At 63.6% G+C, this 113,124-nt stretch carries 108 protein-coding genes and 1 pseudogene (1 of these 109 only partly in view); 53 read left to right on the top strand and 56 right to left on the bottom strand.

The genetic code is table 11. The features are described 5' to 3' along the window. Positions 1 to 470 carry the 3' portion of a transglutaminase-like cysteine peptidase gene (locus JQ628_RS29235; RefSeq protein ID WP_212228461.1) on the top strand. The gene continues 148 nt to the left of window position 1, outside the view, so 470 of the gene's 618 nt are visible here — the last part of the coding sequence; the start codon falls outside the window, past its left edge; its stop codon occupies positions 468 to 470. Positions 471 to 611: 141 nt separating this feature from the next. Here the strand turns inward: JQ628_RS29235 and JQ628_RS29230 are convergent, their stop codons facing one another. Continuing rightward, a complete protein-coding gene (locus JQ628_RS29230; protein WP_212228459.1) occupies positions 612 to 2,855 on the bottom strand; it encodes a GmrSD restriction endonuclease domain-containing protein in 2,244 nt (747 codons plus the stop codon). A 117-nt stretch (positions 2,856 to 2,972) separates the two neighbouring features. On the opposite strand from JQ628_RS29230, the gene JQ628_RS29225 reads away from it, so the two are divergent. Continuing rightward, the gene (locus JQ628_RS29225; RefSeq protein ID WP_212228457.1) at positions 2,973 to 3,860 is read left to right on the top strand and encodes an alpha/beta hydrolase; all 888 of its coding nucleotides are present in this window, start codon (positions 2,973 to 2,975) and stop codon (positions 3,858 to 3,860) included. Positions 3,861 to 4,032: 172 nt separating this feature from the next. Continuing rightward, positions 4,033 to 4,545, top strand: a complete 513-nt coding sequence (locus JQ628_RS29220; RefSeq protein ID WP_212228455.1) for a hypothetical protein — start codon at positions 4,033 to 4,035, stop codon at positions 4,543 to 4,545. A 53-nt stretch (positions 4,546 to 4,598) separates the two neighbouring features. Here the strand turns inward: JQ628_RS29220 and JQ628_RS29215 are convergent, their stop codons facing one another. Next, positions 4,599 to 6,260, bottom strand: a complete 1,662-nt coding sequence (locus JQ628_RS29215; protein ID WP_212228453.1) for a phospholipase D-like domain-containing protein — start codon at positions 6,258 to 6,260, stop codon at positions 4,599 to 4,601. Between the two features lie 394 nt (positions 6,261 to 6,654). Here JQ628_RS29215 and JQ628_RS29210 point away from each other — a divergent pair, with 394 nt between their 5' ends. After that, positions 6,655 to 6,969 carry a caspase family protein gene (locus tag JQ628_RS29210; RefSeq protein ID WP_212228451.1) on the top strand — a complete coding sequence of 105 codons (315 nt, stop codon included), beginning with the start codon at positions 6,655 to 6,657 and terminating at the stop codon, positions 6,967 to 6,969. Positions 6,970 to 7,129: 160 nt separating this feature from the next. Further along, the gene (locus tag JQ628_RS29205; RefSeq protein ID WP_212228505.1) at positions 7,130 to 7,942 is read left to right on the top strand and encodes a dienelactone hydrolase family protein; all 813 of its coding nucleotides are present in this window, start codon (positions 7,130 to 7,132) and stop codon (positions 7,940 to 7,942) included. A gap of 42 nt (positions 7,943 to 7,984) precedes the next feature. Here JQ628_RS29205 and JQ628_RS29200 read toward each other — a convergent pair whose 3' ends face one another. From JQ628_RS29200 to JQ628_RS29190, 3 genes are all read right to left on the bottom strand, one after another. Then, positions 7,985 to 8,155, bottom strand: a complete 171-nt coding sequence (locus JQ628_RS29200) for a hypothetical protein (protein WP_212228449.1) — start codon at positions 8,153 to 8,155, stop codon at positions 7,985 to 7,987. Between the two features lie 163 nt (positions 8,156 to 8,318). Next, positions 8,319 to 8,903 (bottom strand): hypothetical protein, encoded by a 585-nt coding sequence (locus JQ628_RS29195; protein WP_212228447.1) that lies wholly within the window; start codon positions 8,901 to 8,903, stop codon positions 8,319 to 8,321. 124 nt (positions 8,904 to 9,027) lie between these two features. Further along, complete coding sequence (locus JQ628_RS29190) at positions 9,028 to 9,489, bottom strand: hypothetical protein (RefSeq protein ID WP_212228445.1); 462 nt, start codon at positions 9,487 to 9,489, stop codon at positions 9,028 to 9,030. A gap of 113 nt (positions 9,490 to 9,602) precedes the next feature. Between JQ628_RS29190 and JQ628_RS29185 the strand changes: the two genes are divergently transcribed. Beyond that, a complete protein-coding gene (locus tag JQ628_RS29185; RefSeq protein WP_212228443.1) occupies positions 9,603 to 9,854 on the top strand; it encodes a hypothetical protein in 252 nt (83 codons plus the stop codon). Then, positions 9,851 to 10,018: a hypothetical protein gene (locus JQ628_RS29180; RefSeq protein ID WP_212228441.1), complete on the top strand. Its 168-nt coding sequence runs from the start codon at positions 9,851 to 9,853 to the stop codon at positions 10,016 to 10,018. The genes JQ628_RS29185 and JQ628_RS29180 overlap by 4 nt, the downstream gene beginning before the upstream one ends. 5 nt (positions 10,019 to 10,023) lie before the next feature. On the opposite strand, the gene JQ628_RS29175 is transcribed toward JQ628_RS29180, so the two are convergent. Both JQ628_RS29175 and JQ628_RS29170 read right to left on the bottom strand, forming a co-directional pair. Then, on the bottom strand, positions 10,024 to 10,554 hold the full coding sequence (locus JQ628_RS29175; protein ID WP_212228439.1) for a gamma carbonic anhydrase family protein: 531 nt from the start codon (positions 10,552 to 10,554) through the stop codon (positions 10,024 to 10,026). Positions 10,555 to 10,596: 42 nt separating this feature from the next. Next, positions 10,597 to 10,926, bottom strand: coding sequence for a DUF6949 family protein (locus tag JQ628_RS29170; protein WP_212228437.1), 330 nt, complete (start codon positions 10,924 to 10,926; stop codon positions 10,597 to 10,599). A gap of 204 nt (positions 10,927 to 11,130) precedes the next feature. Here JQ628_RS29170 and JQ628_RS29165 point away from each other — a divergent pair, with 204 nt between their 5' ends. Then, positions 11,131 to 11,844: a hypothetical protein gene (locus JQ628_RS29165; RefSeq protein WP_212228435.1), complete on the top strand. Its 714-nt coding sequence runs from the start codon at positions 11,131 to 11,133 to the stop codon at positions 11,842 to 11,844. 150 nt (positions 11,845 to 11,994) lie between these two features. Here JQ628_RS29165 and JQ628_RS29160 read toward each other — a convergent pair whose 3' ends face one another. After that, positions 11,995 to 12,207 (bottom strand): DUF3126 family protein, encoded by a 213-nt coding sequence (locus JQ628_RS29160; RefSeq protein ID WP_212228433.1) that lies wholly within the window; start codon positions 12,205 to 12,207, stop codon positions 11,995 to 11,997. Between the two features lie 107 nt (positions 12,208 to 12,314). Then, the gene (cysE, locus tag JQ628_RS29155) at positions 12,315 to 13,142 is read right to left on the bottom strand and encodes a serine O-acetyltransferase (RefSeq protein WP_212228432.1); all 828 of its coding nucleotides are present in this window, start codon (positions 13,140 to 13,142) and stop codon (positions 12,315 to 12,317) included. Positions 13,143 to 13,363: 221 nt separating this feature from the next. Here cysE and JQ628_RS29150 point away from each other — a divergent pair, with 221 nt between their 5' ends. After that, positions 13,364 to 14,818, top strand: coding sequence for a hypothetical protein (locus tag JQ628_RS29150; protein ID WP_212228503.1), 1,455 nt, complete (start codon positions 13,364 to 13,366; stop codon positions 14,816 to 14,818). Here the strand turns inward: JQ628_RS29150 and JQ628_RS29145 are convergent. The 3 genes from JQ628_RS29145 to JQ628_RS29135 form a co-directional block, all read right to left on the bottom strand. Then, a complete protein-coding gene (locus JQ628_RS29145; RefSeq protein ID WP_212228430.1) occupies positions 14,720 to 15,472 on the bottom strand; it encodes an alpha/beta fold hydrolase in 753 nt (250 codons plus the stop codon). The two genes, JQ628_RS29150 and JQ628_RS29145, sit on opposite strands and share 99 nt — an antisense overlap. Positions 15,473 to 15,566: 94 nt before the next feature. Then, entirely contained in the window at positions 15,567 to 15,866 is a 300-nt protein-coding gene (locus JQ628_RS29140; RefSeq protein WP_212228428.1) for a hypothetical protein, read from the bottom strand. After that, positions 15,863 to 16,990, bottom strand: a complete 1,128-nt coding sequence (locus JQ628_RS29135) for a hypothetical protein (RefSeq protein WP_212228425.1) — start codon at positions 16,988 to 16,990, stop codon at positions 15,863 to 15,865. Before JQ628_RS29135 ends, JQ628_RS29140 begins: the two co-directional genes overlap by 4 nt. A gap of 235 nt (positions 16,991 to 17,225) precedes the next feature. Between JQ628_RS29135 and JQ628_RS29130 the strand changes: the two genes are divergently transcribed. Together JQ628_RS29130 and JQ628_RS29125 are read left to right on the top strand one after the other, a co-directional pair. Continuing rightward, positions 17,226 to 17,471 (top strand): zinc-finger domain-containing protein, encoded by a 246-nt coding sequence (locus JQ628_RS29130; protein WP_212228423.1) that lies wholly within the window; start codon positions 17,226 to 17,228, stop codon positions 17,469 to 17,471. Positions 17,472 to 17,478: 7 nt separating this feature from the next. Then, positions 17,479 to 18,681, top strand: a complete 1,203-nt coding sequence (locus JQ628_RS29125) for an FAD-dependent monooxygenase (protein ID WP_212228421.1) — start codon at positions 17,479 to 17,481, stop codon at positions 18,679 to 18,681. A 38-nt stretch (positions 18,682 to 18,719) separates the two neighbouring features. Here JQ628_RS29125 and JQ628_RS29120 read toward each other — a convergent pair whose 3' ends face one another. Then, on the bottom strand, positions 18,720 to 19,157 hold the full coding sequence (locus tag JQ628_RS29120; protein ID WP_212228419.1) for a twin-arginine translocation pathway signal: 438 nt from the start codon (positions 19,155 to 19,157) through the stop codon (positions 18,720 to 18,722). Positions 19,158 to 19,767: 610 nt separating this feature from the next. Between JQ628_RS29120 and JQ628_RS29115 the strand changes: the two genes are divergently transcribed. Beyond that, positions 19,768 to 20,316, top strand: coding sequence for a TMEM175 family protein (locus JQ628_RS29115; protein WP_212228417.1), 549 nt, complete (start codon positions 19,768 to 19,770; stop codon positions 20,314 to 20,316). Positions 20,317 to 20,442: 126 nt separating this feature from the next. Here JQ628_RS29115 and JQ628_RS29110 read toward each other — a convergent pair whose 3' ends face one another. After that, positions 20,443 to 20,964 (bottom strand): DUF1993 domain-containing protein, encoded by a 522-nt coding sequence (locus JQ628_RS29110; protein ID WP_212228415.1) that lies wholly within the window; start codon positions 20,962 to 20,964, stop codon positions 20,443 to 20,445. A gap of 212 nt (positions 20,965 to 21,176) precedes the next feature. Between JQ628_RS29110 and JQ628_RS29105 the strand changes: the two genes are divergently transcribed. Together JQ628_RS29105 and JQ628_RS29100 are read left to right on the top strand one after the other, a co-directional pair. After that, positions 21,177 to 22,037, top strand: coding sequence for an alpha/beta fold hydrolase (locus JQ628_RS29105; RefSeq protein WP_212228413.1), 861 nt, complete (start codon positions 21,177 to 21,179; stop codon positions 22,035 to 22,037). A gap of 33 nt (positions 22,038 to 22,070) precedes the next feature. Continuing rightward, positions 22,071 to 22,919 (top strand): aspartate dehydrogenase, encoded by an 849-nt coding sequence (locus tag JQ628_RS29100; RefSeq protein WP_212228411.1) that lies wholly within the window; start codon positions 22,071 to 22,073, stop codon positions 22,917 to 22,919. Positions 22,920 to 23,207: 288 nt separating this feature from the next. On the opposite strand, the gene JQ628_RS29095 is transcribed toward JQ628_RS29100, so the two are convergent. Continuing rightward, positions 23,208 to 24,809: an ABC transporter substrate-binding protein gene (locus JQ628_RS29095; RefSeq protein ID WP_212228409.1), complete on the bottom strand. Its 1,602-nt coding sequence runs from the start codon at positions 24,807 to 24,809 to the stop codon at positions 23,208 to 23,210. A 254-nt stretch (positions 24,810 to 25,063) separates the two neighbouring features. Here JQ628_RS29095 and JQ628_RS29090 point away from each other — a divergent pair, with 254 nt between their 5' ends. The 9 genes from JQ628_RS29090 (at position 25,064) to JQ628_RS29050 (ending at position 35,961) form a co-directional block, all read left to right on the top strand. Beyond that, positions 25,064 to 26,194, top strand: a complete 1,131-nt coding sequence (locus tag JQ628_RS29090) for a M20/M25/M40 family metallo-hydrolase (protein WP_212228407.1) — start codon at positions 25,064 to 25,066, stop codon at positions 26,192 to 26,194. 2 nt (positions 26,195 to 26,196) lie between these two features. Then, positions 26,197 to 26,892, top strand: coding sequence for a DNA-3-methyladenine glycosylase I (locus JQ628_RS29085; protein WP_212228405.1), 696 nt, complete (start codon positions 26,197 to 26,199; stop codon positions 26,890 to 26,892). Positions 26,893 to 27,031: 139 nt separating this feature from the next. Beyond that, positions 27,032 to 27,973, top strand: a complete 942-nt coding sequence (locus JQ628_RS29080; RefSeq protein ID WP_212228403.1) for an ABC transporter permease — start codon at positions 27,032 to 27,034, stop codon at positions 27,971 to 27,973. A gap of 12 nt (positions 27,974 to 27,985) precedes the next feature. Continuing rightward, entirely contained in the window at positions 27,986 to 28,873 is an 888-nt protein-coding gene (locus JQ628_RS29075; RefSeq protein WP_212228401.1) for an ABC transporter permease, read from the top strand. A 115-nt stretch (positions 28,874 to 28,988) separates the two neighbouring features. Beyond that, positions 28,989 to 30,629, top strand: coding sequence for an ABC transporter ATP-binding protein (locus JQ628_RS29070; protein ID WP_212228400.1), 1,641 nt, complete (start codon positions 28,989 to 28,991; stop codon positions 30,627 to 30,629). A 189-nt stretch (positions 30,630 to 30,818) separates the two neighbouring features. Beyond that, positions 30,819 to 32,342 (top strand): M81 family metallopeptidase, encoded by a 1,524-nt coding sequence (locus JQ628_RS29065; protein WP_212228392.1) that lies wholly within the window; start codon positions 30,819 to 30,821, stop codon positions 32,340 to 32,342. Between the two features lie 6 nt (positions 32,343 to 32,348). After that, on the top strand, positions 32,349 to 33,521 hold the full coding sequence (locus tag JQ628_RS29060) for a M20 aminoacylase family protein (protein ID WP_212228390.1): 1,173 nt from the start codon (positions 32,349 to 32,351) through the stop codon (positions 33,519 to 33,521). After that, positions 33,514 to 34,935 (top strand): amidase, encoded by a 1,422-nt coding sequence (locus JQ628_RS29055; protein ID WP_212228388.1) that lies wholly within the window; start codon positions 33,514 to 33,516, stop codon positions 34,933 to 34,935. The genes JQ628_RS29060 and JQ628_RS29055 overlap by 8 nt, the downstream gene beginning before the upstream one ends. 135 nt (positions 34,936 to 35,070) lie before the next feature. After that, positions 35,071 to 35,961 carry a crotonase/enoyl-CoA hydratase family protein gene (locus JQ628_RS29050; RefSeq protein WP_212228386.1) on the top strand — a complete coding sequence of 297 codons (891 nt, stop codon included), beginning with the start codon at positions 35,071 to 35,073 and terminating at the stop codon, positions 35,959 to 35,961. 875 nt (positions 35,962 to 36,836) lie between these two features. On the opposite strand, the gene JQ628_RS29045 is transcribed toward JQ628_RS29050, so the two are convergent. The 3 genes from JQ628_RS29045 to JQ628_RS29035 form a co-directional block, all read right to left on the bottom strand. Further along, positions 36,837 to 37,814 (bottom strand): NADPH:quinone oxidoreductase family protein, encoded by a 978-nt coding sequence (locus tag JQ628_RS29045; RefSeq protein ID WP_212228384.1) that lies wholly within the window; start codon positions 37,812 to 37,814, stop codon positions 36,837 to 36,839. Then, positions 37,814 to 38,425 carry a 2-hydroxychromene-2-carboxylate isomerase gene (locus JQ628_RS29040; RefSeq protein ID WP_212228382.1) on the bottom strand — a complete coding sequence of 204 codons (612 nt, stop codon included), beginning with the start codon at positions 38,423 to 38,425 and terminating at the stop codon, positions 37,814 to 37,816. The genes JQ628_RS29045 and JQ628_RS29040 overlap by 1 nt, the downstream gene beginning before the upstream one ends. A 143-nt stretch (positions 38,426 to 38,568) precedes the next feature. After that, positions 38,569 to 39,273 carry a glutathione binding-like protein gene (locus JQ628_RS29035; protein ID WP_212228380.1) on the bottom strand — a complete coding sequence of 235 codons (705 nt, stop codon included), beginning with the start codon at positions 39,271 to 39,273 and terminating at the stop codon, positions 38,569 to 38,571. Between the two features lie 129 nt (positions 39,274 to 39,402). On the opposite strand from JQ628_RS29035, the gene JQ628_RS29030 reads away from it, so the two are divergent. Then, positions 39,403 to 40,425 carry a methionine synthase gene (locus JQ628_RS29030; protein WP_212228378.1) on the top strand — a complete coding sequence of 341 codons (1,023 nt, stop codon included), beginning with the start codon at positions 39,403 to 39,405 and terminating at the stop codon, positions 40,423 to 40,425. A 3-nt stretch (positions 40,426 to 40,428) separates the two neighbouring features. Here JQ628_RS29030 and JQ628_RS29025 read toward each other — a convergent pair whose 3' ends face one another. The 3 genes from JQ628_RS29025 to JQ628_RS29015 all read right to left on the bottom strand — a co-directional run bounded on the left by JQ628_RS29025 (position 40,429) and on the right by JQ628_RS29015 (position 42,427). Next, the gene (locus JQ628_RS29025; protein ID WP_212228376.1) at positions 40,429 to 41,046 is read right to left on the bottom strand and encodes a hypothetical protein; all 618 of its coding nucleotides are present in this window, start codon (positions 41,044 to 41,046) and stop codon (positions 40,429 to 40,431) included. A 105-nt stretch (positions 41,047 to 41,151) separates the two neighbouring features. Then, entirely contained in the window at positions 41,152 to 41,664 is a 513-nt protein-coding gene (gpt, locus tag JQ628_RS29020) for a xanthine phosphoribosyltransferase (protein ID WP_212228501.1), read from the bottom strand. Between the two features lie 25 nt (positions 41,665 to 41,689). Further along, positions 41,690 to 42,427, bottom strand: a complete 738-nt coding sequence (locus JQ628_RS29015) for a competence/damage-inducible protein A (RefSeq protein ID WP_212228374.1) — start codon at positions 42,425 to 42,427, stop codon at positions 41,690 to 41,692. 224 nt (positions 42,428 to 42,651) lie between these two features. On the opposite strand from JQ628_RS29015, the gene JQ628_RS29010 reads away from it, so the two are divergent. The 3 genes from JQ628_RS29010 to JQ628_RS29000 all read left to right on the top strand — a co-directional run bounded on the left by JQ628_RS29010 (position 42,652) and on the right by JQ628_RS29000 (position 45,967). Continuing rightward, complete coding sequence (locus tag JQ628_RS29010) at positions 42,652 to 44,070, top strand: circularly permuted type 2 ATP-grasp protein (RefSeq protein ID WP_212228372.1); 1,419 nt, start codon at positions 42,652 to 42,654, stop codon at positions 44,068 to 44,070. 3 nt (positions 44,071 to 44,073) lie between these two features. Next, a complete protein-coding gene (locus JQ628_RS29005; RefSeq protein ID WP_212228370.1) occupies positions 44,074 to 45,018 on the top strand; it encodes an alpha-E domain-containing protein in 945 nt (314 codons plus the stop codon). Positions 45,019 to 45,124: 106 nt separating this feature from the next. Then, on the top strand, positions 45,125 to 45,967 hold the full coding sequence (locus JQ628_RS29000; protein ID WP_212228368.1) for a transglutaminase family protein: 843 nt from the start codon (positions 45,125 to 45,127) through the stop codon (positions 45,965 to 45,967). Positions 45,968 to 46,081: 114 nt separating this feature from the next. Here JQ628_RS29000 and JQ628_RS28995 read toward each other — a convergent pair whose 3' ends face one another. Next, positions 46,082 to 47,686: an ABC transporter substrate-binding protein gene (locus JQ628_RS28995; RefSeq protein WP_212228366.1), complete on the bottom strand. Its 1,605-nt coding sequence runs from the start codon at positions 47,684 to 47,686 to the stop codon at positions 46,082 to 46,084. A gap of 457 nt (positions 47,687 to 48,143) precedes the next feature. Between JQ628_RS28995 and JQ628_RS28990 the strand changes: the two genes are divergently transcribed. From JQ628_RS28990 to JQ628_RS28975, 4 genes are read left to right on the top strand one after another with little or no spacing between them, the layout of a single operon-like run. Beyond that, positions 48,144 to 50,546 carry a TonB-dependent siderophore receptor gene (locus tag JQ628_RS28990; RefSeq protein WP_212228364.1) on the top strand — a complete coding sequence of 801 codons (2,403 nt, stop codon included), beginning with the start codon at positions 48,144 to 48,146 and terminating at the stop codon, positions 50,544 to 50,546. A 9-nt stretch (positions 50,547 to 50,555) separates the two neighbouring features. Next, positions 50,556 to 51,719, top strand: coding sequence for a PepSY-associated TM helix domain-containing protein (locus tag JQ628_RS28985; protein ID WP_212228362.1), 1,164 nt, complete (start codon positions 50,556 to 50,558; stop codon positions 51,717 to 51,719). Further along, entirely contained in the window at positions 51,716 to 51,904 is a 189-nt protein-coding gene (locus JQ628_RS28980; protein WP_249128558.1) for a hypothetical protein, read from the top strand. The genes JQ628_RS28985 and JQ628_RS28980 overlap by 4 nt, the downstream gene beginning before the upstream one ends. A gap of 55 nt (positions 51,905 to 51,959) precedes the next feature. After that, entirely contained in the window at positions 51,960 to 52,385 is a 426-nt protein-coding gene (locus tag JQ628_RS28975; RefSeq protein ID WP_212228359.1) for a carboxymuconolactone decarboxylase family protein, read from the top strand. A gap of 25 nt (positions 52,386 to 52,410) precedes the next feature. Here JQ628_RS28975 and JQ628_RS28970 read toward each other — a convergent pair whose 3' ends face one another. Then, entirely contained in the window at positions 52,411 to 52,818 is a 408-nt protein-coding gene (locus JQ628_RS28970; protein ID WP_212228357.1) for a tetratricopeptide repeat protein, read from the bottom strand. A 170-nt stretch (positions 52,819 to 52,988) separates the two neighbouring features. Between JQ628_RS28970 and JQ628_RS28965 the strand changes: the two genes are divergently transcribed. Next, the gene (locus JQ628_RS28965) at positions 52,989 to 53,747 is read left to right on the top strand and encodes a peptidase (RefSeq protein WP_212228355.1); all 759 of its coding nucleotides are present in this window, start codon (positions 52,989 to 52,991) and stop codon (positions 53,745 to 53,747) included. 12 nt (positions 53,748 to 53,759) lie between these two features. Further along, a complete protein-coding gene (locus JQ628_RS28960; protein ID WP_212228347.1) occupies positions 53,760 to 54,524 on the top strand; it encodes an SDR family oxidoreductase in 765 nt (254 codons plus the stop codon). A 202-nt stretch (positions 54,525 to 54,726) separates the two neighbouring features. On the opposite strand, the gene JQ628_RS28955 is transcribed toward JQ628_RS28960, so the two are convergent. From JQ628_RS28955 to JQ628_RS28945, 3 genes are all read right to left on the bottom strand, one after another. Beyond that, positions 54,727 to 55,044 (bottom strand): BrnA antitoxin family protein, encoded by a 318-nt coding sequence (locus JQ628_RS28955; RefSeq protein WP_212228345.1) that lies wholly within the window; start codon positions 55,042 to 55,044, stop codon positions 54,727 to 54,729. Then, positions 55,025 to 55,312 (bottom strand): BrnT family toxin, encoded by a 288-nt coding sequence (locus tag JQ628_RS28950; protein WP_212228343.1) that lies wholly within the window; start codon positions 55,310 to 55,312, stop codon positions 55,025 to 55,027. The genes JQ628_RS28955 and JQ628_RS28950 overlap by 20 nt, the downstream gene beginning before the upstream one ends. A gap of 75 nt (positions 55,313 to 55,387) precedes the next feature. Further along, the gene (locus JQ628_RS28945; RefSeq protein WP_212228341.1) at positions 55,388 to 56,611 is read right to left on the bottom strand and encodes an MFS transporter; all 1,224 of its coding nucleotides are present in this window, start codon (positions 56,609 to 56,611) and stop codon (positions 55,388 to 55,390) included. 199 nt (positions 56,612 to 56,810) lie between these two features. Here JQ628_RS28945 and JQ628_RS28940 point away from each other — a divergent pair, with 199 nt between their 5' ends. Then, positions 56,811 to 58,061: a NupC/NupG family nucleoside CNT transporter gene (locus tag JQ628_RS28940; protein WP_212228338.1), complete on the top strand. Its 1,251-nt coding sequence runs from the start codon at positions 56,811 to 56,813 to the stop codon at positions 58,059 to 58,061. Here JQ628_RS28940 and JQ628_RS28935 read toward each other — a convergent pair. The 3 genes from JQ628_RS28935 to JQ628_RS28925 form a co-directional block, all read right to left on the bottom strand. Further along, positions 58,054 to 59,961: an acyltransferase family protein gene (locus JQ628_RS28935; protein WP_212228335.1), complete on the bottom strand. Its 1,908-nt coding sequence runs from the start codon at positions 59,959 to 59,961 to the stop codon at positions 58,054 to 58,056. The two genes, JQ628_RS28940 and JQ628_RS28935, sit on opposite strands and share 8 nt — an antisense overlap. Positions 59,962 to 60,128: 167 nt before the next feature. Next, a complete protein-coding gene (locus JQ628_RS28930; protein WP_212228332.1) occupies positions 60,129 to 60,665 on the bottom strand; it encodes a cupin domain-containing protein in 537 nt (178 codons plus the stop codon). A 195-nt stretch (positions 60,666 to 60,860) separates the two neighbouring features. Continuing rightward, the gene (locus JQ628_RS28925; RefSeq protein WP_212228330.1) at positions 60,861 to 61,148 is read right to left on the bottom strand and encodes an usg protein; all 288 of its coding nucleotides are present in this window, start codon (positions 61,146 to 61,148) and stop codon (positions 60,861 to 60,863) included. A 481-nt stretch (positions 61,149 to 61,629) separates the two neighbouring features. On the opposite strand from JQ628_RS28925, the gene groES reads away from it, so the two are divergent. Then, positions 61,630 to 61,944, top strand: a complete 315-nt coding sequence (groES, locus tag JQ628_RS28920; protein WP_212228328.1) for a co-chaperone GroES — start codon at positions 61,630 to 61,632, stop codon at positions 61,942 to 61,944. A gap of 89 nt (positions 61,945 to 62,033) precedes the next feature. Next, the gene (groL, locus tag JQ628_RS28915) at positions 62,034 to 63,674 is read left to right on the top strand and encodes a chaperonin GroEL (protein WP_212228326.1); all 1,641 of its coding nucleotides are present in this window, start codon (positions 62,034 to 62,036) and stop codon (positions 63,672 to 63,674) included. A gap of 216 nt (positions 63,675 to 63,890) precedes the next feature. Here groL and JQ628_RS34645 read toward each other — a convergent pair. After that, positions 63,891 to 64,200: pseudogene (locus JQ628_RS34645) on the bottom strand (GIY-YIG nuclease family protein). A gap of 157 nt (positions 64,201 to 64,357) precedes the next feature. Here JQ628_RS34645 and JQ628_RS28910 point away from each other — a divergent pair. Then, positions 64,358 to 65,569 carry an MFS transporter gene (locus JQ628_RS28910; protein WP_349628135.1) on the top strand — a complete coding sequence of 404 codons (1,212 nt, stop codon included), beginning with the start codon at positions 64,358 to 64,360 and terminating at the stop codon, positions 65,567 to 65,569. 24 nt (positions 65,570 to 65,593) lie between these two features. Here JQ628_RS28910 and lepB read toward each other — a convergent pair whose 3' ends face one another. The 4 genes from lepB to JQ628_RS28890 form a co-directional block, all read right to left on the bottom strand. Further along, on the bottom strand, positions 65,594 to 66,346 hold the full coding sequence (gene lepB, locus JQ628_RS28905) for a signal peptidase I (protein WP_212228322.1): 753 nt from the start codon (positions 66,344 to 66,346) through the stop codon (positions 65,594 to 65,596). Between the two features lie 874 nt (positions 66,347 to 67,220). Beyond that, a complete protein-coding gene (locus tag JQ628_RS28900; RefSeq protein WP_212228320.1) occupies positions 67,221 to 68,318 on the bottom strand; it encodes a DUF2778 domain-containing protein in 1,098 nt (365 codons plus the stop codon). Positions 68,319 to 68,776: 458 nt separating this feature from the next. Continuing rightward, positions 68,777 to 70,282, bottom strand: coding sequence for a glycosyltransferase family 39 protein (locus tag JQ628_RS28895; RefSeq protein WP_212228318.1), 1,506 nt, complete (start codon positions 70,280 to 70,282; stop codon positions 68,777 to 68,779). Positions 70,283 to 70,289: 7 nt separating this feature from the next. After that, positions 70,290 to 71,423 (bottom strand): glycosyltransferase, encoded by a 1,134-nt coding sequence (locus JQ628_RS28890; RefSeq protein WP_212228316.1) that lies wholly within the window; start codon positions 71,421 to 71,423, stop codon positions 70,290 to 70,292. Between the two features lie 489 nt (positions 71,424 to 71,912). On the opposite strand from JQ628_RS28890, the gene JQ628_RS34990 reads away from it, so the two are divergent. Then, entirely contained in the window at positions 71,913 to 72,251 is a 339-nt protein-coding gene (locus tag JQ628_RS34990) for a phasin family protein (RefSeq protein ID WP_433996173.1), read from the top strand. Between the two features lie 212 nt (positions 72,252 to 72,463). Here JQ628_RS34990 and JQ628_RS28880 read toward each other — a convergent pair whose 3' ends face one another. After that, positions 72,464 to 72,658 carry a hypothetical protein gene (locus tag JQ628_RS28880; RefSeq protein ID WP_212228314.1) on the bottom strand — a complete coding sequence of 65 codons (195 nt, stop codon included), beginning with the start codon at positions 72,656 to 72,658 and terminating at the stop codon, positions 72,464 to 72,466. A gap of 158 nt (positions 72,659 to 72,816) precedes the next feature. Between JQ628_RS28880 and JQ628_RS28875 the strand changes: the two genes are divergently transcribed. Further along, complete coding sequence (locus tag JQ628_RS28875) at positions 72,817 to 73,641, top strand: DUF72 domain-containing protein (protein ID WP_212228312.1); 825 nt, start codon at positions 72,817 to 72,819, stop codon at positions 73,639 to 73,641. 5 nt (positions 73,642 to 73,646) lie between these two features. On the opposite strand, the gene JQ628_RS28870 is transcribed toward JQ628_RS28875, so the two are convergent. Continuing rightward, complete coding sequence (locus tag JQ628_RS28870) at positions 73,647 to 74,597, bottom strand: Bug family tripartite tricarboxylate transporter substrate binding protein (RefSeq protein WP_212228310.1); 951 nt, start codon at positions 74,595 to 74,597, stop codon at positions 73,647 to 73,649. 181 nt (positions 74,598 to 74,778) lie between these two features. On the opposite strand from JQ628_RS28870, the gene JQ628_RS28865 reads away from it, so the two are divergent. Continuing rightward, positions 74,779 to 75,240, top strand: a complete 462-nt coding sequence (locus tag JQ628_RS28865; RefSeq protein WP_212228309.1) for a DUF488 domain-containing protein — start codon at positions 74,779 to 74,781, stop codon at positions 75,238 to 75,240. A 2-nt stretch (positions 75,241 to 75,242) separates the two neighbouring features. Here the strand turns inward: JQ628_RS28865 and JQ628_RS28860 are convergent, their stop codons facing one another. The 16 genes from JQ628_RS28860 to JQ628_RS28785 form a co-directional block, all read right to left on the bottom strand. Then, positions 75,243 to 76,157 (bottom strand): PhzF family phenazine biosynthesis protein, encoded by a 915-nt coding sequence (locus tag JQ628_RS28860; RefSeq protein WP_212228307.1) that lies wholly within the window; start codon positions 76,155 to 76,157, stop codon positions 75,243 to 75,245. 11 nt (positions 76,158 to 76,168) lie between these two features. Further along, positions 76,169 to 77,479 carry an adenylate/guanylate cyclase domain-containing protein gene (locus tag JQ628_RS28855; RefSeq protein WP_212228298.1) on the bottom strand — a complete coding sequence of 437 codons (1,311 nt, stop codon included), beginning with the start codon at positions 77,477 to 77,479 and terminating at the stop codon, positions 76,169 to 76,171. A gap of 46 nt (positions 77,480 to 77,525) precedes the next feature. After that, positions 77,526 to 78,692 (bottom strand): ABC transporter permease, encoded by a 1,167-nt coding sequence (locus JQ628_RS28850; protein WP_212228296.1) that lies wholly within the window; start codon positions 78,690 to 78,692, stop codon positions 77,526 to 77,528. After that, the gene (locus JQ628_RS28845) at positions 78,689 to 79,633 is read right to left on the bottom strand and encodes an ABC transporter ATP-binding protein (RefSeq protein WP_212228294.1); all 945 of its coding nucleotides are present in this window, start codon (positions 79,631 to 79,633) and stop codon (positions 78,689 to 78,691) included. The genes JQ628_RS28850 and JQ628_RS28845 overlap by 4 nt, the downstream gene beginning before the upstream one ends. After that, positions 79,630 to 80,418: an HlyD family secretion protein gene (locus JQ628_RS28840; protein WP_212228292.1), complete on the bottom strand. Its 789-nt coding sequence runs from the start codon at positions 80,416 to 80,418 to the stop codon at positions 79,630 to 79,632. Before JQ628_RS28840 ends, JQ628_RS28845 begins: the two co-directional genes overlap by 4 nt. Then, positions 80,415 to 81,137: a TetR/AcrR family transcriptional regulator gene (locus JQ628_RS28835; RefSeq protein ID WP_249128553.1), complete on the bottom strand. Its 723-nt coding sequence runs from the start codon at positions 81,135 to 81,137 to the stop codon at positions 80,415 to 80,417. The genes JQ628_RS28840 and JQ628_RS28835 overlap by 4 nt, the downstream gene beginning before the upstream one ends. 134 nt (positions 81,138 to 81,271) lie before the next feature. Beyond that, entirely contained in the window at positions 81,272 to 81,682 is a 411-nt protein-coding gene (locus JQ628_RS28830; RefSeq protein ID WP_212228290.1) for a DUF2000 family protein, read from the bottom strand. A gap of 33 nt (positions 81,683 to 81,715) precedes the next feature. Then, a complete protein-coding gene (locus tag JQ628_RS28825) occupies positions 81,716 to 82,108 on the bottom strand; it encodes a DUF4189 domain-containing protein (protein ID WP_212228288.1) in 393 nt (130 codons plus the stop codon). Between the two features lie 86 nt (positions 82,109 to 82,194). Continuing rightward, on the bottom strand, positions 82,195 to 83,799 hold the full coding sequence (locus JQ628_RS28820; RefSeq protein ID WP_212228286.1) for an NTP transferase domain-containing protein: 1,605 nt from the start codon (positions 83,797 to 83,799) through the stop codon (positions 82,195 to 82,197). Further along, positions 83,796 to 84,497, bottom strand: a complete 702-nt coding sequence (locus tag JQ628_RS28815; protein ID WP_212228285.1) for an XdhC family protein — start codon at positions 84,495 to 84,497, stop codon at positions 83,796 to 83,798. Before JQ628_RS28815 ends, JQ628_RS28820 begins: the two co-directional genes overlap by 4 nt. Before the next feature lie 2 nt (positions 84,498 to 84,499). Beyond that, positions 84,500 to 84,823, bottom strand: coding sequence for an XdhC family protein (locus JQ628_RS28810; protein ID WP_100417369.1), 324 nt, complete (start codon positions 84,821 to 84,823; stop codon positions 84,500 to 84,502). A 12-nt stretch (positions 84,824 to 84,835) separates the two neighbouring features. Further along, positions 84,836 to 86,035, bottom strand: coding sequence for a vWA domain-containing protein (locus tag JQ628_RS28805; RefSeq protein ID WP_212228278.1), 1,200 nt, complete (start codon positions 86,033 to 86,035; stop codon positions 84,836 to 84,838). Positions 86,036 to 86,135: 100 nt separating this feature from the next. After that, positions 86,136 to 87,041, bottom strand: coding sequence for an AAA family ATPase (locus JQ628_RS28800; protein ID WP_212228276.1), 906 nt, complete (start codon positions 87,039 to 87,041; stop codon positions 86,136 to 86,138). Positions 87,042 to 87,078: 37 nt separating this feature from the next. Beyond that, positions 87,079 to 87,885, bottom strand: coding sequence for an FAD binding domain-containing protein (locus tag JQ628_RS28795; RefSeq protein WP_212228274.1), 807 nt, complete (start codon positions 87,883 to 87,885; stop codon positions 87,079 to 87,081). A gap of 31 nt (positions 87,886 to 87,916) precedes the next feature. After that, entirely contained in the window at positions 87,917 to 88,402 is a 486-nt protein-coding gene (locus JQ628_RS28790) for a (2Fe-2S)-binding protein (RefSeq protein WP_212228272.1), read from the bottom strand. A 172-nt stretch (positions 88,403 to 88,574) separates the two neighbouring features. Beyond that, positions 88,575 to 89,021: a CoxG family protein gene (locus JQ628_RS28785; RefSeq protein WP_212228270.1), complete on the bottom strand. Its 447-nt coding sequence runs from the start codon at positions 89,019 to 89,021 to the stop codon at positions 88,575 to 88,577. Between the two features lie 179 nt (positions 89,022 to 89,200). On the opposite strand from JQ628_RS28785, the gene JQ628_RS28780 reads away from it, so the two are divergent. From JQ628_RS28780 to JQ628_RS28770, 3 genes are all read left to right on the top strand, one after another. After that, positions 89,201 to 90,556: a 3-carboxy-cis,cis-muconate cycloisomerase gene (locus JQ628_RS28780; protein WP_212228268.1), complete on the top strand. Its 1,356-nt coding sequence runs from the start codon at positions 89,201 to 89,203 to the stop codon at positions 90,554 to 90,556. Between the two features lie 18 nt (positions 90,557 to 90,574). Then, on the top strand, positions 90,575 to 91,357 hold the full coding sequence (gene pcaD / locus JQ628_RS28775) for a 3-oxoadipate enol-lactonase (protein WP_212228266.1): 783 nt from the start codon (positions 90,575 to 90,577) through the stop codon (positions 91,355 to 91,357). Positions 91,358 to 91,463: 106 nt separating this feature from the next. Next, entirely contained in the window at positions 91,464 to 91,856 is a 393-nt protein-coding gene (locus tag JQ628_RS28770) for a carboxymuconolactone decarboxylase family protein (protein WP_212228259.1), read from the top strand. On the opposite strand, the gene JQ628_RS28765 is transcribed toward JQ628_RS28770, so the two are convergent. Further along, positions 91,818 to 92,330, bottom strand: a complete 513-nt coding sequence (locus tag JQ628_RS28765) for a hypothetical protein (RefSeq protein ID WP_212228257.1) — start codon at positions 92,328 to 92,330, stop codon at positions 91,818 to 91,820. The genes JQ628_RS28770 and JQ628_RS28765 overlap by 39 nt on opposite strands. A gap of 279 nt (positions 92,331 to 92,609) precedes the next feature. Further along, positions 92,610 to 92,759 carry a hypothetical protein gene (locus JQ628_RS28760; protein ID WP_212228255.1) on the bottom strand — a complete coding sequence of 50 codons (150 nt, stop codon included), beginning with the start codon at positions 92,757 to 92,759 and terminating at the stop codon, positions 92,610 to 92,612. 275 nt (positions 92,760 to 93,034) lie between these two features. On the opposite strand from JQ628_RS28760, the gene JQ628_RS28755 reads away from it, so the two are divergent. From JQ628_RS28755 to JQ628_RS28725, 7 genes are all read left to right on the top strand, one after another. Then, the gene (locus JQ628_RS28755; protein WP_212228253.1) at positions 93,035 to 93,952 is read left to right on the top strand and encodes an ABC transporter permease subunit; all 918 of its coding nucleotides are present in this window, start codon (positions 93,035 to 93,037) and stop codon (positions 93,950 to 93,952) included. Between the two features lie 10 nt (positions 93,953 to 93,962). Beyond that, positions 93,963 to 95,288, top strand: coding sequence for a high-affinity branched-chain amino acid ABC transporter permease LivM (livM, locus tag JQ628_RS28750; protein WP_212228251.1), 1,326 nt, complete (start codon positions 93,963 to 93,965; stop codon positions 95,286 to 95,288). Then, on the top strand, positions 95,285 to 96,118 hold the full coding sequence (locus JQ628_RS28745; RefSeq protein ID WP_212228249.1) for an ABC transporter ATP-binding protein: 834 nt from the start codon (positions 95,285 to 95,287) through the stop codon (positions 96,116 to 96,118). The genes livM and JQ628_RS28745 overlap by 4 nt, the downstream gene beginning before the upstream one ends. After that, positions 96,115 to 96,861: an ABC transporter ATP-binding protein gene (locus tag JQ628_RS28740; RefSeq protein ID WP_212228247.1), complete on the top strand. Its 747-nt coding sequence runs from the start codon at positions 96,115 to 96,117 to the stop codon at positions 96,859 to 96,861. Before JQ628_RS28745 ends, JQ628_RS28740 begins: the two co-directional genes overlap by 4 nt. Before the next feature lie 289 nt (positions 96,862 to 97,150). Beyond that, the gene (locus JQ628_RS28735) at positions 97,151 to 98,269 is read left to right on the top strand and encodes a branched-chain amino acid ABC transporter substrate-binding protein (RefSeq protein ID WP_212228238.1); all 1,119 of its coding nucleotides are present in this window, start codon (positions 97,151 to 97,153) and stop codon (positions 98,267 to 98,269) included. A 435-nt stretch (positions 98,270 to 98,704) separates the two neighbouring features. Next, positions 98,705 to 104,875, top strand: a complete 6,171-nt coding sequence (locus JQ628_RS28730) for a HAMP domain-containing protein (RefSeq protein WP_433996172.1) — start codon at positions 98,705 to 98,707, stop codon at positions 104,873 to 104,875. Positions 104,876 to 104,891: 16 nt separating this feature from the next. After that, positions 104,892 to 106,400 carry an HWE histidine kinase domain-containing protein gene (locus JQ628_RS28725; protein ID WP_212228492.1) on the top strand — a complete coding sequence of 503 codons (1,509 nt, stop codon included), beginning with the start codon at positions 104,892 to 104,894 and terminating at the stop codon, positions 106,398 to 106,400. 18 nt (positions 106,401 to 106,418) lie between these two features. On the opposite strand, the gene JQ628_RS28720 is transcribed toward JQ628_RS28725, so the two are convergent. After that, on the bottom strand, positions 106,419 to 106,805 hold the full coding sequence (locus tag JQ628_RS28720; RefSeq protein ID WP_212228234.1) for a response regulator: 387 nt from the start codon (positions 106,803 to 106,805) through the stop codon (positions 106,419 to 106,421). A 292-nt stretch (positions 106,806 to 107,097) separates the two neighbouring features. Here JQ628_RS28720 and JQ628_RS28715 point away from each other — a divergent pair, with 292 nt between their 5' ends. Together JQ628_RS28715 and JQ628_RS28710 are read left to right on the top strand one after the other, a co-directional pair. Then, positions 107,098 to 109,878 (top strand): PAS domain S-box protein, encoded by a 2,781-nt coding sequence (locus JQ628_RS28715; RefSeq protein WP_212228484.1) that lies wholly within the window; start codon positions 107,098 to 107,100, stop codon positions 109,876 to 109,878. A 60-nt stretch (positions 109,879 to 109,938) separates the two neighbouring features. Further along, positions 109,939 to 110,952 carry a P1 family peptidase gene (locus tag JQ628_RS28710; RefSeq protein WP_212228232.1) on the top strand — a complete coding sequence of 338 codons (1,014 nt, stop codon included), beginning with the start codon at positions 109,939 to 109,941 and terminating at the stop codon, positions 110,950 to 110,952. Positions 110,953 to 110,955: 3 nt separating this feature from the next. Here the strand turns inward: JQ628_RS28710 and JQ628_RS28705 are convergent, their stop codons facing one another. Further along, on the bottom strand, positions 110,956 to 111,615 hold the full coding sequence (locus tag JQ628_RS28705; RefSeq protein WP_212228225.1) for an EF-hand domain-containing protein: 660 nt from the start codon (positions 111,613 to 111,615) through the stop codon (positions 110,956 to 110,958). A gap of 245 nt (positions 111,616 to 111,860) precedes the next feature. Between JQ628_RS28705 and rpe the strand changes: the two genes are divergently transcribed. Further along, positions 111,861 to 112,562 (top strand): ribulose-phosphate 3-epimerase, encoded by a 702-nt coding sequence (gene rpe, locus JQ628_RS28700; protein ID WP_212228223.1) that lies wholly within the window; start codon positions 111,861 to 111,863, stop codon positions 112,560 to 112,562. Positions 112,563 to 113,124: the final 562 nt, after the last annotated feature.

Below are 113,124 nucleotides of genomic sequence, written 5' to 3'. Positions count from 1 at the left end.
ATCCGGGCGAATGCCGCGGTGGCGCGACGCAACCCCGCGACATCGTGATGTCGCAGACGGCATGGCGCGACCTGGTGCGCGTCAACAAATGGGTCAACGAGACGATCAAGCCCATCACCGACATGGATCATTGGGGCGTGATCGAGAAGTGGTCGCTGCCATCAGACGGTTACGGCGACTGCGAGGATTATGTGCTGTTGAAGCGCAAGATGCTGATCGACGCCGGATGGCCGCGCGAGGCCCTCTTGATCACCGTCGTGCGCGACAAGAAGGGCGAAGGCCACGCGGTGCTGACGGTGAAGTCCGACAAGGGCGAGTTCGTGCTCGACAACCAGAACGAAAACGTCCTGGCCTGGACCGAGACCGGCTACCGCTTCGTCAAGCGGCAATCGCAGAGCGATCCCAATGTCTGGGTCTCGCTCGGCGACAGCCGCCCGGCGGTTGCCACCGCCAGCGCCCACGACCGCTAAGAGCTAAGGAATTATCGAGACACGCGACCCGGTCACATCCCCACCCCTCCCCGTCCCAGACCGGTTCGCGCGCGCCCAGGCTTCCCCCAAAGCCTGGGCGCAACCTTTTTGGGGAACAAGCTAGCAGACACTCGACGATGCTCACGAAAATCGTCGCTTGACGTAGTCCGTCACAGAGCCGCCGGAGAGTTCCGTGGTTGCGTTGCCGCCACGAACATAGAACCGCTGTAACGTACCATCTTTGACGAAAGCGGCCTTCGGCCCCGTTTCACAGCGAACAGCCAGAACTCGCCCACCTTCCTGATCTTCAAAATGCGGATGGACGTAAGGCATAAAGACGTCACCGATTCGATCCCGAACAAGATTAACGAGGTGTAGCCCCAATTTGTCTTCATTAGGAAAATCATCGGCGTCCAGACCAACGACTTTGCCATCGTCGGCAACACCTATTAGCAGAGTACCGCCCTTAGCATTCAGAAACCCCGCAATGGTTTTTAGCGCTGAAAGTTCGATCTTGTCGTCGGCTTTTCCAGTGTGGAGATTCATCCGCAGTGTCGACTTAAACTCCACCGCCTCCCCCTCGCCTGCGGCAATCAAGTTTGCGATAGAAATTGGAACTGCGACAGGAGGAGGCGATCCATTGGTGAGTAAGTCCCAAGCTTGGCGAATAACGCCCGCCATCCTGACTCGTCGCTCTACGAGAAACTCGGGATACGACAATTCCCACCACAAATGCGGAAGAGCGTGCCAAGAGTACATCCGTTCGCGCTCCGTGCCACTCAAGGCATGATCTAGTGGTGGCACATATTCAGACGGCGGCTTCTTTCCGATCTTAGTATTTGAAGGCCATTCAACAGCCGCAAAGTTGGCAATTTGGTTTATTTGTTTCAGGTCATTAACACCTATCTCTTCCAAATACGCGCGAGGAAACAAGTGATGCTGTTCTAGCGCTGCCTTCGTTCCCTTGATTGAGGGGTCAACCAGACCAGCGATTTTGAATGGACTGAACAAGACATTTGCGTCGAGTTTGATCAGAGCAGCCTGATAAGCAAACAATGACGGGCTACTCGAAGCAGACGTAGCCAGCTGGCCAGGGAGCGTTATGGTCCAATAATCGTTGGTCAACGTCGTAGCACTAAGCTCGCGAAGCTGTTGAAGGAAGGCGGCGCCATCCGTAAGGTCTCGAACCAATGCAAGATCCGATTCGAACCGCGTTTCGGGCGAGCTGGTATAACGGCCGGTAAGCGCGGCCATGAAAAAGAACTCGGCGATCGCCTGACGCATGACAGTGCGATCAATGTTGTAGTCTCGGAGACCTATCAAATAAAGTACGTAGCTAAAGACGATCGCTGCCTCAGAGCTAATCATCTTCTCGCTGCGGTATCCGGCAAGCTTCAAAGCATCAAGAAAATGATGCCAATTTGCAAGGTTCAGCGCGACCTTCTGCCCCTCACGCATAAGCATGAACTGGCGATCCCGCTGATCCGGCGCATCAAGTCCGGTCTTGGCGTCTCGCCCACGCAGAGCGCCATAGACGTTCTTGAGGCGCGCCCGCTTAAGGGACAAACCGACGGTGGCACGTAACATCTGGTCAGGCGAAGGTTTGATAAAATGATTGAAGGGGGAAGCTTGTCCATCGGTCGGCTTTGTTGAAGCATTTGCAAAGGCCTCAAGCTCAGCACGTCCTTCATCCCAAAACACCGACATGAGTGTCATGATAAAGTCGGCTTGATTAAGGGCCTTCCCCTTACCATTGATACGAACGAACACTTCCGCGATTGTCTCTTCGTCCACGGAAGACGCCATTGTTAGCGCTACAAAATTATAGTGTACCAAATTCCGAAGATGATCGATCGCGCTCTCGATCTTTTCTGCATCTTCCTCGGACAGCTCGCGCGTTTCACCGAGCTGCTGAAGAAATTCCCGTCGGAAGGCACCTGGTCTAAAGTCAGGCTGCCATAAGACCGAGATGTCCGGAATAAACGCCTTATCCTTCCTGATAGCCGCATCGGCGACGTCAAATCGATCCGAGAGAGGATTGAATGCGATCTGTATCCGCTCCTTCTTGAAGTTTGCTCGAAGAACTTCCGCTCCCTTCACCACGGCGTAGAGTGAGGTGAGCCTTTGCTGACCATCCACCACAGCCAACTTCGGTGCGGTCTGGTGGCCCTTCGTCGCGATGCGCTTGAGTTCGACATCTGCTCCGGTTTCCCAGAACAGCAAGAAGCCGGCTGGATACCCTCGATAGAGAGAGTCGAACAAATCGCGGACGTTGACGTTTGGCCAAACGAACGGCCTTTGCAATTCTGGCAATCCGATTTTGCCGAGGTCGATATCCTCAATCAGCGCGTTCAAAGGATAGTTGCTCGTAGTAAAAAGTGCCAAGACTCGCCCCTATAATTGTTCGCTATAAGCTTCTCGCGAATTATCATCACACGCCAACACCAGACGTCGAACGCAAGAGTCGATGCGACAATTAATCGACTCAACCGGAGCGAGCAAGTGCCACAATCAGAAATCGACGCCATCCGCACGCTACTCACCGTAAAGCCGCGCCCGGTCGGCTGGGCCGAACGACGCGCGCGGCTCGATGAGGTCGGATCGACCTGGTCGCCGGCGGACGACATCAAGTGCAAGGCGGTCGATTGCGACGGCGTGCGCGGGGAATGGTCGATCGCGCCCGGGAGCGACACGAAAAAAGTGCTGCTGTACTTCCATGGCGGCGGCTATTGCTCGGGCTCGATCGTCAGCCACCGCCGTCTCGTGACGGAAGCCGGACGCGCGGCGAAGATGCGGACGCTGGCGATCGACTATCGCCTTGCGCCGGAGCATCCCTTCCCGGCCCAGCATGAGGACGCGCTCACGGCGTGGCGGTTTCTGCGCAAGCAAGGCCTTGACGCCCGCAACATCGCGGTCGGCGGCGACAGCGCGGGCGGCAATCTCGCGCTTTCCCTGATCAGCCGGCTGCGCGCGGCGGGCGAAGCGCGGCCGGCTTGCGCCTGGCTGGTTTCGCCATGGACCGATCTCACCATGTCCGGCGCGACGCTCGCCTCGCGCGACCTCGTCGATCCCTTGATCCACAAGGCCTACCTCGAAGAACTTGCCGATGCGTATGCGCCGGAGCCGACAGACCTCACGGACCCGCTGATCTCGCCGCTGTTCGCCAACTTCAGCCGCTTTCCACCCATGCTGATCCAGGTCGGCTCGGCCGAGACGCTGCTGTCGGATGCGACACGGCTGGCGGAAGCGGCGGGCGCCGCCGATGTCGAGGTGCGCCTCGAAGTCTGGCCGCACATGATCCACGCCTGGCCGCTGTGGAATGCCGCGCTGGCCGACGGCCGGCGAGCGCTCGCAGCCGCGGGCGATTTCATCCGCGCGCGGATTCCTTGAGGTCACGCGGCCCGACGGGCCGCCGCGTTAACCATTCGCGGCCCCAAAATCCTGATTCTTCTGCGTTTTTTGTCCTGAATTCCTACCGATCCCGGCAAATCACGGGTTTGAGAGCGCTTAAGGTTATGTTAAGCAGATGGAACCTTGCAAATCAGGTCCGGTCCGGAGTCCCATGAGCGAACTCGCCCCCCGGTATTATCCCAGCGACAGTCCCGTTTCTCCTGTTTCCCGCTTTGGCGGACAACCTTTTTTCATCGGCGCCGCGGCGCTGATGGCAATCATTGTCGGCATCGGCGCGATCGCCGCCTGGCGCGCCTATACCGGCGCAGCACCGGAGACCGACCGCGTAGTGGCGTCCCGCCAGATGCAGGTGCGCGCCGCGCAGGCGTCCGAACAACTCGTGGAAAAGACCAAGGGGCTGGAAGCCACCCAGCAGGAATCGATCGACCAGTTGCAGATGGTGCAGGACCAGTTGGCGACCGTGCGGCGCCTGCTCGCCGCGCAACAGGCCGACACCAAGAAACTCTCGGAGCAGGTCGGCAGCCTGACCGAATCGATCGACGGCCTGCGGCAATCCTTTGCCAGCTCGCGAACATCGGATTCCGAGCCGGCGGTACGCAAATCATACCGCAAAAAGGTGTACCGGAGCGCCTACCGCAAGAAGGGCAAGAGGTCGTCAGGTTGAACCGCCGCTCCCGCGACGTCCTCGCGGACGCGCGGGAATCGGACAATGGTACTTTATTTGCCAATCCAGAAATTGATTTCTCTTAGCGCCGCACTGCCCGGCTTGAGATAACCATTCTGCCACTCGTCGTCGTCCTGAAGTCCTTGCCACCTGTCTTTGGCGCGCTGTTTCTGCAAGCGAAAGCGCCAGCGATACTGGTTGTAGATTGCCATGATGTTGGTGGCGTAGGCGCCCGCAAGCCCCGACGCGCCGCGGATGATCAGAAAATTCTCATCGTTCGTGCCGCTCGCTTTCGGGCCGAGGTTATGTGAGCCCGTCATCAGCACGCTGTCGCCGAACGGATCGATCAGCACCACCTTGCTGTGCACCATGGCGCGCGCCTTCGGCAGCTTCTTCATTTCGCGGACGAAGAATTCCGTCGCCTTGTCGATCGCCGCCGGCAGCGTGACGTCGTAATCGGCGTTGACGACATTGGTCTGATCGAACAGCCTGACCGGGTTCTTGGTCGTGCTCGGGTCCTGGTTGATCGCGCCGCGGATGTAGAGACGCTTGCCCTTTGCCGTCCTGCGCGCCTGCGCAATGATCTGGTTGAGCAGCGTATCGTTGGGGCCGGGGTTGAACATCAGGAAAAGCAGCGCCTGCTTCGCGCTGCCTATCAGTTTCCTGGCCTCCGCGAGATCGACCTGCTTGATCGTCGGCGTGAACCAGAGCCGCGTCCTGGTGCCTGCAACCACGATGCTGCGTGGCTTGCTGTTGGCCTTTTTCAGATCGGGGGGCGATTCGTTGCCGGAATCCTTGAGCAGCTCCCACTGCGCGCGGTATTCCTTCGCCAGCCTGAAATCATCGATCAGCAAGGAGTTGTTGGCCTGGGTACATAGACCGGTCTTGGTCCAGTTCTGGCTGCCGGTCCAGACCCAACGCGGCCGCTTGCCGTCGAGGATGACGAGAAACTTGTTATGGCCGAGGGCGCGCGGCGAGATCATGCGGTTGTGAAGATCGACCTTGGCCTTCTTCAGTACCCCTCGCGCGTGCTTGTTCTGGTCCTCGCCCTTTTTCTTCACGCTGCCGTTGGCCAGCACGACGTGGGCGCGCTTGCCCAATTTGGCCAGCGCCGCCTCGAGCTGTCGGTCTTCCAGCTCGTACAGCGCAGCGTATATCTCGCGCTTTTTCTTTGCGGCCTCGCCCAGGATTTCGAACAGGCGCTCGCCCAGCGGTCCGGTGAGATAGTTGCGGAAGGGGTCATCGGGCGTGTTGATGACCTTTTCCAGGGACTTGCTCTTCAGATCGTGGTCGGTAATGCCGAGCCGGCGCGACACCCATTGCGCGGCGACGATGCCGCGATTGAAATAGACCTCGATCTTCCGCTCGGCCTCGTGCGTCAACTGGATCTGCGCGGTCCATTTGCTGGCAGACGTCAATTCGGCCCGCAGATTGTCCTTGTCGGGCCCGACCATTGGAACGACACGATATTGCAGCCGGTCACCCGGCTTGGCCATGTAATCGGTCCATTGATACTTCTGAATCGGCCAGTTGGTGGAAGCCCTGCGTTCGCCGACGTCATGCTTGTCCCCCTTGAACCCAACCCAGGTGCTGACCACCTCCTCAACGCCGTTGCGGCGCCGATAGAGCGCAAAGCCGCGGCAGTCCTTGATGACACCCTCGGGCTTCCAGGCCACGAACGCGTCGTCCCCGTTATGGCAAACGTTGATTTCCATGCTCGCCTCTCCAAGATTATTTGTCCCGGAGTTGGCCGTCCGCCATCTCCGGCAGAAAAAATATCTGAAACAATTCTAGGTTATCCCGGCTGCAGCGACTTCGCAACGGCGGCCGGCGTGGTGCTGCCGGCGGGACTGCCGCCCCCCGGCTCAGCCGGTCGCTTCGGGCCGCCCGGTCCAACATTTCGTTCCGAGTGTGAACTGGTTCACATTCAGCCGTGCGATTCCGAGGCATCGTGCAGTACACCGGATGGCGTAAGCCAATTTCAATATCCGGGGCTGGCAAGGTCGTTGGCGGTATACTACGTCAACGGCCTTGTTCTTTCCCGGATACCAACGTGACCTGGCGCACAGAGCGCTGCCCCATCAGACTGTTACCGATTGCCGCCAGACTGTGTCGAAAAACCTGGCGCGCTCGATGGGCGGCTCGCGCTCGGCCAGCGTCGGCCAAGGCCTTGCCCAGCTCAATGCCGGCATCGGCACGCTCATTACCTTCGCCACCAGCCCCGATACGATCGCGCTCGATGGCTCCGGCCGCAACAGCCCGTTCACGCAGGCGATGTTGAAATATATCCGCACGCCCGGGCTCGAGGTCCGCTCGATGCTGACGCGCGTACGCGCCGACGTCATCAGGGCGACCAACGAGCAGCAGGTGCCGTGGGACCACTCCTCGCTGACGGGGGATTTCTACTTCAAGCCCAGTTCCTGAGCGATCGAAAACAACCTCGCAGGCAGGTGATTTGCCTTTGCCTCCGGCTGCTTGCTGAATGCGCCTCCCTTGCAAGGAGGAAATCATGGCTGCCGAACTTCAAACAGCGTCCGACGTGATCGGACTCACCAAGGTGCCGCCGCTCTCACGCCGCGGCTTCATGACTGCGTCCGCCGCGGTGACCGCCGGCTACACGCTGGCCGCAGGTCCCGTGCGCGCGGAGGTCATCAAGACCCCGACAGACGGGCTCACCACGGGCGAAGCAAAGATCAAGGTGGCGGACGGCGAGATGCCAGGCTATTTCGCGCGGCCGGCCAATGCCGCCAATCCACCTGTCGTGTTGGTGGCGATGGAGATTTTCGGCCTGCACGAATACATCAAGGATGTGACGCGGCGGCTGGCAAAGCTCGGCGCGCTCGCAGTGGCGCCGGACTACTATTTCCGCAAAGGCGGCGACCTCACCAAGATCACCGATATGAAAGAGTTGCTGCCGATCGTGAATGCAAAGCCGGACGCCGAACTGCTCAGCGACCTCGATGCGACGGTCGCCTGGGCAAAATCGCAAGGCGGCGATACCAACCGGCTCGGCATCATCGGCTTCTGCCGCGGAGGACGCACGGTCTGGGAATATGCCGCGCACAGCGGCGCCCTGAAGGCGGGCGTTGCGTTCTACGGCCCGCTGGTCGATCCCAGCAATCCGGCGTGGCCGAAGAGCCCGACCCAACTCGCGCCTGACATGAAAGCGCCGGTGCTCGGACTCTATGGCGGCGCCGACACCGGCATTCCGGTGGCGCAGGTCGAGGCGATGAAGGCGGCGCTGGCGAAGGACAAGAAAACTGCCGAGTTCAAGATCTATCCCGACGCGCCGCACGGCTTTCATGCCGACTACCGCGCGAGCTATCGCAAGGACGCGGCGGAGGATGCCTGGAGCCAGATGCAAAACTGGTTCAGGAAATACGGCGTGCTCGGCTGACGCATGCCCTCTGGCGACAACGACTGCGGCGGCGGTGCCGCCTCAGTTGAAGCGATCGCCGTCGCGCTGCGGCTTTGACATCTGCTCGATTTCCCAGAACAACCAGACAAAGGCTGCTCCGAGACCAACGACAACGCACAGGAAAACGAACGTCAGCGCGGGCGCCGTAAGCGTCAGCGCAGGCGCGGTGAGCGCCAACGCGGGTGTGAGCATGGTCAGTATCCCTTACCTAGTCTCGGACAGTGCAAGCGGCGTACCGGCAGCCATCCTAGCAAAGGAAGGAAACATCATACGAAAGTAGTAAGTGCGGCATTACAGCGCCGTGCGCTGCCGCAATCGCGTCGATCGGGCCGCATCCGGCCCGATCGAACGCGCATCAATAACCGCAGACCTGCACCGGCCGCAGCGCCCAGCCGTAAGGCGTTAGCACGCGTTTGCGAAGGACGACGCAGCCGCTGTTGCCGTAATAGTAGTCGTCGTCATAGCCGCTGCCGTAGGGATAGCTGGTAGCGTAATAGTCGTCGCCATAACCATAATAACCGTCGTCATAGTACCCGCCATAGCCGTAGGCGCCGTAAGCGAGCCCTGCGCCGATCGCCGCGGCGACAAAGGGATATCCGCGATGCCGGAATCCCGGCCGCCAATGACCGCCATAGAAGCGATTGCCTGCAAACGTGCCGCCGCGGAATCCGACCGGGCCGCCCGCGCGGAAGCCGACACCACCAGCGCGAAAACCCGGTCCAATCGCAGCCGCGCGAAAACCTGCGCCGCCCATGCCGATCCCACCACCGCGGAAGCCACCCATGCCGATTCCGCCGCCGCGGAATCCGCCGCCGCCGAAGCCGCCACCTCCACGGAAACCGCCACCGCCGCCAAAGCCGCCGCGCGCCGAGGCGACATCCGGCACCAGCATGGCCAGCGAGGCGATCGCGAACAGCGCGACCAATGTCTTGCGTAACATCCAACCCTCCTGGGTACTCACTCGCTGAAAGCCCCAACGGCTTTCCCCGCGATCCCGAAGGCAGTCTAGAATGGTTTCTGCCGTGCGGCGCCAGCTTTTGCTCACATCTGCGCGAGTGCTGGCATCAGCAGCCCTTGCAAATGCTCTTGATCTTGCGATCGAGCGACTTCGTCTCTTGATCGATCGCGGCGTCTTCCCTGGTCCGCGCTGTCCCCGTCGTAACGCCGGCGCCCGGCCCGCTCGAGTTCGCCGTGCCGAGGCTGTTGGTGCCGGGCGGCGGGGGCGAGTTGAGTTTTGATGCGTTGCCGACGCCGCTGGGGTCGTTGCCGGAATTGTTCAATCCGCCGACGCTCGCGGGACCTGACGGCACACCACTGACGCCGGCCGTGCCTGCGCCCGCAGAGCCTGCATTGGGCGAGCCCACCGCGCTGCCGCTCCCGGCGGAAGGACCGCTCGCCGCCCCGCCCGCGCTGGCACCGCCGCCGCTCGCGCCCCCTCCGCTACCGCCGCCTTGCGCATAGGCGCCGAGCGGGGAGATCAAAATCGCTATTGCCGTCATCGCGGCCATGACAGATGTTTTGGCCATGCAAATCTCCTTTGGGAAACAACGGTTGCGCAACAGGCGGGTTCCTGGCGGAACGATTCAACTGTGCCGCCATTGGATCAACGCCGCTGCGTTCCAGGCGGCGGGATGACGCGTTGCGCAAGCTGATCGAATTCGACGACGACACGTTTGAGAAGCTGAAGCAGCTTGGCCGCGATCGGATGGGAACACTTCAGGAGCTGGCGGACGAAGCCTTTGCCGATCTCCTGAAGAAGCATGGCATTCCGGTCGACCTCAAGGACGCGCTTCGCAGGAGCGCGGCCACCGGCGCGAACCACGAGCGCGATGCGAAAGCGACCGGCGCCAAGAAGACGAGCAAGAAGACTAGAAGGAAATCGAAATCATGAACCCCGATCCCGATCCGTTTGAGATGGGCCAGCGTGCCGCCCGTGAAAACATTCCCGCGGAAGCCAATCCCTTTCAGGACGGCAGCGAGCAGCATTCACTGTGGGCCGCCGGCCATGAAAAAGTGGCGAGCGCGATCGAAGCCAGCGAGAGCGAAGGGACTTAAAAGGCTCAGCCGATCTTCTTCAGCCCGTTTTTGAATCGCGGGCCGTTGCGCTGATAGGATTTGGCGGCGCGGCCCATGGCGGTGGCCTGCTCCGGCGTCAGCGTGCGGATGACCCGCGCGGGCGCGCCGATGATCAGCGAATATTCGGGAAATTCCTTGCCCTCGGTGATGATCGAGCCGGCGCCGACCACGCTGAAGCGGCCGATCTTCGCGCCGTTCATCACGATCGAACCCATGCCCACCAGAGCGTCGTCCTCGAGCGTGCAGCCATGCAGGATGACGTTGTGGCCGACCGTGCAGTTCTTGCCGATAACAAGCGGAAAGCCGGGGTCGGTATGGCAGGTGGAATTGTCCTGCACGTTTGAGCCCTCGCCGATTTCGATCCACTCATTGTCGCCGCGCAGCACGGCGCCGAACCAGACGCTGGCGGCATTGAGCAGGCGCACCTTGCCGATCACGGCGGCGGTGTCGGCGATGAAAAAGTTTCCGTCGCTCGGAAGGTCGGGCCCCTGCCCGTCAAGTTCGTAGATGGCCATTCTGGTCTCCTGTTGCAGGAGACATTGGCATAATCAAACCGCCTAGGCCAAGAGGCCGGCGGCGCGCAGCGTCATCAGGAAAAACGTGCCGGACATCAGGCTCCAGAAGCCGGCAATGATGGTCGCGATCATCACGAACTCGAAGCGGCGGCGCTCGATCCTGGCGCCGCGCAGCGTGTTGCGCATGATGATGAAGGGCGCGGCAAACACCAGCAGCGGCACTGCTGCAAGCGCCTTTGGAACGACCGCCTCCTGCAACAATCCGAAGCCGGCGGGGCGCTGCGCGAGCGCCTGATAACCGCTGGCGAGCGCGCCGGCGAACGCAAAGCCGATGCAAAGGGAGAACAGGGAATTCAACGCATCGGGCGACATCGAAAATTTCCGCTACGCAACTGGAGGCGCGCCTGATGTCGCAAAATCCGGAGGCAACCGCCACATCATCCTTAAGGAAAGGTTAACGCAGGCGGCGTGGCAGCATGGCTTTTCGCCCTCGCCTTGCGGGTGGAACATGCGGGAAACCGCCGCCGCGTGGCATATTCGTCAGATGATTCGGAACCTCGCCGCGACGCCTTTCGCATGACACTGCTTTCAACGGCCCAGCACCTCGCCCGCTCGTCGCGACAAGACCCGCGCGGCCATATCGTGCCGATCATCATCGGCGCCACGCTGGCCGCCGGCGCCATCGCGCTCGTCGCCTATCTCTTGTGGCCGACCTGGGGGACCGTCAACGCCGGAGGTCCGGAGCGGCTGCCGGTCAGCGTCGGCGGCACGGTGTTCAACGTGCCGGCGGCAGCGATCCGGCGAAAGATCCAGCGCCATTCCGGTCCGCAGGAGCGCGTCGATCTCGGCTTCATCTTCCCGTCCCTGATGCCGCCGGAAGCGCCCAGGCATGTCAGCGCCGACACCGTCGAGGAACAGCCGCAGCCGATCGACCGCATCTTCCTCTCGATATCGGCGCATCGTGACTCGCTTGCGCCCGACATGCGCGTGCGCACGATCTATCCGCGCTATCTCGAGCAGGCCTCGGCGCAGGTCGAGGACGGATTGACGATGCGCGCGTTCAAGGACGGCTCGCCCTATGCCAGCGAGGATATGTTCTTCGGCACCAACCCCGCGCTCATCGCCCGCTGCACGCGCGATGCGGCGACGCCCGGCATGTGCCTTTCCGAACGCCGCATCGAAGGCGCCGATCTCATTTTTCGCTTTCCGCGAAGCTGGCTGTCGCAATGGCGCGATGTCGCCGCGGCGATGGAGCGGCTGACGGCGCAGGTGTACGGAAGGAAGGGGTAGCTTCGCTCTCGCGTCGTCCCTGCGAACGCAGGGACCCATAACCACCGATGTCTGTGGTTAGCAAAGGCAACGCTTCAGCGTCCCATCGATGGGCCGAGGGGTATGGGTCCCGGCTCGCGCTTCGCTTGGCCGGGACGACGGTGGAGCTTTTTACTCCACCAGATCCTCTTCCAGAATCGCCATCTGGAACTGGAACGAGCGATCGTCATCCTCGTCGTCGACGAACAGCACGCCGATGAACTCCTCGCCGATATAGACTTCGGCGGAATCCTCTTTCTTCGGCCGCGGCACGACACGAATCTTCGGATTGCCGAACACGCGCTTGAGATAGGCGTCGAGCTTTCTGACTTCCTGAACGTCCACGGCGGTCTCCAATCGGGTTCTCTAAATTTCCGGGAGGTTTTAGGACGGTACGCGGCGAACCGCCAGAGGCTTTTCACCTCCGGCAAGCAGCAGAAATTGTGTAAAATCTACAGACCGATCGCGTTGAGCATCTGGTCCATGGTGCGCGACGGCTCCGCACAGCCGGCCTCGCCCACGATCTTGGCGGGCACGCCGGCCACCGTCACGTTATGAGGCACCGGCTTCACCACGACCGAGCCTGCGGCAATGCGCGCGCAATGGCCGACCTCGATATTGCCGAGAATCTTGGCGCCGGCCCCGATCATCACGCCATGCCGGATCTTGGGATGGCGGTCCTCATTCTCCTTGCCGGTGCCGCCGAGCGTCACGCCGTGCAGGATCGAGACGTCGTCGTCGATCACGGCCGTCTCGCCGCAGACGAATCCGGTGGCGTGATCGAGGAAGATGCCGCGACCGATCACGGCAGCGGGGTTGATATCGGTCTGGAACACCGCCGAGGAGCGGCTTTGCAGATAATAGGCAAAATCCTTGCGGCCCTTCTTGTAGAGCCAGTGCGCGAGACGATGAGTCTGGAGCGCATGAAAGCCCTTGAAGTAGAGCAAGGGATCGATGAAGCGCGAAGTGGCGGGATCGCGGTCGTAGACGGCGACGAGGTCGGCGCGGAACGCATTGCCGAGATCGGGATCATCGGCCAGCGCGTCGTCATAGGCCTGCCGGATCAAGTCGCCCGACAGCGCCGCATGGTCGAGACGCTCGGCCAGACGATGCACGACCGAATCTTCCAGCCGGTCATGATGCAGCACCGTGGCATAGATGAAGGTGGCCAGCTCCGGCTCGCGGCGGACAATCTCTTCCGCCTCGCCGCGCACACGATCCCAGATCGGATCGAGCGCCGCCAGTTTCCCGCCTTGCGGATTGATCTGATGCATGGCCATGAGCTGCTCTCGTTTGTTGGCTGGCTATTATAACACGGCGGGCGGACGGATGTCCCGGGGCGGCTCGGTAAAGTAAACCCCGGCCAAAGGCCAGCCCGGAAGGCCATCATTTCAAATTGGTCGGGATTTTGAGGAAATCAAGCCGGCCGGGGCGCGACTATTGACGGATTTTGACCCCGTCGCACTTCTGTGCAAGCTAGCCAAAAACTGGGGGACTCCACATCCATACGCAGCTTTTACGGGCGCGCGGCACCGATGCCGCGCTGGTCTGGGCGGCTGCGGTCGCCATTCCCTTGTCCCTGCTCGCCCCCGCGATCTGGAATGGATTTCCGCTGCTTCAGTGGGATACCGGCGGCTATCTGGCGCGCTGGTATGAGGGCTATCTGGTGCCGAGCCGCTCCACGGTGTTCGGCATCTACCTGCATTACGGCGAGGGTTCCGCGTTCTGGCTCAATCTCGGCATCCAGGCGCTGGCGACATTGTGGATCCTGCAATTGACGCTGCGGGTGCACGGCATGCTCAGGCCTTTGCGGCTGGTCGCGATCGGCGTTGCGCTGATCCTCGCCACGGCGCTGCCCTGGCTCGCCAGCATGCTGCTGACCGACATCTTTACCGGCCTCTCGGTGCTCGCGCTTTTCATCCTGGTGGTGCACGGCGCAAAAGTCTCTCGAATCGAGAAATGCGTGCTGTTCGGCTTCATCGCCTTTTCCGCGGCGACTCACAGCGCGACGCTGGCGGTGCTGCTCGGGCTCTGTTGCCTCGGCTGGATGGTGTGGCCCGTCCTGCGCAAGCGCATTGCCGTTTCCGGCCTCGTCCAGGGGAGTCTTTCGCTGGTCGCAGGCGCTGCCATGCTGGTGTCGGCCAACTTTGCGCTATCAGGGGAAGTGGCGTGGACGCCGGGCGGCTATGGCGTCGCCTTCGGCCGCATGCTCCAGGACGGCATCGTCAAGCAATATCTGAACGAGCATTGCCCGCAGCAGAAACTGAAGCTCTGCCCCTATCGCAACGAGCTGCCCGCCACTGCCGACGACTTCCTGTGGGGCAACAGCATGTTCAACACGCTCGGCCGCTTCAAGGGACTGGGCGAGGAGATGGAATTGATCGTGCGCAATTCACTCGCCAAATATGCGGCGTGGCAGGCCGATGCGGCCTTGAGGGCGACCGCGCAGCAATTGCTCCATGTCGCGACCGGCGAAGGCATCGGCGGCTGGACCCCGCACACGCAAGGCATCATCGAGCGCTATGTCCCCAAGCAGTTCAAGCCGATGCGGGCGGCGCATCAGCAGCGCTGGGAGCTCGACTTCACCGCGATCAACCGCCTGCATGTGCCGGTGGCGCTGGCGTCGACGCTGCTGGCGGCGCTCCTGTTCGGATACGGCCTGTGGCGCCGAAAGCTCGACGACGTCGCCCTGCTCGCCGCGACCGTCACCTTTGCCGTGCTCGGCAATGCCTTTGTCTGCGCGGTGATCTCCGGGCCGCATGACCGCTATGGCGCGCGACTGGCGTGGGTCACGACCTTTGCCGTATTGATCGCGGCCGCCCGATATCTTGCCGGCGAGGAAGAGACCGATGCGGATTCAGCCGAGTTGGGAGAGGAAGCCGGCGACGCCGGCCTTGTAGACCTTGTCGCCGACCGCCCGCATATGATCCCGGTTCGGGATATCGAGCACCGTTGAACCCGGGATGATCTCGCCGAGCGCGGACGCGGAGCCCGCGATCTCGTCCTTGCTGCCCACTGCAATCAATGTCGGAACAGTGATACGGGCCGCCTCCTCGCGCGTCATCAGCCGCCGCGAGCCGCGCAGGCAGGCGGCCAGCGCGCGGCGGTCGGAACGGGTCTGGTCCGCGAAGGCGCGAAACGTGCGACCAACGGGATCGGTGACGTCGTCCAGCGAGGGCGCTTCCAGCGCGGCGGCGACATTCTCGCCGGGGCCACCGCCGGCGATCAGGCCGATGCCGATGCCGCCAAGGATAATCGAGCGCAGCCGCTGCGGTTGTTCCAGCGCAAGCACCGCCGTCATGCGCGAACCGAGCGAATAGCCCATGACATCGGCGCGATCGATGTTGAGGTGATCCATCAGTGCGATCACGTCGGAGGCCATGATGGCAATTTCATACTGCGCGGAATCGTAGAGCTTTGCGGACTCGCCATGGCCGCGATTGTCGAGCGCGATCACGCGGCGCCCGTCCTTCTTCAGGTCGGACACCCAGGTCGGATAGACCCAGTTGACGTTCTTGCTGGAAGCAAAGCCGTGCACCAAAAGGATCGGATCGCCCTCGCCTTCGTCGAGAAAAGCAATTTCGACATCGCCGTGGTGAAAACTCGGCATCAAAAGTTCCGTGTTTTTGGGATTGGCAAAGGGACGAGACCTGCGGCCAGCCTAGCCGCGTAAGCCAACAATTGCCAGCGAGGCGGTGTTCGAACTACTTGCTGTTGCGTAGGTCAGATTCGTGCCGAATGCCCAGTTCATCGATTCGGCAACACCACCTAATCGCCTCGGCCCACCCACGCGCACTGTTGCGCTCGACAACTCCTGAGGCAATTAGAGTGTCTGGCTCTCCACTGTCATCCAAATCGTCGTTAGAATAAATTTCAATTGCGAGGCCATCCTGAAGCAGTATTTTCTCGCCTGTCGAACAAGTTTTTTCATCGCTCATCGACAGAGCGACCAGATCGCGCTCAATCAGCTCGTTAAAATCGACGCAGAATTTCGGCCGCGTCATGCGACTGCCAGTGAAGCCTGTTGCAAGGCAGCCGCCTGCAACCGCGCCCGCCGCGCCTTCTTGCGGCGCAGCCAGGCGTAGGTCAGCCGCTCCGTCATCGACTTGATCGACGAGAGGAAGCCGAACAGTGTCAGCAGCGCGCCGAAAATCCAGATCGTGAGGTTGAACGCGCCGGTGGCGAGCAGCAGCGCGCCGCGGCCGAGCAGCTTCAGGATCGCCCTCGTCTGCCCGCCCTTGGATTCGGCGAGCCGCGCGGCGCGGGCGATTTCTTTCGGGTTTTCCGCAATCCTCAGCGCATCCTTGGCCGCTCTTATGCCGGCCTTCTCGCCGACACGGCCGACGTCCTTGGCAAGGCGCACCAGCGCGCCGGCCTTTTCGGCGCGGAACGCCGCGCGCATGGCGCTGATCGTCTCGGCCGGCCGCAGCACCGAACCGGAGGCGACCGCCTTCTGGAGAACGGGCGCATCCACCACTTCGCGCGCCGAGCGGCCGGCCCATGTCACGAGGCCCTCGCTCAGCCGCCCGACCTTGCGGGTATCCTTGACCAGCGACAGGCCGGCGCGCAGCGGTGCCGCGCCGCCGACCGAAACGTAGGTCGCGGCCGTCACGGCGAGACCGGCGGTCGCGAGCCCCAGCACGAGGTGATCGGTATCCTCGCCGGTTGCGAGATGTTTTCCTTCGCGCACGACGTCCCGGATATCGCCCCACACGAAGAGATCGCCGGTCACCGTGCCGGAGAGGCTGGCAACATCGTCGGTATGGCCCGTCACAAAACCGGTGGCAAAACGCTTGGCGAATCCGGATGTCGAATTCTCTTCCGCCGCGGCGTCGTTCACGCGGCTCAACAATTCATCTGAAAGCGCGATGTTCTTTTCTCGCGCCAGTTCCACAAAGCTGCTCGCGAGGTCCGCATCGCCGGCCGCGAGCGCCGCTTCGATATTTTCGGCGATTGCGGCGGGCTTATTCCGCAGGGTAAAATTGAGCTGGACGTCCGACAGCGCGGCCGGATCGTCCTGCGCGGCGAGCACCGCAACGGCATCGCGCGCGTGCGGCCACAGCGCAGCGCCCACGGCAACGCTCGTTGCCACGCCCGCCAAGGCCAGTCCCAGCCGCACCCGTTTCATCCGAAAGCTCGTATTTCCGCTAAACTAGAGATGGTGTGCCATTTTCATGACACAACAGCCCCGACGAAAGAAGGGCTTCTCCACGACGACAAGATTGTGTCGAATTTGCATGAGCAAATGGACGGACGGGGCCACTAGGAATCAAGCACACCGGTAAGTATGGTGCGCGGCATTTCGAGCCTGCCGCGGCGTGCTGATTGCGTCCGTCTCCCATTGCCACTCAAGGTGAATTCACATGTCCGATCAGGTCGTTCCGCACTTCCACAACGACGCCGGCGTACCCGTCATCGAAATCGGCTCGCAGGAGTTCATGTGCGTCGGCGCCAACCCGCCGTTCGACCACCCGCATGTGTTCCTCGACCTCGGCAACGACAACGAGATCATCTGCCCGTATTGCTCGACGCTGTACCGGTTTGCGGCCGACCTCAAGGCCGGCGAAGCCCGCCCTCCCGAATGCGTGCTGAAGGACAAGGTCGCCTGATTCTTCGGTGGCATTGTCGCGCACCATCGTTGTCGCTGGTGCCGGCATCGGAGGAATGACGGCGGCGCTGGCGCTCGCCCAAAAGGGCTTTCGCATCGTCCTGCTGGAAAAGGCCGAAAAGCTGGAGGAAGCCGGCGCGGGCCTGCAACTCTCCCCCAATGCCAGCCGTATCCTAGTCGAGCTCGGGCTGGAACCGCGGCTCACGGGGCGCGCGGTGATGCCGGAATCCATCAACATCATGAGCGCGCGCGCGGGCGGGGAGATTTCGCGCCTGCCGCTCGGCCAGGCCGCCACCTTTGCCGCCGGTGCGCCCTATTGGGTGGTGCACCGCGCCGATTTGCAGGCGGCGCTCCAGGCGCATGTCAACGACAACCCCGACATCGAGCTGCGCCTCGGCTGCCAGTTCGATGACGTCACCAAGCACGCGCGCGGACTGACCGTGGTGCAGCGGCAGGGGCTGTCGCGCCAGCAGGACGTCGCGACCGCCCTGATCGGCGCCGACGGGATCTGGTCGTCGGTGCGGAACCATCTGTTTCCGGAGGTGCAGCCGCAGTTCTCCGGCTTGATCGCCTGGCGTGGCACGCTCGCCGCCACCGCTTTGCCGCGCGAATACACCTCGCCGCGCGTACAGCTCTGGATGGGACCGAACGCGCATCTGGTCGCCTACCCGATCTCGGGCGGCCGCCAGATCAACGTGGTGGCGATCGTGGCCGGCACCTGGAACCGGCCGGGCTGGAGCGCGCCGGGCGAAGCCAACGAGATCAAGAGCACGTTTGCCTCCTCGCGCTGGCCGGCGACCGGGCGCATGCTGATCAACGCGGTCGACGAGTGGCGGCGCTGGGCGCTGTTCACCGTGCCCGACGACGGCGAATGGCACCAGGGCTCGATCGCGCTACTCGGCGACGCTGCGCATGCGATGCTGCCCTTTGCCGCGCAGGGCGCCGGCATGGCGATCGAGGATGCCGCGGTGCTGGCGAAATGCCTGAGCGAAGGCAAGACCGACAATGCCGATGGCGTTGCCGCCGCGCTGAAGCGCTATGCGCGGATGCGGCGCGGTCGCATCGCCAGGGTGCAGCGCACCGCGCGGCGCCAGGGCCGCATCTATCACATGTCGGGCCTCGCCGCCGCGGCGCGCGATCTCGTCATCCGGGCGCTCGGGCCGAAACAGATGCTGGCGCGGCAGGACTGGATTTTTGACTGGCGGGTGTAGCGGATCGCGTGAAGCGACCACCCTGAAACCTTCGGCGATCAATAGACGGAACGGCCCGCCCGCGAGGGCGGCGCGACCTGCGGCCTCGCTACCGGTGGCGTCACCACGGTGGCTTCACCCGGCACCGTCTCGCGGCACTTGTTGCGCTGCCAGGCCTGTTCGGCCAGCCGCTGCTGGCCGCGGACGGCGATGTAATCGTTGCGATACGCCATCTCCGCCACGAGCGCACCGCCGGCGCCGGTCTCGGCTTTCGCCATCAGCCCTTGCAATTCGGCCGCCCTCGTCGCGAGCGCCTTGCGTTCGGGCTCGAGGTGCTTGCATTCATAGAGATCGTATTTGGCAGGATCGGCAAACGCGAGACTCGCGCTGCTGTCGCTGATGCTGGAGCAGCCGGACAACGCCGCGCCCAGCACGAGCAGCATGGCCGCCGCGAGCATACGCGAATGGGGCTGGCGATAGGCAGGACGAACGGGCATCGGCGCTTCGTAAACAGACAATGTTGAGATTGCCTAAAGCAGCCACCCGTGTCCGGATTGAGGCTTTGCCTTGGCCGCGCGTTCAGGGGCAGAGATTATCCTCATTTCACTTCTGCCGAAAACACGGTAAGTGTCTGATCTGACTACTGATGCGGGCATGGCGGAATCGGTAGACGCAAGGGACTTAAACCATTGAGTGCCCTTGGGGAAACCCAGGGTGCAGAACTGCTCAAATTCGGGGAAACCTTCGCTGGCAATCCCGAGCCAAGCGCCTCGGCCATCCGGCTGAGGCGAAGGTGTAGAGACTAGACGGGCAGCACCTAACGGCGCGAACGCGCCCAGGGTGAAGGTATAGTCCAGACCACAAACGCGCCGGGCGCGCACGCGCAACGGTGAGGCGGCGAAAGCCGTAGCTGGTACGAAAATCCCTCGGCGAGTAATCGCTGTGCCGGTTCGAGTCCGGCTGCCCGCACCACGCTTCGCCCTGACGGGCTACGCGTGGCGCAGCCACGCCGGGCCGACAGGGCGAAGGGTGTCCGGCGTAGCTCGAACGCAGTGAGAGCGAAGACGGACTGGGGATCACATCGTGCAAGACACCGGCCGCTTCGAAATGCGCCGCCTGGAGATGCTCAGCAACACCATCTTCGGTGTGGCGATGACGCTGCTGGCCTATGACCTGCCGAAGGCGGGGCGCTTCGCCAAGGCGCCGGGCTGGATGGATCTCGTCGGCGCGTATGCACAGCCGCTGATCGCGCTGGCGATCAGCTTCGTCGTCGCGGGCATGTTCTGGTTCAGCCATCATCGGCGGCTGGCGCTGGCGCCGGAAGGCAGCCGCGGCGAGGTCTTTCTCAACGTGATCTTTCTGCTGTCGATCATCATCCTGCCGGTGACGAACGGCCTCTACGGCGTCTTCCGGCTCGATGGCGTGGTCGCGGTGATCTACGGAATCCACCTGACGACGATCGCCACGCTGAACGCGTTGCTGTGGTTCATCGCCCTCGGGCGAGGTGGCGATCGCCCGCTGCTGATGGTTGCAACCTATCCGGTGGGCGTCTTCGTGCTGGGGACGATCGTCGCCTGCTTCGCCCCGTTCGTCGCGCAATTCATCTGGTGCCTGGCATTCGGCGCGCCGCTGGTCGGCTGGCTGGCACGCCGCTAGAGCAGGATGACTTTTCTTCGAATCGTCATCCCGCTCTATCGTTTTATTTGAGCATGATCTCCGCGCAAACGCTTCGCGTTTGTCGCAGGGAAAACCGGTGCCCACTTTTCCGGACCATGCTAGCCCTCACCTCTTGATCCGCAGCCGCCCCATATAATCCCGCTTTCCCACCGGCACGCCGCGCGAGCGCAGGATGTCGTAGGCGGTGGTAGCGTGGAAGTGGAAGTTCGGCAGCGAAAAGGACAGCACGAAAGACTCGGCAGTGAACGGAATTTTCGTCTCGCCGAACTGGAAGGCGACGTCCTTGCCTTCGAGCGCGTTCACCTCGTCCGGTTTCAGCGCTTCCAGCCTGGCCCTCGTGTCGGCCACCAGCCTTTGCAGGCCGGCATAGTCGAACGGCTCGCTTCGGCCGGGTGGATTGAAGATGCCGGTCTTCAGGGCCTCCATCGCACCGGCCGAATGATGCGCCACCGAGCGAATCTGGAAGCTGAACGGCGCCATATCCTCGAACAGCCGGTGCTCGACCACCTCGCCCGGCTGGACGTTGCATTCGCTGCAATGGGAAAGTCCCTTTTCCATGAAGCCGGCGACGGCTCCGAGCGTCTGCAAGTAAGTCGGCACGCTCATTTCGTACAGCGAAATAGCCATGGCTGTTACCTCCTCGTGTTGCCCGCCTGGCGCGGGTCGTTGGTGATGCGGTTTGCCCGATGGTATCGGAACACGGCACGAGATCAAACCGGCTTCGGCGCTTTGCGAGGCTTGCCCAACACCGTCACTTCCATGATGCTGCCGTCCGGCTGTCGCGAGTCGACACCCGCCCCGCCTTTGATTTTTCAGAATCCTTTTCTCAGATCCCGTTCATGGTCGAGCTCACGCAATTTTCGATTTCTTCCACCCTCGCCTTCGATGCCCTCACCGCCGGAGAAGACGGCGCGCCGCTGGTGCTGCTGTTGCACGGTTTTGCCGAGTCCATGCATTGCTGGCACGCGCAACTGGAGGCGCTGGGCGATGGCGGCTACCGCGCGGTGGCCCCGAGCCAGCGCGGCTATTCGCCAGGCGCCCGGCCCGATGCGCGCGAAGCCTCGCATTACCACATCGATTGCCTGATGGATGATGCGATGGCGATCGTCGCCGCCTGCGGCCGCGCCGATGCACGCTTCCATCTTGCCGGACACGACTGGGGCGGCAGCATCGCCTGGGCGCTGGCGGACCGCTATCCTGAACGGGTCGCTTCGCTGACCATTCTCTCGCGGCCGCATCCGAACGCGTTCAACCGCGCGCTCCAGATGCTGGACGGCGATCAGGCGCAGCGCTCGCGCCATCACCGGGCGTTCCTCGAGCCGGGTGCCGCCGCTGCCGTGCTGGCGGACGATTGCAAATGGCTGCGCGAGCGCTGGGCTGCAAACGGCGTCCCCCCGGCCGCGACGGAAAAGCATCTTTCCGTATTGGGCAACAAGGGCGCGATGGAAGCCGCGCTTGCCTGGTATCGCGCCCGCGGCGCGATCCGCGGGCCGCTCGGCCCAACCCGCGTGCCGACGCTCTATATCTGGGGCGATGCCGACGACACCGTCGGCCGCTTTGCCGCCGAAGGCACCGTCGATTTCATCGCCGCGCCCTATCGCTTCGAGGTGCTGCCCGGGGTCGGGCATTTTGCCGCCGACCAAAGCCCGCAGCGCGTCAGCGAATTGATGCTGGAACACATTGCGGCGCATCCGGTCTAGCCCAGGCGGCGTCACGAGGCGTAAGCTGCCGCCATGAACATCCTTACCCAGAGCGAGCGCAGCGCCTCTCACCGCCCGAAGGCGGATCTGCGGGTTGCAATCGCGGGGCTCGGCGCGATCGGGTTCAAGGTCGCCGAAGCGCTGGACCGGGACATTCCAGGCTGCGTGCTGGCGGCTGTCTCCGCCAATGACCGCACCAAGGCCGCCGGGCGGCTTTCGCATCTCGGCCGACAGGTGCCGATTGTGCCGCTCGCCGAGCTCGAGCCGCTTGCCGATATCGTCGTCGAATGCGCGCCGGCAAAACTGTTGCCCGAGATCGCGGAACCGTTCCTGCGCGCTGGAAAATCCGTCATCGTGCTGAGCGTCGGCGCCATCCTATCCAATGAACATCTGATTGCGCTGGCTCGGCGAAGCGGCGGCCAGATCATCGTGCCGAGCGGCGCCCTGCTCGGCCTCGATGCGGTGACGGCCGCCGCGGAAGGCAAAATCCATTCGGTGCGCATGGTGACGCGCAAGCCGGTGCGCGGCCTTGCCGGCGCGCCCTATCTGGTCGAGCACAACATCGATATCGCCGATATCAAGGCGCCCTTGCGCATCTTCAGCGGCACGCCGCGCGAGGCGGCGATCGGCTTCCCCGCCAACCTCAATGTGGCCGTCGCGCTTTCGCTCGCCGGCATCGGCGCGGATGAGACGACGCTGGAGATCTGGGCCGATCCCGCGCTCGAACGCAACGTCCACCGGGTGGACGTGGTCGCTGACGCCGCGAGCTTCTCGATGACGATCGAGAATGTTCCCTCCGAAAATCCCAAGACCGGCCGCATCACGGCGCTGTCGGTGATCTCAGCCTTACGAAAATTGAGCGCCCCGTTACGGGTTGGCTGATCTGCGGTTCCCGCCGCTGCGCAGGAACCTGTCCGTCCCCAAATTGTTGTCATGCAGCAATTTGGAGCAACGACCTATGGCCAGCGAACAGACTTCACAGCAGGATCATGCCACCCAGCGCAAAGAGCCCAAGGATTCGCGAGTTCGACGCGAACCATCGGCCAACAGCGGTCCGCCGCTTCTCAATGACGGACCGGAACTGGTACGCGACAGCCATTGCTGATCCACAAAACGCAAGATGGCCGGGACAAATCCCGGCCATTCGCATGAAAGGAACTTCGCGCTCTCCTACTCGCTCTTGTCGATATTCCAGAAGATCGGTGTAGCCGGGCCGTCGAGCACGCCCGACAGCGACTTCCGCCAGGCGCTCGGCGCGAGATATTGCCCGAGCGGCACGTAGATCACCTGCTCGAACGCCTGCTTCTGGATTTCGCCGGCGATCTTCTTCTGCTCGTCAGGAGAGGTCGAACGTGCATAGGAGTCCTTCAACTGCTCGATCTTGGCATCCTCCGCCCAGCCGAACCAGCCGCCCTTGGTGCCCTTGCCGCCGATCGAGGCGTTGGCGATCGGGTTCATCACGTCGGCGCCGACCCAGTTGGTGAAGAACATGTTCCAGCCGCCCTCCTTGGTCGGCTTCTGGCTGGCGCGGCGGGTCACCACGGTCTGCCAGTCGGTGGCCTGTAGGTCGACCTTGAAGCCGGCGTCGCGCAGTTGCTGCGCGACGACAATGGGTTGCGCTTTCAGCGTTACGACATCGCCCGGCGCCATGATCACGATCGGGGTGCCGTCGTAGCCGGACTCGGCGAGTGCTTTCTTCGCGTCGGCAAGGCCCGTGCCCTTGAGCAGGGTGTCCGAGCCCTCCTCCGTCGCCAGCGGCGTGCCGCAGACGAAGTAGGCACCGCAGATCTTGTAATATTCGGGATTGCCGACCAGTGCATCGAGCACCGGCTTCTGGTTGATCGCGAGAAACGCGGCGCGGCGAACTTTTACGTTGTCGAACGGCGGCAGCAGGAAATTCATCCGGCCCAGCGTCTGGAAGCCGAGCTTGTTCAGCGTCTCGATCTGGATTTCCTTGTTGGCCTTGAGCACCGGCAACAGGTCGAACGAGGGGTTTTCCATAAAATCGATGTCGCCGGACTGTAGCGCGTTCACCGCGGTCTGCGCGTCGGGCATGGTCACCCACTCGACGCGGTCGACCTTCACCACCTTGCCGCCGGCGGTCCAGCTCGGCGGCTCCTTGCGCGGCACATAGTCGGTGTTTTTCTCATAGACCGCCTTCACGCCCGGCTGGAATTCGGCCTGCACGAATTTGAACGGGCCGGAGCCGATCTGCTCCTTGATCTGCTGGCCGGCAGGCGTCTCCGCCAGCCGCTTGGGCATCATGAACGGCGTGTAGGACGACGGCTTGCCGATCGACTCCAGCACCAGGCCGTAGGGCTCCTTCAATTTCAGGGCAAAGCTCTTGGCGTCGATCGGCTCGAGGCTGGCGACGAAATCCATCAGCTTCTGGCCCATCGCATCGTTGCGGCCCCAGCGCTTCAGCGAAGCCACGCAGTCTTCCGCCGTAACCGGCGCGCCGTCATGCCACTTCAAGCCGTCCCGCAAGGTGAAGGTGTACGTCAGCTTGTCGTCGCTGACTTTCCAATCCGCCATCTGCGGCTGGACCTTGAAGTTCGAGTCCGTCGCCAGCAGCGTGTCATAGACCATGTAGCCATGGTCGCGGGTGATGTAGGCGGTGGTGAAGCCGGGATCGATGACGCGCAGGTCCGAATGCATCACCGCCGTGAGGGTCTTCTTGCCGGCAGCCAGCGCGGGCGAGCCGAGTGCCAGCGCAAGCGCCGACAAGGCCGCCGCCATCATGGGACGTTTCCAACGCGTGATGTCTGTCATTCGCTCTCTCCTGACGTGAAACTGGTCAAAGCCCGCTGACGGATTATGCATGTGGTTCGTTATTTAGGCGAACTAACACGCTGTAAATCTTGGCTAATCGAGACTTGCACCAAGCGCGTTTGGCGTCAATCGGCTTTCGCCCTGGCGTCTTCCTCCGGAGGTTTCGCTTTACAAATCCGCTGCGGCAAACATTCTCCCGGTGCGCGAAGGGCGAACGTCGCGTCCGAAAATCAGGAAGAACAAGAGAAATCAAAATGAACCCAGCCAATCTTCCCTTTGATTCCGAAGCCATGTTGCAGGGTCTGCGCACCTGGGTGGAGTGCGAAAGCCCGACTTGGGACTCTGCCGCCGTGGAGCGCATGCTCGACATGGCCGCGCGCGATATGGCGATCATGGGTGCGACGATCGAGCGCATCGCCGGCCGCCAGGGTTTTGCCGGCTGCGTGCGGGCGCGCTTCCCGCACCCCAAGCAGGGCGAGCCGGGGATACTGATCGCCGGCCATATGGATACCGTGCATCCCGTCGGCACCATCGAGAAGCTGACCTTCCGGCGCGAGGGCAACAAATGCTTCGGCCCCGGCATCTTCGACATGAAGGGCGGCAGCTATTTGTCGCTGGAGGCGATCCGCCAACTGGCGCGCGCGTCCTTCACGACGCCATTGCCGATCACCGTGCTGTTCACGCCGGACGAGGAAGTCGGCACCCCTTCCGTGCGCGACCTCATCGAGGCGGAAGCGGCGCGCAACAAGTACGTACTGGTGCCGGAGCCGGGCCGGCCCAACAACGGCGTCGTCACCGGGCGCTATGCGATCGCACGCTTCAATCTGGAAGCGATCGGCAAGCCGAGCCATGCCGGCGCCACGCTTTCCTCCGGCCGCTCCGCCATCCGCGAGATGGCGCGGCGCATCATCGAGATCGACGGCATGACCACGGAAGACTGCACCTTCTCGGTCGGCATCGTGCATGGCGGCCAGTGGGTGAACTGCGTCGCCACCACCTGCACCGGCGAGGCGCTGAGCATGGCCAAGCGCCAGGCCGATCTCGACCGCGGCGTGGAAAGAATGCTGGCGCTGTCGGGCACGTCGAACGACGTCACCTTCAAGGTGACGCGCGGCGTCACCCGCCCGGTGTGGGAGCCGGATGCCGGCACCATGGCGCTGTATGAAAAGGCCAAGGGTCTTGCCGCGCAGATGGGTCTCGAGCTGCCGCATGGCAGCGCCGGCGGCGGCTCCGACGGCAACTTCACCGGTGCGATGGGCGTGCCGACGCTCGACGGCCTTGGCGTGCGCGGTGCCGATGCCCACACCCTCAACGAGCATATCGAGGTCGACAGCCTCGCCGAGCGCGGCCGGCTGATGGCCGGGCTGCTCGCGACGCTGGAATAGCGATGGCGAGCGCGACCTCGTTCAAGATCATTCGCGCCCGCGCCGAGAAGCGCAAGGGCGGGCCGAAAGCGCTCGTGAAATTGCTGCCCGGCAAGCCGGACATCAAGGCGCTCGCCAAACTCGGCGATGACCGCATTCTCGCCGAAATGACACAGCGGGTGTTTTGCGCCGGCTTTGCCTGGAGCGTGATCGAGAACAAATGGCCGGATTTCGAAAAGGCCTTTCTCGGCTTCAAGCCGGCGAAGCTGTTGTTCCAGCCGGATGAATTCTGGGACGGCCTGATGGATGACAAGCGCATCGTGCGCAATGGCGCCAAGATCATGTCGGTGCGCGAGAACGCACAATTCGTGCAGGAGACTGCAAAGGAACACGGCAGCTTCGGCAAGTTCCTCGCCAGTTGGCCTGCCTCCGATGAAGTCGGCTTGCTCGATCTGCTCGCAAAGCGCGGCAGCCGGCTCGGCGGCAACACCGGGCAGATGCTCTTGCGCTTCGTCGGATGGGACGGCTTCGTCACCTCAAAGGACGTGGTAGCGTGCCTGCGCGAGGCCGGCCTCGACATCGCGGAGGAACCGAAGTCAAAGAGCGATCTTGCGAAAGTGCAGGCGCAATTCAACGCCTGGGCCGAGGAAACCGGCCTGCCCTATACGCATCTTTCGCGGATTTGCGCGCTCTCGGTCGGCGAAAACCGTCAGCCCTAGGCTGCGTCAATCGAAGCCTCGATGGCATGGTGCTTGCACCACCAAAGTATGCCAGAAATGCAGGCAATGACCGATTTACGAAACATGAGAAGGCGTTCACCATTGGGCGTTGAACCACAGGCCAGGGCTTAAGCGCCGCATGCTCGGATATCTCCTTCGCCGCATTCTCGCCGCCATCCCCGTGATGGGCGTGGTCGCGCTGTTCGTGTTCCTGTTGCTGCGGCTGACGCCGGGCGATCCCGCCGCGATCCTCGCCGGCGACAACGCCACACCCGAGCAGCTCGATCGCATCCGCACCTCGCTCGGCCTCAACGAACCGCTGCACATCCAGTTCTTCACCTGGATCGGGAAGCTCCTCAGCGGCGATCTCGGCGTCTCCCTGATCTCGAACGTGCCGGTGCTGAAGATGATCAGCCAGCGCCTCGAGCCGTCGATCACCATCGCGCTCTCTACGATCATCCTCTCGATCCTGGTTGCGGTCCCGCTCGGCGTGATCGCGGCATGGAAGCACGGCACCTGGATCGATCGCTTTGTGATGGGCCTCTCCGTGATCGGCTTCTCGGTGCCGGTGTTCGTGATCGGCTATGTGCTGATCCAGGTCTTCGCCATCGATCTGCGCTGGTTCCCGGTGCAGGGATTCCGCACGCTGTGGAACGGCGTTGGTCCCTGGTTCGATCGGATCGTGCTGCCGACCTGCACCCTCTCCTTTATCTATGTCGCGCTGATCGCGCGCATGACGCGCGCATCGATGCTCGACGTGCTCGGGGAAGATTATGTGCGCACGGCGCGCGCCAAGGGCATCGCCGAGGGCGGCGTGCTGCTGCGCCATGCGCTACGCAATGCCGCGGTGCCCGTGATCACCGTGATCGGCACCGGCTTTGCGCTGCTGATCTCGGGCGTCGTCGTTACCGAGAGCGTGTTCAACCTGCCGGGCATCGGCCGCCTCACCGTCGATGCGGTGCTGGCGCGCGACTATCCGGTGATCCAGGCCATGATCCTGCTCACATCAGGCATCTATGTCGCCGTCAACCTGCTGATCGACCTCGCCTACACGCTGCTCGATCCCAGAATTCGTTATTGAGGTCCGGCAGCAATGGCGATCGAAACTCTTCCCGAACCGTCGATACCGATCACGACGCCGTTCCGGCCGCGCTTCGGATTTCTGACGGGCTCGCCCATCATTACGGTGGCGAGCATTTGCCTCGCGCTGATCATCGCGATGGCGATTCTGGCGCCGCTGCTGGCGCCGCATGATCCGATCAAGCTGGCGCCGGCGATGCGGCTGAAGCCTTCGAGCACGGAATTCTGGCTCGGCACCGACGCCTATGGCCGCGATCTCCTGTCACGCGTGATCTATGGCGCGCGCATTTCGCTGCTGATCGGCATCGGCGCGGCCATCTGCTCGATCAGCATCGGCCTGTTGATCGGCCTCGTCTCCGGCTTCTTCCGCTGGGTCGACGCCGTGATGATGCGGATCATGGACGGCCTGATGGCGATCCCCGCGATCCTGCTGGCGATCGCCGTGGTTTCGCTCTCCGGCGCCAGCCTGTGGACCGTGCTGGTTGCCATCACCATTCCGGAAATCCCGCGCGTGGCGCGGCTGGTGCGTTCGGTCGTGCTGTCGGCGCGCGAAGAGCCCTATGTGGAAGCCGCGATCTCGGTCGGCTCCAGCCTGCCAAAGATCATGATCCGGCACCTGATGCCGAACACGATCGCGCCGCTGATCGTCCAGGGTACCTATGTCTGCGCCTCCGCGATCCTCACTGAAGCGATCCTGTCCTTCCTCGGCGCCGGCATCAGCCCGGAGACGCCGACCTGGGGCAACATCATGGCCGAGGGCCGAGCCTTCTTCCAGGTCAAGCCGTCGCTGATCTTCTGGCCCGGCCTGATGCTGTCGATCGCGATTTTGAGCATTAACCTGATCGGCGATGCCGCGCGCGACGCGCTCGATCCCCGCATGAAGCAGCGGGAGGGGAAATGATGGCCTGTCACCATCATTGCGAGCGAAGCGAAGCAATCCAGCTTTGCCGCAGCAAGGAAGCTGGATTGCTTCGTCGCTTCGCTCCTCGCAATGACGGGCGGAGAGAGGCGTTGCCATGACTGACCTCGTCCTCGACATCAACAGTCTCGTCGTCGGCCTCAACAAGCACGGCACCGGCAAGCGCATCATCGACGGCGTCTCGTTGCAGGTGCGCAACGCCGAGACGCTGTGCGTAGTCGGCGAGAGCGGCTCGGGCAAGTCGGTCACCTCGCTCGCGGTGATGGGCCTGCTACAGAAAGGCGCGCTGGCCCCATCCGGCGGCAGCATCAAGCTGGTCGGCGAAGAGTTGCTCGGCGCCAGCGACCGGCGCTTGCGGCAACTCCGGGCCACCCGGATGGCGATGATCTTCCAGGAGCCGATGACGGCGCTCAATCCGGTGGTGCCGGTCGGCCGCCAGATCGACGAAGTCCTGCGCGTTCACACCGATCTCGATGCGCGCACACGGCGGCAGAAAATCCTGGCAATGATGGAGCACGTGCGGCTGCCCGACGTGGAGCGCATCTTCGCCTCCTACCCGCACCGCCTCTCCGGCGGCCAGCGCCAACGCATCATGATCGCAATGGCGCTGGTGCTGGAACCGAAACTCCTGATCGCGGACGAGCCGACCACCGCGCTCGACGTCACCACCCAGAAGCAGATCCTCACCCTGATCCGTGATCTGCAACGCGACCACGGCACCGCCGTGCTGTTCATCACCCACGACATGGGCGTGGTCGCGGAGATCGCCGACCGCGTCGCCGTGATGCGCAACGGCCAGTTGGTGGAGACCGGCGCGCTCGACACCATCCTGCGCACGCCGCAGATGGAATACACCCGCAACCTGCTCTCTTCCGTGCCCAGCCTCGTACCGCGTGCGCCGCGGCCAGAGACGAAGGAGCCGGTCGTCCTCGAAGCGAACGAACTCGCAAAGATCTATCGCGAGCGCTCCTTCCTCGGCAAAACCCGCGAGGTGGCCGCCGCCAAGGACGTGACGCTGACGCTGCGCAAGGGGCGCACACTCGGCATCGTCGGCGAAAGCGGCTCCGGCAAATCGACGGTGGCGCGCTGCATCGTCCGCCTGATCGATCCGACCTCCGGCGGCGTACGGCTGGCGGGGCGCGAAATCTCCGATCTGCCGCGCGGCCTGCTGCGGCCGCACCGCAAGAAAATCCAGATCATCTTCCAGGACCCCTATCGCTCGCTCAACCCGCGCGTCACCATCGGCGAAACCATCGCCGAAGGCCCGATCAATTACGGCATGCCGCGCAGCGAGGCGCTGGCGAAAGCGCGCGAACTGCTGGAACTGGTCGATCTGCCGCCGGATGCGATCTCGCGTTATCCGCACCAGTTCTCCGGCGGCCAGCGCCAGCGCATCGCCATCGCCCGCGCGCTCGCGCTCGATCCGGACGTGCTGGTCGCCGATGAAGCGGTCTCCGCGCTCGACGTCTCCGTGCAGGCGCAGGTGCTGGAACTGCTGGATGAAATTCAGAAGCGGCTCGGCATCGCGCTCTTATTCATCACCCATGACCTGCGCGTCGCCGCGCAAATCTGCGACGACGTTGCCGTGATGCAGCATGGAAAAATCGTCGAACAGGGACCGGCGGCGGAAGTGCTCACTCACCCCAAACAGGCCTATACCCGCGCCCTGCTGGATGCCGCCCCCGGCCGCGGCTGGGATTTTGCCAATTTCAGGCCTGTTTCAGTGGCTGCGGAATAGCTCTCTCCGTCATTGCGAGCGAAGCGAAGCAATCCAGCTTTCTTGTTGCGGCGAAGGAAGCTGGATTTTGCTTCGCTTCGCTCGCAATGACGAGAGGGCACCATGCAAAACGGAATTGCTCCGCGGCTTGCACTTCGCGCAGCGACCCGCTTAACGTCGTCGGCCACGGACCATGGCTGAGACCTTCAGATGACCCGCATCGCCGTCGGCGGCTTTCTGCACGAGACCAATACGTTCGCGCCGACCAAGGCGACCTATGCCGATTTCGTGCATGGCGGCGGCTGGCCCTCGATGACGCTGGGCGCCGACGTGCTCAAGGTAATGCGCAGGATCAATGTCGGCCTGGCAGGCTTTATCGAGGCCGCGGAAGCCAATAGCTGGGAACTGGTCCCGACGATCGCTTGCGGCGCCAGCCCCTGCGCGCATGTCACGGAGGATGCATTCGAGCGTATCGTCAAGGTGATGGTCGACGGCATTGCCAATGCGGGAAAGCTCGATGCCGTCTATCTCGACCTGCATGGTGCGATGGTCACCGAACATCTCGACGACGGCGAAGGCGAAATCCTCGCGCGCGTGCGCAAGGTGATTGGTCCGGACGTGCCGCTGGTCGCGAGCCTCGATCTGCACGCCAACGTCACGCCGGAAATGGTCGAGCATGCCGATGCGCTGATCGCCTACCGTACCTATCCGCATGTCGACATGGCCGACACCGGCCGCGCCGGCGCAAAACATCTCGCGCTGATGCTGAAGACGAAGCAGCGTTTTGCAAAGGCGTTCCGGCAATTGCCGTTCCTGATTCCGATCAGTTGGCAGTGCACCAACGACCAGCCGACCAAATCGATCTACGAAAAGCTCGCCGCACTCGAGAGCGACAGCGTGCCGACACTGTCCTTTGCGCCGGGCTTTCCCGCCGCCGATTTCAGGGATTGTGGACCGAGCGTGTTCGCCTATGGCAAGACACAGGCCGATGCCGACGCGGCGGCCGACAGGATTGCTGCGATCATCGAGGGCCACGAGGACGATTTCGACGGCCGCATCTATTCGCCTGACGACGGCGTACGCCACGCGATGGAATTGGCGAAGACCGCAAGCAAGCCGATTGTCATTGCCGATACCCAGGACAATCCCGGCGCCGGCGGCGATTCCGACACCACAGGCATGCTGCGCGCCCTGGTGCGCAACAAGGCGAGTCGCGCCGCAACAGGCGTGATCTACGACCCGCAATCGGCGAAGGCCGCCCATACCGCCGGCGTTGGCGCCATCGTGACGCTGGCGCTGGGCGGCAAGTCCGGCATATCAGGCGATGCGCCCTACAAGGAAAGCTTTGTCGTCGAAAAGCTGTCGGACGGAAAGTTTGTGGCCCCCGGCCCCTATTACGGCGGCCGTGACATGGACATGGGGCCGTCGGCCTGCCTTCGCATCGGTGATATCAGAGTCGTCGTGAGCTCGCACAAGGCGCAGCTCGCCGATCAGGCGATGTACCGCTATGTCGGCATCGAGCCGACTGAGCAAAAAATCCTCGTCAACAAGAGCTCCGTGCATTTCCGCGCCGATTTCGAGCCGATCGCTGAAACACTCCTGATCTGCGCCGCGCCCGGCGCAATGCCGGCCGACACCGCCGATCTGCCCTGGACGCGGCTGCGTCCCGGCATTCGCATCAAGCCGAACGGCCCCGCCTTCAACCCTTCGACCAAGTCACGCTCAACGGGATAGAAACGAATGCCCAATATCGAACGCATCGACGGCTTTGCCGACGAACTCACCGCGATCCGGCGGGATCTGCACGCCCATCCCGAGATCGGCTTCGAGGAGGTGCGCACATCCGGCATCGTCGCCGAAAAGCTGAAGGGCTGGGGCATCGAGGTGCATCGCGGCCTCGGCGGTACCGGCGTGGTCGGCGTGCTCAAGGGCAAGGGCAGCGGCAACAAGCGCATCGGGCTGCGCGCCGACATGGACGCGCTGCCGATGGAGGAAAACACCAATCTGCGCTGGCGCTCGACCATTCCTGGCCGCTTTCACGGCTGTGGCCATGACGGCCACACCACCATGCTGCTCGGCACCGCGCGTTACCTCGCCGAAACCCGCAATTTCGACGGCACGGTGCATTTCATCTTCCAGCCGGCCGAGGAAGGTCTCGGCGGCGCCCGCGCCATGATCAAGGACGGGCTGTTCGAAAAATTTCCCTGCGACGAGGTCTACGGGCTGCACAATGCGCCCGATCTCAATCACGGCGAGATCGCCATCCTGCCTGGCCCCGCGATGGCCGGCGCCGATTTCTTCGACATCGTGATCGACGGCTATGGCGCGCATGGCGCGATGCCGGAACGCTCCAAGGACCCCGTTATCATCGCCGCCGCGCTGACGCAGTCGCTCCAGACCATCGTCAGCCGCAATGTCGATCCGCTACAGGCGGCGGTGCTGTCGATCACCCAGCTCCACGCCGGCTCCGCCTATAACGTCATTCCGGGCGAAGCAAAGCTCTGCGGCACCGTGCGCGCCTTCTCCGATGAGGTGCGTGCGCTGATCCGCGAGCGGATGCGCGCACTCTGCGCCGGCATGGCGGCGGCCTACCAGGTCGAGATATCCGTCGACATCCGCGACATCTTCAGCGTGCTGGTCAACCAGGAAGAACAGTCGCGCGTGGTCGAACAGGTGGCCAGAACCGTGGTCGATCCGGCAAAGGTCTTTACGCGCGCGCAGCCCAAGATGGGCAGCGAGGATTTTGCCGACATGATGATGGCGGTGCCCGGTGCCTATTTCTGGATCGGCCATGACGGCTCGGTGCCCGTGCACAATCCCGGCTATGTCCTCGACGACAAGATTTTGCCCGTTGGGGCAAGCATGTTCGCCCGCATTATCGAAACCCGGCTTCCGGCAGGTGCCCATGCATAAGATCGAAACCGACGATGCCGTCACCTCACTGCACGACCTTTCCGCCACCGACCTGATTGCCGGCTATCGCGCCAAGCAATTCACGCCGTCCGAAGTGCTGGAGGACGTGCTGTCGCATATCGAAGTGTGGGAGCCGCACATCAAGGCGCTCTACCTCTTCGACCCAGATGGCGCGCGCAAGGCGGCAAAGTCCTCGACCGAACGCTGGGACAAGGGCGAGCCGCACGGCACGCTCGACGGCGTACCGGTCACCATCAAGGACAATATCGCCACCAAGGGCCAGCCATCGCCGCTCGGTACCGCCAGCCTGCCGCTGATCCCGGCCGAGCGCGATGCGCCGCCGGTGGCGCGCCTGCGCGAATCCGGCGCGGTGATCTTCTCCAAAACGACGATGCCGGATTACGGCATGCTGTCGTCGGGCCTGTCGAGCTTCCACCCCCTCACCCGCAATCCCTGGGATCTGGCCAAGAACCCCGGCGGCTCCTCCTCCGGCGCGGGCGCCGCAGGCGCGGCCGGCTACGGCCCGCTGCATCTCGGCACCGATATCGGCGGCTCGGTCCGGCTGCCGGCGAACTGGTGCGGCCTTGTCGCGCTCAAACCGAGCCTCGGCCGCATCCCGATCGATCCGCCCTATGTCGGCCGCGTCGCGGGTCCGATGACGCGCACGGTGGACGACGCCGCGCTGATGATGAGCGTGCTGTCAAAGCCCGACCGCCGCGACGGCATGAGCCTGCCTGCCCATGACATCAACTGGAAGGTTTTGGAAAAGTCCCCGCGAAAACTGCGGCTCGGCCTGATGCTCGATCTCGGCGTCGGACAGGCGCTGGAAAAGCCGGTGCGCGAAGTCGCGGTCAAGGCTGCGAAAGCGTTCGAAGCCGCCGGCGCTGTCGTCACCGAAATCGACGGCTTCCTGACGCGCGAAATGCTGGAGGGCCTCGATAATTTCTGGCGCGCGCGCATGTGGGGCGAGCTCTTGAAACTGTCCGAGCAGGAACGCGCGAAAACGCTGCCCTATATCTATCAGTGGGGCGAAGCCGGCGCAAAGCTCTCCGGCGTCGATGTCGTCAACGGCTTCAACCAGACCATGGCGATCCGCGCGGCGGCAGCAAAGCTGTTCTGCGAGCTCGATTACGTAATCTCGCCGGTGTCGCCGGTGGTGAACTTTCCCGCCGAATTCGCCGCACCGCTCAACGACCCCGCAAAGCCGTTCGAGCACATCTGCTACACCGTGCCCTGGAACATGTCGGAGAATCCCGCCCTCAGCATCAATGGCGGCTACGACAAGAACGGTTTTCCGATCGGCGTGCAGATCATCGGCCGCCGCTTCGACGACATCGGCGTGCTCGGCATGGCCAAGGCATTTGAAGGCCTGCGCGGGACGCAGAAGCCGTGGCCAAGTCCGCCGACGAAGTAGCGTGTAAGCGCAAGTCACGGCGACCAAGCACAGTCGTCATGCGCGGGCTCGACCCGCGCATCCATCTTCTTCATAAGAAAGGGATGGATTGCCGGGTCAAGCCCGGCAATGACGCGCAAAAATGAAGGAAACGCCATGGCGTATGAGACGATCAAATACGAGGTCGCCGAAAACATCCTCACCATCACGCTGAACCGGCCGGAAAAGCTCAACGCCTTCACTGGCCAGATGCAGCAGGAGCTGATCGCCGCGTTCGATGCCGCCGACGCGGATGACAACATCCGCGCCATTATCGTCACCGGCGAAGGCCGCGCCTTCTGCGCCGGCGCCGACCTCTCCTCCGGCGCTAACACCTTCGACCGCGACGCCCGACGCGGGCCGGTCAAGCGTCTCGCCAGCGGCGCGGTCGATTACAGCGATCCGAAAGTGCGCGACGGCGGCGGCCAGGTGACCTTGCGCATTTTCAAATCGCTCAAGCCCGTGATCGCGGCGGTGAACGGGCCTGCCGTGGGCATCGGCGTCACCATGCAGCTCGCGATGGACATCCGCATCGCCTCGGAAGCTGCGCGCTTCGGCTTTGTGTTCTCCCAGCGCGGCATCGTGCCGGAAGCCGCCTCGAGCTGGTTTTTGCCGCGCATCGTCGGCATCTCGCAAGCATTGGAGTGGTGCTACGCCGGCCGTGTCTTCCCCGCGCAGGAAGCGCTGGCCGGCCGCCTCGTCAGCAAGGTGGTGCCGCCGGACGACCTGCTCCCCACCGCCCGCGCGCTGGCAAAGGAGATCGCGGCAAAGACCGCGCCGGTATCGGTGGCGCTGATCCGCCAGATGATGTGGCGCATGCTGGGCGCCGACGATCCGATGGAAGCCCACAAGGTCGACAGCCGCGGCATCTACGCCCGCGGCCGCTCGGATGACGTCAAGGAAGGCGTCGTCTCGTTCCTGGAGAAGCGCCCGGCGCAATTCAAGAACAAGGTGTCCAGCGACATGCCGGATTACTTTCCGTGGTGGGACGAGCGGGATTATAAATAGGGCGACAGCGACGGTGTCATCGCTCCGGCGCGGCTTCACGCGCCCGGATCGGCCAGCATTTCGTCAAGCCGCTCGGTGCAGGTCGCGGGACCTAGCACACGCGGCAATATCCCCAGGATGCGCAACAGCTGCCGACAGCACAGCCGACTGCGCAGGCACGGACCGCACAGCCACGAACCGCGCAGCCACGGCAGGCACGGACGGCGCAGCCACGGCAGCCACGGGCCGCACAGCCACGGCAGCCGCGGGCCGCGCAGCCACGGCCGCACCCGCGGGCTGCCAGCTGCACGCCGCTGCCAAGGCTTTCCTTATCGAAGAGATGGAACGTGGCGAGACTGACGTCGGCCATTTCCTCTTCGCTAAGAATAAAGCGCTGGTTGGGCGAGGTATTGTCAGATGGCGCGATATCAGCAGCGGGCACCGCGGACGCTGATGCGTTACCCAGCAGCGAAAAACTCAGGCCGGTGGCACCCAGGACCGTTACGGCTGCGGCCTGGGTTGTGCGCTTCTGCTTCGAAGCTTTCTTGACCAGAGGCATGGTCTGCATCCTCCGTTCTTATGGTAGCGCTGGAGGTGGCGAGTGTGCGCTCAGAAAATCGGGGACGCAAGGGTTGCCTGTGCGACAAGTTGCAACCGATCCCGTCGAGTTCCCCATTCATCTTCATGAACGAGATCGACCCTAGAGCGGGATGACTTTTCTTCGAATCGTCATCCCGCTCTGTCTTTTTGTTTGAGCATGATCTCCGCGCAAACGCTTCGCGTTTGTCGCAGGGAAAACCGGTGTCCACTTTGCGCTGACGCGGCCCTGCGGGTCCGGATCATGCCCTAGCCGCTTTGGTTGAGCGGAATCCTGTTTCTCGTGGCTGCGGCGGGGATCAATCCATCACCAGCGCCACGCGGCCGATCGCCTTGCGCTCGATCAACAGCCGCATCGCCTTCGCGTAGTCCTGAAGCGGCAGGCGGTGCGATACGTTCGGCAGCAGCTTCCCGGCCTCCGCCCATTCCAAAAGCCGCTTGATCCTCACTTCACCCAGCGCCGGATTCTTCCGCACCGCCTCCCCGGCCCGTACGCCCAGCACGCTCGCGCCCTTGATCAGCAGCAGATTGGTCTTCGCCGATCCAATGCCGCCGGTGAAACCGATCACCAACAGCCGCGCACCCCAGTTGATGCAGCGCATCGAGTTCTCGAACACCTCGCCGCCGACCGGATCGAACACGACATCCGCACCGCGGCCGTCGGTGATGCGCCTTACGGCGTCGCGGAACGGCTCCTTGTCGTACCGCACGAGATGATCGGCGCCGCGCGATCTTGCGATCTCGAGCTTCTCGTCGCTCGAAGCGGTCGCAATGACAGTGGCGCCAAGCAGCTTGCCCATCTCGACCGCGGCAAGGCCGACGCCGCCACCCGCGCCGTGCACCAGCAGCACTTCGCCGGGCCGGACCTGCCCGCGATCGATGAGCGCGTGATAGGCGGTGCCATGCGCCGCGAGGAAGGTCGCCGCTTCCGCATAGTCGTAAGTGGACGGCATCGGCGTGAGCTGCGCCGGCGTCACCACCGCTTCCTCGCAAAACGCGCCATGGCGCATCTTCACAATCATCCTGGCGCCAACCGCAACGCCGCTCACCGCGCTATCTACCTCCACCACCTCGCCCGCCGCCTCCATGCCGGGCGTGAACGGCAGCGGCGGCTTGAGCTGGTATTCGCCCGCGGCCATCAGCACATCGGGAAAATTCAGCCCGGCGGCGCGGATGGCGACGCGGACTTCGCCCGGCCCCAGCGGTGGGGAGGCAATTTCTTCCAGCCGCAAATTCTCGGGCGGCCCGAGCTCACGGCAGACGACGATTTTTGGCATCAGGCCGCCTTCGCTTGCAGGCGCAGGATCGCTTCGCGGATCAGCGGCATGCGGTCGTTGCCGAAATACATGTCGGTCTTGTTGACAAAGATCGTGGGCGAACCGAAGCCGCCGCGCGCGATCACCTCATCCGTATTGGCCTTGAGCTGGTCCTTGATCGCCTGCTCGCCTATCCCGGCAAAGAATTTATCCGTGTTGACGCCGACGCGCTGGCACAGTTCGCCGAGCACGCTGTCCTTTGAGATGTCCTTGTCCTCGCCCCAATACGCCTCGAACACCGCGCGCGCGAACGGCACCATGTCCTTGTTGCCGAGCCAGATGCAGCCGCGCATTGCCTTGACGCTGTTCACCGGAAACACTGTCGGCGGCATCTTGATCGCCAGCCCCGCCGAGCGCGCCCAGTCCTCCAGGTCCTTCTTCATGTACCGCGCCTTCAGCGGCACCGGCGTCTCGCGCGAGGCATAGACGCTGGGGTTGACGGTGTTGAAGATACCGCCGACCAGGATCGGCCGCCAGGCGATCTCGACGCCTAGTTCTTTCGCCAGCGGCTGGATGTTGTGGAAGGCGAGATAGGTCCAGGGGCTGGAGCAGTCGAAAAAAAATTCGATCATGTGGGGTTTCCTCTAGTTGATTTTGTCCCGCCTCCCTCCACCGTCATTGCGAGGAGCGAAGCGACGAAGCAATCCATCTTTCTTGTCGCCGCGAAAGGAAGCTGGATTGCTTCGCTTCGCTCGCAATGACGATGTGAGAACAGCTAGCCCTTTCCCAGCACTTCCTTGGCCATTTTTCCGAACATGACTTTCCGCGCCTCCTCGTCGAACGGCTCCTTCACGAATTTGCCGATCGCAAGCCCCGCCTGCACCTGCGGTCTGGCGCGCACCGCCGCGTACCAGCGCTTCACATTGGGATAATCGTCGAGTGTAAAGCCCTGCGCCTTGTGGGTCATCGTCCACGGAAAGCAGGCGATGTCGGCGACCGAATATTCATCGCCCGCAACATAGGCCCCGGTCTTGCCGAGCTGCCGGTCGAGCACGCCGTAGAGCCGCGCCGCCTCGTCGCGGTAGCGTTCGATGGCGTAGGGAATTTTTTCCGCGGCATAGAGTGCAAAGTGGCCGTGCTGGCCGAGCATCGGCCCGAGCCCGCCCATCTGCCACATCACCCATTGCACGGTCCGCGAACGGCGGCGCATATCAGTGGGCAAGAAGCGCCCGGTCTTCTCAGCCAGATAAATCAGGATGGCGCCGGTCTCGAACACCGAAAACGGCGTCCCGCCATCGGCCGGCGCATGATCGACGATCGCGGGAATGCGGTTGTTCGGGCTGATAGCCAGAAACTCCGGGCGAAACTGCTCGCCGGCGCGAATGTTGACCGGGATCACCCGATAGGGAAGCCCGAGTTCCTCCAGCATGATCGAGATTTTCCAGCCATTCGGCGTCGGCGCGTAATGCAGGTCGATCATGCTCCTCCTTTGGCTCCCTTTGCCCACTCGCCGGCCGCCGGTGGGACTTTCGTTGTTCTGTACCTCGACCATAAGACATGGCAGACAGGCGCTCAATCACAACCAGATCACGCCATCCGGGAGGCTCCCATGCTGTTTCCAACCACCATCGCGGGCTCGCTGCCGAAGCCGGAATGGCTGGCCGAGCCGAACATGCTCTGGGCACCCTGGAAGGCCAAGGGCGACGAGCTCGCGCGCGCCAAGCGCGACGCCACGCTGCTGGTGGTGAAGATGCAGGAAGACGCCGGCATCGACATCCTCACCGAGGGCGAGCAGGCGCGGCAGCATTTTGTGCACGGCTTTCTGGAAAAGGTCGACGGCATCGATTTCGCCCACAAGGTCGAGATGGGCATCCGAAAAGACCGCTACAAGGCGATGGTGCCGCAGGTGGTGGCGCCGCTGACGTTGAAGGGCCGCGTCCATGCCGACGAGGCGCGCGTCGCACGCACCCATACCGCGCGAAAACTCAAATTCACCCTGCCCGGCCCGATGACCATCATCGATACGCTCGCCGACAGTCACTATGGCGACCGGGTCAAGATGGCCTTCGCTTTTGCCGAACTGCTGAACGAGGAAGCCAGGGCGCTGGAGGCCGACGGCATCGACATGATCCAGTTCGACGAGCCGGCCTTCAACGTCTTCATGGACGAGGTACCGGTCTGGGGCATCCAGGCGCTGGAGCGCGCGGCGCAAGGCCTGAAATGCGCCACTGCCGTACACATCTGCTACGGCTACGGCATCAAGGCCAACGTCGACTGGAAGCAAACACTCGGCGGCGAATGGCGGCAATACGAAGAGATCTTTCCGGCGATCGCCAAAAGCTCGATCCAGCAGGTCGCGATCGAATGCCGCAATTCAAAGGTGCCGCTCGACCTGCTCGCACTGCTGAAGGGCAAGAAGATCCAGGCCGGCGTGATCGATGTCGCCAGCGACACGGTCGAAACGGCCGAAGAGGTCTGCAAGGTGATCGACGACGTCTCGAAATTCGTCGCCCGCAGCGACATCATCGCGACCACCAATTGCGGCATGGCGCCGATGCGGCGGGATATTGCGGAAGCAAAGCTGGTCGCGCTTGGGGCTGGCGCAAAGCTGGCGCGGCAGCGGTTCGGGTGAGGTCTACGTCATGGCGCTCGGATGCAGCACCGGACTATATCCCGCAGCCAATGCCCGCAACGTCGAAGGCGGCGTCAGCAGCATGCCGCCCCAGATCGCGGTTGGCCCTTCCTGATAGCCGGATGGCGACCATGTTAGCGCCCGCCCCCGCACCACCAGGTGGCTCTGCGCGCCTTCCCCGAGCATCGCGCCATCAGGCAATTCCCGAAGCGGCACCTCCAGCGGGTACAGCCGCTTCTTGCCGCGCAGCAATCGCTCACGATGAAGCACGGCATCGATGTCGCGCGCCAGCACGCGGCTGACGCCATTGCCCTCCTCCCAGCAATCGCGAAACCGGTTGGCGTCCTCGCGCCGGCAATAGAAGCAGGGGCGATGCCCCGCCGCGAGCGCGGTGGCTTCATCGAGGAAGAACAGTTCGGTCCAGCTTCGCCCGCCCATCACCTTGCGACGCTTGCCCTTGTATTCGCACAGGCACACCAGCCAGGCCGGGCTCGACCAGCGCTTGTTGAGCAAGGTCTTTGTCGCGGGGTCGTGGATGATGCCGCGGTTGCCGGTGAACAGCCCGCGATGCGGGGTGGCGACGATGTCGCCGAAAGGGGTGACGCGGTTTTGCAGGGGCATGGGCCGCGCCATCCCCGTCATTGCGAGGAGCGAAGCGACGAAGCAATCCATCTTTCCTGTGGCGCCATGGATTGCTTCGCTTCGCTCGCAATGACGGCCATCTCGCTACCTCCCGCCCCGCAGCGGCGGCTGATACGACAGCGCGGTGTCCCATGGAAAATGAATCCAGGTGTCCTGCGACACCTCGGTGATGTAGGTGTCCACCAGCGGCCGTCCCAGCGGCTTGGCGTAGACGGTGGCAAAATGCGCATCCGGCATCAAAGCGCGCACCAGCCGCCCGGTCTTGCCGGTATCGACGAGGTCGTCGACGATCAACAGCCCCTTGCCGGTGCCGCCGCCGAGCTTTGCCACGTCCTCCGAGACACCCTTGAGGACTTGCAGGTCGCCCTGCTTGGTATGGTCGTAGCTGGCAATGCACACGGTATCGATGGTGCGAAGCCCAAGCTCGCGCGCAACGATCGCGGCCGGCACCAGCCCGCCGCGCGTGATCGCAACCACGGCATGGAACGGGCCGATCTCGGCGAGCCGCCAGGTCAGCGCGCGGCAATCCCGGTGAAATTGATCCCAGGAAACCGGAAACGGTTTGCCGGCGGAAGGCTCGGTCGTTCTGTCCACGATGCTGTTTCCGTTTCGACTGGATCCTCTACCGCTGCACTTGCAGACCGGCGAGCATCTCTTTCACCGCATTCATCGCGGCGGCAAGCTTGTCCGGATCGCGCGAGCGGACGACGAGATTGGTGTTCGGCTGCTTGTTCTCGTCCTGGAACGGATAGCTGCCGATGATGGTGTCGGGATGGGCAATGGCGATGTCCCGCAACGGTCCGCCGATGTCGCCCTCCCGCGCATTGGCCCGCACCGAGTCCGACAGCATCCGCACGCCCGATTTCAGCTTCGGTGCCACGATGTCCATCATCGCCTGCATGATCGAGGGGATGCCGGCCATCGTGATGACGTTGTCGAGCTTGAAGCCCGGCGCCAGAATGGTCGCGCTCTGGATCAGCTCGGCGCCATCAGGGACGCGCGCCATGCGCAGCCGCGCCTCGTTGAGATCCTGCTCGCTCCAGCGCTCGCGGAAGCGCGCCACCACTTCGGGATGATGGTGGATGTCGACGCCGAACGCCTTGGCCACGCTGTCGGCCGTGATGTCGTCATGGGTCGGCCCGATGCCGCCCGTCGTAAAGACATAAGTGTAGCGCTTGCGCAGCGCGTTCAGCGCATCGACGATGTCGGCCTCGTCATCGGCGACGATGCGGACTTCCTTCAGGTCGATGCCGATATTGGTCAGGTACTCGGCGATGAAGCCGATGTTCTTGTCCTTGGTCCGGCCGGACAGGATCTCGTCGCCGATCACCAATATGCCCGCCGTAACGATCTCGCTCATCATTCCACCTCGTAACCCGTCCATTTTACTTTGCCGGGCCAACGCCTTGAAGTCACGGGGTTTTGCTGCCGAAACAGGCAGGCCTCCGCCAATTTTTCGGGCACGCCCCGTAACCATTCCTAGCAAATGCCGCAAGCCGATGCATATCGCGCTGGCCCGGGCCTTGCTACCATCCCGTCAAGTCATGCACTCTCCAGAACGACTTAGGGGGACGGGTCGAGTTTATGGCAGTTGCGTTCGATGAGATGAACGGCCCCGGCGGCGATCTCCGCCCGGCCTATCAGGAACTCTCCCGCTGGCTCGATGAGACGCCGCCGGAAGCGCTGGAATACCGCCGCCAGGAAGCCGAACTCTTGTTCCGGCGGATCGGCATCACCTTCGCAGTCTATGGCGATTCCGAAGCCCAGGAGCGTCTCATCCCCTTCGATGTGATTCCGCGCATCATGTCGGGCAAGGAATGGACGATCCTGGAAAAGGGCCTGAAGCAGCGGGTCCGCGCGCTCAACATGTTCCTGCGCGACATCTATCACGGCCGCGACATCCTGCGCGCCAACATCATCCCCGAGGATTTGATCTTCCAGAACGACGTGTTCCGGCCCGAGATGAACGGGCAGAGCGTGCCGCACGACGTCTACGTCCACATCGCCGGCATCGACATCGTCCGGACCGATCCGAACCATTTCATCGTGCTGGAGGACAATGCGCGCACCCCCTCCGGGGTCTCCTATATGCTGGAAAACCGCGAAATCATGATGCGGCTGTTTCCGGACCTGTTTGCCCGCCACCGCGTCGCGCCGGTGGAACGCTATCCGGATGCGCTGCTTTCGACGCTGCGATCGGTGGCGCCGAATAGTGCCTCATCGGAGCCGACGGTCGCCCTGCTCACCCCCGGCGTCTACAATTCCGCCTATTACGAGCACTCCTTCCTCGCCGACAAGCTCGGCATCGAACTGGTCGAAGGCCGCGACCTCATCGTCAAGAACGATGAGGTCTTCATGCGCACCACCGAGGGGCTGAAGCGCGTCGATGTTATCTACCGCAGGCTGGACGACGATTTCCTCGATCCCCTCACCTTCCGCCCCGATTCCGTGCTGGGCGTGCCCGGGCTGATGTCGGCCTATGCCGCCGGCAACATCACGCTGGCGAACGCGGTCGGCACCGGCATCTCCGACGACAAGGCGATCTATTCCTACATGCCGGAGATCGTGAAATTCTATCTGAGCGAAGAGCCGATCCTGAAGAACGTGCAGACCTGGCGCTGCCGCGAGCCGAAGGATCTCTCCTACGTGCTCGACAATCTCAGCGATCTCGTGGTGAAGGAAGTGCACGGCTCCGGCGGCTACGGCATGCTGATAGGGCCGGCCGCCACCAAGGCCACCATCGAGGCATTCCGCGACAAATTGAAGCGCGAGCCCGAGGGCTTTATCGCCCAGCCGACGCTGGCGCTCTCCACCTGCCCGACCTGCACGGCTAGCGGACTTGCGCCGCGCCACGTCGACCTGCGTCCGTTCGTGCTGACCGGTAGCCAGACGACCACCATCGTGCCGGGTGGACTCACCCGTGTGGCGCTGAAGGAAGGCTCGCTGGTGGTGAATTCCAGCCAGGGCGGCGGCACCAAGGACACCTGGATTCTGGACGAGTAACGCATGCTGTCGCGCACCGCCGAAAACCTGTACTGGCTGGCCCGCTCCGTCGAGCGCGCCGAATATATCGCGCGCACCATCGACGCCACCCTGCGCGTCACCGCGCTGCCGGCCGCCTATATCGGCAAGACCAATGAGTGGGAATCCGCGCTGCTGACCGCCGGCGTCAGCGCCAGCTTCCACGAAAATTACCAGGAAGCCACCGAGGCGAACGTCGTCGAATATCTGTCGTTTTCGACGGCCAACCCCTCCTCAATCAAGAACTGCATCGAGAATGCGCGGCTCAATGCCCGCTCGGTGCGCACCGCGCTCACCAGCGAAATGTGGGATACCATCAACGGCGCCTGGCTCGAGCTACAGGAAGTCTGGAGCAAAGGCACCGCCTCGCGCGAGGAGCTGGCAAAATTCCTGCGCTTCGTGCAGGAGACCTCGCTGCGCTTCGACGGCTCGGCCTACCGCACCATGCTGCGCAATGACGCCTACTGGTTCTCCCGCCTCGGCCTGCATCTCGAGCGCGCCGACAACACCGCGCGCATTCTCGACGTGAAATATCACGTGCTGCTGCCGGAGGAGGAACATGTCGGCGGCCCGCTCGATTACTACCAGTGGACCTCGATCCTGCGCTCGGTCTCGGCGCTGACCGCCTATCACTGGGTCTATCGCGAGACGCTGAAGCCCTGGCTGATCGCGGACCTGCTGATCCTCAACGACACCCTGCCGCGCTCGCTGGCGAGCTGCTACGGCAATCTCGTGCGGAACCTCGACCAGATCGGCGTCGCCTATGGCCGCCAGGGGCCCTCGCAGCGCCATGCCCGCGGCATCCGCAACCGGCTCGAGCACAGCAACATGGACGACATCTTCCAGCACGGCGTGCACGAGTTCATCCAGGAGTTCCTCGCGGACAATTCCCGGCTTGGCGAGATCATCACCAGGCAGTATTTGATCTGACGGTTTACCGTCATTCCGGGACCGCGCGCAGCGCCTGACCCGGAATCTCGAGATTCCGGGTTCGCTACGCGCCCCGGAATGACTGCGAAGAAGAACTGGGCACACCATGCGTCTGCGAATCTCCCATTCCACCAGCTACCGCTACGATCCGCCCGCGACCGGCGTGATCCAGATCCTGCGCATGACCCCGGGCAGCCATGACGGGCAATATGTCGCCGACTGGCAGATCGACGTCTCCACCGACTCCCGGCTCGACGTGCACGAGGACGCTTTCGGCAACGTCACCCATGTGCTGACGCATGGCGCCGTGTCCGAACTCACCGTCGACGTCGGCGGCCTGATCGAAACCCACGACACCGGCGGCGTGCTGCGCGGCACCGACGAGCGTTTTCCGCCGAGCCTGTTCCTGCGCTCCACCGACCTGACCAGGGTCAACCCGGCGATGGCGACCTTTGCGCGCGAGCTGCGCGCCGAATCCGGCGACGACGTGCTCGGCTTCCTGCATGCCCTGATGGTGCAGATCAACGAGCACATGACGTTCGACGAGGATCCGACCAACAGCGGCACCTCGGCCGCGGAGGCCTTTGCGCTCAAGCGCGGCGTCTGCCAGGACTACGCCCACATCTTCATCGCCTGCGCGCGCTCCGGCGGCGTGCCGGCGCGCTTCGTCTCCGGGCATTTTTTGCGCTCCGACGGCACCGTCAACCAGCAGTCCGGCCATGCCTGGGCCGAAGCCTTCGTGCCTGATTTAGGCTGGGTCGGCTTTGACGCCGCCAACGGCATCTGCACCACTGACGCGCATGCCCGCATCGCGGTCGGCCTCGACTATCTCGGCGCCGCCCCCGTGCGCGGCACCCGCTATGGCGGCGGCAATGAGACGCTGACGGTGGCGGTCAAAGTCGACCAGGCCGGCCGCCCCGGCCAGTGGCAGAGCCAATCGCAGGAATAGACTCCCCCCTCATCCTGAGGAGCCGCGTCTTCGCGGCGTCTCGAAGGATGCAGGCCAGCCTGTGGCCACATGGTTCGAGACGCGCGAAGACGCGCTCCTCACCATGAGGAGCCGTCACTTATCCAGCCACACGTCCTCGAACCGCACGTTGTTGTACTGGCTGTTGCTGTGCGGCTTGAAATTCTTCACATATGGCTGCCAGCAATTGGCGGCCGTGTTGTGCTGGATCACCGGCCGCGCAGCATCCTCGACCAGGATGCGCTCGATGTCCCAGACGATTTTTCGCCGCTTCTCGCGGTCGAGTTCCCGCGACTGCGCCGCCAGCAGCTTGTCGACCTCGGCGTTGCAATACTGGGTGTAGTTGCGCTCGGAATTGCAGGAATAGTTCTCGACGATGTTGCCGTCGGGATCGTCGACGGAAACGCCGGTGAGATTGAGCCCGATCGTGTAATCCTTGCGCTGAAGTTTTGCGTACCAGCGCGGCGTGTCGAGAATGTCGAGTTCGGAGTTGATGTAGATCTTCTTCAACTGGTCGGTGAGGATGACGGCGGGATCGCGATAGGTCGGCAGGTTGCGCGTCTGGATCTTGATCGCCAGCGGCCTTGCATCGCTGTAGCCGAGCTTTTGCATGATCGCCTGCGCTTCGGCGAGGTTCTTCGCCGTGTCGGGTCCGTAGCCCGTTAGTTGCGCCAGCATTTCCGCCGGCATGCCCCACTCGCCCTCTTCCTGAGGCAGCATGGCCCCGCCCATCCGCGCCTGCCCTTCCATCAGAATGGTGTTGAACGCCGCGCGGTCGAGCGCCAGCGACATCGCCTTTCGGATGTCGGGATTGTCGAACGGCGGGTTGGCGCGGTTGACCATCAGATTGGTCAGCACGCCGGTCGTCGTCATTTCGCAGATCGCGTTCGGCGCGCGCGCCTTGATGTCCTTCATCAGGGGCACGCTGACATCGGAGGGAAAGGTGATGTCGAACTCGCCTGTAGCAAACGCCAGCATGCGGGTGGCGCGGCTGTCGATGGTGCGCACCGCGATCTCGTCCAGATACGGCCGGTCCTTCTTGAAGTAATCGGGGTTGCGCACCAGCCTGATCGATTCGCCGCGCTTGAACTCGACGAATTTGAACGGCCCGGTGCCGACAGGTTTCGTTCGCATCACCTGCTGCGCCGCATGGCAGGGATAGACCGGCGAGAACGCGCTGGCGAGCAGCGCCAGCAGCCCCGGCTGCGGCTCGCTCAGTTCGAACGTCGCCTCGTGATCGCCGTTGATGCTGACGTCCTTGAGTTTCGTGTACCAGACCTTGCGCGGATTGCGCTTGAAATCCTGGGTCTCGGTCTTGCCGATCAGCATCCGCCAGGTGCACTGCACGTCCCTGGCGGTGAACGGCTGGCCGTCGTGCCACTTCACGCCCTGCCGCAGCTTGAATGTCAGCTTTGTGTTGGTGGAATCCCACGACCAGCTTTCGGCAAGATCCGGGATGACCGTCTCGAGGCTCTCATGCGGCTTGGTCGGATCGAACACCACTAGATTGTTGAAGACAGCCGCGAACGGCATCACCGACGCGATGGTCGATTCTTCCAGCAGCGAGGTCGAAGGCGGATTGTCGTTGTGATAGAGCCGCAGCGTGCCGCCCTTCTTCTGCGCCGATGCCGGCGCGGCGGCGATGAGCGCGATGCCGATGACAGCGGCGCATGCCACTCGTGATAGCCGGCTGCTCGTCATGCGACCTCCCCTGTCGTTTTTTCTTTTTATAGGACTGCCGGTGCGGCGGCACAATCCGCGCCCTTGCATTGCTGTTCCACTGCACGGAATACGCGAAGTCGAGACATTCTAACGCAGAGATCGACAAACCTCATCGCGCAATTTGCTCGACAAAGTTCTCCGTTCGCGCGTGTCGCGTTCGCAGGAGTGCGCCATCTTTGTCACGCTTGCCGATGGATTTGTATTCGCGCAGCGACCGGCGGCAATCGATCTTCGCCGAAGAATCAAAAGCACCGTCGTCACTTATCGAATGATTTCGAAGCGTTCTAAAAATCCGAAGTCAACTGTTTTGAGTGATTCAAAGCCGCACCGTCTCGACGCGCACGATTGCGGAACCTAGAGACGAATTGTCGCGAACGTTGCGTTGGGTTGGGGATTAGGTGCTCCTGCGTGCTGCGTTCGCCGATGGGGGCACGGCATGCAACTGATCGCACACGGCGCAACGCGTCGTGCAATTTCGCTTGGATTCTTCAACAGCACCGCCAGCGCGCTGGCGCTGGCCGGCCTGTTGCTTTCCGCCTCGCAGGCGGCAGCACAGGGCAGCGGCCAATCCGGCGTCACCGCGCTGCCGCCCGTCAGCGTCGATGCGCCGGCCCAGCGCGCGCAACGCGCCACACCACGGCGCAGCGCGGCCGCACGCCGCGCCACCGAGGCCCGCCGCAGCCAGCCGGCGGCCAATCCGGGGGCGCAGCAGACGGCGCCGCAGCCGCTGGTGTCGACCGCCGAGCGCGTCAATGCTGCCACGCGAGGCTTCGTCGCCGGCCGCGCCTCCGGCGCCACCAAGACGGACTCGCCGATCATCTCGACGCCCGCTTCCGTCACCGTCATCACCCGCGAGGAGATCGACACGCGGCAATCGCAGAGCATCCGCGACATGCTCCGCTATGTGCCTGGCGTCTATTTCAGCAACGACACCGACTTCCGTTTCCAGACCATCAACGCGCGCGGTTTCACCGTCGAGCAATATCTCGACGGCCTCCGCCTGGCGGGCGGTCCGTTCGGCTTCCCCCGTATCGATCCGTACTTCCTCGAGCGCGCCGAGCTCATCACCGGTCCGGCGTCGATCCTTTATGGCGCCGCTTCTCCGGGCGGCATCCTCAACATGGTCAGCAAGCGCCCGACGGACTATGCCTTCGGCGAAGTCGTGCTACAGGGCGGTTCGTTCGACCGCATCCAGGGCGCCTTCGACGTCGGCGGCCCGCTCGACAAGGAAAAGAGCCTGCTCTACCGCGTCACCGGCCTCGGCCTCAACGCCAATACGCAGGTCGACTATGTCGGCGAACAGCGTTTTGCGATCGCGCCTGCGCTGACCTGGCGCCCGGACCTCGACACGACCATCACGTTCCTGTCGAGCTACCGGCAGGATCCGAAGGGCGGCGCCTATGCGCTGCTGCCGATCCAGGGCACGCTGGTGCCGGGCACCTTCGGGGAAATTCCGCGCAACATGTTCCTCGGCGACTTGAAGTACAACAGCCTGCAATACAAGCAGGCCACCGTCGGCTACGAGTTCGAGCACCGCTTCAACGAGACGTTCACGGTGCGCCAGAACGTCCGCTATCTCCACAATGAGGTCAATTACAAGGAAGTGCAGCCCAGCAGTTTCGTCACCACCGGCGCCGGTCCGACGCTGCGGCTGCTCGATGGCCGCACCATCAACCGGAACTACTTCCAGACCGACGAAAACCTCGACACGCTTGCGGTCGACACCCAGCTTCAGACCAAATTCAACATGGGTCCGCTGCTGCACACCGTGCTGGCCGGCTTCGATTACCAGCGCTTCGAGTTCAACAATTACGCGAAATTCGCCGCTCCCCTTCCGGCCAGCAACAGGCTGGACATTCTGGAGCCGAACTACAACCAGAACATCGTGGGTCCGCCCAACCCGTTCCAGTGGCAAGACCAGGTGCTCCAGCAGCGCGGCATCTACGTGCAGGACGAGGTCAAGCTCGGCAAGCTGACTTTCCTCGGCGGCGCTCGCTTCGATTGGGCGCAAGGCAACACGCTAAATCTCGGTTCGCGCGTCATCAACGACGACGAAAAGCTGTCGGGCCGGGTCGGCGCGATCTACAATTTCGACAGCGGCGTTGCGCCTTATGTGAGCTGGTCGACCTCGTTCCAGCCGACCAGCGTCGGCTTGCTGCTCAGCGGTCAGCCATACAGGCCAACCACGGGCGAACAGATCGAAGGCGGTATCAAGTACCAGCCTCCCGGCTACAACCTGCTGTTCACCGCCGCCGGCTACGAACTGAAGCGGGAGAACGTGCCGTCGGCCGTTACCGGCCCCAACATTCCCCCGAACACCACGATCCAGATCGGCGAAGTCACCTCGCGCGGTTTCGAAGGATCGATGGTCGGCAGCCCCATCCCGGGCCTGAACATCCGTGGGCAGTACTCGTATCTCGACAACCGGATCACCGGGCGGGGCGACGTCAATTACGGCCGGGTGCTGGCGAACACGCCGATGCATACGGCCGCGCTTTGGGCCAATTATGTCGTGCAGGGCGGCCCGGTGGCCGGGTTCGGCTTCGGCGGCGGCGTGCGCTATGTCCACGACGTCTACACCACCGACGCGAACAATCTCATGGTCCCGACGATGGTGCCCGGGCAGCTTGTTCTCGCCAACAAGGTGCCGGCCAACACCACCTTCGACGCCATGGTCTCGTACGATTTCGGCATGGCGCGGCCGGAATGGAAGGGACTGAGCGCGGCGATCAATGCGCAAAATGTCTTCGACAAGAAATATGTCTCGTTATGCACCGCCGGCGGCTGCCGCTGGGCCATGGGCCGCACGGTGCTGGGAACTGTCACCTATCGGTGGTAGGAGAGCTGAATGACGGCACAGTCGGTCAAATGGTGGTCGCGGGTCCATAAGTGGACCAGCCTGATCTGCACGCTGTTCCTCCTGATGCTCTGCATCACGGGATTGCCGCTGATTTTCCACGACGAGATCGACGACTTCTTCGATACGGACGGCATCTCCGCCCGCGACTTGCCTGCCGGTACCCCGCAGGCGCCGCTCGACAGGCTGGTCGAGACGGCAAGGGCGCGCTACCCGCAGCGCTTCGTCCAGATCGTCGGTTTCGACCAGGACCGCGCCAACATCGTCAACGTGTTCCTGTCGGAGACGGCGCTGCCCGTTCCCGGCAAACGGTTCCTGAAGCTCTCGTTCGATTCACGAACCGCTGAACTGCTGCAAGAGGATGCACAGGAAGGCGGCCTGATGCGGGCGATCCGCATCTTCCACCGCGACATGTTTTTGGGATTGCCGGGCGAACTGTTCCTCGGCGTGATGGGCCTGCTGTTCGTCGTTGCCATCGTTTCCGGCGTCGTGCTGTACGCGCCGTTCATGCGCAAGCTCGAATTCGGCGCGGTGCGGCGGCAGGCCGCGCGGCGTGTCAGGTGGCTCGATATGCACAATCTGATCGGCGCGGTGACGCTGGTGTGGATCACCGCCGTCGGCGTGACCGGCATCATCAACACGATCTCGCTGCCGCTGTTCACGGCCTGGCGCGCCGACATCATGCCCGGGCTGCTCGCGCCCTACCGGGGCAAGCCGCTGCCGACGAAGCTGGCCTCGATCGACGTAGCCGTCGCACAGGCCCGCGGCGCGCTCAGCGAGAACACGCTGCTCAGCGTCGTGCTGCCGACCGAGGCGCCGTTCGGCACGCCGCGCCACTTCCTGATCTGGACCAAGGGAACGACGCCGATCACCTCGCGCCTGTTCACGCCGGCGTTGATCGATGCGGAGAGCGGACAGCTCGTCACCGCCAAGGGGCTGCCGTGGTATCTGCGCGCGCTGCAAGTGTCGCGGCCGCTGCACTTTGGCGATTATGGCGGCATGCCGCTGAAGATCATCTGGGCGCTGCTCGACCTCGCCACCATCGTGGTGCTGGCGAGCGGTATCTATCTCTGGCTCGGCAAGCGCAAGATCGCCCGGCCCGACGCGATAATCCAGACGCCGGTCGGCGCGGCGCCGTCGCTGCAAGGTTCATGATGACGCGTCCTGTGCGCTATGGCGCCGGCGAGATCTTTCGCTGGCCGATCTGGCTCGGCGCGCTAACCGCGGTCGGATTGATATCGGCGTTGTTCGGCAATGACGGCTGGGACGCCTTGTCGTGGTTCGCGATGGCGATCCCGCTGGCCGTGCTGATCTGGAAGCTCTCGGTCCGGGCGCGATAGAAGGCACGCCCGTGCTATAATGGCGGCGCCTTGCAACAGACCCGAGAGATAGCCCATGGCGACCGTCAAGCTGCTTTCCGATGATGAACTTTCGAGCGAGGCGCGCGCCGTCTTCGACGACATTCGCAAAACGCGGCAGTCGGATTTCGTCAACAACTTCTGGCGTGCGCTGGCCCACGATCCGAAGACGCTGCGCCGGACCTGGGAGAGCATCAAGGAAGTGATGGCGCCGGGCGCACTGGAGCCCAAGGTCAAGGAAATGCTCTACGTGGCGGTTTCGGTTGCCCAAGACTGTAGCTACTGCATTCATTCCCATACGGCCAGCGCCCGGGCCAAGGGCATGACCGCGGCCGAGTATCGCGAGATGATTGCAATCATCGGCATGGCCGCAGAGACCAACCGGCTCGTTACCGCGCTCGGCGTGCCCGTCGACGATGCGTTTCTCGTCGATGCACCGGCAGGACGAACCGCGGAATCGTAACCATCTGGCGCCGATCGTCGCGCGGTCAATACGCGCAATCGCGATAGTTCGAGGCCTCGCACGCCTGCATCATCTCCCTTGCATGGGCGATATCCGCCGGCGTCATCTCTTTTGACACCTCGGCCAATTCGGCCTTCGCCTTGGCATCGCCCCGCGCGGCGGCGAGGCTGAACCACATGAAGGCGCGCGCCGAGCTGCGGGCGACGCCCTGGCCCTTGCGGTACATCACGCCCATCACGCTTTGCGCCTTCGCATTGCCGGCTTGCGCGAGCGGACGGAACAGTTTTATCGCCGGCACATAGTCGCCGCGGTTATAGGCCGCCATGCCATCTTCCCACGGCCCGGCCCAAGCCTTGAAAGAAGCCGTGGAAAAAGCCATGGACGTGCCTGCCAGCACAGCGATTGCGGCAGCGATCAGGATCGATTTGCGCATCTGTTCCCCCTGCCCGTGTTCAATTTCTAGCCGTCCGGGCATGGCCGCGCCAAGGGGGATTGAGCCGGGGATTGAGCCCGGGATTGGACCGGGAATTGGGGTTGGAGGCCCCCCTGAAATTCGCTATCAGTTGCGCCGCCGATCTTTCGGCGGTTTGGGGATGAGCTGGAATGACCTATTGTTGCGGTGTGCTGGTGCGTGACGGCTTGGTCATGATCGCGGACACCCGCACCAATGCCGGCCTCGACAACATCTCGACCTTCCGCAAGCTGCACGTCTATGCAAACCCCGGCGAGCGCATCGTGGCAATCGCCACCGCGGGCAATCTCGCCATCAGCCAATCGGTGCTGTCCACCCTCAACGAGGGCATGGAAAACCCCGATACCGGCGAGCTCGAGACGCTGATGAATGCGCCGACCATGTTCCAGGCCGCGCAGCGCATTGGCAAGGCGATCCGCCTCGTCCACGCCGCCGAAGGCGCGGCCCTGAAGGCCGAGGACGTCAGTTTCGACGTATCCTTCCTGTTCGGCGGCCAGATCAAGGGCGCGCGGATGCGGCTGTTCATGGTCTACACCGCCGGCAATTTCATCGAATGCACCACCGACACGCCCTATTTGCAGATCGGCGAGCACAAATACGGCAAGCCGGTGCTCGACCGCGCCATGCATTACGACGTCGAGCTCTATGACGCGCTCAAGACCGGCCTGATCTCGATGGACTCCACGATGCGCTCCAATCTCGGCGTCGGGCTTCCGATCGACGTGCTGGTGGTGCGCACGGATGCCTGCGAGGCCGACCTCAATCACCGCATCGAGGCTGGCGAGCCCTATTTCCACGATTTGCGCTCGCGCTGGTCCGCGGCGCTGCGCGCGGCGCACCAGAATATTCCAAGACCACCGTACAAGACCGAAACAGAAGCAAAGAAGTAAAGGACAGAGGAAATGGCCGAGGCTAACGAAAAGATCGCCGTCGTCACCGGTGCCGGCACCGGTGTCGGACGCGCCGCGTCGCTGGCGCTGATGAATGCAGGCTATACCGTAGTGCTCGCCGGCCGCCGCATGGAGATGCTGGAGGAGACCAAGAAACTCGGCGACAATGTCGGCAAGAGCCTGTGCGTCTCCGCCGACATGACCGACCCCGCCTCGATCGCCGCGCTGTTCGACAAGGTGAAGACCACCTACGGCCGCCTCGACGTGCTCTTCAACAATGCGGGCATGGGCGCACCGCCGGTGAATTTCGAGGATCTCCCGCTCGAGCAGTGGCAGGCGGTGGTGAACACCAACCTCACGGGCCCGTTCCTGTGCACCCAGCACGCCTTCCGCATCATGAAGGACCAGACCCCGCGCGGCGGCCGCATCATCAACAACGGCTCGATCTCCGCGCACGCACCGCGCCCGTATTCGTCGGCCTACACCTCCACCAAGCACGCCATCACGGGCCTGACCAAGTCGAGCAATCTCGACGGCCGTAAATACGACATCGCCGTCGGCCAGGTCGACATCGGCAATGCCGCAACCCCGATGACCGACCGCATGGTCGCCGGCCCCGGCGTGATGCAGCCCGACGGCACCATGAAGCACGAGCCGCGCATGGATGCGAAGGCGGTCGGCGATGCAGTGGCCTACATGGCAGGCCTGCCGCTCGATGCCAACGTGCTGTTCATGACGGTCATGGCCACGAAGATGCCGTTCGTGGGACGGGGTTGATCTTCCCCTTCTCCCCGCTTGCGGGGAGAAGGTCGGGATGAGGGGCTCGCTCCGCAAACTCAACCAGCAGAAGGATTCGCGGAGGCTCCCCCTCACCCGGATCGCATCGGCGATGCGATCCGACCTCTCCCCGCAAGCGGGGCGAGGTGACGCGGCCCCTATTCCAGCCGCTCCACCTTCCGCAGCGCCGGCCAACAAATCCTCACGCGCGTCGTGAAGTCCGGGAGCGTCGGCGCTTGACCGCCTGTCCCTGTACGTACTCACGCAATGCCCGGTTAATGCGTGTCTGATAGCCCTCACCGGAACGCGTCTGTCGCTTGAACCAGGCGACCACGTCGGCATCGAGACGAAGCGTGAGTTGCTGCTTGACGGGTCGGTAGAACAGGCCTCGCTTGGCACCGGACCAGTCGGAAAATTCCGGCGCATCCGAGGTGTCGATCGCATCGTCCGGCAAAGCAGCAAGTGACTTGAGCTCGGCCAACTGCTCACGTGTCAATCGCTTAGAAATCGCCTTCTTCATAGACCTTCCTTTCGTGCGCGGTGGCTTTGCGAGCGCTGACAATTCGGGCGACCGGCCCCTCTTCGGCTTCCGCCTCCGGCCACGTGTGGACGACCAGCAGCAGGACTCGCCCAACGAGTCCCACCGTCTGCCAACGGTCGCCATCCGGATGCGAATCCGGCCGTGACGCATGCAGCGGATCGTCAAACACCAGAACAGCCGTTTCGAATGACACGCCGTGCTTGATGCGGTTCGCGGCTGCCTTCTTCGAGTCCCACGTCCACCGCAACCGACGCCGCCCTTCATTTTGTAACTACAAATATGGCGTTACAGCGGCCGCGTGTCAATCCAGAAGGCTCGCGCCCTACTCCAGCCGCTCCACCTTCCGCAGCGACGGAAACAGCCTCATCCACAATAGCGCAATGGCGATAGTGCCGACGCCGCCGAGCACCGCGGCGGGCACGGTGCCGAACAGCGCGGCGGTGACGCCGCTTTCGAACTGGCCGAGTTGGTTGGAGGCGTTGATGAAGAGGAAATTCACCGCGCCGACGCGGCCGCGCATGTCGTCGGGCGTGGCGAGTTGCACCAGCGAGAAGCGGATCACGACGCTGACGACGTCGGCCGCGCCCAGCAGAGCGAGCGCCAGCACCGACAGCCACATCCATTGCGACAGTGCGAATACCACCGTGGCCGCGCCGAACACGATGACGGCCTGGAACATCCGCAAGCCGACATGGCTGGTGATGCTGTGATGCGCCAGCCATGCGGTCATCAGCAGCGCCCCGACCGCAGGAGCTGCCCGTAAAATACCGAGGCCGAGCGGGCCGGTCTGGAGGATGTCGCTGGCATAGATCGGCAGCAGCGCGACGACGCCGCCGAACAGCACCGCGAACAGGTCGAGCGAGATGGTGCCGAGGATCGCCGGGTTGCTGCGGATGAATCTGACGCCGGCATAAAGGTCGTCGTCGGACGACGTCTCTTCCTTCGGCCCCTGTGCGATCACCACAATAGCGCCAGTCAGGATCGCGCCGGCCAGCCAGAACACGACGACGATGGCGTAAGGCAGGCTCGGCGCGAAAGCGTAAGCGAGCCCGCCGAGCGCAGGACCGGTGATGACGGCGATCTGCCCTGCGCCGCTTGAGATCGCGGTGGCCCGCTGCAGCGAACCCTGCGGCGTGACCAGCGGCAGCAGTGCCGCGATTGCCGGGCTTTCGAACGCGCCGGCGATGCCGATCACGAAGGTCGCGAGGTAGATCTGCAAAGGGTTGAGGCAGCCCATATAGGTGCTGACCGCGAGGAACAGCGCGGTCAGCGCTTCGACGACCTGGCAAAGCTGCACCACGCGCTTGCGCTCAAAGCGATCGGCGGCATGGCCCGCGACGAACACAAGCAGCGCCGTGGGGAGGAACTGCACCAGGCCGACCATGCCGAGGTCGAACGCGCTGCCGGTGATGGCATAGAGCTGCCAGCCGATCGCGACCGCCGCCATCATGCCGGCAAAACGGGAAAGGCTGCGCGAGAGCAGGAAAAACAGGAACGACCTGTGCCTGAGCAGGTCGGAGGCGGCGACTGATGTCGTCGAGGACATGCATCACGGGTGACTGAGCCGTGCGCCGATGTCAACGGCCGTGCGGGCATGATCCCGTAAAGTGGGGACCGGTTTTCGGAAAAGATCATGCTCAAACAGAAAGATAAGCGTGATGACGAATCGTCATCACGCTTACGCAACACGGGATTGCGCGGCCGCGCGACGCTGGCATAATCGCTGCGAATGCCCTGGGGGATTCATGCTGCAACTGCAATCGGCGTTCGGCGTACTGGCGTTGCTCATGATCGCCTGGGCGTTGAGCGAGAACCGCCGCGCCGTCTCGCTGCGTCAGGCCGTCATCGGCCTTGCCGTCACCCTCGTCACCGCGCTGGTGCTGCTGAAACTGCCGGTGGTGGCGCGCGCTTTCGGCGCCATCAATGACGCCGTCAACACGATTTCGGCGGCCTCGCGCGCCGGCACCTCGTTCGTGTTCGGCTATATCGGCGGCGGTCCCCTGCCCTTCGATCTGAAGGCGCCGGGTGCGGATTTCGTCCTCGCCTTCCAGGCGCTGCCGATCATCCTCGTGATGAGCGTGCTGACCACGCTGTTGTTCTACTGGCGCATCCTGCCGCCGGTCGTGCGCGGCATGGCCTGGCTGCTGGAGCGCACGCTTCGAATCGGCGGCGCGGTCGGGCTGTCGGCCGCCGCCAACATCTTCCTCGGCATGGTGGAAGCGCCGCTGTTCATCCGCCCCTATCTTGCAAAGCTCACGCGCGCCGAACTGTTCATGGTGATGACCGGCGGCATGGCCGGCATCGCCGGCACCGTGCTGGTGCTCTACGCCACGCTGCTCGCGCCGCTGATTCCGGACTCGGCGGCGCATTTCGTAATCGCCTCCGTGCTCGGCGCGCCCGCCGCAATTCTCATCAGCCTGATCATGGTGCCGGAGACCGACGAAAAACGCACCGGCGGCACGCTGGAGAATCCGGAAGCGGAGGCCTCCAGCACGATGGATGCAATCGTCAGGGGCACAAAGTCCGGACTGGAGCTGCTGCTCAACATCGTCGCGATGCTGCTGGTGCTGGTCGCGCTGGTCTATCTCGCCAACGCGATCCTCGGCCTGTTGCCGGAGATCGGCGGCGCCAAGCTGTCATGGCAGCGGCTGCTCGGCTATTTGATGGCGCCGGTGTGCTGGCTGATGGGCCTGCCCTGGCCGCAGGCGATCACCGCCGGCAGCCTGATGGGCACCAAGACGGTGCTGAACGAGCTGATCGCCTATGTCGAATTTTCGAAACTTGGTCCCGAAGCGCTCGACCCGCGCTCGCGCCTGATCATGCTCTATGCGATGTGCGGCTTCGCCAATTTCGCCAGCCTCGGCATCATGATCGGCGGCCTCGGCACCATGGCGCCCGAACGCCGCGAGGAGATCAATGCGTTGGGGCTCAAGTCGATCGTCTCGGGCACGCTGTCGACGTGTCTGATGGGGGCGATTGTGGGGATTCTTACTTAAGCCCCAACTGCCACGCCAGCCGCTGCATCACCGCGTCAGATCCTTCCGCCGTCAGATGCGCGTGATCCCACGCCAGCGGCACGTCGTCATCGACGGTAACAGGGCATTGCCGCGCCGGGCACATGGCGCTCAGCACCGACACATAGGTAAACCGCTCGCCCTTCGGCAGCGCCGCTCGCATCCTGGCATCGAGCGAAAATGCATCCGGCAACAGCAGATCGTCCGCGCGCGCCTCCGCATTCCGCAAGTGAAGGCGCAGCAGCATCGGCGGCAGCCGGCCCTTGAACTGCACGGATGGACCGAGCAGCACCACGCGAATGCCATGGCGGTTGAGATCGGCAATGGTGTTTCGCAAGTCAGCGACCATCCCCTCGAAGCGCGGCGGGCGGGCATATTCCAGCCAGTCTCCCGACAGGATTACGAGGTCAGGCTTGTTGTCGCGGAAGAACGCCGCCATCTGCGCAGCAATGTTGCGGCACGCCGCCAGAAACTGCGCCGCCGCGTTGAAGGTCGGCATGCATGCAGCCTGCGTCGCTTGCAGGATGTTCACCGATTGCGGATCGGCCGCCTTGCTCAGCCCGTGAAAATAATGCGCCGCAAGGCTGTCGCCCCACAGCAGCACGTTGGCCTTGCCGGGCGCAAGTTTCAGACAATCGTCGGCGAACACGCCGCTCGCCGGATTGAAGCAATGGCCGGAACGGTAGAACGGCTCGAACTTGTAGGTGTCGTAAGCCTCGAGCCGCGACGCAATCTGATCGGCGGCTCCCGTCCTGCTCCACAAGGCGCCCGCCACACTGCCGCCGATCAGCAGCAGCGAAGCGAAAAGCGCGCCGGCAAAAGCCGCGCCGCGCGTCGGCGCCAGCGTCCGCTCACGAAACGGCTGTTCGACGAACCGCCACGACAGATACGAGATCAAAACCGTCAACGCGAACAGCGCGACCTTGTCGAAGGCATCAAGCACAAGGCTGTTCTTCGAAAAGCGCGCGAAGGCGAACAGCGGCCAGTGCCAGAGATACAGCGAATAGGAAATCTGGCCGAAGAACCTGACGACATGAAACGGCGAATACGGCCCCCGCTTTTGCGTGGGCACGCCGATGCCGCTCCAGATGAACAGCACCGCGCCGAGGCATGGCGCGACCGCGTTGAGGCCGGGAAATCCCGATCCCTGCCGCAGCGAAAAGATCGGGATCGCCAGCACGACCAGTGCAATTCCGCGCGCGATCTTTCGTGCCACCTCGTTGCGCAGCACAGGAAAACCTTCCACGGCGATGATCGCACCGACCAGAAATTCCCAGGCGCGCGGCGGGCTCATGAAGAAGGCGTTGGCCGAGCGTTCATGGCGCATCAGCCAGACGCTGAGCGCAAAGGAGGCGATCGTCAGTACCACGAGCAATATCGGCAGCGCCGCGCGGCGGCCCGGCATCAGGCGCGCGAGCGTCCACAGCAGCAGCGGCAGCGCCAGGTAAAACTGCTCCTCCACCGCCAGCGACCAGGTGTGCAGCAGCGGCTTTTCCACCGCCGCGTGGTCGAAATAGCCGGTCTGGAACCAGAAGAAGAAATTCGAGGTGAAGGTGACGACGGCGGCAACCGAGTGAAAGAACTCGGTGCGCTCGGACGGCAGCAGATAATGGAACGACGGGATCGCCGTCAGCGCCACCATCGCATAGAGCGCCGGCAGCAGCCGCCGCACGCGCCGCTCATAGAAGCGCGCAAACGAAAACGAGGCGGCCGCAAGCTCCGACTGGATGATGCCGGTGATGAGATAGCCCGAGATAACGAAGAAGATGTCGACACCGACGAAGCCGCCCCAGATGCCCGGCACCTCGAAGTGAAACAGCACCACCGCCAGCACGGCAATGGCGCGCAGCCAGTCGATGTCCTCGCGGTAGTCGCGTCTCACAGAGTTTTTGGAATTCAACACGCGCGCACTTTATCGGTCATGCCCGGGCAAAAGCGCGAAGCGCGTCTTCGCGCTAGACGTCCCGGCATCCACGTCTTTTGCGGCACCGGCTTAGAAAGACGTGGATGGCCGGGTCAAGCCCGGCCATGACGAAAAAGCGAGACCCATCATTGCGCCAGTTCGACGGTCTTGAAGTCCGCCGGCAAAATCACTTCCAGCAGTTCGACGTCGTCTGAATAGTCCATGATCAGATGTTTGATGCGCGGTGGCTGCGTCCAGGCGCTGCCTTCTCGCATCATCGTCTCGCCCTGCCCTTCCATCCAGGTCTTCACCCAGCCCTTGAGCACATAGACCATCTGGAATTCGACGTCGTGGTAATGCAGCTTGGAGACCTCAGCCGGATTGCACGGCCCGACCAGCCGGATCACATGCGCCTGCGCGAGGCCATGGGTCGCCACCGATATGCCGAGGTCGCGGTACTTTGCGTAGGTGCGCAGGCCGTCAGCCTTGAAGTCTTCCTCGCGGTGATGGCTGACCGCGATGCTTTGCTTCGGCCGCGCTTTTGCCTTGGTCTTCAGCGGCGTGCCGCGCCCCTTGGACTTGATCTTCTTGCGCGCCGAGGTCTTTGCCGACGTGCCGTGGCCGGCCCATTTCTTCCTGACGGCCGTCTTGGCCGAGGCCCGCGATATCGCCTTTTTGGCCATTGTGTTTCCTCCCTTATCGATTGATGCGGGAAGGCTAACACAAATTTCGAACTTGTAGGGTGGGTAGAGCGAAGCGAAACCCGCCAACTTCGCGCTACCAAGCCCCGCATGATGGGTTTCGCGGAGCCTGTCATCGGGCGCGCATTCGCGCGACCCGTTGGCTCTACCCATCCTACGGATCTTCGGCCTTCCTTCTCAATGCAACCTGAACACGCCGTCGACGGCACGCAGCTCGGCCGGCTTGATCAGCCTGGAATGCGCCACGGTCACCGAAAACAGCGGTCCCTCCAGCTTTTCCTGCCAGAAGGCGAGAAAATCCTGCAACGCCGGAAATTTTGGAAACAGATCGTAATTCTGCCAGATGTAGGTCTGTAGCAGCGAGGGGTGATCCGGCATCCGATAAAGGATCTGCGCCGTCGTCAGCCCGTAACCCAGCACCTGCTTCCGAAAGTCGTCGGAAACAACCCCAACCCGTGACACCATGCCAACCTCCATTGAAGGAGCGCATTTTCACGTGGTGGCTTGCCGAGCCACCCCGGCGGAGATGCGCTCACATGAGAGAAATGTGACGCACGATACCAACTCATCACAAGGCTAAATGTTTAACGAACTGTTGAAAGTTGACGCATTAGCAGCAGCTTACCGCAGGTGCTAATACGGGGTGCACGATCCGGACCCGCAGGGCCGCGTTAGCGCAAAGTGGGAACCGGTTTTCGCTGCGACAAACGCGAAGCGTCGGCGCGGAGATCATGCCCAATCGGCGAAGGCCCCTTGGGAGGGCCGATTAATTATACTTAACGAAACTTGGCAGGCGCCTCTTCCGAGTGCCAATTTTTCTGCTAGAAGCCCTTGCCCACCGAAAAATGTTGGATTATTTCCACCCCGGGGCTGAGCTGGCACTCGTTGGCTCAGACTGCTAACACTCCAGAAATCGACAACATCTTCATAAGTTTAGGAGGACTGCATGAAATTCCGTCCGCTTCACGACCGCGTCGTGGTCAAGCGCATCGACGCCGAAGAGAAGACCGCTGGCGGCATTATCATTCCCGACACTGCCAAGGAAAAGCCCTCCCAGGGCGAGGTCATCGCCGTCGGCCCGGGCGGCCGCGACGAGGCCGGCAAGCTGATCCCGATCGACGTCAAGGTCGGTGATGTCGTGCTGTTCGGCAAGTGGTCCGGCACCGAGGTCAAGATCGACGGTCAGGATCTCCTGATCATGAAGGAAAGCGACATCATGGGCGTCCTCGACGTCCCCGCGACCAAGAAGAAGGCCGCCTAACCAACCGCCGCACCGCTCACCCTGAGGAGCGCCTGCGAGGCGCCTCCCCGCCGGGTGAGAGATAAAAGTTCAACTCAGGGAAACCAGAAATGTCAGCCAAAGAAGTCAAATTCGGCGTCGACGCCCGCGACCGCATGCTGCGCGGCGTCGACATCCTCGCCAACGCCGTCAAGGTGACGCTCGGCCCCAAGGGCCGCAACGTCGTGCTCGACAAGTCGTTCGGCGCTCCCCGCATCACCAAGGACGGCGTCACCGTCGCCAAGGAGATCGAGCTCGACGACAAGTTCGAGAACATGGGCGCCCAGATGGTGCGCGAAGTCGCCTCCAAGTCCGCTGATGCGGCCGGCGACGGCACCACCACCGCGACCGTGCTCGCCGCCGCGATCGTTCGCGAAGGCGCAAAATCGGTTGCCGCCGGCATGAACCCGATGGACCTGAAGCGCGGCATCGACCTGGCCGTCGACGCCGTGGTCGCCGACCTCCAGAAGAACTCCAAGAAGGTCACCTCGAACGAGGAGATCGCCCAGGTCGGCACCATCTCCGCCAACGGCGATGCCGAGATCGGCAAGTTCCTCGCCGACGCCATGAAGAAGGTCGGCAACGAGGGTGTCATCACCGTCGAGGAAGCCAAGTCGCTGGAGACCGAACTCGACGTCGTCGAGGGCATGCAGTTCGACCGCGGCTACATCTCGCCCTACTTCGTCACCAACGCCGACAAGATGCGCGTTGAGATGGACGACGCCTACATCCTGATCAACGAGAAGAAGCTCTCCTCGCTGAACGAGCTGCTCCCGCTGCTCGAAGCCGTGGTGCAGACCGGCAAGCCGCTCGTCATCGTCGCTGAAGACGTCGAAGGCGAGGCTCTGGCCACGCTGGTCGTGAACCGTCTGCGTGGTGGCCTCAAGGTCGCCGCCGTCAAGGCGCCGGGCTTCGGCGATCGCCGCAAGGCCATGCTCCAGGACATCGCGATCCTGACCGGCGGCCAGGCGATCTCGGAAGACCTCGGCATCAAGCTCGAGAACGTCACGCTCAACATGCTGGGCCGTGCCAAGAAGGTGATGATCGACAAGGAGAACACCACCATCGTCAACGGCGCCGGCAAGAAGGCCGACATCGAGGCCCGCGTCGCGCAGATCAAGGCGCAGATCGAGGAAACCACCTCGGACTACGACCGCGAGAAGCTCCAGGAGCGTCTGGCCAAGCTCGCCGGCGGCGTCGCGGTGATCCGCGTCGGCGGCGCGACCGAAGTCGAGGTGAAGGAGCGCAAGGATCGCGTTGATGACGCGATGCATGCGACTCGCGCGGCTGTCGAGGAAGGCATCGTTCCGGGCGGCGGCGTCGCCCTGCTCCGTGCTTCCGAGCAGCTCAAGGGCATCCGCACCAAGAACGACGACCAGAAGACCGGCGTCGAGATCGTGCGCAAGGCGCTCTCCGCTCCGGCCCGCCAGATCGCGATCAACGCGGGCGAGGACGGCTCCGTCATCGTCGGCAAGATCCTCGAGAAGGAGCAGTATGCCTACGGCTTCGATTCCCAGACCGGCGAATACGTCAACCTGGTCACCAAGGGCATCATCGACCCGACCAAGGTCGTGCGCACCGCGATCCAGAACGCAGCTTCGGTTGCGGCTCTCCTGATCACCACCGAAGCCATGGTCGCCGAACTGCCGAAGAAGAACGCTCCGGCCGGCGGCATGCCCCCGGGCGGCGGCATGGGCGGCATGGATTTCTGATCGAAGTCCAATCGCTCGAGCGATCCACGAATGCAAAACCCCGGCAGCGATGCCGGGGTTTTTGTTTGAACCGAACTCTCTCCCCTCGTCATTCCGGGGCGCGCCTCTTGGCGCGAGCCCGGAATCCATAACCCCGAACGTCAGCCTTCCGAAGACTCCACAAGCAGTCGTGGTTATGGATTCCGGGCTCGTGCTTCGCACGCCCCGGAATGACACCTAGCTGGCAATCCCGGGATACAAATCCTCCCACCCGGGATTCCGCTCCTCGATCAGCCGTATCTTCCAATCGCGCCGCCACTTCTTAAGCTCTTTCTCCCGTGCGATTGCGGATGCGGCATCCTCGTAAATCTCGAACCACACCAGCTTGTCGACGCCGTATCGCGAAGCGAACCCCGGGACGGCTTTCGTCCGATGCTCCATACACCCGTCGCACGATGTCGTTCGTCACACCGAGATACAGCGTGCCGTGCTTCTTGCTCGCAAGGAGATAGACGTAGTACGCCCTTGAGCAGTCGTGGTTATGGATTCCGGGCTCGCGCTCCCGCCTTCGCTCTTCGAGCTACGGCGGACAAATCTCGCGCCGGAATGACAAAAAAGATGGGCCTCAGCCTACCATAAACGCGTCGGCAACATCGCGCGTTCAGTCAGGTGCTCTTTTGAACTCTCGCCCATCTCCTCCCCCCATCGCCGCCCCCTCCTCCTTCGCCGCCATGCAGTCGCGGCCCTATCGCGCGCAGTTCATTTCCTACGTGTTCGCGATGATGGCCGACAATATCGAGCACGTGATCAGCTACTGGGTGGTGTTCCAGAAATTCCATTCGCCGGCGCTGGCCGGTTTTGCCGTACTGTCCCACTGGCTGCCGTTCCTGTTCTTCTCGGTCGCGGTCGGCGCGCTGGCCGACCGGTTCGATCCGCGGCGCATCATCCAGTGCGGGATGCTGCTGTTCATCGTCGCATCGGCAGGCTGGGGCTATTTCTTCATAACAGGCACGATCGAGATGTGGCACGCGATGCTGCTGCTGGTGATCCACGGCTGCGCCGGCGTGCTCTGGCAAACGCCGAACCAGCTATTGCTCTACGACATCGTCGCTCCGGCCGACCTGCCGAGCGCGGTGCGGCTCAATGCAATGGCGCGCTACCTCGGCATCCTCGTCGGCCCGGCCGTCGGCGGCGCCATCATGCTCGCGTTCGGCCCGCCGCACGGCATCGTTCTCAACACGCTGTTTTACCTGCCGATGCTGCTGTGGCTGTTCTGGGCGCCTGCGCGCGCCAAGGATGCCGCGCCAAGGCGCATCCCGATGCGCGGCCTCGCCGACATCATCCAGACCATCCGCGACATCGCCACCCACCGCGTCCTCACCTCGATGACGCTGCTCGCCGGCCTGACCTCCTTCATGATCGGCAATGCCTATCACGCGCAGATGCCGGGCTATGCCGGCGATCTCGGCCATGGCGATCCCGGAGTGTCCTACAGCACGCTGCTGGCGGCCGATGCCGCCGGCGCACTGCTCGCCGGCATTGCGCTGGAAGCGTGGGGACGCATGAAGGCGACGCCCCGGACTGCCATCCTGCTCGCGATGCTATGGAGCCTGTCCTTGCTGGCCTTCGCCGCGGTGAACATCTACGCCTTCGCGATCGTGCTGCTGTTCGCCGCGGGCTTCTTCGAGCTGTCGTTCAACACGATGGCGCAGGCGCTGGTGCAGCTCAACGCCCCAACCGACATCCGCGGCCGGGTCGTCGGCCTCTTCAACATGGCCGGCCTTGGCATGCGCGCCTTCAGCGGCATCACCGTCGGCCTGATCGGCGCAGCGATCGGTATTCACTGGTCGCTTGGCCTGTCAGCCGCCGTGCTGCTCGGCCTTTTGCTCATCCTGCATCGCCGCGCCAGAAGCTGAGCCGGCCGCCCTGGTGACACACAGTCAGCGAACGAACGTGCCGATGCGCGCCATGCGCGGGCCCGAGTCGGCCGCGCGGCCGATAGAAAAGTAGATCATCCCGACGCGACCGATCATGTTCTCCAGGGGAATGGTACCCATTGCCGTACGCACGCGGCTGTCGGCGGAATTGTCCCTGTTGTCGCCGAGCATGAAGAAATGGCCGGCCGGCACCGTATAGACGTTGGTGTTGTCGTAAAATCCATTGTCGACACAGTCGAGCGTCTCATAGCTGACCCCGTTGGGGAGCGTTTCACGCCATCGCTTCGTCCCGCGTGTACTCGGGCCGCCGCACGGGTCTTCCCCCATAAAGTCAGCGAGGCGCTCGCGGACGACCGGAACGTCGTTGATGTAGAGCAGCCCCTGCTTCATCTGAATGCGGTCGCCGGGCAGCCCGACCACCCGCTTGACGTAGGCAGTCGCATTGTCCTTCGGCAAATAGAACGTGACGACATCGCCGCGCGCCGGCTCGCCGCCCCAAATGCGTCCCGCAAACGGCTGTGCCGAGAGCGGCCACGTAAAGCGGCTGTAGCCATAGGCGTATTTTGAGACGAAGAAATAATCGCCGACCAGCAGCGTGGGCTTCATCGATCCGGCCGGAACGCTGAACGGCTGAAACAGGAAGCCGCGGATCAGAACCGGCGACGCCAGCACCAGAGCCATCAGCACGAAGCTCATGACGACAAGCGCAGCGATCGCCCACGGCGATTCGCGTTTTATCTCCTGGGCTATCGTCATCGGGCCTCCGTAACGGTCGCGGCCAAATTAGCGATGACAACGCCAGGCGCAATCTCGAATTGAACGATGTCCGCGCGAGAATGCGTGGCTTCGCGACAAAAAACCTTCAAATCCGTTGCGCGTGAAATTTATTTTCCTGAGCAATCTCAAGCTGATTTGGGTCGTCCAGATCGCCGTGCAAAAATATCGCTTTACAATTCTGAAAATCAGAAGTATAACCCAACCGTCTCGCACCCACATGAGGGGCGTATCGCCACCGTCACGACACGTTGGGCGCGGGATGCGATGGACGCGGCGGCGCCACAGGCGAGTGGCGTTGTGCTTCAAGAGAGGACCGCACGGGCCGTGCCCGGCGAAGCCTCTTGGCGAAGCCGGGCTGCGTACGGTCAAGTCGTGTGGTTCTGACGCCGCGATGCTGGCGTCAAGTCGGCTGGCTCTTGCGTGAGCTGCCGATGACGGTGACAACGAGCTCGCCCCACCGGGAAGATCACGAAGTAAGCCGTAACACCATTGCGCAGGGGATGTCGGAGTGTTCTCCGCTCACCTGTATGCTCGTGTGCAGCTTTTTGTGCTTGCGCATCAGGCACACGAGACCGCGGGTGCAGCGCGCACCCGGCATTCCCTGCGCCCTCTCTTCGGAGGGGAGCAACGAACTTGCAAAGCTCGGATGCAAATTGCGTCGCGAGAACGCCGCCACATATTCACTCGTCATCGTCCGCGAAGGCGGACGATCCAGTATTCCAGAGGCCGCAGTGATTAAACCGATGGTCCGCGGCGTACTGGATGCCCCGCCTTCGCGGGGCATGACGGCGAGTGGTTGGGCGAATGTCGGGCGCTATACTCATGTACGAGCACATCGCCGCCCCGCCCTCGCTCAATTCACCCGCGCCAGCACCGCCAGCTTGCGAATGCCCTTGTTCCGGTAGGCATCGAGGAACGCGTAATAATCCTTGAACGAAACACAGCCGTTCGACTGTCCCGTGCCGCCGAGCATGTAGGTGTGCGCCAGCAAACCGTCGCGGCCAAAGATCTTGTCCTCGCCGCCGATCGGCGTCAGGCGCAGCGCGGGCACGCCGTGGAACAGCGCCTCGCGCGGCTTGAGCGTGTAGATGTGCGGCGGCGTCACGCCCTGCATCCGCACATGCGAAAAACGGACGTCGTCCATCTTGGAGCCGAGGCCGGAATGCGCCTCGAGCTGGGTGCCGTCGGGCAGGTAAACCTTCTTGGCCGAGATGTCGTAGACCGCCGTGTCCTTGTCATAGGGCGGCGAGCCGCCGAGCATCGGATTCTGCTCCTTCAGGACGCTGCCGGTGGCGCTGACATCGGCGGAAGCAAACGCCAGCAGCGATCCCGACGACGGCGACTTGCCCCAGAGCTTTTCGACCATGTCGGGCTTGTCGCCGGCAACTCCCATCACCGCCGCCTTGGCGCGCTGCGCCATGTCGCGGGCCTTTGCGAACCTGGACTGCGAAGGCTGTGTGGGCGTGGCGAGCGCGACCTGCACGGATGCGGAAGCGGAAGATTTCGTCTTCGGGGGCTCGGCGAGTTTCGGCAGCTCGGGCTGCGGCGCGACTTCGGCAACCTGTGTCGTCTCGGCGACGCGCGAAGCCTCGCTCTGCGCGGCGTAGGCCGCAAACCGTTCGTTAAACATAATCGAACTTGTCGCGGCAACCGAGACCGGCCGCTCGATCGCGCTGGCCGCATCCGGATATTCGGCGAACACGTTGTCGATCAGCGTCGAGGCCGGAATGCTGCGCGCGATAGAACTCGACGTCGGCTTCACAACCGGCGCCTCATAGGCCGCGCTGTTCACGGACGGATAGACGCTCGCGCCCAATATGTTGGAATACACCGTATAGCCGCAGCCCATCACAAGGCACGCAATAGCTGCGTGGCCTCTAAGATTTGGGGACTTGGCTTTCCGGGAATTTCGACGCTTCTGCGCCGCGACGCCGCCGGTACTCGTACTCATTCCACTCGCGTCCAGAACAGTTCCACTTTTCCTCTTCAAGGCAGCGCCGAAACTTCCCGGCGCGGCCTTTCGCAGAGGCGCGGAGCGTCATTAAGGCGACTTTTAGTAAAAAGCGGATTAAACGCAGGCCGTTGTAAGGCAAGGCGAATTGGCGCGATTTGTCCTCGAAATCACCCCCGTAATTGCCCGGGCAACTGTTGCAAAACGGGACTCGCAGCGCGTGTTCGCAGAACGTCCCGTGTCGCCTTCTTGCTGCTTCAATCCTTAATCGGATCGAACGCGTTCGAGGTCCGACATCAAGTGCTGGTGTTTTCACGGCCGTCGTCACCCGCGAAGGCGGGTGACCCAGTATCCCAGAGGCGGCAGTGATTGAATCGAGAAGCCGCGGCGTACTGGATGCCCCGCCTTCGCGGGGCATGACGAGTCGTTGTGGAGACGCGCTGTGGTCGGATCCTTCCCTATCGTATCAACTCCGGCGGCGGCGAACGATCGAGCGCTTCGCCCTTTGGATCCTGCAAGAGGAACAGCCAGTAGGTTTCGACGACCAGCGGTCCGCGCATGCGCTTCACTTCGCCGACGTTCTCGACCCTTGCAAAAAAATCCTTCAGGAACGGGCGGCCGGTCGGTGCGCTGTCATCGACATAGAGCAGCTTGCCGGCAAGCAATTTTGCATCGGGCTCGGGCATGTTGGTCCAGCGAATGCGCTGCGCCTGCTGCGCGACGCACGTGCCTTTCGGCAGATAGAAGGCGAGCCAGCCCGTGGTGCCGTAATCCGGCGCGAGCACGCAGCCAGCGCCGGTACGCACGCGCACCGCCTCGATCTCGCGCGCAGCCTGCTGCCAGCCGATGCCGACGCTGCGCACGGTGGCGTCGCGCCGATAGCCAGTGAACCAGCCAGTGTTGGCCTGCACGATCAGAAACGCAAACAGCAGGATGCCCGACGGCGCGGCCCAGCGCAGGCAGAAATCGGCGAGGCGCTTTTGTCTGACGTCCCACTTCGTGAGGTGACCGGCGAAGGCGGCGGCGACTGCGAAGGCCGGATAGACCGGCGCGAACCAGTTGGCCTCGACGCGCGCGTGCAGCGAGTGCCAGACGAAATAGGCGACGATGGTCCAGAACATCGCGTTGACCAGCGTGCGCGCCGCGTGAGCGCCGGCATTCCGCCACATCATCGCGTGCAGCCCCATCGCGCCGAGGATGAAGACGAGCGGCGTTGCAAAGGCGACCTGGGTCGGCACCAGCTCGGCGATGAAGGCGGGCTTGAAATCCTCGATGCGCGCGCGGCCCATCTGCTTGATGAAGGAGACCCAGTTGTGCTCGGCGTTCCACAGGATCACCGGCGAGAAGATCGCAAATGCGATCACACCACCCAGATAGGGCCACGGCGAGATCAGCCAGCGCCGCAGTCTCGGCACCGCAATCAGCCAGATCAGGATCGCCGGACCAAAGAACAGCGCGGTGTATTTCGACAGCAGCGCCACGCCGACCGCAACGCCGACGGCGAGCCACCAGAGGCCGCGCCCGGTCTCCAGCACCTTGGCAAGGAAGAACAATACAAAACTCGAGGCAACCAGCAGGGGCGCGTCCGGCGTCACGATCAGGAGACCCACCGCCGCCATCAGCGTGACGTTGAGCAAAATGGCCGCGGTCGCCGCCACGCGCCGGCCGCCGAACAGGATGCCGGCGGCCTGGTACACCGCAAAGCTCATCGGCAGCGCCAGCAGGATCGAAACCAGCCGCACGCCGAGTTCGGTATCGCCCGCAATGATGGTGCCGGCGCGGATCACATAGGCGACCATCGGCGGGTGGTCGTAATAGCCGCCCGCCAGATGCTTCGACCACATCCAGTAATAGGCTTCGTCGAAGGTGAGCGGCGTCCAGGCGGCGGCCACCAGCCGCAGCACGACCAGCGCGACGACGACCAGAACCGTATTGAGGACGAGCCGCGCGTCGCTCTGGTTCATCTTGCCTTCATCGCTTGCGCCAGACGAACAGTCCGGACATCGCGTAGTTCCACACCACGCCCATCAGCGCGCCGGCAAGGCCCGCCAGCCACCAGATCGGTTCCTGATCGTAGACCGAAAACGCAACGCCGACATTGGCGAACAGGCCGACGCTACAGACAAGATAAAACAGAATGAGGCCGCGCAGGATGGCAAAGCCCTTCAGGCGCTGGTCGCGATAGGTGAGAAAATTGTTGAGGATGAAATTGCTTGTCATCGCGACGAACGCCCCGAGCCCTTGCGCCTCGGCGAACGGCACGTTGAGGATTTCATGCGCGATGTACAGGGTGGTCAGATGAACGACCAGGCCGGTGGTGCCGACCATGCCGAACAGGATGAAGCGCAGCGAGATCACGTCATGCGTGAGCTTGGCCAGCACGAGGCCCAGGAAGTCCAGCGCGACCATGGAGTCGAGCTTGCTCTCGCCGTGCAGCCGCGAGCCGAAGGTGTAGGGCACTTCCACCGTCCGCAATTCGCCACGGGCGGTCGCGATGATATCGAGCAGGATCTTGAAGCCCTGCGTGGAAAGCTGCGGCGCCAGTTGCTCGAACCGGTCGCGGCGGATCATGAAGAAGCCGCTCATGGGATCGGCGATCTTGACGCCGAGCGTGCGCTTGGCGACCTCCGTGGCGAGCGCGCTGGCACCGGCACGCTGCTTGTTGAAGCTGTCGGCACTGCCGCCTTCGATGTAGCGGCTGCCGACCACCAGCTCCGCCTGCCCGCTCTCGAGCAGCGAGAGCATTTTCGGCAACTGCGTCTCGTCATGTTGCAGGTCGGCGTCGATCACGGCGGCATAGGGCGCGCTGGAGGCCAGGATGCCCTCGATGCAGGCGCCGGACAGGCCGCGCCGGCCGATGCGACGGATGCAGCGGACGCGGGGATCGCGCTGCGCGAGCTCGCGAACCACCTCCCAGGTAGCATCGGGGGAATTGTCGTCGACGAACACGACTTCGAACGGCGTGGCGCCGAATGTCGTCACAAGCCGCTGGTATAGCTTGGTGACGTTATCGCGCTCGTTGAAGGTCGGGACGACGACCGAAAGGTGAGGCAAACCAATGGCCTGCGACGGGGTTTCGGGGCCCGGTTTGATCGCTTCGTTCATGCGCAAGCGTATAGCGGCACGCCCCGGGGATGCCAAGGCGCAGTTCCCCGGGGAATACAGGGAAAACAGGCGAAAAACGACCGGATCGGCCCGTCAGGGTTGCACCTTCCAAATGTCACCACAGCAGCGCCGTGCAACCAACAATCCGAAACCGCGATTCCAGCGCAAACATCGCGGAGTGTCCGACTTTGCCTTGATTTGGCAGCAGTGGAGCTTGGGGACATGTCGAATTCAGAGAAGGAAAAAACCGGCGAAAAATCCGGCAAGAAGAAGCAAAAGAAGAGCAAGAAATCAGATCAGGCGAAGGCAATGCCCGATCAGCAGGCCGCGCGGGAATTCGTCGACGCTGTCGTTGCATCGGCCGATACCGCACCGGCCGGCATCGCTGCAACCGCGGAGGCCGCCCCGGCCGAGCCGCCCGTGGTAGAAGCACCGCCTGTGGTGGAATCGCGCCCCGTTGCGGAAGTGCCCCGGGTAGCGGAGGCGCCCCTGGTAGCGAAGGCGCCCCGCCTTGCCGAAGCTGCCGCACCGGAGACACCTCCGGCCGCAGCGAAGACGGAAACGACCACTCCGGTCGGCCTACAGACGATCGCCTCCGCCTACCGCGACTACACAAGGAAATCCCTCGAGGATGCCCAGTCCTACGTCGAGAAGCTCTCCAGCGTGCGCTCGCTCGACAAGGCGATGGAGGTGCAGACCGAATTCGCAAAGCAGGCTTACGAGACCTTCGCCGCGGACTCGCGGAAGATCCGCGACCTCTACGGCGAATTTTTCAAGCAGTCGATGCGGCTGCCGATGCTGCCATTCGAGAGGAGACGCGATCGATAGGGTGGGTCCGAAGGGCTCGCCGTCCCAAAACGGGGCCAAAAATGCCAACGACCACGAACGAGGGGCGCGCGTACATCCGGCGCAGCCGCTATTTCGTGGTCGTCCCGGCGCCGGAACTACTTACAAGCTCGACGTCGCCGTTGGAGGCTAGATAGGTATGCTTTGGCGTTCCGCAAGGTCTGCCCGCCGACAAAAGCCCCCCGCCCGGCGGGCTAATTCGGGACTTCCCGGATTACCGGTCCGCGCTGGCCGGGCGTCGCCGGCGCGGCGGGTGCCGTCTGGGCCGCGGGCGCCGCCGCCGGCTTCGACTTGCCCATCGGCCCCATCGGTCCGTAGGCAAACGCGATCACCAGAACGATGGCGGCAACAATGCCGCCCAAAATGCCCGCAACCGACTGAGAATCCATACCGCAGCAATCCCCTTGCCTTATGCCCGATTGATACCATGGAAGATCATGACGCGGGAATAGGTCCGAAGGTTTGGCAGTAGCCGTCAACTGGCCAATTCTGCGCGATTTGATTAGGTTTATTGCCAAGCCCTCACCCATCCCCTGAAAGCCCCACCGTGACCAAATCCCCGAAGGCATCGGCAAAGAACGCCGGCAACATCTATATCGGCATCGGCGGCTGGACTTTTGAGCCGTGGCGCGGGGTGTTCTATCCGGAGAAGCTGGCGCAGGCGAAGGAGCTGTCCTACGCCGCCTCCAAGCTGACCTCGATCGAGATCAACGGCACCTATTACGGCTCGCAGAAGCCGGAGAGCTTTCGCAAATGGGCGCGCGAGGTGCCGGACGGATTCATCTTCTCTCTGAAGGGGCCGCGCTTTGCCACCAATCGCCGCGTGCTGGCGGAGGCCGGCGATTCCGTGAAGCGGTTCTACGATTCCGGCGTGCTGGAACTCGGCGACCGGCTCGGGCCGGTGCTCTGGCAGTTCGCGCCGACCAAGAAATTCGACGGCGCCGATTTCGGAAAATTCCTGGAGCTATTGCCGCGCAAACTCGACGGCCGCGCATTGCGGCATGTGGTGGAAGTCCGGCACGACAGTTTTTGCGTCCCGGAATTCGTCGCGCTGCTGCGCCAGTTCGAGACGCCGGTGGTGTTCGCCGAGCACGGCAAATATCCCGCGATCGCCGATGTCGTCAGCGACTTTGTCTACGCGCGGCTACAGAAGGGCAATGACGAGATCAAGACCTGCTATCCGCCGAAACAGCTCGATGCCTGGGCCAAGCGATTCCAGGACTGGGCCGCGGGCGGCGAGCCGGATGATCTGCCGCGCGTCGATGACGCGAAACCGAAGAAGATGCCGCGTGATGTGTTCGCCTACGTCATTCACGAGGGCAAGGTCCGCGCGCCTCACGGCGCGATGGAGCTGATCGAAAGGGTGAAGTAAACGCGCTAATCGAGCTTGATGCCGGCTTCGCGAATAAGCTTGGTCCAGGTCTCGTATTCAGACTTCACGAACGCATCGATCTTGTCGTTCGGCACATCAAACACCTCCCCGCCGCTCTTCTCGAACCGCTCCTTGAGATCGGGCAGCACGGCGCGGATATCGCTGCGCAGCCTGGCGATGATCTCCGGCGGCGTCCTGGCGGGCGCGAAGATGCCGAGCCAGGAGTCCACATCAAGGCCGCTCACGCCCGCCTCCGACATGGTCGGCACGTCAAGCGCCTGCGCGCTGCGCCTGGACGAGAGCACGGCAATGCCGCGCGCCTGTCCGGACTGCACGTAGGGCAGCCCCGCCGCGATCGAGTCGAAGAACAGGTCGATGCGGCCGGCAAGCAGATCGGTGAAGGCAGGCGGCGAGCCCTTGTAGGGCACCTCCTGGAGCTTGACGCCGGCGGCCTTCATGAAGGCCGCCGCGACCAGATGCTGGCCGGTGCCGACGCCCGCCGTCGCAACGCTGATCGCGCCGGGATTGGCCCTGGCTGCCGCGACGATGTCGGCGAGCCTGGCCTGCGGCAGATCCTTGCGGGCGACCATGATGTAGCCGAACCGGTAGACCAGCGCGACCGGCACAAAATCCCTCTGGGGATCGTAAGCCAGCTTGGAGTAAAGCGCCGAATTGAACGCCATGTTGGAGAGCCCGCCGACCACAAGCGTATAGCCGTCCGGCTCGCTCTGCGCGGCAGCCTGCGTGCCCACGACGGTGCCCGCGCCCGGCTTGTTCTCGACAAAGAAGCTCTGGCCGGTGCGCTTCGACAGCACGTCGGCGACCTGCCGCCCGACCAGGTCGTAGCTGCCGCCGGGGCCGATCGGCACGATGATCTTAACGGGTCGCTCCGGCCAGGCGATCTGCGCCTGCGCCATCGCGATGCCGCCCGCAAAAGCGACGAGCCATGCAAGCAAGTGTCGGACGCCCAACATCATATCCCCCCATATGCGGCTTCAGGCCTCGGCGAACTATGCGATATGCCGCCTGCCGCGGCAACGCATGTCGTTCCGCGTCACATCACCTCGGCGGTTATGGCAATCAGTCGGCCGCTGGCATAGCCTCGGGGCGAGCATCGGAACTGCCGGGAAGATCGACATGGCGCGCAAGACAAAACTCTTCACCATCGGCTATGAGCAGACGCCGCCCAAGGCGGTGCTCGATGAGCTCGAGCAGGCCGGCGTCAAACTGCTGGTCGACGTGCGCGCAGTGGCGGCCTCGCGCCGGCCCGGCTTTTCGAAGAACCAGCTCGCCGCAGGCCTCGACGAACGCGGCATCTCCTATCTGCATCTGAGGGGATTGGGCACGCCGAAGGACGGCCGCGAGGCGGCGCGCAGCGGAAAGTTCGATCTGCTGCACAAGATCTATTCAAAGCATTTGAAGACGCCGCAGGCCCGCGAAGAGCTCGATGAACTCTCGGCGCTGGTGAAAAAATCGGGGCCCGTCTGCATCCTCTGCTACGAACGCGACCATACGCACTGTCATCGACGATGGATTGCGGAGATCATCGAGGAGCGCGACGGCGTCAGGATAGAGAATCTGGCGGGGCGGCAGGTGTAGCCTCACCGCTCTCCCGCCAGCGACAACGATCCTTCCATCATCATCACGCAGTTGCCGCCGACATGCGTGGAAGCGATCGAGCCGCCTTGCTTCACGACCCGCGTCAGCAGCAGGCTCGGCCGGCCCATATCGACGCCCTGCCCGATCCGCAATTTCAATTCGCCGTCGCGCGCGGGATCGAGATCAGCGAGCAGCGCTGCCGCGGCGGCGGTCGCGCTGCCGGTGGCGGGATCTTCGGACAATCCGCTGGAGCCGGGATGGAACATCCGCGCTTGCAGATCGAGCGGCTGCTCAGCGGCCGGGACATCGCGCGTATAGAAATAGACCGCGTCAGTGCCGATGCCGGGCAAGATATTCGCAAACCCTTCGGCGCTCGGCTTCGCCCGCCGCAAGGCTTCGCGCGAAGCCACTTCCACCATCAGAAAGGGCAAGCCCACGGAGGCAACCAGCGGCGGATGACGGTCGGTCTTCACATCGGCCGCCAACAGCGAAATGCATGAAGCGGCCTGCTCCTCGCTGACTTGCGCCTGCTTGCTCAATGGCTGCGGCGCTGTCAGTTCAGCGCCGGCGACCTTGCCCTGCTGGCTCAAAATAGCGACCGGCACCAGACCCGCCTTCTCCTCGAACAGCAGCCGCGCCGGAGGTGTTGCCGCCCGCCTCGCCAGCACGAACGCAGTGCCGACGTTGGGATGGCCGGCAAAAGGAATTTCGCGGTTCACGGTGAAGATGCGCACCTGCGCGTCGTGGCCGGCCTCCTGCGGCGGCAGCACGAAGGTCGTCTCGGAATAGTTGAATTCTGTAGCGATCGCCTGCATCTGCGCGGTCGATAGCCCGCCGGCGTCCAGCACCACGGCCAGCGGATTGCCGCCGAAGGCGCGGTCGGTGAAGACGTCGACGGTGATGTAACGCCGCTGCATTCCAGACACTCCTATCCCAACTGCCAGACCGCCATCGGGCGGTCGTATCCGCGGATCGGCACCTCACCGAGCGCGACCGCGTCGTTCGCCTCCTCGCCGAGTGCCTCGCGCACGTCGGTCGAGATCAGGAACTGCGAATTGAACTCCTTGTTGAGCGCCTCGATCCGCGCAGCAAAATTCACGGTGTCGCCGATCACGGTGTATTCCTTGCGCCGGGGTGAGCCGATGCTGCCGGCGACGACCTCGCCGATATGGATGCCGATGCCGATCCGCAGCGGCCAGGAACTTGCCTGGTTAATCCTGTCGTTGGCGATGAGCATCTCGCGCGCTGCGGCGACAGCGCGCTGCGCCGCGTCGTCCGCCGCCAGCGGGGCGCCAAACAGCGCTAGAAAACCGTCACCCAAAAACTTGTTCACGATGCCGCCGTGGCGGTCGAGGATCTCGACCAGCACGGCAAAGGCGCCGTCGAGGCGATCGACTACCTCCTGCGGCGAACGCTCGCGCGCACCCGAGGTAAAGCTGCGAAAATCGACGAACATCACCGCAACGCGGCGGATGTCGCTCTCCGCCGTGGTGCCCTCCGCCATCAGGCGCTCGACCACCTGGGGCGAGACGTGCTGGCCGAACAGATTGGTGATGCGATCGCGCGCGGTAGCGGCCTTGATGCTCGATTCGAATTGCCGGCGCAGCAGTGCGCCGACCGTGCCGGCGAGCAGGCCGCAAACCAGCAGGATCAAGCTACGCGCGCCGTGATAATAGATGTTGGGCTCCGCTGCGGGCGCTCCGGCCGGGTGGTAGAACATCGCCATGCAAAAAAGCTGCGTCGCCGCGACGAAGCCGGTGAATGTCGAGAGCCAGAAATCCAGCCGCAGGGTCGAAAGGATGATGAAGATGAAATAGACGAACGGCCCGACGAAGCCGAGCGCCGCCTCCGACCCCATGCTGTTGATTTGCAGCGCCAGCGCTGCGGTCGGCATCGACGTCTCGATAAGGGCGCTGAGATAGCGGCGAAACTTCGGTATGTCGTGATGGACCTCGAGGTGCCTGCTGATCACAGCATGGACCCAGAGCTCGAACAGGATGAACGGCACGATGAAGAAGTAAAGGTAGAGTGGATTGAGGTTGCCGTGCCAAACCCGGCTCACCGCGTCGGGCGCGAAGAGAAAGATGCCTCCGGAGACGAGCGAGAGCAGCACCGTCGTCCCGATCAGCGCTTTGATGCGGATCAGCTCGGTGCGCAGCACTTCCTGCGTCAGCGCGTGCTCGAAGTCGGTGGGTATCACCGCCGGCTTCTTGCCTCCCCATGGCACGAAAATAACCATCTCCGTCTAAATCCGAATTGCACCGAACGAACCGGGCGCATCTACCTCAGTCGAGCGTACGGCGGAAACGTGTAACCGCAATCGTCATTGCCAGCAACATCAGTGCAATCAGTGCAATGGTGTCGTACTGCAAATTCTGGATGGTTGCGCCCTTCAGCATGATGGCGCGGACGATGCGAACGTAATGCGTCAGCGGCAGGCCCTCGCCGAGATATTGCGCCCATACCGGCATGCCGGCGAACGGAAACATGAAGCCGGACAACAGGATGCTCGGCAGGAAAAACATCATCGAGAGCTGCATCGCCTGCAACTGGTTCTGCACGATGGTCGAGAAGGTATAGCCGATGGAGAGGTTCGTCGTGATGAACAGCGTGGTCAGCGCGGCCAGCAGCAGCACGCTGCCGAGGATCGGCACGCCGAACAAGAGCACACCGATGCCGACGATCAAGCTCGCCTGGATGAAGCCCACGATCACGTAGGGGATGATCTTGCCGAACATCACCTCCACCGGCTTGATCGGCATCGACAGCAGGCTTTCCATGGTGCCGCGCTCGATCTCGCGCGTGACAGACAGCGCGGTGAAGATCAGCATGGTCATGGTCAGGATGGTGCCGACGAGCCCGGGGACGATGTTCAAGCGCGAAGAGGCCGCGGGATTGTAGCGTGCATGGGCCCTGATCTCGAACGGCATTTCCGGCGGATCGCCAATGTGAAGGTCATGTGCCAGCGCGGTCTGCACCAGGGCGCCAAGGGTCCCGAGCGCCGAGCCCGCTGCAACCGGATCTGTGGCATCGGCCGCCACCAGCAGCGCCGGCTTGTCGCCGCGCCGCACCATTCGCTCGAACCCACGCGGGATTTCGACGCCAAACAAGACCTTGCCGGACTTCAGGAGATCATCGAACTCGGCGACATCGTGCACTTCGCGGGTAAAGCGGAAATAGGCGGTATTCTCCATCGCCTTCAAGATCGATCGCCCGAGATCGGAATCCTCCTGCAACAGAACCGCGGCCGGCAGATGGCGCGGCGTGGTGTTGATGGCGTAGCCGAACAGCAGGAGCTGCATCACCGGGATCATCACGATCATCGCGAAGGAGACGCGGTCGCGGCGGAGCTGGATGAATTCCTTCACCAGCATGGCATAGGAACGGCGCCAGAAGCCGAACGAAGGTTCGGGAGCCCCGCGGGCCTGTTCGGATATCGCGGTCACGCTCATTGGAAATTATCCTTCGAGCGATTCATCAAATCGATAAACACGTCTTCCAGCGAGGGCTCGCTGTCCTGCCACTTCCACTTCGCGCTGTCGCGGTATGGCGCGACCGATGCTTCGAGCGCGGCCTTGTCGCGGCCGGAGACGTGCAGGGAGGTGCCGAACGGCGCCACCATGTCGACGCCGGGCTTGCCGGTGAGTTCGGCTGACAGCGTATTGAGGTCGTCGCCGGTGACCGTGAAGGTGGACAGCGCCGATTTTGCGATTACCTCGTCCACGGTGCCATGCGCCAAGAGGTTGCCATAGGCGATATAGGCGATCTCGTGGCAGCGCTCGGCCTCGTCCATGTAGTGGGTGGAGACCAGCACGGTCAGGCCTTCGGCGGCGAGCGCGTGAATCTCGTTCCAGAAATCGCGGCGTGCCTTGGGATCGACGCCGGCGGTGGGCTCGTCCAGCAGCAGCAATTGCGGGTTGGGCAGCGTGCAGGCGCCGAGTGCGAGGCGCTGCTTCCAGCCGCCGGAAAGCTCGCCTGCGAGCTGCTCCTCGCGGCCGGACAGGCCGATCCGCTTGATCATTTCGCGCGCGGCACCTTTGGCATTCGCCAGGCCATAGAGCCGCGCGACAAACTCCAGGTTCTCGCGCACCGAAAGGTCCTGGTAAAGGCTGAAACGCTGCGTCATGTAGCCGACCTGGCGCTTGATCTTGTCGGCGTCGCGGCGGATGTCGTAGCCGAGACACGTGCCCTCGCCGCTGTCGGGTGTCAGCAGCCCGCAGAGCATGCGGATAGTGGTGGTCTTGCCGCTGCCATTGGGTCCGAGAAAGCCGTAGATCGAGCCGCGCCTCACCTGCATCGACAGGTCCTGCACGACCTTGCGGCCGCCGAACGATTTTGTCAGGCCCTCGACATCGATGGCGATGTCGGGCGGAGGGGTGCGTGCCGGGGTCATCGCTTGTCCGCAACCGGAATTTTGGCGTTGAGATAGACGCTGATCGGCTGGCCGACCCGCAGGCTGTCGGGCCGCGACGGCCGCGCCTGGATCAGGTAGACGAGCTTGTTGCGCTCATCGAGGCTGTAGATGACAGGCGGCGTGTATTCCGCAGATGTCGCGATGAAATAGATTCTCGCCGTGAGGTCGGCGGAGCAATTATCGCACGTCACCTTCACCTCGTCGCCGATCGTAAGTTTCGGCAGTTCGGCCTCGGGCACGAAGAAGCGCAGCTTCATATTGCCGGGCGGCATGATCGACAGCACCGGCCGCTGCATCGGCACCATCTCGCCCTCGCGGAAGTAGATCTGCTGGATGGTGCCGGCAACCGGCGCAAAGCCCCTGCGCCGCGCCAGCCGCGTCTCAGAAGTGTTGACCCGCGCTTCGGCGACGCGCAGCGCTGAGACCGCCGAGTCCAGGTTTGCTTGCGTACCGGAGCCGGTTCTGCTCAGCGACGCCGCGCGGTCATAGGTCTGCTGCGCATTGGCGAGCGTCGCCTTGTTCTGGTTGAGATCGGCCAGCTGAAGGTCGTCGTCGACCGAATAGAGCTGATCGCCGGCCTTCACCTGGTCGCCTTCACGCACGTTGAGCTTGATCACCCGGCCGCTTTCGTCGGGGCTGACAAAGATCATGTCGGCCTCAACCCAGCCCTGGAATCCGGGATCGCGCTTTTCGTTGCAGCCGGCGACCAATGCGGCCAGCGCCAGCGCTGCCAAAAGCCTTGTCGTCATTCGCGACGAGGTCATGTCGTCCTCCGTTCGCCGAAAATCAGATCGAGGTGGGTGCGAAACATCTCGATCGCATCGAGCGGCGCGTGCTTTTCGAACAGGCTCTGCCAGATCACTGCGATCATCGCGGGCGCCACCATGATTTGCGGAAATCTGGCGAGGTTCTTGTTGGTGATCTCGCCGCGCGCGATGCCAAGTTCGATCAGCGCGCGCATGCCGGCCAATCCTTTCGAGACCACCTCGCGGTAGTAGAAGTCAGCGATCGAGGGAAAACGCGGTCCCTCGGCAACGATCAGCCGGACAATGTCGCCGCGCCGCGTGGTCGCGACCTCCCGGATGAAGTTGAGCGCAAATCCCTCGATCAGCTCGCGCACCGTGCCGCTGGCGGGCGGCGGCCCCTGCATGCGGCCGACCAGCGGCACGATCGCCGTGCGGATCAATTCCTCGAACATCGATTCCTTGTCCTTGAAGTGCAGGTAGATCGTCCCCTTGGCGACGCCTGCGCGTTTGGCGATGTCGTCGAGCCGCGTCGCGGCAAAGCCGCGCGCGATGAACTCCTCCATCGCCGCATCGATGATCGCCTGCCGCCGCTCTGCCGCGCGCTCGGTGCGGTTGAGCTTGATCAGCGGCAATTTTGCCGAGACGACCTTTGTCTGCTTCGCGGCCGACGCCCTGCTTGCCGCACGGGGTTGGGCAGAAACGGGATGGCGTGAAGTTCTGGTATCCGGCTTTTTCATGCACGAACTATGACTGACTAGTCAGTCATAATCAAGCACTTGACGGTCACATGGCCGTGAGCAACGCCGCCGTCAGAAATGATCTTTTGTTTTCATATGGTTACGCAGAGACCCCGCAGGTCGTCTGCGACCGGCTAGCTGTGAAACTTCAAGCCATCGACGATCTTGTCGATCACCTTGCGCTCGGCACGCATGGCGAGCCCGACCAGGTTGAGAGCCGTGCGAGCAACCGCCCTCACCGCGTCGCGGTTGGCGGCATCGTGCGTGGTCTTGAACATGTCCTCGGTATAGACCGCGGGCTTCACGTTGCGCGCCAGCGCACGTTCGAGCGCGCGGGAAAGCGCTGGCCCGTCGGCGCCGTAGATCAGGATCGGCTGGCCGATCAGCGAATGATATTTTGTCCCCGAGCCGTCTTCATAGGGCTCACCGATACATTCGGGAAACGCGGCGGCGATGCCCGAGGTGAGGAAGGAGGCGACGTTGAGTTTTTGCCAGGCTTCCAGGTCGGTCCGGATCACGACCGCGATTTTGGTGTCGAACTGCATGCGAGCGAGCTTAGCCGGAACGACAGTCGGCCGTCACCCCTTGGCGTCACAGGCCCAGGCGCGGATCACGCATTCCTTGCCGCCGTATTCGTAACACTTCTTCGTAGCGGCGTTGAGCGAGCTGGAGATTTTTGGCTTCACGGCATAGCCGTGCGGGCCGCAAGGGTTGGTCATGTCGACGGCGAGCGCGGCGCAGGCGCGCTTCATCGTGAGCGCGGTGCACTGGCCCTTGCATTGCTTGAGCGCAGCAGCACGCGCCTGGGCTTCGGCCGGATAGTCATAAGCCTGGCCATAGGCACCGCATTTGCCGACTGCAAAGGCCCCCGCGCCCCAAGCCTCGGTGACGAAACGCGCACCCGCCAGCAGCAAGGTCAGCGCAAAAATGAATAATGCGCGGCGCTGGGCCTGCGCAGTCGAAACAATCAAAATCCCCTCCCCCGAGGCAACCGCGGGCGAATCTATCGGGGGGACGTTTCCACTTGGTGAACGGAGGGTTGAAAACAGCTAGCGGCTTAGCCGCGCCGCGCGGCTTCCAGCGCCTGCGGCGTGTCGATGTCGAGGAAGGCGCTGTCGCCTTCGACCGGCACTTCCGCCACGGCTTCCGCGTGCTTGGCGATCAGGTGCCGCGCGCCGATGTCGCCGTCGAGCGTCATCAGCTCCTTGAAGAAGCGGCGCGACCACAGCACGGGATTGCCGCGCCGGCCCTCGCTGACGGGCAGCGCGATCAGATGGCCGCGGTCGGGCGCGAAGGTGTCGATCAGCCGGTCGATCAATTCCGAGGAGATCAGCGGCATGTCGCCCAAACACACGATCGCGCCGTCGGCATTTTCCGGTACCGCAGCGATGCCAGCCTTGACCGAGCTTGCCAGTCCGCCGGCGAAATCCGGATTGCGAGCGAATTTCACCTTCAGGCCGGCCAGCGCCTGCTCAACCAGCTCGGCCTGATGCCCGGTGACGACGATGACTTCCGTGGCTTTCGAGGCCAGCGCCTGCTCGGCGACGATCCGCACCAGTTTCTTGCCGTCGATTTCGGCGAGCAGCTTGTTCGGACCGCCCATCCGGGTGGAGCGGCCAGCCGCCAGCACGATCGCCGCAACGTTGCGATTGCCTTCGGTATCCGGGACGGTGCGCGGCTGCGGCCGCGTGACGATCTCCATCAACAGGCCACCGACGCCCATGCCGGTGAGATCGGCGCGCGTGACTTTCAGCCCCGCGAGCAGGCGCATCAGCACCCAGTCAAAGCCGTTCTCGACCGGTGAGCGCGCGCAGCCGGGCGCGCCCAGCACCGGCACCCCGCCGGCGTTGCCGATCAGCAAGAGATTGCCGGGATCGACCGGCATGCCGAAATGCTCGACGGCTCCGCCGATTTCGGTGATCGCCGCCGGGATCACGTCGCGCCGGTCGGCAATGGCAGAGGCGCCGAATACGATCACGAGCTCGGCGCCGAGGCCGAGCAATTCCTTGATCGACTTGGCAAGCTCATCCTCGTCATGCGGCACGCGGCGCTCGGCGATGATGGAAGCGCCGGCCGGCGCCAGCCGCTCCGCAGTCACCCGCAGCGTCTTGTCGATCACTTTTGGCGACAGCCCGGGCAGCAGGGTCGAGACGATACCGACCTTCTTGATGACGTAAGGCGCGATGCGCAGCACGTCCTTGCCGGCGGCGGCAACGGCCGCATCGCGCAGCTTCGCTTCGACCCCGAATGGAATGAGCTTTACTGTGGCGATCATCTCGCCTTCGACGACCGGCTTGAAGGCCGAGAGCGTCGCAAAGGTGATGGCTTCATCGACACCGTTGATGCGGTCAACCGCGGCGCGGTCCACCACCATCACGCCGGCGCGCGCGGCGAACAGATTGGCACGGCCGGTGAAGGCGCGCTCGACATTGACGCCCTCGCCCGCGACGGCCTGCGCGATGCTGGCGGCGGCGACGTCTTCGGAGACGTCCCCCTCCTCCAGCCGCACCACAACGATTTGCTTGACGCCGGCCTTCTCGAGCGCCTCGACCTCCGCAGGACCGATGGTGGTGCCCTTCTTCAGCACCAGCGCCCCCTGGCGAAGGGTATGGACGGTGACGCCGCCAATCGCGTCAGCCGGACTGGCGGGACCGAACTTCATGCCGCTTCTTCTTTTTCTTTTGGAGGCAAACGTAGCTGCGCCGTGATCTCGGCCATGATGGAGACTGCGATCTCGGAAGGAGAGACCGCGCCGATGGCAAGCCCGATCGGCGCATGGATGCGGGCGATGTCGCTTTCCTTCGCACCCTGCGCCCGCAGGCGCTCGGCCCGCTTGGCATGCGTCTTCCGCGAGCCAAGCGCGCCGATATAGAAGCAATCGCGCTCGAAGGCGTGCAGCAGCGCCGGGTCGTCGATCTTGGGATCGTGCGTCACCGCCACGAAAGCCGTGTAGTGATCAATGTTGAGCGGCGGCAGCGCGACGTCGGGCCATTCCGCGATCAGCGGCACATCCGGAAAGCGCTCGGGGCTGGCGAAGGCCGTGCGGGGATCGACGACGGTCACGTCGTAGTCCAGCGCGCGCGCCAGCGGCGCCAGCGCCTGGCTGATATGGACAGCGCCGATGATGACGAGCTTTGCGGTCGGCGCGTAGACATTGAGGAACAGCTTTTTGCCGCCGACCTCGACATTGCCGCTCTTGCCCATGCGCAATTGCTTTGCAAGTTCGGCACGCAAGGGATCGGTAGAAAAATCCCTGGCTTTCACCAGCCGCTGCTCGCCATTGGACGTGTCGGTGACGATGATCACGGGCCGCCGCGCGGCGCGTTCGGTGTTAAGCTCTTTGAGGGTTTCGAGCTTCACGGCTAGCCAACCTTCTCGACGAAGACGCGGATGGTGCCGCCGCAGGACAGCCCGACATTCCAGGCGGTCTCATCCGCCACGCCGAATTCCAGCATCTTTGGCTGGCCGCTCGCGATCACGTCGAGCGCCTCGGTGACAACCGCACCTTCAACGCAACCGCCCGAGACCGAACCGAGAAAGGTACCGTCATCGTTGATGACGAGGCTGGAGCCGGCCGGCCGCGGCGCCGAGCCCCAGGTTTCCACCACCGTCGCCAAGGCCACCCCGTGGCCGGCCTTCTGCCAGTCTTCGGCCGCCTTCAGGATATCCTCTTCGCGATTGAGCATGGCAAACCTCGTTCAGGCTGCGGGGCGGATCTGGCTGCGCTGGTGGGTCGGCGGCGCGGAAAGCGCCTCGATCAGTCCCTCGATTGAACTCAAATTATGCACCGGGCGGAATTCGTCAACGTGCGGCAGCATCATTTTGATGCCCTGCGCCTTGGCCTCGAAGCCGCTGTAGCGCAACAAAGGGTTGAGCCAGATCAGGCGACGGCAGGAGCGGTGCAACCGGTCCATCTCGAAAGCCAGCTTTTCGTCGCCCTCGCGCTCCAGCCCGTCGGAGATCAGCAGCACGACGGCGCCCTGCCCCAGCACGCGGCGGGCCCACATCTTGTTGAAGGTGTGCAGCGAGGTGGCGATGCGGGTGCCGCCGGCCCAGTCCTCGACCGTGGACGAACAGGCTGCCAACGCCTCGTCCGGATCGCGCTGCCGCAACGAGCGCGTCACATTGGTCAGCCGCGTGCCGAACAGGAATACCGAGACGCGCTTGCGGGCGTCGGTGATGGCATGGAGGAAATGCAGGAACAGGCGGGTGTATTCGCTCATCGAGCCGGAGATATCGAGCAGCGCCACGATCGGCGCCGGCTTGTCGATCCGCCCGAGCTTGTGGATGTCGATGATGTCGCCGCCGGTGCGCAAGGACCCGCGCAGGGTGCGGCGCATGTCGAGCCGCAAGCCGCGCGCATCCGGCTGATAGCGGCGGGTGCGCAATTCCGCCTGCGGCAGCCTCATCTTCTCGATCGCGCGAGTGACTTCGGCAATCTCGGCCGCAGTCATCTGCGCAAAATCTTTCTTTTGCAGGACTTCCTTGTCGGATACTGCCAGCCGCAGTTCCTGCTCCTGCACCTGCGGGACGTCGTCTCGCATCGAGGGCTGGGCAAACGCCTCCTGCACCCGGCGCGAGGCCGGCGGCGGCTTTTTCTTGGCGTGATCGGGCAGCGGCACCGAGTCCAGCATGCTCTTCCATTCCTCGGTGGCGCGGAAGAACAGGTCAAAGGCTTGTGCGAAGATCAGCGCATGCTCGTGACGGGTGACGAAGATCGATTCCAGCGCCGCATAGACGTCGGCACGGATGCCGATGTCGACCAGTTGCAGCGCGTTCATGGCGTCGATGACAGCACCGGGCCCGGCCGGAATGCCGGCGGCGCGCAGCGCGCGGGCAAAGCCGACGACGTTGTCGGCAATGTTGCCGGTGGGGGCGTTGAGGTGGTTGATCGCCATCGGTGCCTCGTCATTCCGGGGCACGCGAAGCGTGAACCCGGAATCTCGCGCCGTCATCTCCGGATTCCGGGTTCGCACTGCGTGCGCCCCGGAATGACGACTAGTCGCTCGTCGCTTCCTTCAAAACCTTCTGTAGCGTATCGCCCTGCATGCGAGCGATATCGTCCTGATATTTGAGCAACGCCCCCAGCGTGTCGCCGACCACCTGCGGGGTCAGCGAGCGCGCGTCAAGTTCGGACAGCGCGGTGGCCCAGTCGATGGTCTCGGCCACGCCCGGCGACTTGTAAAAGTCCTGGTCGCGCAGCGTTTGCACGAAGCGCACGACCTGCTGGGAGAGTTTTGCCGAGATGCCTGGCACGCGCGATTTCACAATCGCAAGCTCGCGCTCGGCAGAGGGGTAGTCCACCCAGTGATAGAGGCAGCGCCGCTTGAGCGCGTCATGGATCTCGCGGGTTCGGTTGGAGGTGATGATGACGATCGGCGGCGCCGGCGCCTTCACCGTGCCGAGTTCGGGGATGGTGACCTGGAAGTCCGAGAGGATTTCGAGGAGATAGGCCTCGAAGGCCTCATCCGCGCGGTCGAGTTCGTCGATCAGCAGCACCGGCGGGCCAGCCACATCCGGCTCCAGCGCCTGTAGCAGCGGCCGCTTGATCAGATAGCGCTCGGCAAAGATGTCGGACGAGAGCTGGTCGCGGTCGGTCTCGCCCGATGCTTCCGACAGGCGGATCGCGATCATCTGCGCGGCGCTGTTCCACTCATAGACCGCCGAAGAGACATCGAGACCCTCGTAGCATTGCAGGCGGATCAGCTTTCGCCCGAGCACCGCCGCCAATACTTTCGCGATCTCGGTCTTGCCGACGCCGGCCTCGCCTTCGAGAAACAGCGGCCGGCCCATGCGCAGCGAAAGATAGGTCACGGTCGCGAGCGACCGCTCCGCCAGATAGCCGCGCGAGGCGAGAAGCTCCAGCGTCGCATCGACGGATTTTGGTAACGCCGATGCACTCATGGGACAGCCAGTCTTGCTTCGGTAGGATGAGAGAACGTCAGGCTTTTGCGGTCGCGGCTTCCACCGCGCGCCGCGCCAGCACGGAGATCAGATGCGCCCGATACTCGGCGCTGCCGTGCAGGTCGCTGTTGAGCCCTTCCGCCGGCACCGTCAGGCCGTCGAGCACCTTGTGCGAAAAACGCTTCTTCAGCGCTTCCTCGAACGCGGCGACGCGGAACACGCCGTCCGAGCCCGCGCCGGTGACGGCGACGCGCACATCCGACGGACGCTTGGCGACGAACACGCCGACCAGCGCGTAGCGCGAGGCCTGGTTGCGGAATTTGATGTAGGCCGCCTTCTTCGGCAGCGGGAACATCACCTTGGTGATGATCTCGTCGGCCTCGAGCGCGGTCGAGAACAGGCCCTGAAAGAATTCTTCGGCCTTCAGCCGCCGCTTGTTGGTGACGATGGTGGCCCCTAGCGCCAGCACGGCGGCGGGATAATCCGCGGTCGGATCGTTGTTGGCGAGCGAGCCGCCGATGGTGCCCTTATGGCGCACCGCGGGATCGCCGATCATGCCGGCGAGCTCGGCGAGCGCCGGGATCGCTTCACCAACGATCGCGGAATTGGCGACGTCCGCGTGCTTTGCGGTGGCGCCGATCACCAGCGAGCGGCCCTTCATCTCGATCGCATCGAGGCCTTCGATGTGGGAGAGATCGACCAGATGCGGCGGGCTGGCCAGCCGCTGCTTCATGACCGGCACCAGCGTATGGCCGCCGGCGATTACTTTGGCGTCCTCGTTCTTGGCCAGCAGATTGGCAGCCTGCCTGACGGTACCGGGACGATGATATTTGAATTCGTACATGAGGATTTCCTGATCGCAGGTCGCGATTGATTTACGCGAGGTCCGACTTCGCCATCGCCTTGGCGCCGGCGGCGATCGAAACGACGATATTCTGGTAACCGGTGCAGCGGCAGAGATTGCCTTCAAGCTCTTCGCGGATGACCTGGTCGGACAGATCGTGGCCCTTGCGGTGCACCAGATCGACCGCGGTCATGATCATGCCGGGGGTGCAGAAGCCGCATTGCAGACCATGATGCTCGCGAAACGCCTCCTGCATCGGATGAAGCGGCGCGCCGTCAGCCGCCAGCCCCTCGATGGTGCGGACCTCATGGCCGTCAGCCATCACCGCCAGCGTGGTGCACGACTTCACAGCCTTGCCGTCGAGATGCACGACGCAGGCGCCGCATTGCGAGGTGTCGCAGCCGACATGGGTGCCCGTCAGCCGCAGGTTTTCGCGGAGGAACTGGACCAGCAGGGTACGGGGGTCGACGTTGGCGTTAACGGGGTTGCCGTTCACGATCATGGAAATCTTGGCCATCAGCACTCTCTTATCTGTCCGGCCGCATATCGGCCAAACAGGGGATTAAAATCATTCCAATCGTCATATTATGGGCCCTCCCGGTAATGAGCAACCTCGCCAGCCATCCATTGTCGGCATGGCCTGCCGCGGCTTACCGGGACTTTCGCCGGAGGCTAGCCCTGCACCGCCCTTAGCCTTGCACAGCTTTGGCAAAGTTGGCGAAGAACTCGTCGGCCAGTTTCTTGGCCGAGCCGTTGATCAGGCGCTGGCCGAGCTGGGCCAGCTTGCCGCCGATCTGCGCCTCGACATTATAGGTGAGCAGCGTACCGCCGTCCTTGTCCGACAGCGCCACATCCGCGCCGCCCTTGGCAAAGCCGGCCACGCCGCCTTCGCCCTCGCCCGTGATCTTGTAGCCGTTGGGCGGGTCGAGATCGCTCAAGGTGACCTTGCCCTTGAAGCGCGCCGACACCGGCCCGACCTTGACCTTCACCGTGGCGCGAAAGCCCTGGTCTTCCGTCACCTCCAGCTCCTCGCAGCCGGGGATGCTGGCTTTCAGAACCTCGGGATCGTTGAGCTTGTCCCACACGGCCTGGCGCGGCGCCGCAAGCTGGACTTCGCCGTTCATCGTCATGGCCATGGGTGGAGCCTCCAAATCACTGACAAGATCACGTCACTCGACTGCCCCCAGTAAAGCACGGTCGGCCCAAAAGGAAGGGCATCATTTGGATGACCGCCGATGCATATTCGCAGCGCAACAATTCCGCGTGAATGGTTTGGGATTGGCAGGGAGGTGCCGGGGTGGTTAGGTCGCGCGCAATGAGCACGTCCCTCTCCCCCCTCCTCGCACCGATGCTGTCGAGCGCGGCGATGCGCGCCGTCTGCGACGATGCGGCAACCCTGCAAAACATGCTGGCTTTCGAGGCCGCGCTGGCGCGCGCCGAGGCGGCGGCCGGCATCATCCCGGCAGCCGCGGCCGGTCCGATCGCAAGCGCCTGCAAGGCCGAATCATTCGATGCGGCTCACCTGGCGGAGGCCGCGACCCGCTCCGGCAATCTCGCCATTCCCCTGGTCAAGGCACTGACCGCCAATGTGGCCAGGATCGACGCGGAGGCGGCGCGCTACGTGCATTGGGGCGCAACCAGCCAGGACGTGATCGACACCGCGACCATGCTGACGCTGCGCGCCGGTATCGATGCGCTGCTCGGCGATATCGATCGCGCCATCGCGGGCTTTGCCAAGCTGGCGCGGCAGCACCGCAACACGGCGGTGGTCGCGCGCACCTGGCTACAGCATGCGCTGCCGATGCCGTTCGGGCTGAAGCTTGCCGAATATGCCGCGGCGCTGCATCGCTCGCGGGCACGGCTGAAGCGGTTGCGCGGCGAGGCATTGGCGCTGCAATTCGGCGGCGCCGCAGGCACGCTGGCCGCGCTCGGCGACAAGGGCCTGGTCGTCGCCGAAAAACTCGCGCAGGAGCTCGAGCTGCCGCTGCCGGAAGCACCGTGGCACAGCCATCGCGACCGCATCGCGGAAGCCGCCTCTGTATTTGCCATCATCGCCGGCACCTGCGGCAAAATCGCGCGCGATGTGTCGCTGATGATGCAGACCGATGTCGCCGAGGCTTTTGAGCCCGCGGGCGAAGGCCGCGGCGGCTCGTCCACCATGCCGCACAAGCGAAATCCGGTGGCGGCCGCCGGCGCGCTCGCCGCGGCGACGATGGCGCCGAACCTCGCGGCAACGATCCTTGCGGCGCAAGTCGGCGACCACGAACGCAGCGCCGGACCGTGGCATGCGGAATGGCCGACCCTGCCGACGCTGATGCTGGTCACGTCCGGCGCCCTCGCGGCCATCGTCGACATCGCCGAAGGGCTGGAAGTCGACGCGGCCCGCATGCGGGCGAATCTCGACGTGACGGGCGGGCTGATCCTGGCGGAAGCCGTATCGATGGCGTTGGCGGAAAAGATCGGCAAGAGCGATGCGCATCATCTGATCGAGGCTGCCAGCAAGAAGGCAGTCGCCGACAAGAAGCACCTGCGCGAGGTCGTGACGGCCGATGCAAAAATCACGGCGAATCTAGCTGCGGAAAAGCTTGCAAAACTGTTCGAGCCGATGGCCTATCAGGGCGCTTCGCAAGCGCTGATCGACCGGCTGCTCGCCTCGCTCGACGACAAATAGGATTCGGAGACACCTGACATGCCCATGATCGACGCCGACGGCTGCCTGCTCAACGTATCCGTCGAAGGCCGCGATGGCGGGCCGACCTTGATGCTGTCGAATTCGCTGGGCTGCACGCTGCAAATGTGGGAGCCGCAGATGCCGGCGCTAACGCAGGTATTCCGCGTCATCCGTTATGATCGTCGCGGGCACGGCAAGTCGCAGGTCCCGCCCGGCCCCTACTCGATGGAGCGTTTCGGCCGCGACGTGCTGGCGATTCTCGACGATCTCAACATCGAGAAGACGCATTGGTGCGGCCTGTCGATGGGCGGCATGGTCGGGCAATGGCTAGGCGCCAACGCACCGGAGCGCTTTGGCAAGATCATCCTCTCCAACACCGCCTGCTACTACGCGGACCCGACCAACTGGCACAACCGCATCAAGGCGGTGAAGGAAGGCGGCATCGCTGCTGTTGCCGATACCGTCATCGCCGGCTGGCTGACCGCGGATTTCCGCGAACGCGAGCCGCAGGTCACGGCCAACATGAAGGCGATGCTGCTGGCTTCGCCCGTGCAGGGCTATCTCGCCTGCTGCGAGGCGCTGAGCACGCTCGACCAGCGCGAGCTGCTGCCCAGGATCAAGAGCCCGACGCTGGTGATCGCCGGACGCCACGACACGGCAACGCCGGTGTCGGCGGCCGAACTCATCCGCAGCAAGATTCCCGGCGCGAGCATGACGCTGCTGGACGCCGCGCATATTTCCAATGTCGAACAGCCGCACGCCTTCACCGAGGCGGTCGTCGGATTCTTGACGCAACGCTAACACTAACCACGTCATTGCGAGCGAAGCGAAGCAATCCATCTTTCTTTGTGTGGTGACATGGATTGCTTCGTCGCTTCGCTCCTCGCAAGGACCGGAGGAGAGACGAATGGACGACAACAGGCGCCGCGACGACGGCATGGCCCAGCGCCGAAAAGTGCTCGGTAACGAATGGGTCGACAAATCGCTCACCAACCGGAATTCGTTCAACACCGACTTCCAGGATCTGATCACGCGCTATGCGTGGGGCGATATCTGGACGCGGCCGCATTTCGACCATCGCACCAGGCGCGTGCTGGTGATCGGCACCATGATCGCGCTCGGGCAATGGGACGAGTTTCGCCTGCATGTGCGCGCGGCGCTCGCCGAGGGCGGTTTTTCCCCCGATGACATCAAGGAAATCATCTTGCAGCAGGCGATCTATTGCGGCGTGCCGGCCGCCAATCACGCTACGAAGGAAGCGCTAGCGATTATCAATGAGCTGGGGTTGCTGAAGGGGTAGTTCGCGTTTGGCCGCCTCCGGCTGCACAGGCCGCTCAACGGCCAGCACGATCGCGGTGCCGAGCATCAGCAATAGTTCGGTGGCATGCAGCCGCATCGCAGCGGTCTCGCCGACCTGCGAGGCCATCACCATGCTGGCGAAGCTGATCAGGCTGCCGAGACCCAGCGCCATCGCGAGCGCCTCATCGCAGCCGCCGCTCTGGCGGACCTTCGGCCGGGAAATGAACACAAGGAAGATCGCGAAGAACGCCACCACGGTCATCCGGCCGAGCGCCAGCAGCCAGGCGAAGCGCACGGTCGCCATACCGTTCATGTGGAGGTGATCGCTGATGAACAACGCGACCGAAATGCTCGGCCGCTCATAGAGCGCATGAATCGGCGAGATCATGATCGCGAAGGCGATGATGGTCCAGGCCGGAATGAAATAGGCCGCCAGCAGCGCGCCGTTGAAAGAACTGAGCCGCCAGTTTGACATGCCGCTTCCCGCTGTTTTCCGCCTCACTCCTGCCGGGAGCGGCGGTTTGGGCAGACGTAACTCCCGTAAAGACGGCGCGGCAATTTAAACCCTTTGTTTACCTTAATGGCCGGGCCTGGACGGTAACGACTGGCAGACTCGTGATGAGCCGGACTTGATCCGGCCATCCGTCTTCTTCGAAAAAGATGGCCCCGCCGGGATGACAAAGAGAGAATGCAATTGCCCAAAAGAAAAGCCCCGCCTCTCGGCGGGGCTTCCCTTGTTCTCGCTCAGTCCGAACTAGCGATCCTGACCCGGATTGGGCTTTTGACCCTGACGGCCCGGATCCTGCTGCTGCTGGCCGGGCTTCTGGCCGCCGCCCTGTTGCTGACCAGGCTTCTGGCCCGGATTCTGGTTCTGCTGACCCGGGTTCTGATTCTGTCCGCTCATTCGGAAATCTCCCTTGTTCTGACTTAACCAGTCTCAACAGACGCGCATCAGTTTGGTTGCTCTGGAACATGGGTTCCTCCGCGGCCTTTCTGTGGCAGTGCGCGCTGCGACTGTTGCAAATCGGAACCGGGTCCAAACTACCTATGCACAAGACGTTTAAGCCGCAGCCCGCGCTGTTGCCGCGCCCGGGTTCCAACTGTTAGAAAACGGCACGACGCGACGATCAAAGGCTGCCGGGGGCCCTCGCCGCGTCATCTCTCTGTCAGCGGCAGCGCATGGATTATTTCGCCCAGCAACTCATCAATGGCCTCGTGCTCGGCTCGATCTACGGCCTGATCGCCATCGGCTACACCATGGTCTATGGCATCGTCGGCATGATCAATTTCGCCCATGGCGACATCTTCATGATCGGCGGCTTCATCGCGCTGATCACCTTCCTCATACTGGTCTCGTTCGGCCTCACCGCGATCCCGCTGATCCTGCTGGTCGTGCTGCTGGTCTCGATGGCGATCACTGCGCTCTATGGCTGGACGGTGGAGCGTATCGCCTACCGGCCGCTGCGGCATTCGTTTCGCCTTGCGCCGATGTTGTCGGCGATCGGCATGTCATTCGTGCTGACGAATTTCTCGCAAGTGTCCCAGGGCGCCCGCGTAAAACCGGTGCCGCCGATCATCACCGGCGGCCACACGCTGCATGAGGGCGCCGACGGCTTCGTGGTCCAGCTTTCCAACATCCAGATCATTGTCGTCATCACCACCGTCGTGCTGCTGGCGCTGTTCACCTGGCTGGTGTCGCGCACGCGGCTCGGGCGCGACATGCGCGCCTGCGAGCAGGACCAGACCATGGCCGCACTGCTTGGCGTCGATGTCGACCGCACCATCTCGATGACCTTCGTGATCGGCGCGGCGCTCGCCGCCGTGGCGGGCATGATGTACCTGCTCTATTACGGCCTGGTCGATTTCTTCATGGGCTTTGTCGCCGGCATCAAGGCGTTCACCGCCGCCGTGCTCGGCGGCATCGGCTCGCTGCCGGGCGCCATGCTCGGCGGTCTCCTGATCGGACTGATCGAGACGCTGTGGTCGGCCTATTTCTCGGTCGAGTACAAGGATGTCGCGGCGTTCTCGATCCTGATTGTCGTCCTGATCTTCCTTCCGACCGGCCTGCTCGGCCGGCCCGAAGTCGAAAAAGTCTGACAGGCTTCGCGTGAGCGCACCCCTGCCCGCATCCGCGCCAGCCTCACGAGCTCCCGGCGCCGCCCTCATCTTCAAGAATGCCGCCATCAGCGCGCTGGTTGCGCTGGTGCTGTTCTCGCTGATGATCGGCGTGCGCACCGAGGCCGGCCCTGACGGACAACTGACCTATTGGACACGGTTCGGCGAACTCGCCACCGTCGTCGCGCTGGTGTTCGGCGGCAGCATCATCGTCGAACTGCTGCGCCAATGGTGGGGACCGGCAAGCGAAACGAAGATCATTCCGCCTTCCGTGCAGAACGGGCTTGCCGTTGCCGGACGATGGATCGGCCCGGTGCTGCTGGTCTTTGCCATCCTCATCCCCGTGATCTTCTACAACGAGCGCTATCTGCTCGATCTGTCCATCCTCGTGCTCACCTATGTGATGCTCGGCTGGGGGCTGAACGTGGTGGTCGGTCTCGCCGGCCTGCTCGATCTCGGCTACGTCGCCTTCTATGCGGTCGGCGCCTATTCCTACGCGCTGCTCGCCACCAATTTCGGCCTGTCGTTCTGGATCTGCCTGCCGCTCGCCGGCATTCTGGCGGCATTCTGCGGCGTGCTGCTCGGCTTTCCCGTGCTGCGGCTGCGCGGCGACTATCTCGCGATCGTCACGCTCGCGTTTGGCGAGATCATCCGGCTCGTCCTGATCAACTGGCAGAGCCTGACCGGCGGGCCGAACGGCGTCACCGGCATTCCCCGGCCGACCTTGTTCGGGATCCCGCTTACGCCGGCCGACGACGGCCTTGCTGCTTTGCTCCGCATCGAGTTCTCGCCGACCCACCGCATCGTGTTCCTGTTCTATCTGATCCTGGCGCTGGCGCTGATCACCAACTGGGTAACGATCCGGCTGCGCCGCCTGCCGATCGGCCGCGCCTGGGAGGCGCTGCGCGAGGACGAAGTGGCCTGCCGTGCGCTCGGCATCAACACGACGACGACGAAGCTGACCGCATTTGCGACCGGCGCGATGTTCGGCGGTTTTGCCGGCGCGTTCTTCGCCACGCGACAGGGCTTCATCAGCCCGGAATCCTTCACCTTCCACGAATCCGCGCTGGTGCTCGCGATCGTCGTGCTCGGCGGCATGGGCTCGCAGCTCGGCGTCGTGCTCGCCGCGATCGCCATGATCGGCGGCTTTGAGCTGTTCCGCGGCCTCGACCAGTACCGCATGCTGGTGTTTGGCCTCGCCATGGTGCTCCTGATGATCTGGCGGCCGCGCGGCCTGATCGGCCATCGCGCGCCGACCGTGTTCCTGGAGAAGAACCAGGCGATCTCGTCCGACCTCGTCAAGGAGGGACACGGATGAGCGAGGCGCCGATCCTTTCCGTCGACAAGCTATCGATGCGCTTTGGCGGCATCGTCGCCGTCAACGAGCTCTCCTTCAGCGCCGCGCGCCGCAGTATCACCGCACTGATCGGCCCGAACGGCGCGGGCAAGACCACGGTGTTCAACTGCATCACCGGCTTCTACAAGCCGACGTCGGGCGCCATGCAGCTCACCCATGACGACGGCAAGACCATCCGGCTCGAGCGGCTGAACGATTTCCGGATTTCCAAGCAAGCAAAAGTCGCGCGCACCTTTCAGAACATCCGCCTCTTCCCCGGCATGACGGCGCTGGAGAATCTGATGGTGGCCCAGCACAACGCGCTGATGCTGGCCTCGGGTTTGACGTTTCTCGGCCTGATCGGCGCGCCGTCCTGGCGGGCGGCGGAAGCGCGCGCCATCGACCTCGCGCAGGTCTGGCTGAAGCGGATCGGCCTGCTCGAGCGCGCCGACGATGCCGCCGGCAACCTGCCCTATGGCGACCAGCGCCGGCTCGAGATCGCGCGCGCCATGTGCACCGAACCTGCGCTGCTCTGCCTCGACGAGCCGGCCGCCGGCCTCAATGCGCGCGAGAGCGCGGCACTCAGCGAGCTCCTGCTCTCGATCCGATCAGAACAGGGCACCTCGATCCTCCTGATCGAGCACGACATGTCGGTCGTGATGGAAATCTCCGACCACGTCGTGGTCATGGACCACGGCGTCAAGATCGCCGAAGGCACGCCGCAGCATGTGCGCGACGATCCCAAGGTGATCGCGGCCTATCTCGGCGCCGACGAGCAGGAAGCGATTGCCGTGATGGAGAGCGGCACGTGAGCGCGACCTCCGCCACGCCCCTGCTCGCGATCCGCGGTCTTCGTGCGGCCTATGGCAAGATCGAGGCGCTCAAGGGCGTCGATCTCGACATCAAGCCGGGCGAGATCGTCGCGCTGATCGGCGCCAACGGCGCCGGCAAGTCGACGCTGATGATGACCATCTTCGGCCGCCCGCGCGCAAAATCCGGTCAGATCGAATTCGACGGGCGCGACATCACCGGTGTTCCCACCCACGAGATCGCGCGGCTGCGGATCGCGCAGTCGCCGGAGGGGCGGCGGATTTTTCCGCGCATGAGCGTGGCCGAAAACCTCCAGATGGGCGCCGACGCCACCGATTGTAGCGAAAGCGACCGCGCGGCCGGACTGGAACGTGTCTTCACCCTGTTCCCGCGCCTGAAGGAACGCATCGCCCAGCGCGGCGGCACGCTGTCCGGCGGCGAGCAGCAGATGCTGGCGATCGGCCGTGCCCTGATGAGCCGCCCGCGCCTGTTGATGCTGGACGAGCCGTCGCTCGGGCTGGCGCCGCTGATCGCGCGGCAGATTTTTGACGCCATCAGGACCCTGAACCGGCAGGACGGTCTCACCGTGCTGATCGTGGAGCAGAACGCCAACCACGCCCTGAAACTCGCCCATCGCGGTTATGTCATGGTCAACGGCCTGATCACCCTGTCCGGAACCGGCAGCGAACTCTTGCAGCGCCCGGAAATCCGCGCTGCCTACCTCGAGGGCGGCCGGCACGGTTAGTGCCTGACACGTTCCCCGGACGCTGCGCAGCGGGCCGCACTTGCGGCCTGGTGCGCTGCTAAGCCGGGGTCCATCTTGGACAAAGCGTGGGTCCCGGCTCAGCGGTGCACCGCTGAAGAAGCGCTGCACCGCGTCCGGGACAAGCCATGCTGCGGCAAGATGCGCGAGCAATGGGCCGGATTGCCCGAAAATTGCCGATGACTTGGCGTCAAAATCAGCCGACAATACGATCTTCCACCCCGGCGGAGGGCCGGGCACTTCCCGTAGCGATCTACCCGCGAGGACATCCATGAAATCATTGAAGCTTATCGGCCTGGCACTGGGCGCGTCACTGGCGCTGTCGACCGCAGCGCTGGCGCAGGACATTTCCATCGCGGTGGCGGGTCCGATGACCGGGGGCGAATCCGCATTCGGCCGGCAGATGAAGAACGGCGCCGAACAGGCGGTGGCCGACATCAACGCCGCCGGCGGCGTGCTCGGCAAGAAGCTCGCGCTACAGGTCGGCGACGATGCCTGCGATCCCAAGCAGGCCCGCTCGGTCGCCGAGAAGTTTGCAAGCTCCAAGATCCCGTTCGTGGCCGGCCACTTCTGCTCCTCGTCGTCGATCCCGGCCTCGGAAGCCTATGCCGAAGGCAACGTGCTACAGATCACCCCGGCCTCGACCAACCCCGTGTTCACCGAGCGCAAGCTGTGGAACGTGGCGCGCGTCTGCGGCCGTGACGACCAGCAGGGTCTGGTCGCCGCTGACTACATCGCGAAGAATTACAAGGGCAAGAACATCGCGATCCTCAACGACAAGACGACCTACGGCAAGGGTCTTGCGGATGAGACCAAGAAGGCCCTCAACAAGGCCGGCGTGACCGAAAAGATGTTCGAGTCCTACAACAAGGGCGACAAGGATTTTAACTCGATCGTGTCGCGCCTGAAGCGCGACAATATCGATCTCGTGTTCGTCGGCGGCTACCATCAGGAAGCCGGCCTGATCCTGCGCCAGATGCGCGACCAGGGCCTCAAGACGGTGCTGATGGCGGGCGACGCCATGAACGACAAGGAGTTCGCTTCCATCACCGGCCCCGCCGCGGAAGGCACCCTGTTCACCTTCGGCCCCGATCCGCGCAACAAGCCGACCGCCAAGGCGATCGTCGAGAAGTTCAAGGCCAAGAACATCGACCCCGAGGGCTACACCCTCTACACCTACGCCGCGATGCAAGTCTGGGCGCAGGCCGCCGCCAAGGCGAAGACCACCGATCCGAAGAAGGTCATGGAAACCATCAAGGCCGGCGAATGGGATACCGTGCTCGGCAAGATGGGCTTTGACGCCAAGGGCGACATCAAGGCGATCGACTATGTCGTCTACAAGTGGGACGCCAAGGGCAACTACGCCGAGATCAACCCCAAGGGTTCCTGATCCGAAGTGGCGGGCTCCGCCTCACCGCCTTCGAGAAACAGCGAACGCCTCGGCACTGCCGGGGCGTTTTCCTTTTGTGCCGCATTCATTCCGGGAAAATGGAACCCGACAATAGTTCCGCCGGCGCCCAAACTTTTTTACCGGAACTCGATGGAACCAAACGCCTGCGGAGCGCTTGAAACCGTTTAGGCGAAGGTTCCATCTCATTGATTTCGTTGCATCACCTGCTGTTCCAACTTGATCCGCCGATGGGTCGGCAGTTCTATGGGCAGAACCTCATAACAGCCTTCAGATTCGAATGCCTGCCCGCCTCGAGGAGACACCATGAGTGATCTTTCCCCCGGAGCATCGTCCTCGCTGCGCCGTAGCAACAAACGAAAAGCCGCCAACGGAAAGCGCGAACCTCTGGGGGATCTGCTGCATGCTCTTCAAGCGATGCGATCAGGCGATTTCTCGGTGCGAATGACCGGCGATCATCTCGGCATCGAGGGCAAGATCGCCGATACATTCAACGAGATCGTCGCGGCCAACCAGCGCATGGCGCAGCAGCTCGAACATGTCGGCCAGGTCGTGGGCCGTGAAGGCAAGACCCGCCAGCGCGTCAAGTTCGATCTTACCAGCGGCTCATGGGCCGACATGGAAGGCTCGGTCAACACGCTGATCGACGATCTCTTGTGGCCGACGCGCGAAGTCACCCGCGCCGTTGCCGCCGTCGCGCAAGGCGACCTGCTGCAAACCGTGCAGCTCGACGTCGACGGCCGCCCGCTCGGCGGCGAGTTTTTGCAGTCGGCCAACATCGTCAACACGATGATCAAGCAGCTTTCCGTGTTCACCTCCGAAGTGACGCGCGTGGCGCGCGAGGTCGGCACCGAGGGCAAGCTCGGTGGTCAGGCCCAGGTGCCGGAAGTGACCGGCGTCTGGAAAGACCTCACCGAAAGCGTGAACTCGATGGCCAACAACCTCACCGGCCAGGTTCGCAACATCGCCGAAGTCACCATCGCGGTGGCCAATGGCGACCTCTCGAAAAAGATCACGGTCGACGTCCGCGGCGAGATTTTGCAGCTCAAGGAAGCCATCAACACCATGGTGGACCAGTTGCGCTCGTTCGCTTCCGAAGTGACGCGCGTCGCCCGCGAAGTCGGCACCGACGGCAAGCTCGGCGGCCAGGCGATCGTGCCCGGCGTCGCCGGCACCTGGAAGGACCTCACCGACTCCGTGAACGCGATGTGCGGCAACCTGACCGCCCAGGTCCGCAACATCGCCAACGTCACCACCGCGGTGGCGCGCGGCGACCTGTCGCGCAAGATCACCGTGGACGTCCGCGGCGAAATCCTGGAGCTGAAGGACACCATCAACACCATGGTGGACCAGCTCAACTCGTTTGCGTCCGAAGTGACGCGCGTGGCGCGCGAGGTCGGCACCGAAGGCAAGCTCGGCGGCCAGGCGCAGGTGCCCGGCGTTGCCGGCACCTGGAAGGACCTGACCGACAACGTCAACTTCATGGCCTCGAACCTGACGGCGCAGGTCCGCAACATCGCCGATGTCGCGACCGCCATCGCGGGCGGCGACCTCTCCAAGAAGATCACGGTGAACGTGTCGGGCGAAATCCTTCAGTTGAAGGAGACGCTCAATACCATGGTCGACCAGCTCAATGCCTTTGCCGGCGAAGTGACGCGCGTCGCACGCGAAGTCGGTACCGAAGGCCGGCTCGGCGGTCAGGCCAACGTGCTGGGCGTCGCCGGCACCTGGAAGGACCTGACCGAAAGCGTCAACTCGATGGCGTCCAACCTGACCGCGCAGGTCCGCAACATCGCGGAAGTGACCACCGCGGTCGCGGGCGGCGACCTGTCCAAGAAGATCACCGTGGACGTGCGCGGCGAAATCCTCGAGCTGAAGGACACCATCAACACCATGGTCGACCAGCTCAACGCGTTCGCCGGCGAAGTGACGCGCGTCGCGCGCGAGGTCGGCACCGAGGGCAAGCTGGGCGGCCAGGCCCAGGTGCGCGGCGTCGCCGGCACCTGGAAAGACCTGACCGACTCCGTCAACTCGATGGCCTCCAACCTGACCGGCCAGGTTCGCAACATCGCCGAAGTCGCCACCGCCGTGGCGAAGGGCGACCTGTCGAAGAAGATCACCGTGAACGTGTCGGGCGAAATCCTTCAACTGAAGGAGACGCTCAACACCATGGTCGACCAGCTCAACGCATTCGCCTCCGAAGTGACGCGCGTGGCGCGCGAGGTCGGCACCGACGGCAAGCTCGGCGGCCAGGCCCAGGTCACCGGCGTCGCCGGCACCTGGAAGGACCTCACCGACTCCGTCAACTCCATGGCGGGCAATCTGACGGCTCAGGTCCGCAACATCGCCGAAGTCGCCACCGCGATCGCCGGCGGCGACCTCTCGCGCAAGATCACGGTCGACGTGCGCGGCGAAATTCTTCAACTGAAGGAAACGCTCAACACCATGGTCGACCAGCTCAACCGCTTCGCCGGCGAAGTCACCCGCGTGGCGCGCGAGGTCGGCACCGAAGGCCGGCTCGGCGGCCAGGCCAACGTGCCCGGCGTCGCCGGCACGTGGAAGGACCTCACCGACAGCGTCAACTCCATGGCGGGCAACCTCACCGCGCAGGTCCGCAACATCGCCGAAGTGACCACCGCGGTGGCGCGCGGCGACCTCTCGCGCAAGATCACGGTGGACGTGCGCGGCGAAATTCTCGAGCTGAAGAACACCATCAACACCATGGTGGACCAGCTCAACGCTTTCGCTTCCGAAGTGACGCGCGTCGCCCGCGAGGTCGGCACCGAAGGCAAGCTCGGCGGCCAGGCCGAGGTGCCGGAAGTGGCCGGCACCTGGAAGGACCTCACCGATAACGTCAACTTCATGGCCTCGAACCTGACGGCGCAGGTCCGCAACATCGCCGAGGTCGCGACCGCCATCGCCGGCGGCGACCTGTCGAAGAAGATCACGGTGGACGTGCGCGGCGAAATCCTGCTGCTCAAGGACACCCTCAATACGATGGTGGAGCAGCTTCGCTCCTTCGCCGCCGAAGTGACGCGCGTGGCGCGCGAAGTCGGCACCGAGGGCCGGCTCGGCGGTCAGGCCGTCGTGCCCGGCGTCGGCGGCACCTGGAAGGACCTGACCGACAACGTCAACCTGTTGGCGGCAAACCTCACCACGCAGGTCCGCAACATCGCCGAAGTCACCACCGCCGTGGCGCGCGGCGACCTCTCGCGCAAGATCACGGTCGACGTGAAGGGCGAAATTCTCGAACTGAAGAACACCATCAATACCATGGTGGACCAGCTCAACGCCTTCGCGGGCGAAGTGACGCGCGTGGCGCGCGAAGTCGGCACCGAAGGCAAGCTCGGCGGCCAGGCCCAGGTGCCCGGCGTTGCCGGCACCTGGAAGGACCTCACCGATACCGTGAACTTCATGGCGGCCAACCTCACCGAACAGGTGCGCGGCATTGTGAAAGTGGTGACTGCCGTCGCCGACGGCGATCTGAAGCAGCAACTCACCGTGAAGTCGAAGGGCGAGGTCGCGGCCCTCGCCGATACCATCAACAACATGACCGAGACGCTAGCGACCTTCGCCGATCAGGTCACCAGCGTGGCGCGCGAAGTCGGCGTCGAAGGCCGCCTCGGCGGCCAGGCCAACGTGCCGAGCGCGGCCGGCACCTGGAAGGACCTGACCGGCAACGTCAACCTGCTCGCTGCCAACCTGACTTCGCAGGTGCGTGCCATTGCCGAGGTCGCGACCGCCGTCACCAAGGGCGACCTGACGCGCTCGATCCAGGTCGATGCGCGTGGCGAAATGGCCGAACTCAAGGACAACATCAACACCATGATCGGCAATTTGCGCCTGACCACGGACCTCAATACCGAGCAGGACTGGCTGAAGACCAACCTCGCGCGCTTCACCAACATGCTGCAAGGGCAGCGTGATCTGTCCACCGTAGGCCGGCTGCTGCTGACCGAGCTGGCGCCGCTGGTGAACGCGCATATGGGCGTGATCTATCAGGTCGAGAACGAAGGTCATCCGCAGCTGCGTCTGCTGTCGTCCTATGCTGGCGACGGCAACTATCCGCACCCGCTGTTCGTGCAGCTCGGCGAAGGGCTGGTCGGCCAATGCGCCATGGACAAACGGCAGCGGCTGGTGGCCGATATCCCGCCCGACGCGACGCCGGTCAATTCGGCGCTGCTGCGCGTGATGCCGAGGAATCTCGTGGTGCTGCCGGTGCTGTTCGAAAATCAGGTCAAGGCGGTGATCGAGCTTGCCTCCATCACCTCGTTCACCACCTCGCAGAGGACCTTCCTCGAACAGCTCACCGACTCCATCGGCATCGTGCTGAACTCGATCGAGGCGACGATGCAGACCGAGGGCCTCTTGAAGCAGTCGCAGCAGCTCGCCGGCGAATTGCAGACCCAGCAGCGCGAATTGCAGCAGACCAACGAGCAGCTCGAGCAAAAGGCCCAGCAGCTCGCCGAGCGGAACGTCGAGGTGGAACGCAAGAACCAGGAAATCGAGCAGGCCCGCCGCGCGCTGGAAGAAAAGGCCGGCGAGCTCGCGCTGACCTCGAAATACAAGTCGGAATTCCTGGCCAACATGAGCCACGAGCTGCGCACGCCGCTCAACAGCATCCTGATCCTCGGCCAGCAGCTCACCGAAAACCCCGACGGCAATCTGACGGGCAAGCAGGTCGAGTTCGCGCGCACCATTCACGGCGCCGGCACCGACCTGCTCAACCTGATCTCCGACATTCTCGACCTGTCGAAGATCGAATCGGGTACGGTGACCGTCGATGCCGAGGAGATCCTGATGACCAATCTCCTGGATACCGTCGGGCGCCCGTTCCGCCACGAGGCAGACAACCGGCAACTGTCGTTCACCGTCGACATCGATCCCAACCTCGGACGCAGCATCGTCACCGACTCCAAGCGTCTACAGCAGGTGCTGAAGAATCTCCTGTCGAATGCGTTCAAGTTCACCGGCGAAGGCGGCGTTCGCCTGAGCGTGTCGGCGGCGCTCGGCGGCTGGAGCGCCGATCACCCGATCCTGACGCATTCGCCGGCGGTGATTGCGTTCGAGGTGTCCGATACCGGCATCGGCATCCCCCTCGAAAAGCAGAAGCTGATCTTCGAGGCGTTCCAGCAGGCCGACGCCGGCACCAGCCGCAAATATGGCGGCACCGGCCTTGGCCTTGCCATCAGCCGCGAACTGGCGACGCTGCTCGGCGGCGAAATCCACCTGACCAGCGCGCCCGGCAAGGGCTCCACATTCACGCTCTATCTGCCGCTGAAGTACGCCGGACCTACGGTGGCGCCGCGCGTGCAGCCGCCGGCGTCCTTCAACCTGTCTTCGACGCAGCAGACGACGACGCAGGAACGCGTCATCGAGCAGCTCCCGGACGACCGGATGAACCTGGAACCGGGCGATACCATCCTGCTGATCGTCGAGGATGATCCGCATTATGCGCGCGTGCTGATCGACCTTGCCCGCGACAAGGGATTCAAGGTGCTGGTAGCCGCGCGCGGCGCCGAGGCGCTGGAACTTGCAAAGCAGTTCCAGCCGACCGCCGTCTCGCTCGACGTGTTCCTGCCGGACATGCTGGGCTGGACCGTGCTGAGCCAGCTCAAGCACAACCCCCTCACCCGCCATATCCCGGTGCAGATCATCACTCTCGACGAAGACCGCCAGCACGCGCTGGCGCGCGGCGCATTCTCCTTCGTCAACAAGCCGACCACGACCGAAGGCGTCAGCGCGGCGCTGTCGCAAATCAAGGAGTATTCAAGGCCCCGCCGCAAGCGCCTTCTGATCGTGGAGGACAATGCCGCCGAACAAATGAGCATCCGGGAACTGCTCGACCACGATGATATCGAGATCGTGACATCGGATACCGGCCGCGATGCCCTCTCCATGCTGCGCGACCGTCCGTGCGATTGCGTCGTGCTCGATCTGAGACTGCCCGACATGAGCGGCTTTGAGGTGCTCGATCAGATTCGCAACGACGATCAGCTCGCCAACATTCCCGTGGTCGTGTTCACGGGCCGGGAACTTTCCGCGGAGGAAGACGCGGAACTTCACACCATGGCGCGAAGCATCGTTGTGAAGGGCGTCGAGTCGCCGGAACGGCTGCTCGACGAAACTTCTCTGTTTTTGCACCGTGTCATCACGGAATTGCCAATCGAGAAGCAGCGTATGCTGGAGAAGCTGAACAGCTCCGACGAGGACCTGGTTGGCAAGACCGCGCTGCTGGTAGACGATGACGCCCGCAATATTTTTGCGCTGAGCAGCGTGCTGGAACGGCGCGGCATGAAGGTGCTTACCGCCACCACCGGGCACGAGGCCGTTGACCTCGTGCAATCGAATCCGGAGATTGCGGTCGTGCTGATGGACATCATGATGCCGCAGATGGACGGCTACCAGACGATCGGCGTGATCCGGCAGAATCCGTCGTTTGCGCGCCTGCCGATCATCGCGCTCACCGCCAAGGCGATGAAGGGCGACCGCGAGAAATGTCTCGAGGCCGGCGCATCGGATTATCTGGCAAAGCCTGTCAATACCGAACAATTGCTGCTGGCGATCCGCATGTGGCTACATCGTTGATCGGCGCGAACTCATGATGGACCACGAGAAGGTCAATATTCTTCTGGTCGACGATCAGCCCGCCAAGCTGCTCGCCTACGAAGTCATTCTCAAGGAGCTCGGCGAGAATCTCGTCGTGGCTGCGTCCGGCCGCGAGGCACTGGAATACCTGCTCAAGAACGAGGTTGCCGTCATCCTGGTCGACGTCTGCATGCCCGAGCTCGACGGGTTCGAGCTTGCCGCCATGATCCGCGACCATCCGCGCTTCCAGAAGACTGCGATGATCTTCATCTCGGCGATTCAGGTCAGCGATCTCGATCGGCTGCGCGGCTATGAGATGGGCGCCGTCGACTATGTGCCGGTGCCGGTCGTACCGGAAGTGTTGCGCGCGAAGATCAAGGTGTTCGCCGAACTTTACCGCAAGACCCGGCAATTGGAGCGGCTCAATGCCGAGCTGGAGGATCGGGTTCGCGCTCGCACCGCCGAGCTCGAGCAGTCGCATGCGAGGCTGCTGGAAAGCGAGCAGCGCCGCAGCCTTGCGATCGCCGCGGGACGGATGGGATCGTGGGACTGGGACTGGGTCAATGGCGACTGGATGTGGGACGAAGGCCAGTACCAGATCCTCGGCCTCGACCCGAAGACGTTTGTGGCGACACCGGCCAACATCCAGGCGCTGCTGCATCCCGACGATCTGGAGGAGCCGCGTCGGGCGCTTGCCCAGTTCCAGAAGGGCGCCAAGTCCTATGAGGCCGAATTCCGCATCATCCGCCCCGACGGCCAGATGCGCTGGTGTGTCGGCACCGCCGCGGCCACCCATGACAAGGCCGGCCGCGTCGTGCGCGTCTCCGGCGTCACGGTCGACATCACCGAGCGCAAGCACGCGGAGGAGCGCCAGAACCTCCTGGCACGCGAAGTCGACCATCGCGCCAAGAATGCGCTGGCGCTGGCGCAATCGATCGTGCGGTTGACCCGCGGCGAGAACGTCAAGGCCTACATCCAGTCGGTGGAAGGGCGGATCAATGCGCTGGCGCGGGTGCACACCGTGCTCTCGCTGTCGAGCTGGCAGGGCGCCGAGATCAGGCGTCTGGTCGACGAGGAGCTCGCGCCCTACTCCGACGGCAACCAGATCGCGCCGCTGTCCGGCCCGGAAATCCAGTTGCAGCCCGCCACCGCACAGACGCTGGCGCTCGCGCTGCACGAGCTCGTCACCAACTCGGCCAAGTATGGCGCGCTGTCGACGCAGGAAGGCCGCCTGTCGATCAATTGGGAGAACGAGACCGGCCTGCTGCGGCTGGTGTGGGAGGAGACCGGCGGGCCGCCGGTCGAAACGCCGACATCGCGCGGCTTCGGCACCCAGAGCGTGATCGCCAGCATCGAGTCCCAGCTTGGCGGCAACGCCGAATTCGACTGGCGCCGCGAAGGCCTGCTGTGCCGCCTGTCCGTGCCGCTGGAGCCGCGCGGCGCCGGGCAGGACCGTCATCAAAATCGCGATGCGGCGGCCGAAAGACCGCGCGGCGAGCGCACCGCGCGCTCGGCCGACGCCTGATCCGGTTCCGAAGGCGAGCTAAGCGACGGCCGCACCGCCGACAATTTGCCTGCCGCGAACGGTATTGATTGCGGTGAGCAGGTCGTTCGGGCGGAACGGCTTTTGCAGGCAGACCACATCAGACAGTTCCGGAGACCCCGTCACGAAATCCAGCGTCGTCATGCCGGATATCGCGATGATCGGCAGATCCGGAACCCGCTCGCGCATCTTGGCGATGAGATCGAGGCCGTTGCTGCCTTGCAGGAAGACGTCGACGATCGCGAGGTCGAAGCAGAACTGCTCGAAGGCGCTTATGCCGGCCGCCGCGGTTCCCGCTTCAACGACTTCAAATTGATTGATCCGCAGCACGATGCCGATCATCGCGCGCACATCGGCCTGATCATCGATCACAAGCACACGAGGCATGAAATGAACTCCCAGGCCGGGTCCGCCCGGCCCGCAAAATGGCTGATCCGGCGCAACGCCGGCGGCATTATTCGGGTCGATAGTAAAAACAGGGTTACCCGGGACCCGCACTCTAGGCCCCGTGCAATCAGGCAATATGTAACCCTCAGTTGATTCTCTTTCTCCGTCAATGCTGCGGCGTTCATTTGCGGGGTTCATATTTCGACTAGGTGGTCGGTTCCCGCGAATGCGGTATGCTCCGTATCCGGGGGCGGGCCAGGTGGCGCGCAAGACGCCAGTTGGCGGGGGCAAGATGCCGTCGGGCAATGATCGCAACGTCTTTCTTTCGACCATGCCGGCGACCGGTCGGGATCGCAGGATTGCGCTGGCCGTCGTCGCTGTCTCCGCGGTGCTGTTCGCAATCGCCGTGCCGTACGCCGGGGTACGACTGACGCCGGTACCGGCCTTCGTCGCGAGCTATCAGTCCGCGCTTGCCGTCAACGATCTGATCACCGCCGTCCTGTTGTTTTCGCAGTTCGCCGTGCTGCGTTCGCGGGCCCTGCTGCTGCTCGCCAGCGGATATCTGTTCACGGCGGGGGCCGCGGTCACCCATGCCCTGACCTTTCCGGGCCTGTTCGCCCCCTCCGGCCTGTTCAACGCCGGTTCGCAGACCACGGTCTGGCTGTACATGGTCTGGCACGGCGTCTTCCCGCTTCTTGTGATCGGCTATGCGCTGCTCAAGTCCGACGACTACAAGCCAACACGCGGCTCGACCGCCGGTCCGATCATGGCTTGCATCGTCGCGGTCTGTGCTGCGCTTGCTCTCTTCGCATGGATCGTCACGGCGCAGCACGACATCCTTCCGGTGCTGCTCAGCGGCGGTCACTACACGCCGGTCATGATCGGCGTCGTCTCCACGGTGTGGTGCCTCAGCCTCGGCGCGCTCATCGTGCTGTGGCTGCGCCGGCCGCATTTCGTCATCGACATCTGGCTTATGGTGGTGATGTGCGCATGGCTGTTCGACATCGCGCTGTCGGCGATCGTCAACGTGGCCAGATACGATCTCGGCTTCTACGCCGGCCGCATCTACGGGCTGGCCGCGGCAAGTTTCGTGCTGGCGGTGCTGCTGATCGACAACGTCGCGCTCCAGGCTCAATTGTCGCGCCTGCTCGGAACGGTGCGCCGCCAGGCCGCGTCGGACCGAGACTATCACGCCGAGCGCGAACGCCTGTTCAGCGCGGTCGTGGAATCCTCCAACGACGCGATCATCACCCAGACGCTGGACGGCACCATCACCGCCTGGAACCGCGCGGCCGAACGCCTGTTCGGCCACACGGCGACCGAGGCGGTCGGCAAGAGTATCGACCTCATCGTGCCGCCGGAACGGCGCGCCGAAGTAAATGACATCCTCGCCCGGATCGGACGAGGCGAACGCATCGAGCAGCACGAAACCGCGCGGGTGCGCAAGGACGGCCGCCCGCTCGACGTCTCGATCAGCATTTCGCCGATCCATTCGGCGGCCGGCGAGATCGTCGGCGTCTCCAAGACCGCGCGCGACATCACCGAGACCAAGCGGGCGCAAGCCGCGCTCGGCCAGGAGATCGAGGAACGTCGTCGCATCTTCGAAACCTCGCAGGACTTGATCCTGGTCAGCGATCCGAAGGGAAACCTCGTTCAGGTCAGCCCCAGCTCGATGTCCATTCTCGGCTATCTGCCGGAGGAGATGATCGGACGGAGCGCGATCGGTTTCATCCATCACGACGACCTCGAAAGCACCCGCGACGAGATGCGAGCGGCCCGGCGCGGACGCCTGATGCGGAACTTCGAAGCGCGCTACGTCCACAAGGACGGGCATGCGGTGATGCTGACATGGATGGGAACATGGTCCGAGCCCGTACAGCGCCACTTCTTCGTCGGCCGCGACCTGACTGAGAAGATGGCCACTGAGGCGCAGATCCGCCAGGCCCAGAAGATGGATGCCGTCGGACAATTGACCGGTGGCGTCGCGCACGACTTCAACAACATCCTCACCGTCATCACCGGAACGATCGGCATCCTTGCCGAAGGCGTCGCCGACAAGCCCGAGCTCGCCACGGTCGCAAAGATGATCGACGAGGCCGCCGATCGCGGCGCGAACCTCACCAAGCATCTGCTCGCTTTCGCCCGCAAGCAGCCGCTCCAGCCGCGTGAGATCGACGTCAACGCACTGGTGCTGGAAACCGCCAAGCTGCTGCATCCGACGCTCGGCGAGCATATCCAGATCACGCCGCTGCTGGCGGCGGACGCGTGGCCGGCGATGGTCGATCCGAACCAGCTCTCGACCGCGATCCTCAATCTGGCGCTAAACGCGCGCGATGCGATGCCGGGTGGCGGCAAGCTGGCGCTCGAAACCGCCAACGTCTATCTCGATGAAGGCTATGCCGCCATGCATAGCGAGGTCACCGTCGGCAACCACGTCATGGTCGCCGTCAGCGACACCGGCACCGGCATTTCCCCGGCCAATCTCGAGCGGGTGTTCGACCCCTTCTTCACCACCAAGGAGATCGGCAAGGGCACCGGCCTTGGCCTGAGCATGGTGTTCGGCTTCGTCAAGCAATCGGGCGGCCACATCAAGATCTACAGCGAGGAAGGACACGGCACGACGGTCAAGATGTATCTTCCGCGTGCAACCGGACTGGAGCAGACCGCGGCCGAGGCGGCACTGGCTGCCGCGCAGGTCGAAGGCGGCCACGAAACCGTGCTCGTGGTCGAGGACGATGCCATGGTGCGCAATTACGTCGTCGCGCAGGTCAGGAGCCTGGGCTACACCGCTCTCGAGGCGGCGAACGCGGCGGAGGCGCTTGCCCTGATCGACGCGAATCCGATGATCGGCCTGCTCTTCACCGATGTCATCATGCCGGGCGCGATGAACGGCCGCCAACTGGCCGACGAGGCCCTCAGGCGGCGCCCGGCGCTCAAGACGCTGTTCACGTCGGGCTACACCGAAAACGCCATCGTGCATCACGGCCGGCTCGATTCCGGCGTGCTGCTGCTGGCAAAGCCCTACCGCAAGTCCGAACTGGCGCGGATGATCCGGCTGGCGCTTGCCAGTTGAAGCGCGCCTCGCCTGTCCATATGCCACGATGAGGAGCCTTCGGGCCCAGAGGATGATCGCTTGAACAACCTGCTCACCGATATCGCCGGCGTCAGGGTCGGACATGCCGATGATGCCGCGCTCGCCTCGGGCGTCACCGCCATCATCTTCGACAAGCCGGCGGTCGCCTCGATCGACGTGCGCGGCGGCGGCCCCGGCACCCGCGAGGACGCCCTGCTCGATCCCGTCTCCACGGTGGACGCGATCGACGCCATCACGCTCGCCGGCGGCTCCGCGTTCGGACTCGAGGCCGGCGGCGGCGTGCAGGCCTGGCTCGCCGAGCGCGGCCATGGCTTTCGGATCCGCGATGCAGTGATCCCGATCGTGACCGGCGCGATCTGCTTCGATCTCCTCAACGGCGGCAACAAGGCGTGGGGACGCTTTTCGCCGTATCGCGATCTCGGCTATGCGGCGGCCGCGGCGGCGGGCAGCCATTTCGCGCTCGGCAGCGTCGGCGCGGGGCTTGGCGCCACCACCACGAATTTCAAGGGCGGTCTCGGTTCGGCCTCCGCGTCGACGGGCGGCGGCGTCAAGGTCGCGGCGATCGCCGTGGTCAATGCGGTCGGCAGCGTCACGGTCGGCGACGGGCCGTGGTTCTGGGCCGCCCCGTATGAGGTCGATGGCGAATACGGCGGCCGCGGCATGCCGCCATCCTTTACGCCCGACATGCTCAGGATGCGCATCAAGGGCGGACCGGAAGCAACCGCCGGCGAAAACACTACGCTGGTGGCAGTCGTCACCGATGCGATCCTGACGAAGGCGCAGGCCAGGCGCCTCGCGATGATCGCGCAGACCGGCATGGCGCGGGCGATCTACCCCGTTCATGCGCCGCTCGACGGCGATGTGGTATTTGCGGCGGCGACCGGCGCAAAGCCGATCGATCCCTTGTTCGGCCTCACCGAACTCGGCATGGTCGCCGCCAATGTGGTAGCCCGCGCGATCGCGCGTGGTGTCTATACCGCGACTGCGCTGCCTTTTCCGGGCGCGTTACCGGCCTGGGGGGATCGGTTCGGTTCGCGTCTTGCGTCCATCTGAGAACTAGACGCTGACAGACAGGGATGAACTCGCTTGCGCTGCGATCATGCTGGACTGGCGGTGAACCAACTGATTCATGAAATTGTAGGATGAGGCCGCATTGCCCGATGCGGTGGCGTTCGCAGCCGAGGTGTTCAACGAGGTGTCGAGCACCTGCATCAGCGGATCGGACTGCTGGGCATCGCCGGATTGATTGACCTGCGGATGATGGCGGTGATGGCCCTTGCCTTTCAGCGCCGCCAGCAGCTCGGCGGGGCTGATCGACCCGTCGCCATCCGTGTCGAGCTTGCTGAAGGCATCGTCGCGGCGAGCATCGTTGCCGCTGCCTTTTTCGAGCGCCTCGAATTCCGATTTGCTGATCTTGCCGTCGCCGTCGCTGTCGACCTTGGCGAACCATTCCTTCAGCGAGCCCGACTGCATCGACGACGAGGCATCCGGTCCGGACTGGCTCTGCGCCGCAAACAGCGCATTCATGGTTTCCGGCGAGATCGATGTTCCGGCTCCCGTCCCCGCCCCTGACGTCGGGCCCGACGGCGTCGGAGCATCGGCGGCAAAGGCGAACAGGTTGGGCGCGTCCTGCTTGACGCCCGTGGTTGGCTTGGACGACGTCAACGCCTTCAGGGCGTCGATGGCCGACGATGCTGCGCCTAGCGCTGCGAACATGGCGGGACTCCAACTGTAGCCACCGCATCGGTGGCGCGACGAACTCGTGCAGGTTCCTCAGCAAGTGCCGTGCCATGGTAAGAATCCCTTATTTCATTGGGTTTCCCGTAACCATGCCGCCCCGAGTACCCGGCAATTGATGCCGCCTCCGGCAGATTTTTCCGCCCACAGGAGTTGATCCGGCCTGCGTTGCCCCCGCTCATGGCGCGTGTTACGCGAATGCCAACGTCTATCGGGAAGCCGACATGTCCCAGCCATTTTTTCCACGTCCCCTCGTCATCGCGCCGTCGATCCTGGCGTCGGATTTTTCCAGGCTCGGCGAAGAGGTCCGTGCGGTCGACGCCGCTGGCGCCGACTGGATCCATCTCGACGTGATGGACGGCCATTTCGTGCCAAACATCTCCTACGGCCCTGACGTCATCAAGGCGATGCGCCCGCACACCAAAAAACTCTTCGACGCGCATCTGATGATCTCGCCCTGCGACCCCTATCTCGAAGCTTTCGCGAAGGCCGGCTGCGACCACATCACCGTGCATGCCGAGGCGGGCCCGCATCTGCATCGCTCGTTGCAGGCGATCCGCGCGCTCGGCAAGAAGGCCGGCGTCTCGCTCAATCCGGCAACGCCGGCAAGCGCAATCGAATATGTGCTCGACCTGATCGACCTCGTGCTGGTGATGTCGGTCAATCCCGGTTTCGGCGGCCAGGCTTTTATCCCCTCCGCGCTCGGCAAGATCAGGGATATCCGCGCGATGACCGCTGGGCGGCCGATCGATATCGAGGTGGACGGCGGCGTCGGCCCCGATGTGGCGGGCGAACTCGCCGCCGCCGGCGCCAATGCGTTCGTGGCCGGCTCTGCCGTGTTCAAGGGCGGCAGCATGGAATCGTACAAGGCGAACATTTCTGCGATCCGCAATGCCGCGCAACTGGCACGCGGGGAAGCGGTGTAGGTCTTCTAGTCGACGCGGCGAACGCAACTATTGACGGTCGTCATGCCCCGCGAAGGCGGGGCATCCAGTACGCCGCGGCCTATCGGTTCAACCACTACTGCCTCTGGAATACTGGATCATCCGCCTTCGCGGATGATGACGGGTGAGCATGTGGGAACGATCTCGCGACACACTGTGCCCGAGCTTTTCAAATTCATCGCGCCTCCGAAGATAGAGGGCGCAGGGAATGCCGGGTGCGCGCTGCACCCGCGGTCTCGTGTGCGCTGCTTGCGCATCAAAAAACTGCACACGAGCATACAGGTGAGCGGAGGCAGTCCGACATCCCCTGCGCAATGGCTTTACGGCTTATGTCGCGCTCTCCCTGGTGAGCGGGCTTGTTGTCACCATCGCCTCGCGGAAAATTCCGCAAGGTTTAGCGCCAGCGTCGCGGCGCCAGGACCACACGACTTCGCCGTACGCCCTTGTCCGGTCGTCTGCCGAACAAGCGCGTCCACCGCATCCCATCCCAACGTTTGGTGGCGATGGCCAACGCCCCTCCTCGGGGATGAGGTGCCGCTGTTAT

It is taken from the genome of Bradyrhizobium lablabi (assembly GCF_018129385.1).
Taxonomy (GTDB): Bacteria; Pseudomonadota; Alphaproteobacteria; order Rhizobiales; family Xanthobacteraceae; genus Bradyrhizobium; species Bradyrhizobium lablabi_C.
This window is presented reverse-complemented; position numbering and strand designations above follow the sequence as displayed.

Bases quoted from the DNA above. Each gene is read 5' to 3' on its own strand.
- JQ628_RS29220 (WP_212228455.1), top strand. From the start codon at position 4,033: ATGAGCGAACTCGCCCCCCGGTATTATCCCAGCGACAGTCCCGTTTCT.
- JQ628_RS29215 (WP_212228453.1), bottom strand. From the start codon at position 6,260: ATGGAAATCAACGTTTGCCATAACGGGGACGACGCGTTCGTGGCCTGG.
- JQ628_RS29205 (WP_212228505.1), top strand. From the start codon at position 7,130: ATGACTGCGTCCGCCGCGGTGACCGCCGGCTACACGCTGGCCGCAGGT.
- JQ628_RS29200 (WP_212228449.1), bottom strand. From the start codon at position 8,155: ATGCTCACACCCGCGTTGGCGCTCACCGCGCCTGCGCTGACGCTTACG.
- JQ628_RS29195 (WP_212228447.1), bottom strand. From the start codon at position 8,903: ATGTTACGCAAGACATTGGTCGCGCTGTTCGCGATCGCCTCGCTGGCC.
- JQ628_RS29190 (WP_212228445.1), bottom strand. From the start codon at position 9,489: ATGGCCAAAACATCTGTCATGGCCGCGATGACGGCAATAGCGATTTTG.
- JQ628_RS29180 (WP_212228441.1), top strand. From the start codon at position 9,851: ATGAACCCCGATCCCGATCCGTTTGAGATGGGCCAGCGTGCCGCCCGT.
- JQ628_RS29175 (WP_212228439.1), bottom strand. From the start codon at position 10,554: ATGGCCATCTACGAACTTGACGGGCAGGGGCCCGACCTTCCGAGCGAC.
- JQ628_RS29170 (WP_212228437.1), bottom strand. From the start codon at position 10,926: ATGTCGCCCGATGCGTTGAATTCCCTGTTCTCCCTTTGCATCGGCTTT.
- JQ628_RS29165 (WP_212228435.1), top strand. From the start codon at position 11,131: ATGACACTGCTTTCAACGGCCCAGCACCTCGCCCGCTCGTCGCGACAA.
- cysE (WP_212228432.1), bottom strand. From the start codon at position 13,142: ATGGCCATGCATCAGATCAATCCGCAAGGCGGGAAACTGGCGGCGCTC.
- JQ628_RS29145 (WP_212228430.1), bottom strand. From the start codon at position 15,472: ATGCCGAGTTTTCACCACGGCGATGTCGAAATTGCTTTTCTCGACGAA.
- JQ628_RS29140 (WP_212228428.1), bottom strand. From the start codon at position 15,866: ATGACGCGGCCGAAATTCTGCGTCGATTTTAACGAGCTGATTGAGCGC.
- JQ628_RS29135 (WP_212228425.1), bottom strand. From the start codon at position 16,990: ATGAAACGGGTGCGGCTGGGACTGGCCTTGGCGGGCGTGGCAACGAGC.
- JQ628_RS29130 (WP_212228423.1), top strand. From the start codon at position 17,226: ATGTCCGATCAGGTCGTTCCGCACTTCCACAACGACGCCGGCGTACCC.
- JQ628_RS29120 (WP_212228419.1), bottom strand. From the start codon at position 19,157: ATGCCCGTTCGTCCTGCCTATCGCCAGCCCCATTCGCGTATGCTCGCG.
- JQ628_RS29115 (WP_212228417.1), top strand. From the start codon at position 19,768: ATGCGCCGCCTGGAGATGCTCAGCAACACCATCTTCGGTGTGGCGATG.
- JQ628_RS29110 (WP_212228415.1), bottom strand. From the start codon at position 20,964: ATGGCTATTTCGCTGTACGAAATGAGCGTGCCGACTTACTTGCAGACG.
- JQ628_RS29105 (WP_212228413.1), top strand. From the start codon at position 21,177: ATGGTCGAGCTCACGCAATTTTCGATTTCTTCCACCCTCGCCTTCGAT.
- JQ628_RS29100 (WP_212228411.1), top strand. From the start codon at position 22,071: ATGAACATCCTTACCCAGAGCGAGCGCAGCGCCTCTCACCGCCCGAAG.
- JQ628_RS29095 (WP_212228409.1), bottom strand. From the start codon at position 24,809: ATGACAGACATCACGCGTTGGAAACGTCCCATGATGGCGGCGGCCTTG.
- JQ628_RS29090 (WP_212228407.1), top strand. From the start codon at position 25,064: ATGAACCCAGCCAATCTTCCCTTTGATTCCGAAGCCATGTTGCAGGGT.
- JQ628_RS29085 (WP_212228405.1), top strand. From the start codon at position 26,197: ATGGCGAGCGCGACCTCGTTCAAGATCATTCGCGCCCGCGCCGAGAAG.
- JQ628_RS29080 (WP_212228403.1), top strand. From the start codon at position 27,032: ATGCTCGGATATCTCCTTCGCCGCATTCTCGCCGCCATCCCCGTGATG.
- JQ628_RS29075 (WP_212228401.1), top strand. From the start codon at position 27,986: ATGGCGATCGAAACTCTTCCCGAACCGTCGATACCGATCACGACGCCG.
- JQ628_RS29070 (WP_212228400.1), top strand. From the start codon at position 28,989: ATGACTGACCTCGTCCTCGACATCAACAGTCTCGTCGTCGGCCTCAAC.
- JQ628_RS29065 (WP_212228392.1), top strand. From the start codon at position 30,819: ATGACCCGCATCGCCGTCGGCGGCTTTCTGCACGAGACCAATACGTTC.
- JQ628_RS29060 (WP_212228390.1), top strand. From the start codon at position 32,349: ATGCCCAATATCGAACGCATCGACGGCTTTGCCGACGAACTCACCGCG.
- JQ628_RS29055 (WP_212228388.1), top strand. From the start codon at position 33,514: ATGCATAAGATCGAAACCGACGATGCCGTCACCTCACTGCACGACCTT.
- JQ628_RS29050 (WP_212228386.1), top strand. From the start codon at position 35,071: ATGGCGTATGAGACGATCAAATACGAGGTCGCCGAAAACATCCTCACC.
- JQ628_RS29045 (WP_212228384.1), bottom strand. From the start codon at position 37,814: ATGCCAAAAATCGTCGTCTGCCGTGAGCTCGGGCCGCCCGAGAATTTG.
- JQ628_RS29040 (WP_212228382.1), bottom strand. From the start codon at position 38,425: ATGATCGAATTTTTTTTCGACTGCTCCAGCCCCTGGACCTATCTCGCC.
- JQ628_RS29035 (WP_212228380.1), bottom strand. From the start codon at position 39,273: ATGATCGACCTGCATTACGCGCCGACGCCGAATGGCTGGAAAATCTCG.
- JQ628_RS29030 (WP_212228378.1), top strand. From the start codon at position 39,403: ATGCTGTTTCCAACCACCATCGCGGGCTCGCTGCCGAAGCCGGAATGG.
- JQ628_RS29025 (WP_212228376.1), bottom strand. From the start codon at position 41,046: ATGCCCCTGCAAAACCGCGTCACCCCTTTCGGCGACATCGTCGCCACC.
- JQ628_RS29015 (WP_212228374.1), bottom strand. From the start codon at position 42,427: ATGAGCGAGATCGTTACGGCGGGCATATTGGTGATCGGCGACGAGATC.
- JQ628_RS29010 (WP_212228372.1), top strand. From the start codon at position 42,652: ATGGCAGTTGCGTTCGATGAGATGAACGGCCCCGGCGGCGATCTCCGC.
- JQ628_RS29005 (WP_212228370.1), top strand. From the start codon at position 44,074: ATGCTGTCGCGCACCGCCGAAAACCTGTACTGGCTGGCCCGCTCCGTC.
- JQ628_RS29000 (WP_212228368.1), top strand. From the start codon at position 45,125: ATGCGTCTGCGAATCTCCCATTCCACCAGCTACCGCTACGATCCGCCC.
- JQ628_RS28995 (WP_212228366.1), bottom strand. From the start codon at position 47,686: ATGACGAGCAGCCGGCTATCACGAGTGGCATGCGCCGCTGTCATCGGC.
- JQ628_RS28990 (WP_212228364.1), top strand. From the start codon at position 48,144: ATGCAACTGATCGCACACGGCGCAACGCGTCGTGCAATTTCGCTTGGA.
- JQ628_RS28985 (WP_212228362.1), top strand. From the start codon at position 50,556: ATGACGGCACAGTCGGTCAAATGGTGGTCGCGGGTCCATAAGTGGACC.
- JQ628_RS28980 (WP_249128558.1), top strand. From the start codon at position 51,716: ATGATGACGCGTCCTGTGCGCTATGGCGCCGGCGAGATCTTTCGCTGG.
- JQ628_RS28975 (WP_212228359.1), top strand. From the start codon at position 51,960: ATGGCGACCGTCAAGCTGCTTTCCGATGATGAACTTTCGAGCGAGGCG.
- JQ628_RS28970 (WP_212228357.1), bottom strand. From the start codon at position 52,818: ATGCGCAAATCGATCCTGATCGCTGCCGCAATCGCTGTGCTGGCAGGC.
- JQ628_RS28965 (WP_212228355.1), top strand. From the start codon at position 52,989: ATGACCTATTGTTGCGGTGTGCTGGTGCGTGACGGCTTGGTCATGATC.
- JQ628_RS28960 (WP_212228347.1), top strand. From the start codon at position 53,760: ATGGCCGAGGCTAACGAAAAGATCGCCGTCGTCACCGGTGCCGGCACC.
- JQ628_RS28955 (WP_212228345.1), bottom strand. From the start codon at position 55,044: ATGAAGAAGGCGATTTCTAAGCGATTGACACGTGAGCAGTTGGCCGAG.
- JQ628_RS28945 (WP_212228341.1), bottom strand. From the start codon at position 56,611: ATGTCCTCGACGACATCAGTCGCCGCCTCCGACCTGCTCAGGCACAGG.
- JQ628_RS28940 (WP_212228338.1), top strand. From the start codon at position 56,811: ATGCTGCAACTGCAATCGGCGTTCGGCGTACTGGCGTTGCTCATGATC.
- JQ628_RS28930 (WP_212228332.1), bottom strand. From the start codon at position 60,665: ATGGCCAAAAAGGCGATATCGCGGGCCTCGGCCAAGACGGCCGTCAGG.
- JQ628_RS28925 (WP_212228330.1), bottom strand. From the start codon at position 61,148: ATGGTGTCACGGGTTGGGGTTGTTTCCGACGACTTTCGGAAGCAGGTG.
- groES (WP_212228328.1), top strand. From the start codon at position 61,630: ATGAAATTCCGTCCGCTTCACGACCGCGTCGTGGTCAAGCGCATCGAC.
- groL (WP_212228326.1), top strand. From the start codon at position 62,034: ATGTCAGCCAAAGAAGTCAAATTCGGCGTCGACGCCCGCGACCGCATG.
- lepB (WP_212228322.1), bottom strand. From the start codon at position 66,346: ATGACGATAGCCCAGGAGATAAAACGCGAATCGCCGTGGGCGATCGCT.
- JQ628_RS28900 (WP_212228320.1), bottom strand. From the start codon at position 68,318: ATGAGTACGAGTACCGGCGGCGTCGCGGCGCAGAAGCGTCGAAATTCC.
- JQ628_RS28895 (WP_212228318.1), bottom strand. From the start codon at position 70,282: ATGAACCAGAGCGACGCGCGGCTCGTCCTCAATACGGTTCTGGTCGTC.
- JQ628_RS28890 (WP_212228316.1), bottom strand. From the start codon at position 71,423: ATGAACGAAGCGATCAAACCGGGCCCCGAAACCCCGTCGCAGGCCATT.
- JQ628_RS28880 (WP_212228314.1), bottom strand. From the start codon at position 72,658: ATGGATTCTCAGTCGGTTGCGGGCATTTTGGGCGGCATTGTTGCCGCC.
- JQ628_RS28865 (WP_212228309.1), top strand. From the start codon at position 74,779: ATGGCGCGCAAGACAAAACTCTTCACCATCGGCTATGAGCAGACGCCG.
- JQ628_RS28860 (WP_212228307.1), bottom strand. From the start codon at position 76,157: ATGCAGCGGCGTTACATCACCGTCGACGTCTTCACCGACCGCGCCTTC.
- JQ628_RS28855 (WP_212228298.1), bottom strand. From the start codon at position 77,479: ATGGTTATTTTCGTGCCATGGGGAGGCAAGAAGCCGGCGGTGATACCC.
- JQ628_RS28850 (WP_212228296.1), bottom strand. From the start codon at position 78,692: ATGAGCGTGACCGCGATATCCGAACAGGCCCGCGGGGCTCCCGAACCT.
- JQ628_RS28845 (WP_212228294.1), bottom strand. From the start codon at position 79,633: ATGACCCCGGCACGCACCCCTCCGCCCGACATCGCCATCGATGTCGAG.
- JQ628_RS28840 (WP_212228292.1), bottom strand. From the start codon at position 80,418: ATGACCTCGTCGCGAATGACGACAAGGCTTTTGGCAGCGCTGGCGCTG.
- JQ628_RS28835 (WP_249128553.1), bottom strand. From the start codon at position 81,137: ATGAAAAAGCCGGATACCAGAACTTCACGCCATCCCGTTTCTGCCCAA.
- JQ628_RS28830 (WP_212228290.1), bottom strand. From the start codon at position 81,682: ATGCAGTTCGACACCAAAATCGCGGTCGTGATCCGGACCGACCTGGAA.
- JQ628_RS28820 (WP_212228286.1), bottom strand. From the start codon at position 83,799: ATGAAGTTCGGTCCCGCCAGTCCGGCTGACGCGATTGGCGGCGTCACC.
- JQ628_RS28810 (WP_100417369.1), bottom strand. From the start codon at position 84,823: ATGCTCAATCGCGAAGAGGATATCCTGAAGGCGGCCGAAGACTGGCAG.
- JQ628_RS28805 (WP_212228278.1), bottom strand. From the start codon at position 86,035: ATGGCGATCAACCACCTCAACGCCCCCACCGGCAACATTGCCGACAAC.
- JQ628_RS28800 (WP_212228276.1), bottom strand. From the start codon at position 87,041: ATGAGTGCATCGGCGTTACCAAAATCCGTCGATGCGACGCTGGAGCTT.
- JQ628_RS28795 (WP_212228274.1), bottom strand. From the start codon at position 87,885: ATGTACGAATTCAAATATCATCGTCCCGGTACCGTCAGGCAGGCTGCC.
- JQ628_RS28790 (WP_212228272.1), bottom strand. From the start codon at position 88,402: ATGGCCAAGATTTCCATGATCGTGAACGGCAACCCCGTTAACGCCAAC.
- JQ628_RS28785 (WP_212228270.1), bottom strand. From the start codon at position 89,021: ATGGCCATGACGATGAACGGCGAAGTCCAGCTTGCGGCGCCGCGCCAG.
- JQ628_RS28780 (WP_212228268.1), top strand. From the start codon at position 89,201: ATGAGCACGTCCCTCTCCCCCCTCCTCGCACCGATGCTGTCGAGCGCG.
- pcaD (WP_212228266.1), top strand. From the start codon at position 90,575: ATGCCCATGATCGACGCCGACGGCTGCCTGCTCAACGTATCCGTCGAA.
- JQ628_RS28770 (WP_212228259.1), top strand. From the start codon at position 91,464: ATGGACGACAACAGGCGCCGCGACGACGGCATGGCCCAGCGCCGAAAA.
- JQ628_RS28765 (WP_212228257.1), bottom strand. From the start codon at position 92,330: ATGTCAAACTGGCGGCTCAGTTCTTTCAACGGCGCGCTGCTGGCGGCC.
- JQ628_RS28760 (WP_212228255.1), bottom strand. From the start codon at position 92,759: ATGAGCGGACAGAATCAGAACCCGGGTCAGCAGAACCAGAATCCGGGC.
- JQ628_RS28755 (WP_212228253.1), top strand. From the start codon at position 93,035: ATGGATTATTTCGCCCAGCAACTCATCAATGGCCTCGTGCTCGGCTCG.
- JQ628_RS28745 (WP_212228249.1), top strand. From the start codon at position 95,285: ATGAGCGAGGCGCCGATCCTTTCCGTCGACAAGCTATCGATGCGCTTT.
- JQ628_RS28735 (WP_212228238.1), top strand. From the start codon at position 97,151: ATGAAATCATTGAAGCTTATCGGCCTGGCACTGGGCGCGTCACTGGCG.
- JQ628_RS28730 (WP_433996172.1), top strand. From the start codon at position 98,705: ATGCGATCAGGCGATTTCTCGGTGCGAATGACCGGCGATCATCTCGGC.
- JQ628_RS28725 (WP_212228492.1), top strand. From the start codon at position 104,892: ATGGACCACGAGAAGGTCAATATTCTTCTGGTCGACGATCAGCCCGCC.
- JQ628_RS28720 (WP_212228234.1), bottom strand. From the start codon at position 106,805: ATGCCTCGTGTGCTTGTGATCGATGATCAGGCCGATGTGCGCGCGATG.
- JQ628_RS28715 (WP_212228484.1), top strand. From the start codon at position 107,098: ATGCCGTCGGGCAATGATCGCAACGTCTTTCTTTCGACCATGCCGGCG.
- JQ628_RS28705 (WP_212228225.1), bottom strand. From the start codon at position 111,615: ATGTTCGCAGCGCTAGGCGCAGCATCGTCGGCCATCGACGCCCTGAAG.
- rpe (WP_212228223.1), top strand. From the start codon at position 111,861: ATGTCCCAGCCATTTTTTCCACGTCCCCTCGTCATCGCGCCGTCGATC.